General features: G+C 72.4%; 90 protein-coding genes, 2 tRNA genes and 1 rRNA gene. 34 read left to right on the plus strand and 59 right to left on the minus strand.

Annotated elements, in window-relative coordinates; genetic code table 11:
* From EDM22_RS19475 to EDM22_RS07295, 4 genes are all read left to right on the plus strand, one after another.
* Positions 1-1,072, plus strand: a 1,072-nt coding sequence (locus EDM22_RS19475) for a DNA polymerase Y family protein (RefSeq protein WP_425455158.1), incomplete at its 5' end; no start/stop codon positions are given.
* A 17-nt stretch (positions 1,073-1,089) separates the two neighbouring features.
* The gene (locus EDM22_RS07285) at positions 1,090-4,551 is read left to right on the plus strand and encodes an error-prone DNA polymerase (protein WP_122936403.1); all 3,462 of its coding nucleotides are present in this window, start codon (positions 1,090-1,092) and stop codon (positions 4,549-4,551) included.
* Between the two features lie 52 nt (positions 4,552-4,603).
* The gene (locus EDM22_RS07290; protein ID WP_122936404.1) at positions 4,604-5,836 is read left to right on the plus strand and encodes an MFS transporter; all 1,233 of its coding nucleotides are present in this window, start codon (positions 4,604-4,606) and stop codon (positions 5,834-5,836) included.
* 78 nt (positions 5,837-5,914) lie between these two features.
* Positions 5,915-6,787 carry a DUF3097 domain-containing protein gene (locus EDM22_RS07295; RefSeq protein ID WP_122936405.1) on the plus strand — a complete coding sequence of 291 codons (873 nt, stop codon included), beginning with the start codon at positions 5,915-5,917 and terminating at the stop codon, positions 6,785-6,787.
* A 44-nt stretch (positions 6,788-6,831) separates the two neighbouring features.
* Here the strand turns inward: EDM22_RS07295 and EDM22_RS07300 are convergent, their stop codons facing one another.
* On the minus strand, positions 6,832-7,926 hold the full coding sequence (locus EDM22_RS07300) for a VIT1/CCC1 transporter family protein (RefSeq protein ID WP_122936406.1): 1,095 nt from the start codon (positions 7,924-7,926) through the stop codon (positions 6,832-6,834).
* Between the two features lie 170 nt (positions 7,927-8,096).
* Positions 8,097-8,573, minus strand: coding sequence for an Lrp/AsnC family transcriptional regulator (locus EDM22_RS07305; RefSeq protein ID WP_122936407.1), 477 nt, complete (start codon positions 8,571-8,573; stop codon positions 8,097-8,099).
* Between the two features lie 110 nt (positions 8,574-8,683).
* On the opposite strand from EDM22_RS07305, the gene EDM22_RS07310 reads away from it, so the two are divergent.
* The gene (locus EDM22_RS07310) at positions 8,684-9,931 is read left to right on the plus strand and encodes a trans-sulfuration enzyme family protein (protein WP_122936408.1); all 1,248 of its coding nucleotides are present in this window, start codon (positions 8,684-8,686) and stop codon (positions 9,929-9,931) included.
* Positions 9,932-9,992: 61 nt separating this feature from the next.
* On the opposite strand, the gene EDM22_RS07315 is transcribed toward EDM22_RS07310, so the two are convergent.
* Positions 9,993-11,468 carry a DHA2 family efflux MFS transporter permease subunit gene (locus EDM22_RS07315; protein WP_122936409.1) on the minus strand — a complete coding sequence of 492 codons (1,476 nt, stop codon included), beginning with the start codon at positions 11,466-11,468 and terminating at the stop codon, positions 9,993-9,995.
* 56 nt (positions 11,469-11,524) lie between these two features.
* The gene (locus EDM22_RS07320) at positions 11,525-13,324 is read right to left on the minus strand and encodes a DEAD/DEAH box helicase (protein ID WP_245989262.1); all 1,800 of its coding nucleotides are present in this window, start codon (positions 13,322-13,324) and stop codon (positions 11,525-11,527) included.
* 101 nt (positions 13,325-13,425) lie between these two features.
* On the opposite strand from EDM22_RS07320, the gene EDM22_RS07325 reads away from it, so the two are divergent.
* Positions 13,426-14,211 carry an SGNH/GDSL hydrolase family protein gene (locus tag EDM22_RS07325; RefSeq protein ID WP_122936411.1) on the plus strand — a complete coding sequence of 262 codons (786 nt, stop codon included), beginning with the start codon at positions 13,426-13,428 and terminating at the stop codon, positions 14,209-14,211.
* Between the two features lie 21 nt (positions 14,212-14,232).
* Here the strand turns inward: EDM22_RS07325 and EDM22_RS07330 are convergent, their stop codons facing one another.
* The gene (locus EDM22_RS07330) at positions 14,233-15,534 is read right to left on the minus strand and encodes a D-alanyl-D-alanine carboxypeptidase family protein (protein WP_122936412.1); all 1,302 of its coding nucleotides are present in this window, start codon (positions 15,532-15,534) and stop codon (positions 14,233-14,235) included.
* Between the two features lie 10 nt (positions 15,535-15,544).
* Positions 15,545-16,351, minus strand: a complete 807-nt coding sequence (locus EDM22_RS07335) for a TrmH family RNA methyltransferase (protein WP_122936413.1) — start codon at positions 16,349-16,351, stop codon at positions 15,545-15,547.
* A gap of 152 nt (positions 16,352-16,503) precedes the next feature.
* Between EDM22_RS07335 and EDM22_RS07340 the strand changes: the two genes are divergently transcribed.
* Positions 16,504-17,286: a Sir2 family NAD-dependent protein deacetylase gene (locus EDM22_RS07340; protein WP_122936481.1), complete on the plus strand. Its 783-nt coding sequence runs from the start codon at positions 16,504-16,506 to the stop codon at positions 17,284-17,286.
* A gap of 35 nt (positions 17,287-17,321) precedes the next feature.
* On the plus strand, positions 17,322-17,924 hold the full coding sequence (locus tag EDM22_RS07345) for a histidine phosphatase family protein (RefSeq protein ID WP_122936482.1): 603 nt from the start codon (positions 17,322-17,324) through the stop codon (positions 17,922-17,924).
* A 25-nt stretch (positions 17,925-17,949) separates the two neighbouring features.
* On the opposite strand, the gene EDM22_RS07350 is transcribed toward EDM22_RS07345, so the two are convergent.
* Both EDM22_RS07350 and EDM22_RS07355 read right to left on the minus strand, forming a co-directional pair.
* The gene (locus tag EDM22_RS07350) at positions 17,950-19,044 is read right to left on the minus strand and encodes a glycosyltransferase family 4 protein (RefSeq protein WP_122936414.1); all 1,095 of its coding nucleotides are present in this window, start codon (positions 19,042-19,044) and stop codon (positions 17,950-17,952) included.
* A complete protein-coding gene (locus EDM22_RS07355) occupies positions 19,041-19,934 on the minus strand; it encodes an alpha/beta fold hydrolase (protein WP_122936415.1) in 894 nt (297 codons plus the stop codon). Before EDM22_RS07355 ends, EDM22_RS07350 begins: the two co-directional genes overlap by 4 nt.
* Before the next feature lie 121 nt (positions 19,935-20,055).
* Between EDM22_RS07355 and EDM22_RS07360 the strand changes: the two genes are divergently transcribed.
* Positions 20,056-20,757, plus strand: coding sequence for a 3'-5' exonuclease (locus tag EDM22_RS07360; protein ID WP_122936416.1), 702 nt, complete (start codon positions 20,056-20,058; stop codon positions 20,755-20,757).
* Between the two features lie 85 nt (positions 20,758-20,842).
* On the opposite strand, the gene EDM22_RS07365 is transcribed toward EDM22_RS07360, so the two are convergent.
* The 3 genes from EDM22_RS07365 to glgA form a co-directional block, all read right to left on the minus strand.
* Positions 20,843-21,091: a type B 50S ribosomal protein L31 gene (locus tag EDM22_RS07365; RefSeq protein ID WP_122936417.1), complete on the minus strand. Its 249-nt coding sequence runs from the start codon at positions 21,089-21,091 to the stop codon at positions 20,843-20,845.
* 127 nt (positions 21,092-21,218) lie between these two features.
* Positions 21,219-22,004, minus strand: a complete 786-nt coding sequence (locus EDM22_RS07370) for an ABC transporter ATP-binding protein (RefSeq protein WP_122936418.1) — start codon at positions 22,002-22,004, stop codon at positions 21,219-21,221.
* Between the two features lie 53 nt (positions 22,005-22,057).
* The gene (gene glgA, locus EDM22_RS07375) at positions 22,058-23,248 is read right to left on the minus strand and encodes a glycogen synthase (protein ID WP_122936419.1); all 1,191 of its coding nucleotides are present in this window, start codon (positions 23,246-23,248) and stop codon (positions 22,058-22,060) included.
* 82 nt (positions 23,249-23,330) lie between these two features.
* On the opposite strand from glgA, the gene EDM22_RS07380 reads away from it, so the two are divergent.
* Positions 23,331-24,581 (plus strand): glucose-1-phosphate adenylyltransferase, encoded by a 1,251-nt coding sequence (locus EDM22_RS07380; RefSeq protein WP_122936420.1) that lies wholly within the window; start codon positions 23,331-23,333, stop codon positions 24,579-24,581.
* Positions 24,578-25,240, plus strand: coding sequence for a phosphoserine phosphatase SerB (serB, locus tag EDM22_RS07385; protein WP_122936421.1), 663 nt, complete (start codon positions 24,578-24,580; stop codon positions 25,238-25,240). Before EDM22_RS07380 ends, serB begins: the two co-directional genes overlap by 4 nt.
* A gap of 77 nt (positions 25,241-25,317) precedes the next feature.
* On the opposite strand, the gene EDM22_RS07390 is transcribed toward serB, so the two are convergent.
* Positions 25,318-26,028, minus strand: a complete 711-nt coding sequence (locus EDM22_RS07390) for a beta-ketoacyl-ACP reductase (RefSeq protein ID WP_122936422.1) — start codon at positions 26,026-26,028, stop codon at positions 25,318-25,320.
* A 142-nt stretch (positions 26,029-26,170) separates the two neighbouring features.
* Here EDM22_RS07390 and EDM22_RS07395 point away from each other — a divergent pair, with 142 nt between their 5' ends.
* From EDM22_RS07395 to EDM22_RS07410, 4 genes are all read left to right on the plus strand, one after another.
* Positions 26,171-26,506 (plus strand): DUF3099 domain-containing protein, encoded by a 336-nt coding sequence (locus tag EDM22_RS07395; RefSeq protein ID WP_245989263.1) that lies wholly within the window; start codon positions 26,171-26,173, stop codon positions 26,504-26,506.
* Complete coding sequence (locus tag EDM22_RS07400) at positions 26,503-26,781, plus strand: hypothetical protein (RefSeq protein WP_376917957.1); 279 nt, start codon at positions 26,503-26,505, stop codon at positions 26,779-26,781. The genes EDM22_RS07395 and EDM22_RS07400 overlap by 4 nt, the downstream gene beginning before the upstream one ends.
* Positions 26,778-27,620: an SURF1 family cytochrome oxidase biogenesis protein gene (locus EDM22_RS07405; RefSeq protein ID WP_122936423.1), complete on the plus strand. Its 843-nt coding sequence runs from the start codon at positions 26,778-26,780 to the stop codon at positions 27,618-27,620. Before EDM22_RS07400 ends, EDM22_RS07405 begins: the two co-directional genes overlap by 4 nt.
* 167 nt (positions 27,621-27,787) lie before the next feature.
* Positions 27,788-29,584 carry an acyl-CoA dehydrogenase family protein gene (locus EDM22_RS07410; RefSeq protein ID WP_122936424.1) on the plus strand — a complete coding sequence of 599 codons (1,797 nt, stop codon included), beginning with the start codon at positions 27,788-27,790 and terminating at the stop codon, positions 29,582-29,584.
* A gap of 48 nt (positions 29,585-29,632) precedes the next feature.
* On the opposite strand, the gene EDM22_RS07415 is transcribed toward EDM22_RS07410, so the two are convergent.
* Positions 29,633-31,231: an ABC-F family ATP-binding cassette domain-containing protein gene (locus tag EDM22_RS07415; protein ID WP_122936425.1), complete on the minus strand. Its 1,599-nt coding sequence runs from the start codon at positions 31,229-31,231 to the stop codon at positions 29,633-29,635.
* 118 nt (positions 31,232-31,349) lie between these two features.
* On the opposite strand from EDM22_RS07415, the gene EDM22_RS07420 reads away from it, so the two are divergent.
* Positions 31,350-32,453: a winged helix DNA-binding domain-containing protein gene (locus tag EDM22_RS07420; protein ID WP_170964050.1), complete on the plus strand. Its 1,104-nt coding sequence runs from the start codon at positions 31,350-31,352 to the stop codon at positions 32,451-32,453.
* 102 nt (positions 32,454-32,555) lie between these two features.
* Here the strand turns inward: EDM22_RS07420 and EDM22_RS07425 are convergent, their stop codons facing one another.
* Positions 32,556-33,119, minus strand: a complete 564-nt coding sequence (locus tag EDM22_RS07425) for a YceI family protein (RefSeq protein ID WP_122936426.1) — start codon at positions 33,117-33,119, stop codon at positions 32,556-32,558.
* Between the two features lie 74 nt (positions 33,120-33,193).
* Positions 33,194-34,369, minus strand: a complete 1,176-nt coding sequence (locus EDM22_RS07430) for a glycoside hydrolase family 3 N-terminal domain-containing protein (RefSeq protein ID WP_122936427.1) — start codon at positions 34,367-34,369, stop codon at positions 33,194-33,196.
* A gap of 74 nt (positions 34,370-34,443) precedes the next feature.
* Here EDM22_RS07430 and EDM22_RS07435 point away from each other — a divergent pair, with 74 nt between their 5' ends.
* The 6 genes from EDM22_RS07435 (at position 34,444) to EDM22_RS07460 (ending at position 40,666) form a co-directional block, all read left to right on the plus strand.
* Positions 34,444-35,592: an aggregation-promoting factor C-terminal-like domain-containing protein gene (locus tag EDM22_RS07435; protein WP_245989269.1), complete on the plus strand. Its 1,149-nt coding sequence runs from the start codon at positions 34,444-34,446 to the stop codon at positions 35,590-35,592.
* 7 nt (positions 35,593-35,599) lie between these two features.
* Entirely contained in the window at positions 35,600-36,430 is an 831-nt protein-coding gene (locus EDM22_RS07440) for an oxygenase MpaB family protein (protein WP_122936428.1), read from the plus strand.
* Entirely contained in the window at positions 36,427-36,921 is a 495-nt protein-coding gene (locus EDM22_RS07445) for an Lrp/AsnC family transcriptional regulator (protein WP_122936429.1), read from the plus strand. Before EDM22_RS07440 ends, EDM22_RS07445 begins: the two co-directional genes overlap by 4 nt.
* A gap of 108 nt (positions 36,922-37,029) precedes the next feature.
* Positions 37,030-38,139 carry a pyruvate dehydrogenase (acetyl-transferring) E1 component subunit alpha gene (gene pdhA / locus EDM22_RS07450; protein ID WP_122936430.1) on the plus strand — a complete coding sequence of 370 codons (1,110 nt, stop codon included), beginning with the start codon at positions 37,030-37,032 and terminating at the stop codon, positions 38,137-38,139.
* Positions 38,136-39,170, plus strand: coding sequence for an alpha-ketoacid dehydrogenase subunit beta (locus tag EDM22_RS07455; RefSeq protein ID WP_122936431.1), 1,035 nt, complete (start codon positions 38,136-38,138; stop codon positions 39,168-39,170). Before pdhA ends, EDM22_RS07455 begins: the two co-directional genes overlap by 4 nt.
* Positions 39,167-40,666, plus strand: a complete 1,500-nt coding sequence (locus EDM22_RS07460; protein WP_122936432.1) for a dihydrolipoamide acetyltransferase family protein — start codon at positions 39,167-39,169, stop codon at positions 40,664-40,666. The genes EDM22_RS07455 and EDM22_RS07460 overlap by 4 nt, the downstream gene beginning before the upstream one ends.
* A 76-nt stretch (positions 40,667-40,742) precedes the next feature.
* On the opposite strand, the gene EDM22_RS07465 is transcribed toward EDM22_RS07460, so the two are convergent.
* The 11 genes from EDM22_RS07465 to rplU all read right to left on the minus strand — a co-directional run bounded on the left by EDM22_RS07465 (position 40,743) and on the right by rplU (position 48,327).
* Positions 40,743-41,273, minus strand: coding sequence for a hypothetical protein (locus EDM22_RS07465; protein ID WP_122936433.1), 531 nt, complete (start codon positions 41,271-41,273; stop codon positions 40,743-40,745).
* Positions 41,274-41,396: 123 nt separating this feature from the next.
* Positions 41,397-41,472 (minus strand) — tRNA-Ala (locus EDM22_RS07470).
* A gap of 78 nt (positions 41,473-41,550) precedes the next feature.
* Positions 41,551-41,946, minus strand: a complete 396-nt coding sequence (rsfS, locus tag EDM22_RS07475; RefSeq protein ID WP_122936434.1) for a ribosome silencing factor — start codon at positions 41,944-41,946, stop codon at positions 41,551-41,553.
* Between the two features lie 38 nt (positions 41,947-41,984).
* Positions 41,985-43,130, minus strand: a complete 1,146-nt coding sequence (locus tag EDM22_RS19480) for a hypothetical protein (RefSeq protein ID WP_170964051.1) — start codon at positions 43,128-43,130, stop codon at positions 41,985-41,987.
* On the minus strand, positions 43,127-43,726 hold the full coding sequence (nadD, locus tag EDM22_RS07485) for a nicotinate-nucleotide adenylyltransferase (protein WP_122936436.1): 600 nt from the start codon (positions 43,724-43,726) through the stop codon (positions 43,127-43,129). The genes EDM22_RS19480 and nadD overlap by 4 nt, the downstream gene beginning before the upstream one ends.
* A gap of 14 nt (positions 43,727-43,740) precedes the next feature.
* Positions 43,741-43,962, minus strand: coding sequence for a hypothetical protein (locus EDM22_RS07490; protein ID WP_122936437.1), 222 nt, complete (start codon positions 43,960-43,962; stop codon positions 43,741-43,743).
* 50 nt (positions 43,963-44,012) lie between these two features.
* Positions 44,013-45,278 carry a glutamate-5-semialdehyde dehydrogenase gene (locus EDM22_RS07495; RefSeq protein ID WP_122936438.1) on the minus strand — a complete coding sequence of 422 codons (1,266 nt, stop codon included), beginning with the start codon at positions 45,276-45,278 and terminating at the stop codon, positions 44,013-44,015.
* A 91-nt stretch (positions 45,279-45,369) separates the two neighbouring features.
* Positions 45,370-46,152, minus strand: a complete 783-nt coding sequence (gene proB / locus EDM22_RS07500; RefSeq protein ID WP_122936439.1) for a glutamate 5-kinase — start codon at positions 46,150-46,152, stop codon at positions 45,370-45,372.
* On the minus strand, positions 46,149-47,663 hold the full coding sequence (obgE, locus tag EDM22_RS07505) for a GTPase ObgE (RefSeq protein ID WP_122936440.1): 1,515 nt from the start codon (positions 47,661-47,663) through the stop codon (positions 46,149-46,151). The genes proB and obgE overlap by 4 nt, the downstream gene beginning before the upstream one ends.
* Positions 47,664-47,735: 72 nt before the next feature.
* Positions 47,736-47,993 (minus strand): 50S ribosomal protein L27, encoded by a 258-nt coding sequence (gene rpmA / locus EDM22_RS07510; protein ID WP_122936441.1) that lies wholly within the window; start codon positions 47,991-47,993, stop codon positions 47,736-47,738.
* A gap of 25 nt (positions 47,994-48,018) precedes the next feature.
* Positions 48,019-48,327, minus strand: a complete 309-nt coding sequence (rplU, locus tag EDM22_RS07515) for a 50S ribosomal protein L21 (RefSeq protein WP_122936442.1) — start codon at positions 48,325-48,327, stop codon at positions 48,019-48,021.
* A 241-nt stretch (positions 48,328-48,568) separates the two neighbouring features.
* On the opposite strand from rplU, the gene EDM22_RS07520 reads away from it, so the two are divergent.
* Complete coding sequence (locus EDM22_RS07520) at positions 48,569-48,853, plus strand: DUF4031 domain-containing protein (RefSeq protein WP_122936443.1); 285 nt, start codon at positions 48,569-48,571, stop codon at positions 48,851-48,853.
* Here the strand turns inward: EDM22_RS07520 and EDM22_RS07525 are convergent.
* Positions 48,839-51,595 (minus strand): Rne/Rng family ribonuclease, encoded by a 2,757-nt coding sequence (locus EDM22_RS07525; RefSeq protein ID WP_122936444.1) that lies wholly within the window; start codon positions 51,593-51,595, stop codon positions 48,839-48,841. The two genes, EDM22_RS07520 and EDM22_RS07525, sit on opposite strands and share 15 nt — an antisense overlap.
* A 305-nt stretch (positions 51,596-51,900) precedes the next feature.
* On the opposite strand from EDM22_RS07525, the gene EDM22_RS07530 reads away from it, so the two are divergent.
* A complete protein-coding gene (locus tag EDM22_RS07530) occupies positions 51,901-52,527 on the plus strand; it encodes a vitamin K epoxide reductase family protein (protein ID WP_122936445.1) in 627 nt (208 codons plus the stop codon).
* A 64-nt stretch (positions 52,528-52,591) separates the two neighbouring features.
* On the opposite strand, the gene EDM22_RS07535 is transcribed toward EDM22_RS07530, so the two are convergent.
* Positions 52,592-53,269, minus strand: coding sequence for an NUDIX hydrolase (locus EDM22_RS07535; RefSeq protein ID WP_122936486.1), 678 nt, complete (start codon positions 53,267-53,269; stop codon positions 52,592-52,594).
* 85 nt (positions 53,270-53,354) lie between these two features.
* Positions 53,355-54,419, minus strand: a complete 1,065-nt coding sequence (locus EDM22_RS07540) for an NAD(P)H-dependent flavin oxidoreductase (RefSeq protein WP_122936446.1) — start codon at positions 54,417-54,419, stop codon at positions 53,355-53,357.
* 200 nt (positions 54,420-54,619) lie between these two features.
* Here EDM22_RS07540 and EDM22_RS07545 point away from each other — a divergent pair, with 200 nt between their 5' ends.
* Entirely contained in the window at positions 54,620-55,045 is a 426-nt protein-coding gene (locus tag EDM22_RS07545) for a group III truncated hemoglobin (RefSeq protein ID WP_122936447.1), read from the plus strand.
* A complete protein-coding gene (locus EDM22_RS07550) occupies positions 55,035-55,706 on the plus strand; it encodes a helix-turn-helix transcriptional regulator (RefSeq protein ID WP_122936448.1) in 672 nt (223 codons plus the stop codon). The genes EDM22_RS07545 and EDM22_RS07550 overlap by 11 nt, the downstream gene beginning before the upstream one ends.
* A gap of 81 nt (positions 55,707-55,787) precedes the next feature.
* On the opposite strand, the gene EDM22_RS07555 is transcribed toward EDM22_RS07550, so the two are convergent.
* Positions 55,788-57,173, minus strand: a complete 1,386-nt coding sequence (locus EDM22_RS07555; RefSeq protein WP_170964052.1) for an FAD-binding oxidoreductase — start codon at positions 57,171-57,173, stop codon at positions 55,788-55,790.
* A 110-nt stretch (positions 57,174-57,283) separates the two neighbouring features.
* On the opposite strand from EDM22_RS07555, the gene EDM22_RS07560 reads away from it, so the two are divergent.
* Entirely contained in the window at positions 57,284-58,408 is a 1,125-nt protein-coding gene (locus EDM22_RS07560) for a helix-turn-helix transcriptional regulator (protein ID WP_122936450.1), read from the plus strand.
* A 43-nt stretch (positions 58,409-58,451) separates the two neighbouring features.
* On the opposite strand, the gene EDM22_RS07565 is transcribed toward EDM22_RS07560, so the two are convergent.
* The 4 genes from EDM22_RS07565 to EDM22_RS19490 all read right to left on the minus strand — a co-directional run bounded on the left by EDM22_RS07565 (position 58,452) and on the right by EDM22_RS19490 (position 61,799).
* Positions 58,452-59,669 carry a Fic family protein gene (locus EDM22_RS07565; RefSeq protein ID WP_122936451.1) on the minus strand — a complete coding sequence of 406 codons (1,218 nt, stop codon included), beginning with the start codon at positions 59,667-59,669 and terminating at the stop codon, positions 58,452-58,454.
* Between the two features lie 108 nt (positions 59,670-59,777).
* Positions 59,778-60,617 (minus strand): NUDIX hydrolase, encoded by an 840-nt coding sequence (locus EDM22_RS07570; protein ID WP_122936487.1) that lies wholly within the window; start codon positions 60,615-60,617, stop codon positions 59,778-59,780.
* 29 nt (positions 60,618-60,646) lie between these two features.
* Positions 60,647-61,150 (minus strand): signal peptidase I, encoded by a 504-nt coding sequence (gene lepB / locus EDM22_RS19485; protein ID WP_281274075.1) that lies wholly within the window; start codon positions 61,148-61,150, stop codon positions 60,647-60,649.
* 25 nt (positions 61,151-61,175) lie between these two features.
* Positions 61,176-61,799: a DUF6448 family protein gene (locus EDM22_RS19490; protein WP_170964054.1), complete on the minus strand. Its 624-nt coding sequence runs from the start codon at positions 61,797-61,799 to the stop codon at positions 61,176-61,178.
* Between the two features lie 107 nt (positions 61,800-61,906).
* Here EDM22_RS19490 and EDM22_RS07580 point away from each other — a divergent pair, with 107 nt between their 5' ends.
* From EDM22_RS07580 to EDM22_RS07590, 3 genes are all read left to right on the plus strand, one after another.
* Positions 61,907-63,121: an acyltransferase family protein gene (locus EDM22_RS07580; RefSeq protein WP_170964055.1), complete on the plus strand. Its 1,215-nt coding sequence runs from the start codon at positions 61,907-61,909 to the stop codon at positions 63,119-63,121.
* Between the two features lie 114 nt (positions 63,122-63,235).
* Positions 63,236-64,783, plus strand: coding sequence for a carboxylesterase/lipase family protein (locus EDM22_RS07585; RefSeq protein ID WP_122936454.1), 1,548 nt, complete (start codon positions 63,236-63,238; stop codon positions 64,781-64,783).
* Positions 64,784-64,825: 42 nt separating this feature from the next.
* A complete protein-coding gene (locus EDM22_RS07590) occupies positions 64,826-66,169 on the plus strand; it encodes a 2-oxo acid dehydrogenase subunit E2 (protein WP_122936455.1) in 1,344 nt (447 codons plus the stop codon).
* A 70-nt stretch (positions 66,170-66,239) separates the two neighbouring features.
* Here the strand turns inward: EDM22_RS07590 and EDM22_RS07595 are convergent, their stop codons facing one another.
* The 3 genes from EDM22_RS07595 to EDM22_RS07605 all read right to left on the minus strand — a co-directional run bounded on the left by EDM22_RS07595 (position 66,240) and on the right by EDM22_RS07605 (position 68,997).
* Positions 66,240-66,884 carry a LuxR C-terminal-related transcriptional regulator gene (locus tag EDM22_RS07595; protein ID WP_122936456.1) on the minus strand — a complete coding sequence of 215 codons (645 nt, stop codon included), beginning with the start codon at positions 66,882-66,884 and terminating at the stop codon, positions 66,240-66,242.
* Complete coding sequence (locus EDM22_RS07600; protein WP_170964056.1) at positions 66,875-68,569, minus strand: sensor histidine kinase; 1,695 nt, start codon at positions 68,567-68,569, stop codon at positions 66,875-66,877. The genes EDM22_RS07595 and EDM22_RS07600 overlap by 10 nt, the downstream gene beginning before the upstream one ends.
* 74 nt (positions 68,570-68,643) lie before the next feature.
* The gene (locus EDM22_RS07605) at positions 68,644-68,997 is read right to left on the minus strand and encodes a response regulator (RefSeq protein WP_122936458.1); all 354 of its coding nucleotides are present in this window, start codon (positions 68,995-68,997) and stop codon (positions 68,644-68,646) included.
* Between the two features lie 122 nt (positions 68,998-69,119).
* On the opposite strand from EDM22_RS07605, the gene EDM22_RS07610 reads away from it, so the two are divergent.
* A complete protein-coding gene (locus EDM22_RS07610) occupies positions 69,120-70,295 on the plus strand; it encodes a hypothetical protein (protein WP_138708044.1) in 1,176 nt (391 codons plus the stop codon).
* Positions 70,296-70,419: 124 nt separating this feature from the next.
* On the opposite strand, the gene EDM22_RS07615 is transcribed toward EDM22_RS07610, so the two are convergent.
* Positions 70,420-70,493, minus strand: a tRNA-Pro gene (locus EDM22_RS07615).
* A gap of 233 nt (positions 70,494-70,726) precedes the next feature.
* Here EDM22_RS07615 and EDM22_RS07620 point away from each other — a divergent pair.
* The 3 genes from EDM22_RS07620 (at position 70,727) to EDM22_RS07630 (ending at position 72,436) form a co-directional block, all read left to right on the plus strand.
* The gene (locus EDM22_RS07620; protein WP_122936460.1) at positions 70,727-71,203 is read left to right on the plus strand and encodes a hypothetical protein; all 477 of its coding nucleotides are present in this window, start codon (positions 70,727-70,729) and stop codon (positions 71,201-71,203) included.
* Positions 71,204-71,275: 72 nt separating this feature from the next.
* Positions 71,276-71,770, plus strand: coding sequence for a nitroreductase family deazaflavin-dependent oxidoreductase (locus tag EDM22_RS07625; RefSeq protein ID WP_122936461.1), 495 nt, complete (start codon positions 71,276-71,278; stop codon positions 71,768-71,770).
* Positions 71,771-71,815: 45 nt separating this feature from the next.
* Positions 71,816-72,436, plus strand: coding sequence for a GNAT family N-acetyltransferase (locus EDM22_RS07630; protein WP_122936462.1), 621 nt, complete (start codon positions 71,816-71,818; stop codon positions 72,434-72,436).
* A gap of 36 nt (positions 72,437-72,472) precedes the next feature.
* Here the strand turns inward: EDM22_RS07630 and EDM22_RS07635 are convergent, their stop codons facing one another.
* The 21 genes from EDM22_RS07635 to rrf form a co-directional block, all read right to left on the minus strand.
* The gene (locus tag EDM22_RS07635) at positions 72,473-73,435 is read right to left on the minus strand and encodes a CHAD domain-containing protein (protein ID WP_170964057.1); all 963 of its coding nucleotides are present in this window, start codon (positions 73,433-73,435) and stop codon (positions 72,473-72,475) included.
* A gap of 71 nt (positions 73,436-73,506) precedes the next feature.
* Positions 73,507-75,978 carry a glycoside hydrolase family 65 protein gene (locus EDM22_RS07640; protein WP_122936464.1) on the minus strand — a complete coding sequence of 824 codons (2,472 nt, stop codon included), beginning with the start codon at positions 75,976-75,978 and terminating at the stop codon, positions 73,507-73,509.
* Between the two features lie 72 nt (positions 75,979-76,050).
* The gene (locus EDM22_RS07645; protein WP_122936465.1) at positions 76,051-76,293 is read right to left on the minus strand and encodes a DUF167 domain-containing protein; all 243 of its coding nucleotides are present in this window, start codon (positions 76,291-76,293) and stop codon (positions 76,051-76,053) included.
* Between the two features lie 34 nt (positions 76,294-76,327).
* Positions 76,328-76,771, minus strand: coding sequence for a nitroreductase/quinone reductase family protein (locus tag EDM22_RS07650; protein ID WP_122936466.1), 444 nt, complete (start codon positions 76,769-76,771; stop codon positions 76,328-76,330).
* Between the two features lie 71 nt (positions 76,772-76,842).
* Entirely contained in the window at positions 76,843-78,351 is a 1,509-nt protein-coding gene (gene der / locus EDM22_RS07655) for a ribosome biogenesis GTPase Der (protein WP_122936467.1), read from the minus strand.
* A gap of 53 nt (positions 78,352-78,404) precedes the next feature.
* Entirely contained in the window at positions 78,405-79,088 is a 684-nt protein-coding gene (gene cmk / locus EDM22_RS07660) for a (d)CMP kinase (protein WP_245989265.1), read from the minus strand.
* A gap of 4 nt (positions 79,089-79,092) precedes the next feature.
* A complete protein-coding gene (locus tag EDM22_RS07665; protein WP_122936468.1) occupies positions 79,093-80,175 on the minus strand; it encodes a prephenate dehydrogenase in 1,083 nt (360 codons plus the stop codon).
* Complete coding sequence (locus tag EDM22_RS07670) at positions 80,172-80,999, minus strand: pseudouridine synthase (protein ID WP_122936469.1); 828 nt, start codon at positions 80,997-80,999, stop codon at positions 80,172-80,174. Before EDM22_RS07670 ends, EDM22_RS07665 begins: the two co-directional genes overlap by 4 nt.
* Entirely contained in the window at positions 80,986-81,600 is a 615-nt protein-coding gene (gene scpB / locus EDM22_RS07675) for an SMC-Scp complex subunit ScpB (protein ID WP_122936489.1), read from the minus strand. Before scpB ends, EDM22_RS07670 begins: the two co-directional genes overlap by 14 nt.
* Before the next feature lie 115 nt (positions 81,601-81,715).
* Positions 81,716-82,591 carry a segregation and condensation protein A gene (locus tag EDM22_RS07680; protein WP_376917955.1) on the minus strand — a complete coding sequence of 292 codons (876 nt, stop codon included), beginning with the start codon at positions 82,589-82,591 and terminating at the stop codon, positions 81,716-81,718.
* Positions 82,575-83,474, minus strand: a complete 900-nt coding sequence (locus EDM22_RS07685) for a ParA family protein (protein ID WP_122936471.1) — start codon at positions 83,472-83,474, stop codon at positions 82,575-82,577. Before EDM22_RS07685 ends, EDM22_RS07680 begins: the two co-directional genes overlap by 17 nt.
* A 33-nt stretch (positions 83,475-83,507) precedes the next feature.
* Positions 83,508-84,413: a site-specific tyrosine recombinase XerD gene (gene xerD, locus EDM22_RS07690; protein WP_122936472.1), complete on the minus strand. Its 906-nt coding sequence runs from the start codon at positions 84,411-84,413 to the stop codon at positions 83,508-83,510.
* The gene (locus tag EDM22_RS07695; RefSeq protein ID WP_122936473.1) at positions 84,410-85,051 is read right to left on the minus strand and encodes an NUDIX domain-containing protein; all 642 of its coding nucleotides are present in this window, start codon (positions 85,049-85,051) and stop codon (positions 84,410-84,412) included. The genes xerD and EDM22_RS07695 overlap by 4 nt, the downstream gene beginning before the upstream one ends.
* Positions 85,044-86,735, minus strand: a complete 1,692-nt coding sequence (locus EDM22_RS07700; protein WP_245989271.1) for a CTP synthase — start codon at positions 86,733-86,735, stop codon at positions 85,044-85,046. Before EDM22_RS07700 ends, EDM22_RS07695 begins: the two co-directional genes overlap by 8 nt.
* A 113-nt stretch (positions 86,736-86,848) precedes the next feature.
* The gene (gene recN, locus EDM22_RS07705; RefSeq protein ID WP_122936474.1) at positions 86,849-88,549 is read right to left on the minus strand and encodes a DNA repair protein RecN; all 1,701 of its coding nucleotides are present in this window, start codon (positions 88,547-88,549) and stop codon (positions 86,849-86,851) included.
* Positions 88,542-89,498 carry an NAD kinase gene (locus tag EDM22_RS07710; RefSeq protein ID WP_122936475.1) on the minus strand — a complete coding sequence of 319 codons (957 nt, stop codon included), beginning with the start codon at positions 89,496-89,498 and terminating at the stop codon, positions 88,542-88,544. The genes recN and EDM22_RS07710 overlap by 8 nt, the downstream gene beginning before the upstream one ends.
* Positions 89,453-90,262 carry a TlyA family RNA methyltransferase gene (locus EDM22_RS07715; RefSeq protein ID WP_122936476.1) on the minus strand — a complete coding sequence of 270 codons (810 nt, stop codon included), beginning with the start codon at positions 90,260-90,262 and terminating at the stop codon, positions 89,453-89,455. Before EDM22_RS07715 ends, EDM22_RS07710 begins: the two co-directional genes overlap by 46 nt.
* 4 nt (positions 90,263-90,266) lie before the next feature.
* Positions 90,267-90,473, minus strand: coding sequence for a hypothetical protein (locus tag EDM22_RS07720; protein ID WP_138708045.1), 207 nt, complete (start codon positions 90,471-90,473; stop codon positions 90,267-90,269).
* A 76-nt stretch (positions 90,474-90,549) separates the two neighbouring features.
* Positions 90,550-91,578, minus strand: a complete 1,029-nt coding sequence (locus EDM22_RS07725) for an HAD-IIA family hydrolase (protein ID WP_122936478.1) — start codon at positions 91,576-91,578, stop codon at positions 90,550-90,552.
* Positions 91,579-91,586: 8 nt separating this feature from the next.
* Complete coding sequence (locus EDM22_RS07730) at positions 91,587-92,519, minus strand: hypothetical protein (protein ID WP_122936479.1); 933 nt, start codon at positions 92,517-92,519, stop codon at positions 91,587-91,589.
* Positions 92,520-93,580: 1,061 nt separating this feature from the next.
* A 5S ribosomal RNA gene (rrf, locus tag EDM22_RS07740) occupies positions 93,581-93,697 on the minus strand.
* Positions 93,698-93,705: the final 8 nt, after the last annotated feature.

Raw genomic sequence — 93,705 nt, forward strand, 5'->3', positions numbered from 1 at the left:
GGCCCCCGTGCTGGCCGTGCCGCCGGGCGCCTCCGCCGGGTTCCTCGCGCCGCTGCCCGTGGCGCTCGTGGTCGACGCGCGCACCGCGACGCTCCTCCACCGGCTCGGCGTGCGCACGCTCGGGGAGTTCGCGGCGCTCCCCGACGCCGACGTGCGCCGGCGGTTCGGCGCGGCGGGCGCCTTCGCCCACGACCGTGCCGCGGGGCGCGAGCACACGGGTGTCGCGGCCCGAACCCCGCCGCCCGAGTTCGAGGTCGAGCAGCACTTCGAGCCGCCGCTCGACCGCGTCGACCAGCTCGCGTTCGCGTTCCGCGTGCGAGCCGAGGAGTTCATCGACCGCATGCGCGGCGCGCGGCTCGTGTGCACCGGCATCCGCATCGAGCTCGACGACGAGCGCGGCGGCCACTCGAGCCGCAGCTGGCTGCATCCGCACTGGTTCACCCCGGCCGACGTGGTCGACCGGGTGCGCTGGCAGCTGCAGGGCTCGGGGGCCGCCGACACCGGGCTCGCGTCGCCGATCGTGCGGCTGCGGGTCGTGCCCGAACGCGTCGACTCCACCGGCAACCACGAGGCCGGGCTGTGGGGCGGGGGGCCCGACGAGCGCGTGCACCACGGCCTCACCCGCGTGCAGAGCATGCTCGGCCACGAGGGCGTCGTCACGGCGGCGGTCGGCGGCGGCCGCATGCTCGCCGACCGCCAGGTGCTCGTGCCGTGGGGCGACCGGGCGCCCGAACGCACCTCCGACGCACCGTGGCCGGGCAGTCTCCCGGCGCTGGCCCCCGCGAGCGTCTTCCGCGAGCTCCTGCCCGTCGTGCTCCTCGACGGCGCGGCGATGCCCGTCGCGATCGACGCACGTGGGGCCGTCTCGGCGCCGCCCGAGGCCTTCGCCGTCGGGGCCGCGGCCCCGGCGCCGGTACGTGCGTGGGCGGGGCCGTGGCCCGTGGTCGAGCGCTGGTGGGACGCGGAGCGCGCCCGCCGCGTGCACCGCTTCCAGCTCGTCGACGACGACGGCTGCGCCTGGCTCCTCGTGCGCGACGCCGAGGGCTGGTGGGCCGAGGCGAGGTACGACTGATGGGCGAGGTGTGACCGATGGGCTGGAACAACCCCGGCATCCCGTGGTCGGAGCTCGAACGCAAGCTCTCCGACCGGCGTCGGCCGGGCGGGCCCCCGGTCATCGCCGACGGCGGCGACAGTCCCGCGTGGAGCCGGAAGCGGCATCCGTACCGCCCCTCAGGCGACCTCGAGGCGCCGGCCGGGCCGGTCGTGCCCTACGCCGAGCTGCACGCGCACTCCACGTTCAGCTTCCTCGACGGCGCCTCGACGCCCGAGCAGCTCGTCGAGGAGGCGCACCGGCTCGGCCTCTCCGGGCTCGCCGTCACCGACCACGACGGCTTCTACGGCATCGTGCGCTTCGCCGAGGCCGCCGAGAGCTTCCCCGAGTTGCAGACGGTATTCGGCGCCGAGCTCTCGCTCGGGCTCAGCGAGCCGCAGATGGGCGTCGCCGACCCCGAGGGCGAGCACCTGCTCGTGCTCGCGCACGGCGAGGAGGGCTACCACCGGCTCGCGAGCGCCATCACCGCGGGCCAGCTCGCGGGCGGCGAGAAGGGGAGGCCGGCGTACTCGCTCGAGGAGCTCGCCGAGCGCGGCGGAGGCGAGTGGGTGGTGCCCACCGGATGCCGCAAGGGCGGCGTCCGGCGTGCGCTCGCCGACGGCGGGCCGGATGCCGCGTGGCGCGAGCTCGACCGGCTCGTCGCACTCTTCGGCCGCGACCACGTCGTCGTGGAACTGTTCGACCACGGGCATCCGCTCGACCAGCACGCGAACGACGCGCTCGCGGAGCTCGCTGCGCGCGCCGGACTGCCGCTCCTCGCCACGAACGCCGTGCACTACGCGACCCCCGGCGAGTACCGGCTCGCGTCGGCGCTCGCGGCCGTGCGGGCCCGGCGCAGCCTCGACGAGCTCGACGGCTGGCTGCCCGCATCCGACGGCCTGCACCTGCGCTCGGGCGCCGAGATGGCACGGCGGTTCGAGCGGTACCCCGGCGCCGTCGCCCGCTCGGTGACGCTCGCCGAGCAACTGGGGTTCCGGCTGCGGAGCGCCCGGCCGCGACTGCCGCGGCAGAAGGTGCCCGCGGGGCACACGCCCATGAGCTGGCTGCGGGAGCTCGTGTGGGCGGGCGCCGCGAAACGCTACCCAGGCGTGCCCGAGCACGTGCGCGAGCGGCTCGCCCGCGAGCTCGACGTCATCGAGCAGAAGGACTTCCCGGGGTACTTCCTCATCGTGTACGACCTCGTGCGCGAGGCGCGCAGCCGCGGCATCCTGTGCCAGGGCCGGGGGTCGGCGGCGAACTCGGCGGTCTGCTACGTGCTCGACATCACGGCGGTCGACTCGATCTTCTTCGACCTGCCGTTCGAGCGGTTCCTGTCGGCGCTGCGCGACGAGGAGCCCGACATCGACGTGGACTTCGACTCCGATCGCCGCGAGGAGATCATCCAGTACGTCTACGAGAAGTACGGCCGCATGAACGCCGCGCAGGTCGCGAACGTGATCAGCTACCGGCCGAAGGCAGCGGTGCGCGACATGGCGAAGGCGCTCGGCTACTCCACCGGGCAGCAGGATGCGTGGTCGCGGCAGGTCGAACGCTGGGGCGCCGTCGTGTCCACCGACGACCACGACATCCCGGGCCCCGTCGTCGAGCTCGCCGAGCAGCTGCTCACCTTCCCGCGCCACCTCGGCATCCACTCGGGCGGCATGGTGCTCACCGACCGGCCGGTCGGCGAGGTGTGCCCCATCGAGCACGCCCGCAAAGAGCGTCGCACGGTGCTGCAGTGGGACAAGGACGACTGCGCGTGGATGGGCCTCGTGAAGTTCGACCTGCTCGGCCTCGGCATGCTCGCGGCGCTGCAGTACACGTTCGACCTCGTGCGGCAGGCGACGGGCGAGGAGTGGGAGCTCGCGACCATCCCGAAGGAGGAGGCGGCGGTCTACGACATGCTCTGCCGCGCCGACTCGATCGGGGTGTTCCAGGTGGAGAGCCGCGCGCAGATGGGTACGCTCCCCCGCCTGAAGCCGCGCTGCTTCTACGACCTCGTCGTCGAGATCGCCCTCATCCGTCCCGGGCCCGTGCAGGGCGGCGCGGTGCATCCGTACATCCGGCGGCGCACGGGCGAGGAACCCGTGAGCTACCTGCATCCGAAGCTCGAACCCGTGCTCGCGCGCACCCTCGGCGTGCCGCTCTTCCAGGAGCAGCTCATGCAGATGGCCGTCGCCGTGGGCAACTGCAGCGCCGCCGACGCCGACCTGCTGCGCCGGGCCATGGGCTCCAAGCGCGGCATCGAGAAGATCGAGCGCCTCCGGTCGAAGCTCTACGCGGGCATGGCCGCGAACGGCATCGCACCCGACGTGGCCGACTCCATCTACGAGAAGATCGAGGCGTTCGCGAACTTCGGCTTCGCCGAGAGCCACGCCCTGAGCTTCGGGCTGCTCGTCTACGCGAGCTCGTGGCTGAAGCTGCACTATCCCGCCGCGTTCCTCGCGGCGCTCCTGCGCGCGCAGCCCATGGGCTTCTACTCGCCGCAGACGCTCACGGCCGACGCACGACGGCACGGCGTCGAGGTGCTCCGCCCCGACATCCTGCGGTCGGGCGTGAGCGCGGGCCTCGAGGCCGTCGCTGCGGCATCCGGCGGCGGCAGTGCGGTCGGCGACGGCGCGGTCGGCGGCGGTGCGGTCGACGGATGCCGCGAGCCGACCGGCATGGCCGCGTGCGCCGATTCCGTGCAACCCCCGGTCGGCGCCTTCCACCGCGACGAGCCCGACCGGTCGGCCGAGCACCGTCGCGATGCGGCGTTCACGGTGCGGCTCGGGCTCGCCGACGTGTCCTCGATCGGCACGGCCGTGGCCGAGCGCATCGTCGCTGAACGCGACGCCCGGGGCGCCTACCGCGACATGGCCGACGTCGCCCGCCGGGCCGGGCTGAACGCCGAGCAGCTCGAGGCGCTCGCCGCGGCCGGCGCGTTCGAGGGGTTCGGCCTGCAGCGTCGCGAGGCGCTCTGGCTCGCCGGCGAGGCCGCGCAGGACCGCGAGGAGTACCTCGCCGGATCGGTCGTGGTGGTGCAGCCCCCGCTCCTGCCGATGCTCACCGACGCCGAACAGGTCGTGTACGACCTGTGGGCCACGGGCATCTCGCCCGACGACCACCCCGTTCGGCACCTCCGGGAGCAACTCGACGAGCGCGGGGCGATCCGCATCGACCTGCTGCGCCACGCCGAGAGCGGCCGGCGCATCGAGGTGGGCGGGGTCGTGACGCATCGGCAGCGTCCGGCGACGGCGAGCGGCATCACCTTCATGAACCTGGAGGACGAGTCGGGCACGCTCAACGTCATCGCGGGAGTCGGCGTGTGGACCCGGTACCGTCGGGTGGCCCGGGAGGCGCCCGCGATGATCGTGCGCGGCATCCTCGAACGCTCGGCCGAGGGGGTCACCAACCTCGTCGCCGACCGGTTCGAACGGCTCGTCCTCGCGGCTCCGGCGCGCTCGCGCGACTTCCGCTGACGAGGCCGCCGAGCGCAGCCGCGTGCGTGCACGCCGGGAGTACCATGACCCCATGGGTCGAGTCCGATCCACTCCCCGCACCGACTCGGCGCCCTCGCCGCCCACCGCTGAGCGACTGTTCACCGCGCAGTTCGTCGCACTCACCGCCGCCGAGCTGGCCTACTTCACCGCGGGCGGCGTGGCGATCTTCGCCCTTCCGCTCTACGTCACCGGGCCGCTCGGCGGCGACGAGGCCGGTGCCGGCATCGCGTACGGCGCGTTCGCCGTCTCGGCGCTCCTGCTGCGGCCCATCACCGGGCGGCTCTCCGACATGTACGGCCGGCGACCGCTGCTGCTCGCCGGCGCACTGCTCGCCGGTGCGAGCCTCGCGCTCATGACGATGGTCGGCAGTCTCCTTCCCATCGTCGCCCTGCGGCTGCTCGCGGGCGTCGGCGAAGCCGCGTTCTTCGTCGCCGCCTTCGCCGCGCTGGCCGACCTCGCGCCGGCCGCGCGCCTCGGCGAGGCTCTCTCGTACAACTCCCTCGGCCTGTACCTCGGGCTCGCATTCGGTCCTCCGCTCGGGGAACTCCTCGTGCGGGTGTGGGACTACCGGGGGGCCTGGATCGGGGCGGCCGTGCTGGCCGTGCTCGCTGCAGCGCTCTCGCTGCTCGTCGGCGAGACCCGGCAGGACCGGCCCGACCTCCATGTGCGGCGCCCCCTCCTCCACCGTCCGGCCGTGCCCATCGCCGCGGGATTCGTCACCAGCCTCGTCGCGGCGGGCGGCTTCCTCGCGTTCGCCTCGCTCTACGCCGAGCACGTGGGCCTGAGCGACCTCAGCACCGCCCTGTTCGTCTACGGCGCGGTCGTGGTGACCTGTCGCATCGCCTTCGCCCGCATTCCCGATCGCCTGCCGTCGCTGCCACTCGCCGCGGCCTCGCTCGGCGTGATGGGACTGGGACTCGTCCTCATGGTCGCCTGGCAGACGGTGGCGGGCCTCCTGATCGGCGTGGCCGTGCTGGGCGTGGGCATCGCCTTCAGCACGCCCGCGTTCTTCTCGGCGGTCTTCGCCACGGCGACGCCGAGCCAGCGCGGTGTGGCCTCCGGCACGGCGACCGCGGCGATGGACCTGGGGCTCGGCCTCGGCCCGATCGCGCTGGGCCTCGTCGCGCGGCCGTACGGCATCCCGTGGGCGTTCGCCGTCGCTGCGGCGATCGCGTTCGCGGGCGCCGCGTGGACGTTGCTCCTCGCGCGCCGCCGCCGGACCGCGCCCGCGCCCGCGGCCGCGGCCGACTCCCGTGCCCGTTGATCCCGCCCGCGCCCCGGATTCGTGCGGCTCGACGTGTCGCCGCGGCATCCGACCCCGCCGGTCCGTTAGCCTCGTGCGGTGCCGACCACGACCCACGATCCGACCGGACCCGACCGCTACGGCGCCGACGTGCTCGCGGGCGACTGGCGCGCCCGGGGGCGCCGCACGATCCCCAAGGTCGAGGCTGCCCGCGACCTCGTCGTCGAGCTCGCCGCCGACGGGTACGTCGGCGCCGTCGTGGGTCTCGACAAGCAGCACGTCGTGCTCGAGGACCGGTTCGGCCGGAAGCGGCTCTTCCCCCTCGGCCACGGCTTCCTCATCGACGGCGGCGCAGTCGAGCTCGTGCGTCCCGCTCCGACGGCGCCGACGGGTCGCGTCCGCACGGCGTCGGGCTCCTTCGCCGTCGAGAGCCGCCAAGCCAGGGTCGCCCTCCCCAGCCGCATCTTCGTGGAGGGGCGGCACGACGCCGAGCTCGTCGAGAAGATCTGGGGCGCCGACCTTCGCGTCGAGGGCGTCGTCGTCGAGTACCTCGAGGGCGTGGACGTGCTCGGCGGCGTCCTCGACGAGTTCCGCCCCGGTCCCGGCCGTCTCGTCGGCGTGCTCGTCGACCACCTCGTCGCCGGCTCGAAGGAGCAGCGCATCGCCGACGCCGCGATGCGCGGCCCGCACGGCGCGCACGTGCTCGTCGTGGGGCATCCGTTCATCGACATCTGGCAGGCCGTGAAGCCCGCCCGCCTGGGCCGGGATGCCTGGCCGGTGATTCCCCGTGGCACGTCGTGGAAGCACGGCGTGTGCGCCGCCTTCGGGTGGCCGCATGCCGAGCAGGCCGACATCGCCCGCGCCTGGCAGCGCATCCTCGGGCAGGTCCGCGGCTACGGCGACCTCGAACCCGCCCTCCTCGGGCGGGTGGAGGAGCTCATCGACTTCGTCACGGCTCCCGCGTCGCGCTGAGGCTTCCGCTCGGCTCCGGCATCCGCTCGGATTCTCGGGCGGGGTCAGCCGATCGACGTGCCGAAGGCGAGGCCGAGCAGGTACGTGACCGCCGCCGCGCCGAGGCCGATCGCGAGCTGGCGCAGTGCGCGCTTGAGCGGCGAAGCGCCCGAGAGGAGCCCCACGGTCGCACCGGTGAGGAGCAGTGCGATGCTCACGAGCACGGTCGCCGTGACGATGGCCGCCGTGGCGCTCAGGCCGAACAGGTACGGCAGCACGGGGATGAGCGCGCCCGACGCGAAGAACAGGAAGCTCGAGATCGCCGCCGACAGACCGGTGCCGACCGCCTCGTCGTCGTGCTGGATCACGGAGAGCGCGTCGGTCGGTGCCTGCACGCGGCCCGCCGCCTGCACCCTGGCGACGACGAGCGCGGCGTGCTCGACGGCCTCCTGCTCGGCCATGCCGCGGGCCCGGTAGACGAGGGCGAGCTCGTTCGCGTCGATGTCGAGGTCGCCGAGGGCCTCGCGGGCGGTGGGGTCGGGGGCGGATGCCTCGAGCAGCTCGCGCTGCGATCGCACCGAGACGTACTCCCCCGCGCCCATCGAGAGCGCGCCGGCGAGCAGGCCCGCGATGCCGGTGAAGAGCACGACGGATGCCGGGACTCCCGTCGCCCCGATGCCGAGCACGAGTGCGAGGTTCGAGACGAGTCCGTCGTTGGCGCCGAAGACGGCCGCGCGGAACGTGCCCGCGAGACTGCGTCGCCCTCGTGCGGCGAGTCCGCGCACGACCTCGCCGTGGATGCGCTCGTCGGCCGCCATGGCGCGGGTCGCGTGCGGGTCGCTCGCGTACGGCGAACGTGCCTCGGCCCGCTGCGCGAGGGCGAGCACGAAGATCGAGCCGAAGCGCCGGGCGAGCACCGCGAGCATGCGCGTGCGCAGGTCGGCGCGCGGGATGCCCGTCTCGTCGCCGTCGAGCAGGGCGAGCCAGTGCGCTTCGTGGCGCGCCTCGGCGGCGGCGAGGGCGAGCAGGATCTCGCGTTCCTCGCCCTCGCGCCGGGCGGCGAGCTCGCGGTACACCGCAGCCTCCGCGCGTTCGTCGGCGAGGTACCGGCGCCACCTGGCGCGGTCGGCGGGGGTTCCTGTCGGCTCGTCGGGGGTCATGCTGCTCCTCGGTCCACGGGCGCGCCCGCGCGAGGTGCTCGCTGCGGGTGCCCGCATCGTCGCGATGCCGCCCCGCGGGCGGCCTCCGACAGGTTAGCGGCGCGCGGATGCCGCACAGGCGGGATCGGCCCGGATTGGCAGCATTTCGGAGCGCCGAAGCGGACGCCCCCTCAGCCGACGAGCTTGTGCCAGCCGTCGCCGTCGACGTGCTCGAAGATGAGGTTCGTCTCGGTGTGCGCGACGGCGGGGTGGCCCGTGAGATGCGCGAGCACGAACTCGCGCAACTCCTCCGCGTCGCGCGCGGCGACGTGCAGCAGGTAGTCCTCGGCGCCCGCCATGTGGAACACGCCGAGTACGCCGGGCAGGTGCGGCACCGCGTTGCGGAACGCATCGATCTCACTGCGGTCGTGCTTGACGAGCCGGATCGCGATGAGCGCCTGGAGCGAGACGCCGAGGGCCGCGAGGTCGACGTCGACGCGGTAGCCGCGGATCGTTCCGAGGCTCTGCAGCCTCCGAAGCCGCAGCGATACGGTGGACTCGGCGACGCCGACCTCCGCGGCGAGGGCGGCGCCGGAGGCGCGGGCGTTCGACGACAGCGCGGTGAGCAGCGCTCGGTCGACGCGATCCAGTTCGGGTTTCTGCGCCATCGGATTCCTCCTCGAGGTCGCGACGTGAAGATCATGCGACGCTCAGATCATATCTGAGAGATCGTGCAGAGTCATTTGCTCTTCATCACAGATTCTGTTGTCATTCACGCATGCAGACACCGTCGTCGCGACTCGAGACCCGTGCCGTCCACGCTGGGATGGCCGGGGTCCGGGAGAGCGGATCCCACGTTCCCGTCATCGACTTCTCCACCACCAACCCGCTCGGCGACGTCGACTCCGGCGGCAGCTCGTACGAGGGGCTCGCCACCGGGCACGACCTCGCCGACGGCGCCTCCGCCGTCTACCAGCGCCTCTGGCAGCCCGGCGTCGCGCGCTTCGAGACGGCGCTCGCCGACCTCGAGGGCAGTGAGGGAGCGGTCGCCTTCGCGAGCGGCATGGCGGCGCTCGCGGCGACGCTCATCGCCGCGGCATCCGCCGGCACGCCGCACATCGTCGCGGTGCGTCCCCTGTACGGCGGCACCGACCACGTGCTCGCGAGCGGCCTGCTCGGCACCGACGTGACGTGGACCGACGTCGACGGCATCGCCGGGGCGCTGCGCCCCGACACCGGCCTCGTGATCGTCGAGTCCCCCGCGAACCCCACTCTCGAGCTCGTCGACCTGCGCCGGGTGGCGGATGCCGCGGGCACGGTGCCGCTCCTCGTCGACAACACCTTCGCCACCCCGGTGTTGCAACGCCCCATCGAGCACGGCGCGACGCTCGTGCTGCACAGCGCGACGAAGTACCTCGGCGGGCACGGCGACGTCATGGGCGGCGTGATCGCCGCCGACGCGGCCTGGGTCTCGCGACTCCGCCAGGTGCGTGCGCTCACGGGCGGACTCCTGCACCCGATGGCGGCGTACCTGCTGCACCGCGGCCTGCGCACCCTGCCGCTGCGGGTTCGCGCCCAGCAGCAGACCGCGATGGAGCTCGCCATCCGGCTCGGCGCGCACCCGGCGGTCGCCCGTGTGCGGTACCCCGGGCTGCCCGGTCAGGACCCGGCGGGCCTCGTGGGCACGCAGCTCGAGGGACCCGGCTCGATCATCGCGATCGAACTGGCCGGCGGGTACGACGCCGCTGCGCGCTTCACCGAAGGCTGCCGGCTCGTCACCCACGCCGTGTCGCTCGGCGGCGTCGACTCGCTCGTGCAGCACCCCGCGTCGCTCACCCACCGTCCGGTCGCGGGCGACGCCAAGCCCGACGCGGGCGTCGTGCGCCTCTCGATCGGCCTCGAGCACGTCGACGACCTGACCGACGACCTCATGGCCGCACTCGACCTCGCGGCGCTCGAGACGGGCGTCGAGGGCGGCGAGTGCGAGCGAGCGGATGCCGCCGCGGCATCCGCCGCCGGGTCGTGACGCCCGGCTGACGCCCTGCGCGCTTGCCCGCGGGCTCGGCGGTCGCGCCGCGACCGCCGCGTCAGCGTGCGTCGTCGACCGGCGGCGCCGACGCCCGCTCCGTCGCCTCGGGGGTGGCCGGTCGCTCGGCCGCCGCCCCCGGTTGAGGCGCGACGGTCGGCGACTCCTCCGTCGCATCGGGAACCGCGTCTGCAGTCGGCGCCGGGTTGCGGATGCCGATCCACGACACGACACCGCCCACGACGAGCAGCGCGGCCGTGGCGACCGCGGCCCGGTGGTACCCGACGACATCGAGGGATTCGCCGACGATGACGCCGATCGCCGCGATGGAGACGAGCCCGGCGATGCGTGCCACGGCGTTGTTCACCGCCGAACCGATCCCTGCGCGCGCCGGGTCGACGGCGCCGAGGATCGCCGCCGTGAGCGGGGCGACCGTCATGGCCATGCCGAGCCCGACGACCGCGACGCCGGGCAGGAGCTCGGTCCAGTAGTTCACGTCGGCGCCGACGCCGAGGGTCAGCAGGAATCCGCCCGCGACGACGATGGGCCCGGCGGTCATGAAGATCCGGGGGCCGAAGCGCCCCGCGAGCGCGCCGAAACGGGACCCGAGCAACACGATCATGACCGTGGGCGGCAGCGTCGCGAGCCCCGCGAGCGTGGCCGGGAACCCGCCCGTCTCCTGCAGGAAGATCGGCAGCGCGAACAGTCCGAGCGAGAACGCCGCGTAGATGAACAGCGTGGCGAGGTTGCCGGCGGCGAAATTGCGCGCCGCGAACAGCGAGAGCGGCAGCATCGGATGCGGCGCCCGCCGCTCCCACAGCACGAACGCGACGAGGGCGCAGAGCCCTACCACGAGTGGGATCCACACGAGCGGGGAGGCGATGCCGAGGCGGCCCTGCTCGATGAGGGCGAACACGGTGCCACCGAGCCCGACGATGCCGAGGATCGCGCCGGTCCAGTCGATGCGCTCGTGGTCGGGGTTCGGTGCGTCGCGTCCCAGCCGGCGCAGCAGCACGAGCGCGATCGCGATCGGGACCACGTTGATCCAGAACACGAGCCGCCACGAGACGAGGTCGACGAGCGCCCCGCCGAGCAGGGGGCCGACGAGGAACGCGAGCGTCGTCCACGCCGTCCACCGGCCGATGGCCCGGCCCTGCTCCGCCTTCGGGAACGTCGCGATGATGAGCGCGAGCGAGCTCGGCACGAGGAGCGCGCCGGCTCCGCCCTGCAGGGCCCGCCCGAGCACGAGCACGAGCCCGCTCGGCGCGAGCGCGCAGATGAGGGAGGTGACGCCGAACCCGTACAGCCCGATGCGGATGACGCGCAGCCGGCCGAACGAGTCGGAGAGCGAGCCCGCGAGCAGGATGAGCGAGCCGAGCGTGAGCAGGTACGCGTCGACGGCCCACTGCTGCAGCGCGAGCCCGCCGCCGAGTTCCGCCTCGATCGACGGCAGCGCGATGTTGATGACGGCGCCGTCGAGGAAGGCGATGAACGACACGACGATCGCGATGACGAGCACACGCGCCTTGCGATCCATGGCGCCATGCTACGCCGCGCCCAGGACGCGCGGACAGGCATCCCCTGCCACTGCGCTCAGCGGCTCGAGAGGCGCTTGCGCAGGAACTCGATGCGCGCCTGCAGCTGCGTGACGGTGGCCTGGGCGACCTCGGGGCCGCCGCAGATGCGGCGCAGCTCGGCGTGCACCTGCGAGTGCGCCTGCCCGCTGTGGCGGGCCCACAGGCCCACGAGGCTGTTGAGCAGCGAACGCTGCTCCTTGAGCGTTCGGTAGAGGGCCACGGGCTCCGCGGTCGGTTCGTGCTCGACGGTGTGCCGGCGCCGCTCCGATTGCCGGCGGGCCTGCCGCGCCTGCCGGTGCCGCAGCAGTTCCGCGACCTGCTCGGGCTCGAGCAGGCCGGGGATGCCGATGAAGTCGAGCTCCTCGTCGCTCCCGGGCTCGGCGAGGGTGCCGAACTCGGTGCCGTCGAAGACGACGCGGTCGAACGTGGCATCCGACCCGATGGCCTGCCACTCGAACTCGCCGAGCTCCTCGGAGGCCTTCTCCTCGCGGTTCGCCGACTCGAGCAGGCTGTCGTCGAGCCCGTCGTCGTCGCCATCGCCCGAGCGGCGATCGAGCGCGTGGTCGCGCTGCCGCTCGAGCTCCGAAGCGAGCGCCATGAGGATGGGCACGTTGGGCAGGAACACCGACGCGGTCTCACCGCGACGGCGGGCGCGCACGAAGCGCCCGATCGCCTGCGCGAAGAAGAGCGGCGTCGACGAACTCGTGGCGTACACGCCCACCGCGAGCCGCGGCACGTCGACGCCCTCGGACACCATGCGCACCGCGACCATCCACCGTCGGGTGTTGTTCGAGAATTCCTCGATGCGGTTCGAGGCCTCCTTCTCGTCGGAGAGCACGACCGTGACCGGCTCACCGCAGATGCCCTCGAGGATCTCGGCGTAGGCGCGCGCGACCGTCTGGTCGGTGGCGATCACAAGGCCGCCCGCGTCGGGGATGCCGTGCCGTACCTCGGTGAGGCGCCGGTCGGCGGCCTGCAGCACGGCCGGGATCCACTCCCCCGTGGGCTCGAGGGCCGTGCGCCAGGCCGACGAGGTGATGTCCTTCGTGTTGTCCTCGCCGAGCTTCGCCTCCATCTCGTCGCCCGCCTTGGTGCGCCAGCGCATGTGGCCCGCGTAGACCATGAAGAGCACCGGACGCACGACCCCGTCGGCGAGGGCCCGGCCGTAGCCGTAGGAGAAGTCGGTCTGCGAGAGGCGCACGCCCGCGGCATCCGGCTCGTAGTGCACGAACGGGATCGGCGCGGTGTCGCTGCGGAAGGGCGTGCCGGTGAGCGAGAGGCGCCGGGTGGCGGGCTCGAACGCCTCGCGGATCGCGTCGCCCCACGAGAGCGCATCGCCGCCGTGGTGCACCTCGTCGAGGATGACGAGGGTGCGCCCCGAGAGCGTGAGCTCCCGGTGCAGCGCCGGCCGCACCGCCACCTGCGCATACGTCACCGCGACGCCGTGGTAGTGCCGGGCACTGCGCCCGTGGGCGTTGCGGAACCCCGGGTCCAGGCGGATGCCGGCGCGGGCCGCGGCATCCGCCCACTGGCGCTTGAGGTGGTCGGTGGGGGCGACGACCGTGATGCGGTCGATGACGCGCCGGGCGCGCAGCTCGGCTGCGAGCCGCAGCGCGAACGTGGTCTTGCCGGCACCGGGCGTCGCCGCGGCGAGGAAGTCGCGCGGCTCCGTCTCGAAGTAGCGATCGAGCGCCTCGGCTTGCCAGGCGCGCAGCTTCGACGCCGTGCCCCACGGGGCACGAGCGGGGAAGGACGGGGAGAGGTGTTCGGCGGCCGAGGTGCCCGGCTGATGGCCGGAGGGGGTCGCGTTGCTCACTCTGCAGCACTGTAGTCGAGGCATCCGACCTGCCGTGCACCGCCGCACGGACGCGCACCCGCACGGGCACCGGCGGCCCCTCGGATGTGCAGAATGGAGGGATGGTCACCCAGCAGCACCCCTGGTCCCGCCACGTCGCCCTCGGCGACTCGTTCACGGAGGGCATCGGCGACCCCGAGCCCGGCGTGCCGGGCGGCCACCGAGGCTGGGCCGACCGTGTCGCCGAGGTGCTCTCGCAGGGCACCGAGGACTTCGCCTACGCGAACCTCGCGATCCGTGGTCGTCTGATCCAGCAGATCATCGACGAGCAGGTGGAACCGGCGCTCGACCTGCGCCCCGACCTCATCACCATCTCCGCGGGCGGCAACGACGTCATCCGGCCGCGCACCGATCCCGACGAGATCTCGGCTCGCTTCGAGCACGCCATCGAGCGGCTCTCCCGCGACCGGGCGACGATCGTGATCTTCACGGGCGTCGACGTGGGCTTCTCCCCCGTGTTCCGCGGCATCCGCGGCAAGGTCGCGATCTACAACGAGAACCTGCGGGCGATCGCGCAGAAGCACGACTGCATCGTCGCCGACCAGTGGGCGCTCACCGAGATCCAGGACCAGCGCATGTGGGCCCCCGACCGCCTGCACCTCAACTCGCTCGGCCACCACACGGTCGCGCGCATGGTGCTCGCCGCGCTCAACGTCGAGAACGACCTCGAGCCGATGAAGCCCGAGCCGCTGCCCACGAGCACCTGGCGCCAGGCCCGCGTCGACGACCTGTCGTGGGCGCGCGAGTACCTCGTGCCGTGGGTGCTGCGGCGCGTGCGGCACCAGTCCTCGGGCGACTTCGTGACCGCGAAGCGACCGGATGCCGGTCCCTATCGCGTCGCCGACTGACGCCGCCACGCGCGGCCGGGGTCACTTCGCGGCGGCCGCCGCCTCGAGCGCGCCGGGGTTCTCCAGGCGCCACCACATGCCGGGGTCGTCGACCGTGCCGTCGAGCTCGAGCGGCACCTCGATGCGCTGCGCGCCCGCCGTGACGATCACGGTGCCCACCGCCGTGCCGTCGTCGGCGAGGGTGAGCGACTTCGCGTCGACGGCGACGTCGACCGGCATGTCCGACCAGACGACGACCGTCGCGCCCTCCGTGGCGCGCGCGGTCGCCGTGTCACCCCACGGCGTGGAGTAGCTCGCGAGCTCCTGACCCGCCTGCAACGGGGTGACCTCGTGGAATCCCGGGGCGACCGAGTCGAGCAGCGAGGCCACCGCAGCGCGCACGGTGGCGTGATCGACGCCGCCGAGCAGCACGCCCACGACCGTGACGGTCGAGGAGCCGACCGCGTAGTCGGCGGAGAACAGGAGGTTGGCCGCGTCATCCGTCGTGCCGGTCTTGATGCCGTCGATGCCATGCGTGCCGAGGAGCTTGTTCGAGTTCTCGATGGTGCCGAGCTCGGGGATGTCGACCGACTTCGTCGCCACGATCTCGGCGAAGGCGGGGTTCTCGAGGGCGATCTCGCCGAGCTTCACGAGGTCGGCGGGGGTGCTCACGTCGTCGAGCGAGAGGCCGCTCGTGTCGACGACCGTCGTGTGGGCCAGGCCGTGCGCGGCGAGCCACGCCTGCGCCTTCGGCACGTAGGCGTCGACGGATCCGAACGCCCAGTTCGCGAGGGAGATGCTGTAGTTGTTGCCCGACGGCAGCAGCATCGCCTCGAGGCTCTCGCGGAGCGTGAGCGACGATCCCGCGACGACCGGCGCGACCGACCCGTTCTGCGCGATCATGTCCCAGTAGATCGCCACGTCGGCATCGGTGTACGCGATCTCGGGGCCGCCCTCGCCCGCGGCGAGCGGATGCTCCTCGAGCACGACGAGCGCCGTGACGACCTTCGCGATGCTCGCCATCGGCATCGTCGTCGACTCGTTGCCGGCGGCGAGCAGTCCGTCGAAGCCCACGGCGCCGACCGCGTAGCCGCCGAACCCCGGCAACGCGAGTTGCTGCGCCGCCGCCGCGACGGGCGGCGGGTCGGTGACGACAGGGGCTGCCGCCGGGATGGGCGCGCCGAGCGCGTTCGCCGTGTAGATGCCGCCGCCCGCGATGAGCGCGAGCACTGCTCCCACCGCCGAGAACACCACGATCCGGCGCCGGCGATAGACCTGCCGGCGGGACAGCCGCGGGGGTTCGTGCGCGGGCGCGGGCGGCGCGGGGTCGAGCGTGCGAGACATCCGTTCGAGCTTAACGCTCGACCGCGAGCGCGTAGAGCACCACGGCCGCCGCGGCCGCGACGTTCAGGGAATCCACACCGTGCGCCATGGGGATCGTGACCACGCGATCGGATGCCGCCAGCGCCCGCCGCGACAGGCCGTCGCCCTCGGCGCCGAACACGAGCGCGAGCCGCGCGGGCGGATCGGCCGCGAGCTCGCGCAGCGTGACCGCATCGTCGGCGAGGGCGAGCGCCGCGACGTGCACGTCGTGCTCCGCGAAGAGCCGCGCCGCCTCGTCCCATTCGGGCAGGCGCGTCCACGGCACCTGGAACACCGTGCCCATGCTCACGCGCACGCTGCGCCGGTAGAGCGGATCCGCGCAGCGCGGCGTCACGAACACCGCGTCGGCGCCGAGCCCCGCGACGCTGCGGAAGATCGCGCCGACGTTCGTGTGGTCGACGATGTCCTCGAGCACGACCACCCGCCGCGCCGTCGCCAGCAGCTCGCCCGGGTCGCGCAGCTTCGGCCGCTCGAAGGCCGCGAGGGCCCCGCGGTGCACCCGGTACCCCGTGATCTGCTCGAGCTCGTCGGGGTCGGCGAGGTGCACGGGGATGTCGAACGGCGCGAGCGCCTCCTCGAGGCCGGGCAGCCACTTCTCCTCCATGAGCACCGATCGCGGAACGCATCCCGCGGCGATCGCCCGGCGGATCACCTTGGCCGACTCGGCGATGAAGAGGCCCCGCTCGGGCTCGGTCGCGCTGCGCAGCGCGACGTCGGTGAGTCCGGCGTAGTCGGCGACGGCGTCGGATGCGGCGTGCCGCACGCGTTCGATGTGCATGTGTCCTCCACCCGACAGCCTGCCAGTGCCCCGAAACATTCCGGTAAACCGCGCGATCTAGAATCAGGACACCGTCGAAGGGAGACGCGGTGGGTTCTGGCATCGGAGCACCGGTTGCGACCGACGAACTGCTCGACGAGGCGATCGGGCTCATGCGGCATGCCCACGTCGCCGTGCTCACCGGCGCGGGCGTGAGCACCGACTCCGGCATCCCCGACTACCGCGGCGAGGGCGCACCCGTGCGCACCCCCATGACCGCCCAGACCTTCATGGCCTCCGAGATCGCCCGCAAGCGCTACTGGGCGGGCAGCCACCTCGGCTGGCGCACGTTCGGCAGCGCCCAGCCCAACGACGGCCACCGCGCGCTCGCCGCCCTCGAGGGCGCCGGGGTCGTGAGCGGCGTGGTCACCCAGAACGTCGACGGACTGCACCGTCGCGCCGGCAGCCGGCACGTCGTCGAGCTGCACGGCGGCAACGACCGGGTGCTCTGCACCGTGTGCGGGCAGCGGTTCGCGCGCGACGCGATCGCGCAGCGCCTCGAGGAGCTGAATCCCCACATCGACCTCGACGTGGCGATCCGGCCGGCTCCCGACGGCGACGTCGAGGTCGACGACGTGGAGTCGATCGTGATCCCCGCATGCACGGTGTGCGGCGGCATCCTGAAGCCCGACGTCGTGTTCTTCGGCGAGTTCGTGCCCGTCGAGGTGTTCCACCAGGCGGCGACGCTCGTGCGGCGCGCCGACGTGCTGCTCGTCGCGGGCTCGTCGCTCGTCGTCAACTCCGGCGTGCGCCTGCTCGAGATCGCACGGCGCGGCCGCACCCCGATCGTGGTCGTGAACCGCGGGATCACCAAGGGCGACAGCAGGGCGGCGGTGAAGATCGACGCCGGCGCGACCGAGACGCTCGTCGCCATGGCGGAAGCGCTGCTCGCGTGATCGTGCGGCTCGGCCAGTACCCGGCCCATGCCCGCGTGAGCGCGCGCCGGGCGACGGCGATCGCGCTCGTGCGCCACGGCCAGACCGACTGGAACGTGCAACGACGCGTGCAGGGCTCCACCGACGTGCCGCTCAACGCGACCGGGCGGGCGCAGGCCGCCGCGGCGGCCGAGCGGCTCGCCGCCGAGGGGTCGTGGCACGCGGTGGTGTCGAGTCCGCTTGCGCGGGCCGCCGACACGGCGTCGCTCATCGCCGACGGGCTGGGGCTCCCCGCGCCCGAGCCGGTGCCGGCGCTCGCCGAACGGCGGTACGGCGCCCTCGAGGGGCTGTCGACCGCCGAGCGGGCTCGGCTGCGCTCGCTGTCGGTCTACGTGCGCGGGCTCGAGTCCCGCTCGTCGGTGGCCGACCGCGCCATCTCGGCACTGCTCGGCATCGCCGAGACGCATCCCGGTCGCTCGATCGTCGCGGTCACCCACGGCGGCGTCATCCAGGCGGTGCTGCTGCACCTCGGGCTCCCGAAGCCCGGCTCCGGCGCGATCGCGAACGGCTCGGTGCACGAGCTGCGCGTGGTCGGCGATCGCGTCTCGTTCGTGTGGTCCGAGGCGTACGACGACGCGGAGTCCACGGGAACCGGCTGACCGACCCGCGAAGCTCCCCGTCCGCTCAGCGGCGGCGGTGCGCGGCCCTGCCGTCGCTCGTGCCCACGCGCCGCAGCACCTCGAGCAGGCGCTCGGCCGACGTGCTCCAGTTGAAGCGCTCGGCTTCGCGGGCGGATGCGGCGGAGCGACGCTCCCACTCCCCCGGCTCGTCGAGCGCGCGGATCTCGCGGGCGAGCTCGGCCGGGTCGCCGGGCGCGAAGTACTGCGCGGCCTCCCCGCCGATCTCCCGGAAGATGGGGATGTCGCTCACGACGACGGGCGTTCCGAGGCGCATCGCCTCGACGAGCGGGATGCCGAAGCCCTCGGCCCGCGACGCGGTGACGAGGGCGGTGGCGCTCGAGAGCAGCTCAGCGTACGCGGCATCCGTCACGCCGTCGTGGAAGACGAGCCGCGCGCTCGGGGCGAGGCGCGTGAGCCGCTGGCGTTCCTCGGGCGTGATGCGGCTGAGGAGGTGCAGCTCGTGGTCGGGTAGCAGCTCGAGGGCGCGCACGAGCGTCTCGACGCCCTTGTACGGCATGAACGAGCCCATGTAGACGAGCCGGCCGTGCTCCGGCCGTGCCCTCGGCAGGTGCGGGGTGCCGAGCGCGTCGGCGGAGTTCTCGACGACGGTGAGCGGCCGCTTGGTGAGGTGGTGCTCGCGGATGAGCGATGCCGTCGTCTCGGAGACGGTGACGACTTCGTCGGCGCGGTCGAGCAGCATGCGCTGCGGCCACCACGCGAGGTGGTAGAGGCGCCACAGCAGGCGCACCGGCGCCGGCAGGTCGCGCGGCGGCGTGCGGTTCTCGTAGTAGATGAGGTCGTGCAGGGTGAGCACGAGCCCGTAGGTGCGGCCCCACGATCCCATGGTCTGCATCGGCGAGAACACGACGTCGGGCTTCAGCCGGCGCACCTGGCGCGCGACGAAGGGCTCGCGCAGGCTCGTGGGCCCGCTGACGAGCTCCCAGGGCAGCGCGGGCAGGTTGTCGAGCTGGCGGTGATCGCTGATGAGCATCGTGAGCGGATGCCGCTTCGCCAGCTCCTCGACGATGTGCGCCGTGAACCGGCTGATGCCGTCGTGGTGGCCGACGCGCACGTAGCGGCAGTCGACGACGAGCTTCACACGTCACCCCCGTCGCCGAGGAACGCGCGGATGTGGTCGGCCGCCTCGCCGGGCGTCTCGTAGTGGATGAGGTGGCCGACGGCCGGGATGACCGCGAGGGTCGCGTCGGCGAAGAGCGGCTGCAGTCGCTCCTGCGCCGCGAGCGGGGTCACGTCGTCGCGCTCGGCGGCGATGAGCAGCACGGGCATCGGGATGGCCGGCGCGTACTCGCGCACGTCGTGGCTCACCGACGCCTGGAACGCCTCGAGCACGGCGTCGCGGTCGTCGAACGACGAGAAGTAGCGGTCGTGCTGGTCGTGGATGAAGCGGCGCAGTTCGGCCGAGTCGGTCTTGGCCATCGTCACGCTCATGACGCGCACGATCGCGCGGTTGCGCAGCAGGGCGAACCCGGCCTTCTCGGGCAGGGCGGCGGCGGCGCGGTAGTAGCCGACCGCGAGTCGCGTCATGATCGCACGCGGCCCCTCGAGCGCGGGCGCGCCGATCGGGTTGACGAGCACGAGGCGGCCGGGTCGCAGGCCGCGTGCGACCGCCGCCGAGGCGACGATCGAGCCGAACGAGTGGCCGAGCAGCGTGTAGGAGTCGCCGTCGACGGTCGCGGCGACGAAGGCGGTGAGCCACTCGGCGTAGGCGTCGATGTCGTGCGGCTGCTCGGCGAACGGCGGGGTGTCGCCGAATCCGGGCAGGTCGGGTGCGATGAACCGGTAGCCGGGCAGCTTCGCGACGACGGGCTCGAGGCCGTGGTGGTCGCCGCGGAAGCCGTGCACGAGCACGATCGTCGGCGAGCCCGGGTCGCCGTACTCCCACCACGCCGTCTCGCCGCCGGCGACCGGGGTGCGATGTTCGCGCACCGGGATGCGCGCGAGTTCGTCGGCGTACGGGGAGGCGGTCATCGGTCCCATCCTATGGCGAGGTCCCTGCGCGATCGCAGTGCGCGGTCGCCCCGACGCTCACGTGCGCACCTGCACGGCGGGGCGCCGGGCCGGTGACGGTGGCCGACCATATGGTGACGACATGGACCTCTCGAACGCCGCATCCTGGGCCGACACCCTGGCCGTCTTCGACCTCGAGACCACCGGCATCGACATCGACACATGCCGCATCGTGACGGCGCACGTCGGGGTGATCGGCGTCGACGGGCAGGTGCTCGAGCAGCGAGAGTGGATCGTCGACCCCGGCGTCGAGATCCCCACCGCGGCCACGCTCATCCACGGCGTCAGCACCGAGCGCGCCCGCCTCGAGGGCCTGCCCGCGGTGCAGGGCGTCGTCGAGATCATCGAGGCGTTGACGGATGCCGCGAACCGCGGCCTGCCGATCGTCGCGTACAACGCCGCCTACGACCTGTCGGTGCTCGACCGCGAGGCGCAGCGCTACGGCCACGAGCCGCTGCGCTCTCCCGCACCCGTCATCGACCCGCTCGTCATCGACAAGGCCGTCGACCGGTACCGCCGCGGCAAGCGCACGCTCACCGCCACTGCGGCCCACTACGGCGTGCCCCTCGACGACGCGCACAACGCGGGCGCCGACGCGATCGCCGCGGGCCGCGTCGCCCAGGCGATCGCCCGCGCCTACCCGCACCTCGCGGCCACTGCGGCCGCCGAGCTCCACTCCCGCCAGGTCGACTGGTGCCGCGAGCAGGCCGAGAGCTACCAGGAGTGGCGTCGCCGCAACGGCGAGCCCGAGTTCACGACCTCCGGCCGCTGGCCGGTGCGCTGACCGCAGCTGCGCTGACGCGGCATCCGTCTCGCGAGGACGACGAAGGGGCGGGCGACCGAAGTCGCCCGCCCCTTCGTGCTGCGGCTTACTTGCCGAAGTTCTTGAAGCGCTGGTTGAACTTCTCGACGCGGCCGGCCGAGTCCATGATGCGCTGCTTGCCCGTGTAGAACGGGTGCGACTCCGACGAGATCTCGACGTCGATCACCGGGTAGGTGACACCGTCGAGCTCGATCGTCTTGTCGCTCGAGACCGTCGAACGGGTGAGGAACGTGGCGCCCGAAGCGAGGTCGCGGAAGACGACGGCGTTGTAGTCGGGGTGGATGTCGGTCTTCATGGAGACTTCCTTGCTGATCGGATGATTGGTGGTCTCCCGCCCCTCAGGCAACGAAGCACGGGGGCAGGGAAGCATGACGGCCAGCGGGCCAGCACACAAGTTTAGCAGAAGGTGGGCGGATGCCTCGTCACACGGCGCGCGCGCTGAACCGGCCGTCACGCTCGGTGAGCTCGATCTGCATGCCGAAGGTCTCGGAGAGCTTCTCGGCCGTGAGCGCCTCGGCGAGCGGACCCGACGCGACGATGTGCCCGTCGGCCAGGAGGAGCGCGTGGGTGAACCCCTGGGGGATCTCCTCGACGTGGTGCGTGACCATCACGATGGCCGGCGATGCGGGCGACGACGCGTACCCGCCGAGGAGCGCGACGAGCTCCTCGCGCGCACCGAGGTCGAGGCTCGCGGCAGGCTCGTCGAGGAGCAGCAGCTCGGGGTCGGTCATGACGGCGCGGGCGATCTGCACCCGCTTCTGCTCGCCGTCGGAGAGGCTGCCGAACCTGCGCTTCGCGAAGCCCTCGAGCTTCCACTCCGCCAGCACGCGCTGGGCGCGACGGTCGTCGATCTCCTCGTACTCCTCGTTCCACCGGCCGGTGACCGAGTACGCGGCGGTGAGCACGGTGTCGATGACCGATTCGTTGCGCGGGATCTTGCGCGCCATCGCGGTCGAGGCGAACCCGATCATCGGGCGCAGCTCGAACACGTCGACCTTGCCGAGCGACTCCTGCAGCACCTCGGCGGTGCCCTTCGTGGGATGCATCGCCGCGGCGGCGATCTGCAGGAGCGTGGTCTTGCCGGCGCCGTTCGGGCCGAGGATGACCCAGCGCTCGTCGGAGGCGACGCTCCAGTCGATGTCGTCGAGGATCGTGTTGCCGTCTCGAACCACCGACACACCCTGGAACTGCAGAACCGTGCTCGCCATGCCTTCCACCCTATCGGGACGGATGGTGTCGCTCCGGCCACCCCCTGAGGGGGTCAACGACCGGCGAGCACGCGCTCGTAGAGCGCACGCGTCTCGTTCGCGATGGCGTCCCAGGCGAAGTGCTCCTCGGCCCGGATGCGGCCGGCGGCGCCCATCTCGCGGGCGCGCTCGGGGTCGCTCACGACCCGGTTCATGGCCTCCGCGAGATCGGCGACGTACCGGTCGGGGTCGAGCGGGGTGCCCGTGCCGTCGTCGGCCTGGTCGATCGGCACGAGCACGCCCGTGACGCCGTCGTCGACGACCTCGGGGATGCCGCCGGTCGCCGTGCCGACCACGGCCGCGCCGCACGCCATCGCCTCGAGGTTCACGATGCCGAGCGGCTCGTACACCGAGGGGCAGATGAACGCGGTGGCCGACGAGAGCAGCGCGGTGAGCTCGGCGCGCGGCAGGTGCCGGTCGATCCACACGACGCCGTCGCGAGTCGTGCCGAGCTGCTCGACGAGGCCGCTCACCTCGGCCATGATCTCGGGCGTGTCGGGCGCGCCGGCGCAGAGCACGAGCTGCACCTCCGGCGGGAGCGAGCTCGCGGCGCGCAGCAGGTAGGGCAGGCCCTTCTGGCGCGTGATGCGTCCCACGAACACGATCGAGGGACGATCGGGGTCGACGCCGAGCGACCGCACGAGGTCGGGGTCGTCGTTCGGGCGCCAGTCGGCGAGGTCGATGCCGTTGTAGACGACCGACACCCGCTCGGGGTCGACGTCGGGATAGGCGCGCAGGATGTCGCGGCGCATGCCGTTGCTCACCGCGACGACGGCGTCGGCGTCCTCGAATGCGGTGCGCTCGACCCAGCTCGACACGCGGTAGCCGCCGCCGAGCTGCTCGGCCTTCCACGGCCGCAGCGGCTCGAGGCTGTGCGCGGTGACGACGTGCGGGATGCCGTGCAGGCGCTTCGCGGTGAAGCCCGCGAAGTTGGCGTACCAGGTGTGCGAGTGCACGAGGTCGGCGCCCGCGGCATCCTGTGCCATCAGCAGGTCGACGCCCATCGTGGCGAGCGCGGCGTTGGCGGCGGCGAACTCGGCGGGGGTCGCGTAGGCGACGGTGCCGACCTCGTCGCGCGGGGCGCCGAAGCAGCGGACCGACACGTCGATGTCGCGGCGGAGAGCCCGCACGAGCTCCGCGACGTGCACGCCGGCACCTCCGTAGACCTCGGGCGGGTATTCACGGGTGAGCAGGTCGACGCGCATGCGCCAACGATAGCGCTGCGGCATCCGTCACGCGCCGACTTGGCACTGCCCGTCCGTCGTTCGTCTGACTACGCTGGGGCACATGGTCGCATCGCGGAAGATCTTCGGCATCGTGCTCGCTGGTGGAGAGGGCAAGCGCCTCATGCCCCTCACGGAGGACCGCGCCAAGCCCGCGGTGCCCTTCGGCGGCCAGTACCGTCTGATCGACTTCGCGTTGTCCAACCTCCTGAATTCCGGCCTGCGCCAGATCGTGGTGCTCACGCAGTACAAGTCCCACAGCCTCGACCGCCACGTGTCCCAGACCTGGCGCATGAACGGGCTCCTCAACTCCTACGTGGCATCGGTGCCGGCGCAGCAGCGCCTCGGCAAGCGGTGGTTCTCGGGATCGGCCGACGCGATCCTGCAGAGCCTCAACCTCATCTACGACGAGCAGCCCGACATCATCGTCGTGGTGGGCGCCGACCACGTGTACCGCATGGACTTCAGCCAGATGATCGAGGCGCACATCGCGTCCGGCCGCGAGGCGACGGTCGCCGCGATCCGCCAGCCGATCTCGCTCGCCGACCAGTTCGGCGTGATCGAGGTCGACCCGACGGCGCCCGACCACATCCACCGCTTCCTCGAGAAGCCGAAGGAGCCCGTGGGGCTGCCGGACTCCCCCGGCGAGGTGCTCGCCTCGATGGGCAACTACGTCTTCAACGCCGACGCACTCATCGACGCGGTCCTCCGCGACGGTGAGCGCACCGACTCGAGCCACGACATGGGCGGGGACATCATCCCCGCCTTCGTCGCGCAGGGCACCGCGGGCGTCTACGACCTGAAGCGCAACGACGTGCCGGGCTCGACCGACCGCGACCGGTACTACTGGCGCGACGTGGGAACGATCGACTCCTTCTTCGAGGCGCACCAGGACCTCATCTCGGTGCTGCCCGTCTTCAACCTGTACAACCGCGAGTGGCCCATCTTCAGCCAGCAGCTCAACTCGCCGCCCGCGAAGTTCACCCGGGACTCGCGCGGCTCGCTCGGCACCGTCATCGACTCGATCGTGTCGCTCGGATCCGTGATCTCGGGGGCGCACGTCGAGCGCAGCGTGCTCGGTCCGTGGGCGATCGTCGGCTCGGGCGCCAACGTGTCCGACTCGATCCTCTTCGACCGCGCCCGCATCGAGGCCGGGGCGACCGTGCGCCGGGCGATCCTCGACAAGGAGGTCGTCGTCGAGGAGGGCGCCCACATCGGACTCAGCCGCGAAGAAGACCTGGCCCGCGGCTTCGTGGTCACCGACAGCGGCATCACGGTGGTGGGCAAGGGCTCCCACGTCCGGGCCACCGCGTGAGTCTCGCCGCACCGGGCCGCGCGAGCGGCCCGCTCGTCGTGCTGGACGCCGACTCGACGCTCATCCGCGAGGAGGCGATCGAACTGCTCGCCGAGGCGGCGGGCAGCCTCGCGCACGTCGCGGAGGTCACCGAGCGCGCGATGCGCGGCGAGCTCGACTTCGCCGAGAGCTTGCGCGAGCGTGTCGCCACGCTCTCCGGGCTGGCGTTCGACGAGGTCGTCTCGGCCCGGTCGCGCCTGACTCCGACGCCCGGCGTGGAGGAGCTGATCGACGGCGTCCATGCCGCGGGTGGCGTGGTCGGCGTCGTGTCCGGCGGGTTCCACGAGCTGCTCGATCCGCTCGCCGAGCGCCTCGGGCTCGACTTCTGCCGCGCGAACAGGCTCGAGGTCGACGGCGGCCGGCTCACCGGTCGGGTGCTCGGCGACGTCGTCGACGCCGAGGCGAAGCGGCGCGCGCTCGAGGAGTGGGCCGCGGCATCCGGCGTGCCCCTCGAACGCACCGTCGCGGTGGGCGACGGCGCGAACGACCTGCGCATGCTCGATCGCGCTGCGCTCGGCGTCGCGTTCTGCGCGAAGCCGGTGGTGCGAGCCCGGGCGGATGTCGCGATCGACCGTGTCGACCTCAGCGGGGTGCTGGCGCTGCTCGGCCTTCGCGGCTAGCGTGCCGCAGCGGCATCCGGCGACCGACGCCCGAGCGCAGCGCGCGAGCTCGGTGAGCCGTCCTCAGTCAGCCCCGCTCAGTGCCCCATGCCGAGGCCGCCGTCGACGGGGATGACGGCGCCGGAGATGTAGCCCGCGTCGTCGCCGGCGAGCCAGGCGACGACCTTCGCGACCTCGTCGGGCGTCGCGAAGCGGCCCGCGGGAATGCTCTTCTTGTACTCGGCCTGCTGCGCCTCGGGGAGCTCGTCGGTCATGTCGGTCTCGATGAAGCCCGGCGCGACGACGTTCGCGGTGATGTTGCGGGAGCCGAGCTCGCGGGTGATCGAGCGCGCCATGCCCACGAGGGCGGCCTTGGACGCCGAGTAGTTGACCTGGCCGGCGCCGCCGTAGAGGCCGACGACGCTCGAGATGAGCACGATGCGGCCGAAGCGCGCCTTGAGCATGCCCTTCGACGCGCGCTTCACGACGCGGAACGCGCCCGTGAGGTTCGTGTCGATGACGCTCGTGAACTCGTCCTCGCTCATGCGCATGAGGAGCGTGTCGCGGGTGATGCCGGCGTTCGCGACGACCACCTCGACGGGACCGAGCGCGGCCTCGACCTCGGTGAACGCGCGATCGATCGACTCGGCGTCGGTCACGTCGGCGCGCACGGTGAGCGTGCCCTCGGGGCCCTCGCCCGAACGGGCGGTCACGGCGACGCGGTGTCCCTGTGCGACGAACTCGCGGGCGATGGCGTAGCCGATCCCGCGGTTCCCTCCGGTCACCAGCACGGTGCGGCTCGTGGTCATCGCGGGACTCCGTCTCTCTGAGGCTGCGGGGGTCGGGGGCCGTGGGGCCCGTCCCAGCATAGAGGTTGCCGAGTGCGGGGCATCCGGACGCCCGATGCGACGTAGGCTTGACAGTGAGGAGCGCCGACAGGCCCCGGCGACCATGATGAGATCCCAACAGCAGTCGATCACCTCGCTGCCGCCCTCGCCCGAGGCGGAACGCCGGTCGCGCATGATCAAGTACACGATCATGATGTCGATCCGCGTCGTGTGCATCTTCTGCCTGCTCTTCGCGAAGGGCTGGTGGCTCGCGTTCTTCGCGATCGGCGCGATCGTGCTCCCCTACTTCGCCGTCGTCATCGCGAACGTCGGCTCGGCCCGCCGCAACGTCGAGGTGAGCCGTCCCGGCGGCGTCGTGCAGGTGCTGCCGCACCCGACCACCGACGGCGCCGAGAGCGACGCCGAGCCCGAGGCGCGCCCCGAGGGGGACGCGGCGTGATCGGCTCGCTCGGCGCCGCCCCCGCGGGCGGCTGCTCCCGTGCGGGATGCCGCGAGGAGGCGACCTGGCGCATCGACTGGCGCAACCCGCGCATCCACACGGGCGACCGGTTCAAGACCTGGCTCGCGTGCGACGAGCACGTCGAGTACCTGCGGGGCTTCCTCGAGTCGCGGTCCTTCCCCGTGAGCGTCGCGCCGTTCGCGGCGGAAGGCGCGGCAGAAGCTGCGGCGGCGGATGCGGCGGCCGCACCGGCGGGCGAGGAGACCGGCGCGTGAGCGAGTGGCGCTTCCTGCTGACGCCGCGCTGGGGCGGCTACCTCGCCCTCGTGATCGTCTTCGCGATCGCGTGCAGCGCGCTCGGCACCTGGCAGCTCAACCGGCGCGCGGAGGCGCTCGCCGAGGTCGCCCGCATCGACGCGAACTACGACGCCGATCCCGTCCCGGTGCAGGAGGCGCTGCCCGACCCGGCCGCCTTCGACATCGAGCAGCGCTGGCAGGTCGTGGCGCTCTCGGGCGCGTACCTCGCCGACGAGGAGGTCGTGGTGCGCAACCGGCCCTTCGAGGGCAGCAGCGGCTTCGAGGTGATCACGCCGTTCCGCCTCGACGACGGCACCGTGTTCATGGTCGACCGCGGCTGGATCGCCCAGGGCTCCGACGGGCGCCCGAGCGACGTGCCCGCGCCGCCCGCAGGCGAGGTGCAGGTCAGCGCCCGGCTCAAGGCCGGCGAGGGCCGCATCGCGGGCCGCACCTCGACGGGCGACGAGTTCGCGACGATCGACCTCGAGGAGCTCGCCGCCCGCGTCGGCGAACCCAGCTACACGGGCGCCTACGGCGTCCTGGTACAGAGCGGGGCGGATGCCACGCAGCCGCCGCTCGCGGCCGCGCGGCCCGAGCGCGACGAGGGCCCGCACCTCTCCTATGCGCTGCAGTGGTTCGTGTTCGCCCTGATGGCGTTCGTCGGACTCGGCTGGGCGGCGAACCAGGAGCGCAAGGCGCTCGCCCTCACGGCCGCCGAGGAGCGCGGCGAGGCACCGGTGTCCGCACCGGCGCCGCGCAGGCCGAGGCGTGAGCGGGCCGACGCCGACGTCGAGGACGAGATCCTCGATCGGCGCTAGGCCGAACCGCCGGTCGATCCATCGACCTCCTCGTCACCGCCGATCTCCCCGGGTGAACACGTCCGATTGCCGTCAGCCACAAGCGCGGCGCCGATTCAACCGACGCGCGTCGTGGGATCGCGACAGAACCGGGCAGGCACCCGGGTGCCGCGGTCTACAGTCCGAACATGACTGAATTCCGTCCGCCCGTCGCCGACCTCGCGTACGCGCTCAAGCATGTCGTGGGCTACGACCAGGTCGCCGAGCTTCCGGGCTTCGAGCACGCCGACTTCGACACCGTCACCGAGATCCTCGAGGAGGTCGGCGGCTTCATGGCCGAGGTCGTCGCCCCCACCAACCGCGCCGGCGACGTCGAGGGCGCCCGTCTCAACGCCGATGGCACGGTGACCACGCCCACGGGTTTCAAGGAGGCCTACTCCGCCTACGTCGACGCGGGCTGGGGTTCGGTGCCCCTGCCCGAGGAGTTCGGCGGCGGCGGGTTCCCCCGGACGATCGGCCTCGCCATCCAGGAGCTGACGACCACCGCGAACATGGCGTTCGCGCTCGCGCCGCTGCTCACCCAGGGCGCGATCGAGGCGCTGCTGCACTACGGCAGCGACGAGCAGAAGCAGGCCTGGCTGCCGAAGATGGTCAGCGGCGAGTGGGCCGGCACCATGAACCTCACCGAGCCGCACGCGGGCTCCGACGTGGGGGCGCTCACCACCAAGGCCGTGAAGCGCGCCGACGGCACCTACGGCATCACCGGCCAGAAGATCTACATCACCTTCGGCGACCACGATCTCAGCGAGCAGATCGTGCACCTCGTGCTCGCCCGCACGCCCGACGCGCCCGCCGGAACCAAGGGGATCTCGATCTTCATCGTGCCGAAGTTCCTCGTGAACGACGACGGCTCCCTCGGCGAGCGCAACGGCGTGCACACGCTCGGCGTCGAGCACAAGATGGGCATCCACGGGTCGCCCACGTGCGTGCTGTCGTACGAGGACGCCACCGGCTACCTCGTCGGCGACGAGAACCTCGGCATGCGCATCATGTTCGTCATGATGAACAGCGCCCGCCTGTCGGTGGGCATGCAGGGCCTCGCCGTGGCAGAGCGCGCGTATCAGCAGTCGCTCGAATTCGCGAAGGAGCGCATCCAGGGCCGAGCGATCGGCGCCACGCAGGACTCCCCCATCATCGACTTCCCCGACGTGCGCCGCATGCTCGTGACGCAGAAGGCGTACATCGCCGCGCTCCGGCGCATGATGCTCCTGAACGCCGTGCACGTCGACCTCTCCACCCACCACCCGGATGCCGCGGCCCGCGCCCGCGCCGACGAAATCGCCGGCCTGCTCACCCCCATCTGCAAGTCGTTCGGCACCGACCTCGGCAACGAGCTCACCTCGCTCGCGCTGCAGGTCCATGGCGGCATGGGCTTCATCGAGGAGACCGGCGCCGCCCAGCACTACCGCGACGTGCGCATCGCCGCGATCTACGAGGGCACCAACGGCATCCAGGCCGCCGACCTCGTCGGCCGCAAGCTCGGGGTGCGGGGCGGCGCCTCGTTCCTCGAGTTCATCGCCTCGATGCGCGAGCTCGACGGCGAGCTGGCGGGTGCCGGCGACGACTTCGCGTCGATCCGTGCGCAGCTGAGCGCGGGTCTCGATGTGCTCGAGCAGACGACCCGGTGGATGCTGCGCATCGGCGCCGCCGATCCGAACTCGGCGCTCGCGGGCTCCAGCCCCTACCTCCGCATCTGGGGGCTCGTGGTCGGCGGCTGGCTGCTCGCGAAGTCCGCGCTCGCCGCTCGCGACCTCGATGGCGACAGCGTCGCGGCCGCGCAATTGCCGCTGGCCCGCTTCTACGCCGAGCAACTGCTGCCGGCGGCATCCGGACTCGTCGGCGCGGCCACCGCCGGGTCGCGCGACCTGTTCGCGCTCGATGCCGATGCGCTCGGCGACGTGGTGCGGCGCACCGCCCGCGTCTGACGCCTCGCCTCGCGACACCGCCCCGAACGCGGATCACCCGCGCGCGTACTACGCCAGCTCGATGAGCTCCTGGTACTCGCGGCTCCAGTGATCCTCCGTGCCGTCGGGCATGATGAGCACTCGCTCGGGGTTGAGGGCCTCGACGGCGCCGGGGTCGTGCGAGACGAGCACGACCGAGCCCTCGTAATGCGCGAGGGCATCGAGGATCTCGGCGCGGCTCGCGGGGTCGAGGTTGTTCGTGGGCTCGTCGAGGAGCAGCACGTTCGCGCCCGACACGACGATCATCGCGAGCGCGAGTCGCGTCTTCTCGCCGCCGGAGAGCACGCCGGCCGGCTTGTGCACGTCGTCGCCCGTGAACAGGAACGAGCCGAGCACCTTGCGCGCCTCGGTCTCGGTGAGGTTCGGTGATGCGCTCACCATGTTCTGCAGCACGCTGCGCTTCACGTCGAGCGTCTCGTGCTCCTGCGCGTAGTAGCCGACGCGCAGTCCGTGCCCGGGCTCGATGACGCCCGTGTCGGGCTCGTCGACACCCGCGAGGATGCGCAGCAGCGTGGTCTTGCCGGCGCCGTTGAGGCCGATGATGACGACCTTCGAGCCGCGATCGATCGCGAGGTCGACGGCGGTGAAGATCTCGAGCGAGCCGTAGCTCTTCGAGAGGTCGCTCGCGGTGAGCGGCGTACGGCCGCAGGGTGCGGGCGTCGGGAAGCGGAGCTTCGCCACGCGGTCGACGGAGCGCACCTCCTCGAGGCCCGCGAGGAGCTTCTCGGCGCGGGCGACCATCTGGTGGGCCGCCGCGGCCTTCGACGCCTTCGCCCCGAACTTCGCAGCCTGCATCTGCAGGACGCCGGCCTTCTTCTCGGCGTTGGCGCGCTCCTTCTTGCGGCGCTCCTCGTCGGCGGCGCGCTGGCGCAGGTAGTGCTTCCAGCCCATGTTGTAGATGTCGATGACCGAGCGGTTCGCGTCGAGGTAGAACACGCGGTTCACGACCTCGCCGACGAGCTCCACGTCGTGGCTGATGACGATGACGCCGCCCTTGTAGCCCTTGAGGAACTCGCGGAGCCAGACGACCGAGTCGGCGTCGAGGTGGTTCGTGGGCTCGTCGAGGATCATCGTCTCGGCGTCGGAGAAGAGGATGCGCGCGAGCTCGATGCGCCGGCGCTGGCCGCCCGAGAGGGTCTTCAGCGGCTGGTCGAGGATGCGGTCGGGCAGGTTGAGGTTCGACGCGATCGACGCGGCCTCCGCCTCGGCGGCGTACCCGCCGAGCGCGGTGAAGCGGTCGGTGAGGTTGCCGTACTTCTTCATCGCGCGTTCGGCGACCGCGGGGTCGTCGCTGCCCATCTGCATGGATGCCTCGTGCATGCCGAGCACGAGCGAGCCCAGGCCGCGCGCGTCGAGGATGCGGGTGCGCGCGAGCATCTCGGGGTCGCCGGAGCGCGGGTCCTGCGGCAGGTAGCCGATCTCGCCCGAGCGGTCGATGCGTCCGCCGGTGGGCAGCGTCTCGCCCGCGAGGGTCTTCGTGAGGGTCGTCTTGCCGGCGCCGTTGCGGCCGACGAGCCCCACCTTGTCGCCAGCCGAGACGCGGAAGTCCACGTGCTCCATGAGCACGCGCGCGCCGATGCGGATCTCGAGATCATGGACGGCGAGCACGGGAATCCTCCGGGCGGATGGGGGTGGTGGGGATCGTGCCGACGTGGCACAGCCTCCCAGTCTACCGGGGTGGCGAGTGCGGCACGGCCGTGTCGGCGGTCGGGGCCAGAATCGGGACATGGCCACCGCCTCCTCCGCCGCCCTGCGCGCCGCGCGGCTCTCGTCGCACGGCTTGCGCGAGCCGGTCGGGTCGGCGGCATCCGTCGTCGAACGGCTCATGGCCGTGCAGGCGCAAGACCTCGCGGCGGCCAAGTGGGCGGTCGGCAGTCGGGTGCCGGGGTCCACCGTGGCCGACATCGACGCCATGCTCGAGCAGCGGCAGGTGGTGCGTTCATGGCCCGTGCGCGGCACGCTGCACCTCGTGCCCGCGCGGATGCTGCGACCGATCCTCGCGCTCACCGGCGCGCGTGAACTCGGCCGAGCCGCCCTGCGGCACCGTCGCCTCGAGCTCGGAGCCGAGGAGTACCGCATCGCGCGCGACACGGCCGAGCGCCTGCTCGCGGGCGGCGGGTCCGCGAGTCGCGAGCAGCTCCTGGCCGCCTGGGACGCGGCCGGCTGCGAGACCGCAGGCCAGCGCGGCTATCACCTCATCTGGTGGCTCGCGCTCGACGGGGTGCTCGCGTGCGGACCCGTCGAGGGGCGCACGCAGCGATTCGTGCTGCTCGACGAGTGGGCGCCCGCGGCATCCGATGCCCCAATCGGTCGCGAGGCGACGCTCGGCGAGCTCTTCGCGGGCTATGTCGCCGGTCACGGGCCCGTCACGCTCAGGGACTTCGCGTGGTGGACGGGCCTCACCCTCGGTGATGCGAAGGCCGCACTCGCCGCCGCCGGCGACCGGGTCGAGCGGTTCCCGGGCGACGACGCCGAGCGGTTCGCAGCGCCCGGCGCGGCGGATGCCGCGCGGCACCGCCCGTCGGGCGCGCTCGCGCTCGCCGCCTTCGACGAGTACTTCCTCGGCTACGCCGATCGTTCGGCCGTCTGCGACCCGCGCCACCACGATCGTGTGATCCCCGGCGGCAACGGCGTGTTCCAGCCGGTGCTCGTCGTCGACGGGCGGGTGATCGGCACATGGCGCCGCGCCGGACGTGCGGACCGGCCGCGTGTCGAGCTCGAGGTCTTCGAGGCGGCATCCGATGCGCTGATCCGTCGTCTCACGCGCCCGCTCACCGCCTGGGCCCGGTTCCACGGCGCGCAGCTCGAGGGGGTCGAGCGACGGGCGTGAGCGCAGCGGCATCCGTCGCTCGACATGGAAGCGGGGCGGGCCGGCGATGCCGACCCGCCCCGGGGTTGCCGAGTGCTCGGTGCGTACTGCTCGAGCGCGGGCTTACTGCTCGAGCGCGGCCTGCAGCTCGAGGGTGATGGTGACCTGCTCGCCGAGGAGCACGCCGCCGGTCTCGAGCGCGGCGTTGTAGGTGAGGCCGAAGTCCTCGCGGTTGATGACCGTCTTCGCCGTGGCGCCGCCCTTGTAGTTGCCGTAGGGGTCGCCGCCGAAGCCGCCGAAGTCGAAGTCGAAGGTGACGGGCTTGGTGACGCCGCGCAGGGTCAGCTCGCCGTCGACCTTGTACTCGCCCTTCTCGACGCGGACGCCCGTCGACACGAAGTCGATCGTCGGGTAGGTCTCAGCCGCGAAGAAGTCGCCGGTGCGCAGGTGCGCGTCGCGGTTGGGCTCGTTGGTGGTGATCGATGCGACCTCAGCCGAGGCGGTCACGGTCGACTCGAGGGGGTTCTCGGCGGTCACGAAGGTGGCGTCGAAGCGCTCGAACTTGCCCTTCACCTTGCTGATCATGAGGTGGCGGATGCTGAAGGAGACCTCGCTGTGGGCGGTGTCGATCTTCCAGGTTCCAGCGCGGTAGCCGGGGATCTCGGTCGTCGTGGCGGTGCTCGTCATAGGGATGTACTCCGATTTCGTACGTTGCAGGGCGGCCGTGCGGCCACACGTATGCAAACGCATGAGAACGAGATCTATTCCCCGTGATCGAGGAATATCTGGCGACGGAGTTCGAGGACCCTCGACGCGGCGTCGTCGAGACGCTCCTCGGGGATCCGCCCGCTGCGCACCGCGTCGGCGATCGAGCCGGCCAGCCCGTCGACGCTGATGCCGAACTCCGAGGGATCCGCGGGCAGCACGTAGAGCAGCAGGTCGGAACCCGCGGCGACCGCACGGACCGCGTTCTCGCCGGGATCGGCGTACTCGGGCAGCTCGTTGTGCTGCAGCATGAGCATGTCGTCGGTGACGATGACCCCGTCGAAGCCGAGCTCCTCGCGCAGGATCCGGTGCCACTCGGGTGAGAGCGACGCCGGCGCGGCATCGACCGCCGGGTACGCGAGGTGCCCCGTCATCACGAGGTCGGCGCCGGCGTCGATCGCCGCGGCGAACGGCGGCTCGGCCGTGGTGCGCCATTCGTCCATGCTGAGGGGAGCACTCGGCACCGAACGGTGCGAGTCGCCCGGCGCCGCGCCGTGTCCCGGGAAGTGCTTCACCGTGCTCGCGACTCGGCCCTGCTCCCCTGCGACCGCGGCGGCCACCCGGTCGGCCGCGGACTTCGCGTCCCCGCCGAGCACGCGGTCGAAGATGAACGAATCGGGATCGGCCGTGACATCCGCCACGATGCCGAAGTTCACGTTGACGCCGGATGCCGCGAGCACGTCGCCCCGCGCCGCGAAGGCGTCGTGCGCTGCTGCGGGCGGGGCGGCACGCAGCGCCTCGGGGCCTGCCGCCGTGTCCCAGTCGAGGCGCTGCACGATGCCGCCCTCCTCGTCGATCCCGATGAGGGTCGCCGCCTCGTCGTCGACCTGCAGTGCTCCCGTCAGCGCGCCCAGCTCCTCGGGACCGGCGGGGATGTTGTCGCCCATGAGGATGACGCCGGCGATGCCCCGGTCGACGAGCGCACGCAGCGGGGCGGCATCCGTGCCGGGTGCGTGCAGCATGAGCAGCGACGCGGCCTTCTGCTCGAGCGTCATGCCCGAGAGTCGCTCGTCGACCCATGCCGCCGTGTCGAGTGCCGGGGTCGCGGGGGTCGACACCTCGGCCGACCGCGTCGGCGCCGGCACTCCCGGGGCAGCCGCGGCGCACCCGGTGAGCCCGATCAGCCCGGCCACCATCGCCACCGGCAGTGCCGCCGCTCGCTTCACACGCATTCGAACGACTCTACGCTGCGTGTCCGAACGATCGCCGAGTGCCGCCGTGGTTAGAATCGCGGGGCTTGGAGGAGGTGGTCGTGCGAGTCGGGCGGCATCGGACCCTCTGGGCGGTCATCGTGTTGTCCGTGGCGCTGCTGAGCCCGGCGAGTCCCGCCGGCGCAGCCGAGTACCCGAGCTGGGACGAGGTCGAGGCGGCGAAGGCCGATGCGGCATCCCGCGCTGCCGAGGCGGACCGCGTCGCCGGATTCGTGGACCAGCTCGAGGCCGAGGCCGGACGCCTCGGCGACGTGGCCGTCGAGGCCGCCGCGGCATCCGCCACCGCCGAGGCGGCACGCGTCGACGCCGCCGCCCGTGCCGACACGCTGCGCCGCGCCGCCGACGCAGCCGCCGCGAAGGCGGACGCGTCGGCCGCGCGGTTCGGACGGGTCGGCGCGCTGCTGGCCCGGTCGAGCGGCACCGACGTGACGCTGCGGCTCCTCTTCGACGACGGCCCGAGCGACCTGCTCGCCGGACTCTCGCGGGCCGCGCAGCTCGCCGACGTCACGGCCGGCGTCGCCGAGCGGGCGAAGGCCGATCGAGCCGACGCCGAAGCGCTCAGCGCGCAGGCCGACATCGCCGAGGCCGAGCGCACGCGTCTCGCCGCGGAGGCCGCGGCCGCCGCCGAGGCCGCGCGCGCCGCACACGAAGCCGCCGAGGCACGCGTCGCCGCGCAGCAGGCGACACTGCAGACCCTCTACGCGCAGCTCGCGAGCCTGCGCGAGCGATCCGTGGAGCTCGAGCGGCGGTTCCGCATCGGCGAGCAGGCCGCCCGCGAGCAGGCGGCTCGCGCGGCGGCGGCAGCCGCAGCCGCGGCTGCCTCGGGAGGCGGCGGCGGAGGAGGCGATGCGGGCGCCCCACCGCCCGGGGTGATCGTCGACCCCGCCGCGGCGAAGGCCTATGCCGCATCGGTGATCGGCGCGTACGGCTGGGGCCAGGGCGACTACAACTGCCTCGTCCTGCTCTGGAATCGCGAGTCGGGGTGGCGTGCCGACGCGTACAACGCGTCGAGCGGCGCGTACGGGATCCCGCAGTCGCTGCCGGGCAGCAAGATGGCCGCCGCCGGCGCCGACTGGCGCACGAACGCCGCGACGCAGATCGACTGGGGCCTGTCGTACATCTCGGCCCGCTACGGCGCCCCGTGCGGCGCCTGGGCGCACTCGGAGGCGGTCAACTGGTATTGATGAGGTGATGACCGATCCGTCCGAGCGGCAGCTCTTCCGGCGGCACGCAGCCGAGGGCGTGCTGCTCGTCGGCGGCGGGGCCGCGATCCTGCTGCAGCTGGCCGATCCGCGCGTCGCCGCGGGGGTGGCGCGGCACAGCGGGTTCCGGGAGCGACCGCTCGACCGGTTGCTCGGCACCCTCGACTACCTCACGGCCCTCGCGTTCGGCGACGAGGCCGACCGGCGGCGTCTCGTGCGCACGGTCAACGCGCGCCACGCCCCCGTGCGGGGCGCGGCCGCGGGCGGCGAGGCATCCGCCGGGTACTCGGCATTCGACGCCGACGCGCAGCGGTGGGTCGCATCGACCCTGCTCGCGGTCGCCCTCGACCTGCACGAGCGCACGTGGGGCCCGCTCGACGCGGCGACCGCCGACGCCATCGTGCGCGGGTATGCGCCGCTCGGGGGTCGCCTGCAGGGCACCCGGGCGGGCTGGCCGGCGACGCGGGCCGAGTTCGACGCCTGGTGGGCCGAGCGGATGCCGCGGCTCGCCGTCGGCGACGACGCGCGCTCCGTGGCGCACGGCCTCCTCGACGGGCACGCCCTGCCCGTGCCCCTCCGGATGCCTCTGCCGGCCGTGCGTCTCGTGACCGCCGCACTCCTGCCGCCCGCGATCCGCGACGCCTACGGATTCCGCTGGACGCCCCGCGCGGAGCGGGTCGCCGGCGCGTGGCTCGGCGCGATCACGGGAGCCTGGCCGTACCTTCCCCGGCCGCTCCGTCACGCGGCGAAACAGGCATCGCTCCGGCGGGTGCGACGCGGTACCCGGTACGCTGGCAGTGACCTGCGAGGACGAGGATGACCCAGCAACCAGCGCACCGTGGCGAGCCGCTCGACGCAATCGACCGGCGCATCGTCGCCGAGCTGAGCCGCGACGGACGACTGTCGGTGCGCACCCTCGCAGAGCGCGTGCACATCTCCCGCACTGCAGCGCACAACCGGGTGCTGAACCTGCAGCAGCGCGGGGTCATCACCGGCTTCGGCGCCCAGATCGACCGCAAGGCGATCGGCCTGAACATCTCGGCGCTCGTCGTCGTGCGCATCGGCGACGTCTCGTGGGAGTCGATCGCGGCGAAGCTCGCCACGCTCCCCTTCGTCGAGAAGGTGCAGGCCGTCTCGGGCGACATCGACATCATGCTCACGGTGAGCGCGCCCGACCACGAGCAGCTGAGCCAGGCGATCCTCCGCGACATCCACGACCTGCCGGGTGTCGTGTCGACGAGGTCGCACCTCATCCTCGCCGAGATCGACGGCCGACCGCCCGCGCAGACGCTGGACATCTGGCGCGACTGACGCCCCGGCGGGTGGACGCATGACCGCGATTCCGGCACGCGAGTGCCGACCGTTCACCATTCCCGCGTACCCCGAGCGAGGGGCCCCAGACTGGCGCACCATGGCTCCATGAGCCTCAATGTCGAGCATCACGCGACCCGAACCCTCCCGTCCGAGAAGCCCCTCCGACTCCTCGACAACGCCGGCCATGCCGTCGACGGATCGGAGACGGGCGGGTTCTCGTTGCCGCCCGTCGAGCGGCTCCTCGAGCTCTACCGCCGCATGGTGGTCGCCCGTCGCTTCGACGTGCAGGTCACCGCCCTCACCAAGCAGGGGCGCCTCGCCACCTACCCGTCGGCGTACGGCCAGGAGGCATGCGAGATCGGCGTCATCTCGGCGATCACGGCCGACGACTGGTTCTTCCCCACCTATCGCGACAGCATCGCGCTGCTGACCCGCGGCATCGCCCCCGGCGAGATCCTCACGTCCTTCCGCGGCGACTGGCACAACGGCTACGACCAGCACCGGTACCGCACCACGGCGCAGGCGACGCCGCTCGCCACCCAGGCCCTCCACGCGGTCGGCCTCGCGCACGCCGCACGGCTGCGGCGCGATCCGATCGTCGCGCTCACCTTCCTCGGCGACGGCGCCACGAGCGAGGGCGACGCGCACGAGGCGTTCAACTTCGCCGCCGTCTGGCAGACGCCCACGGTCTTCCTCGTGCAGAACAACCAGTTCGCCATCAGCACCCCGGTCGCGCGGCAGACCCACGCGGCGACGCTCGCCGACAAGGCCGTGGGCTACGGCATGCCCGGCTACCACGTCGACGGCAACGACGTCGCGGCCATGTACGCCGTCGCGCACGCCGCCGTCGAGCGCGCACGTTCGGGCGGCGGCCCGACCCTCATCGAGGGCCTCACCTATCGCATCGAGTCGCACACCAACTCCGACGACCCCACCCGGTATCGCAAGGCCCGCGAGGTCGAGCACTGGAAGCGCCGCGACCCGATCGAACGACTCGAGAAGTACCTCGTCTCCGAGGGGGCGCTGTCCGACGCCACCCGCGCCGAGATCGCCGACGCCGCCGAGTCCCTCGCCCGCGAGACGCGCGAGGTCATGACGCGGGAGGCCGTGATCGACCCGCTCGAGCTCTTCGACCACGTCTACTCGCGGCCGCGCGCGGCACTGCTCGAGCAGCGCGCCGCCCTCGAGGCCGAGCTCGCCGGAGCCGCCCGATGACCACGACCCACACGGAACCCACCCCGGCGACGGATGCCGCGGCATCCGCCCCGCAGCCCCTGACGATGGCCGGGGCGCTCAACGCGGCGCTCCGCGACGAGATGGCCGCCGACGACCGCGTCGTGGTCTACGGCGAGGACGTCGGGCCGCTCGGCGGCGTGTTCCGGGTGACCGACGGCCTGCAGGCCGCGTTCGGCGACGAGCGCGTCTGGGACTCCCCGCTCGCCGAGTCGGGCATCGTGGGCACGGCGATCGGCATGGCGCTGTACGGCATGCGACCCGTGGTCGAGATGCAGTTCGACGCGTTCAGCTACCCCGCGTTCGAGCAGATCGTCTCGCATGTCGCCAAGATGCGGAACCGCACGAAGGGGCGGGTCGAGCTGCCGATCGTCATCCGCATCCCCTGCGCGGGCGCGATCGGCGGGGTGGAGCACCACTCCGACTCGTCGGAGGCGTACTGGGCCTCGACGCCGGGCCTCACGGTCGTCATGCCGTCGAGCCCGGCCGACGCCTATTCGATGCTGCGCGAGGCGATCCGCAGCGACGACCCGGTCGTCTTCATGGAACCGAAGAGCCGCTACTGGTCGAAGGCACCGCTGACGCTGCCCGTGCAGACCGCGCCCATGGATCGTGCCCAGGTCGTGCGCGAGGGCACCGACGTGACCCTGATCGGCTACGGTCCCACCGTGCGGACGGCCCTCGATGCGGCCTCCGCCGCCGAGGCCGAGGACCTCTCGATCGAGGTCATCGACCTGCGGAGCCTCTCTCCGTTCGACGACGAGACCGTGAGCGCCTCGGTGCGCAAGACGTCGCGCGCGGCCGTCATCCACGAGGCCGCGCAGTTCGGCGGCTACGGCGCCGAGGTCGCCGCCCGCATCACCGAGCGCAACTTCTTCCATCTCGCGGCGCCGGTGCTGCGCATCACGGGCTACGACATCCCCTACCCCTCGCCGAAGCTCGAGGAGCACTACCTGCCGACGCCCGACCGCGTGCTCGCCGCGATCGCCGGCTGGGAATGGGACCTCGCATGAGCCGCGCGTTCATCCTGCCCGACCTCGGCGAGGGCCTCACCGAGGCGGCCGTCGTCGCATGGCTCGTGGCCCCCGGCGACGAGGTCGCCATCGACCAGCCGGTCGTGGAGCTCGAGTCGGCGAAGTCCGTCGTGCAGCTGCCGACGCCCTTCGCGGGCGTGGTCGAGTCGCTCGGCGGCGAGATCGGCGACGTGCTGCACGCCGGCACGGTGCTCATGACGCTCGCCGACGGCGAGGCGGGCAGTGGTCCGGATGCGGCGGGCGATGCCGCTGCGGGCGGGTCCGTCGCGACCGGTGGGGCGGTGGCGGCGGATGCCGCGGCCTCCCCGATTCCCGACGCGGCACCGGAGTCGGGCGCGTTGCCGTCCGCCGAGACGGTTCCTGCGGCGGCGTCGGCCGCCACGGACGCCGCCCCGGCCGCACCCCCGGCCGCCGCCCACGGCGACGCCGACGCATCCGGAGCGGTGCTCATCGGGTACGGCACCCGACAGGTCGCGGCGTCGAAGCGCGACGCCGGCGCCCCCGCGCGCTTCGGCCGCGCACGCTCCGGGTCCCCAGCGGGCTCGCCCCCGCGACTCCAGGCGGGGCGGCACTCCCCCGTCGTGTCCCCTATCGTGCGGCGGATCGCCCGCGACCACGGCTTCGACGCGAGCGAGCTCCTGGGCTCTGGCCCCGACGGGCTCGTGGCACGCAGCGACGTCGAGGCGTTCATCCGGGAGCAGGAGGGCGCAGCGGCATCCGCGCCCGTCGACGCCCGCGTCGAGCCCGCCGCGCCCGTTGCCGCACCGGTTCGCAGCCCGTCTGCGGGAGAGCACCGGGTGCCGCTCAGCAGCACCGCCCGGGCCGCCGCCGCGCACTTCACGAGGTCGCGCCGGGAGATCCCCGAGGCGACGGTCTGGATGGACGTCGACGCGACCGAACTGCTCGCCGCACGCCGGCAGCTGCAGGAGGCGACCGGGGAGCGCTTCGGCGTCACCGCACTGGTCGCGCGATTCGTCGTGGCGGGCCTGGCGCGGCATCCGTCGCTCAACGCGACGTTCGACGCCGAGCGAGACGAACTCGTGCTGCACGACGCCGTGAACCTCGGGCTGGCTGCGCAGACCCCGCGCGGGCTGCTCGTGCCGGTGGTGCACGGCGCCGAGCGGATGTCGCTGCGCGAACTGCGCGACGCCGTCGCCCGGCGCACCGAGCAGGCGGCGTCGGGAGCGTTCCCGCCCGACGCGCTCGCGGGCGGCACGTTCACGTTCAACAACTACGGCACGCTCGGCGTCGACGGATCGGCGGCGATCATCAACCACCCCGAGGCCGCCATGCTCGGCATCGGCCGCCTCGTGGAGCGCCCCTGGGTCGTCGATGGCGCACTCGCGGTGCGCACGGTCACCGAACTGACGCTCTCGTTCGACCACCGGGTGTGCGACGGCGCCGAGGCCGCGGCGTTCCTCACGTTCGTCGCGCACTGCATCGAGCGCCCGATCTCGCTGCTCGCGGACCTCTAGCAGCGGTCGCCGGGCCGGCGCGATGCCGGCTCGGCGCCGCTTGGTTCGGGTCGCCGCGCTGCGTGGCGCGTCGTTCCTAGAAGAACTCGTCGGGCGTGCCCGCGGCGCGTTCCACGTCGCGCGTGCTGACGCCGGCCGCGGCGAGCTTCGCGACGGCCACCCGCAGGCCGGACTCCATCTGCGCCGCCCACGCGTCGGACTCCCGGGCGCTCGCCTCGGCGGTGCGGGCCCGCGCCTCTGCGGATTCGGCGGCACGCCGGGCGTCGCTCACCTGGCGGAGCGCGAGCGAGATGCCGTAGTACGCGGCCACGATCGTGGCGATCGGCGCGGCCACGACCGCGAGCGCGCTGACGCCGACCCCGGTCGGGCTGAACGCGATCACGAGCACGAAGGCGAGGAAGAGCACGATGAGCGCCACGAGCACCACGAGCATGAATCGGATGTCACGGCTCCACAGCGTGCGGCTCGCGGCGTCGGCAGACCTCACCTCGGCGGCCGTCGGTTCGGCGGGCACCGGCGGCTCCGGGGATCTCGGGGACGTCGGCATCACCATGGTGGTGTCGGCGCCGAGAACGGCGTCGGACTGGCGGGCGTGCGTGTCGCTCATCGGGGACTCCCCTGTGTTCGGATCGTCCCCCAATTGTGGGACGCGACGCCGGAGCGGTCAAGGAACCGCGCCGACGCGCGGGAACGCGAAAACCCCCGAGCTTCCGGAGAAACTCGGGGGCGATGGTGGATCTGAGGGGACTCGAACCCCTGACCCCCTGCATGCCATGCAGGTGCGCTACCAGCTGCGCCACAGACCCGTTCGGGAGTTGCTGCCCGCTCGGGGCAACTCATTCAGAGTACACCAGCATTCCGGTCGAAACGAAATCGAGGGAGCCTCAGGCGCCGGCCTCCCGGGCCGACTCGTCGCGCTCCAGGAGCGGCGCGACGGGGATGGCGGGACAGTCCAGCCAGAGCCGCTCGAGTCCGTAGTAGAGGCGCTCCTCACGGTGGAAGACGTGCACCACGAGGTCGCCGAAGTCGAGGAGCGCCCACCGTCCGGAGGTCTGCCCTTCGCGGCGCACGGCCTGCACGCCGGCGTCGCGCAGCGCATCGACGACGGCGTCGGCGATGGCGACCACGTTGCGCTCGGAATTGCCCGTGACGAGCAGGAACACGTCGGTGAACGGAAGCGGCCCCGACACGTCGAGCGCGACGAGATCCTCACCGCCCTTGGCGTCGGCGGCTCGCGCGGCGACGGCGAGCAACTCGTGTGCGTTCGCGGATGCGGTCATGCACTCAACTTCCGGATGATCGATGCCGGCATGGCCGGTCAGGAGAAGAGCCCGGTCAAGGCCCCGATGACGAGGGTGCCGACGACGCCGAGCGCGAGGATGCCCGCGGTGACCGCGAGCACGAGGGGCACGTTCATGCCCTCCTTCGTGGGCGGAGCGAGCATCGTGCGCGTCCCTCCCTGGGTGCTGATGGCGCTCGTCGCGGCGACCGGGGCGACGCCCGTGCCGGTCGAGTCCTCGACCTGCTCGAAGAGCCGGTCGATGTCGGTGGAGTCGATCTGGCTCGGGTGCACGCCGGTCGACCCGTAGCTGCGGGGCAGGTCGATGGACCCGGTCACCATGATCTCGCCGCTCTTCGCGAGCGGTGTGCCGCCGATCGAACCCTGGTCGGGCAGCGTCGGCAGGATGAGGGCATTGGTGGTCGTGGGGATGCCGCGCACGCCGCCGCCGCGGGAGAGGAGCTGGTCGAACGGCTCCGCGGGCTCCTCCGGAAGGTTCAGCTGCGAGGTCCAGTGACCGATGGGCTTCGGGGTCGCCACGAGGTCATCGAGCCCCGTGTCGACCGTCGAATGCGGCGCGGGCGTGCGGATGGGGGCCGGCAGCGACGGGGTGCGCTGCTGCGGCTGCGCGACCGGTGCGCCGTACGCCTCGGGAGCGTTGACGGATGCCGCGCTGCGGGGCTCGGGCATCGGCTCGTCGTCGAGGCCGAGTTCGTCGAAGCCGTCGCCGCTGTGGGCGTCGAGCATCGCGCGGAGCTCGCGTCGCGTGAGGGTGCGCTCGGGAGCCGAGGCCTGGGGAGCGGCCGGCGTCGCCGGCGCCGCCGGCGACGGTGCCGCCGCCGCCGACGACGATCGTGGTCGATCGACGGGCGGCGTGCCCGGGTAGGTGGTCGGCGCGCCGAACGGGTTGGGGCTCTGCTGCGGCGCGGGCGCCGGGCGCGGCGCCGGAGGGGGCGCTGCGGGCGCCGGTGCGGGAGCCTGCGCGGGCACGGCACCGTAGCCGGGTCCCGCGGGAACGGGCGTGGGGGCGGCCTGCGGATACGGGGCGGCAACGGGAGCCTGCGGCACCTGCGGCGTCGCGGGAGTCGCGGGTTCCGGCGTCGCCGGAGTGGCCTGCTGCTCGCGCAGGCGCTCCCGTTCGCGGGCCTCGCGCCGCGTGAGCGGCGGTTCCTGCGACGACGTCATTCGACACTCCGGTAGAGGTGGTGCTTGGAGATGTACTGGACGACCCCATCAGGCACCAAGTACCACACCGGGAATCCCCGGTGCACGCGGCTCCGGCAGTCGGTCGACGAGATCGCCAGAGCCGGAACCTCCAGCAAGCTTACGACGTGCTCCGGCAAACCCGAAACGGACAGCGCATGTCCCGGACGACTCACAGCCACGAAATGGGCGAGGTCCCAGAGCTCTTCGGGGTGCTTCCACGAGAGGATCTGGGCGATCGCGTCGGCCCCCGAGATGAAGAACAGGTCGCTGTCGGGGCGGTCGCGGCGGATGTCGCGCAGCGTGTCGATCGTGTAGGTGGGCTTGTCGCGGTCGATGTCGACCCGGCTCACCGTGAACCTGGGGTTCGACGCCGTCGCGATCACCGTCATGAGGTAGCGATGCTCGGCGGGAGTGACGGGACCCTTGTGGTACGGCGTGCCCGTGGGCACGAAGACGACCTCGTCGAGCTCGAACGACTGCGCGACCTCGCTCGCCGCGACCAGGTGGCCGTGGTGGATGGGGTCGAACGTGCCGCCCATCACGCCGATGCGTGGTCGGCGCTGCTCGCCCGTCATCAGCGGCTCAGGCCTCAGTGCCCGCCGTGCTGGTCTCCCCCGTGGCGAGCCGTGTAGGCCGCGGCCTTGGCGCGGTGGCGGTTGGCCACGTCACGGTAGGAGTAGGTGACCGCGCCGAGGGCGAAGAACACGATGAGTGCGATCACGCCGTACATGAACGTCGGAATCGGCAGCTCCCGCGCGAACTCGGTCTCGGTCATGAACGTGCTCGTCAGCACGGCGGTTGCAAGGCTCATTCGCCAATCCTCCAGGTCGCTCGGGTGCGGCTCGACACAGTCTATCGGGGTCAGGCGCGCACGTGCCCGGCGCCGCGCACGAGCCACTTCGTGCTCGTGAGCTGCGGCAGGCCCATCGGGCCGCGGGCGTGCAGCTTCTGCGTCGAGATGCCGACCTCGGCGCCGAAGCCGAACTCGGCGCCGTCGGTGAACCGCGTCGACGCGTTCACCATGACGGCCGCGGCATCCACCTCGTTCAGGAACCGCTCCGCGTTCCCGAGGTCGTTCGTGACGATCGACTCGGTGTGCTTCGTCGAGTACCGCCGGATGTGGTCGAGCGCGTCGTCGAGCGAGTCGACGACGCCGACCGAGATGTCGAGGCTCATGTGCTCGGTGGCCCAGTCCTCGTCGGTGACGGGCAGGGCGCTGGGGTGCAGCGCTCGCACGCGGTCGTCGGCGTGCACCGTGACTCCGGATGCCTCGAGGCGGGCGAGCACGGGCGGAAGCAGCCGCTCGGCGGCGTCGCGGTGCACGAGCAGCGTCTCGAGGGCGTTGCAGACGCTCGGGCGCTGCACCTTGGCGTTCTCGACGAGCTCGACGGCCCAGTCCTCGCGGGCGGACGCATCGAGGAACATGTGCACGACGCCGGCGCCGGTCTCGATGACGGGGACGGTGGCCTCGGTGACGACCGCTTGGATGAGCCGGGCGCTGCCGCGCGGGATGAGCACGTCGACGAAGTCGCGCGCCCGCATGAGGTGCTGTGCGCCCGCACGGCCGAAGTCGTCGACGGTCTGCACGGCGTCGGCCGGCAGGCCCACGCGGTCGAGGGCGTCGCGGAGCACCTGCACCAGCACGGCGTTCGTGCGCTCGGCGGCGCTGCCGCCGCGCAGCACCACGGCGTTGCCGCTCTTGAGCGCGAGCGCGGCGATGTCGATCGTGACGTTGGGGCGCGCCTCGTAGATGGCGCCGACCACGCCGAGGGGGACCCGCACCTGGTCGATCCGCACGCCGCTCGGGAGGGAACGGCCCGAGACGGTCTCGCCGACGGGGTCCGTGAGCGAGATCACGTCGACCACGGCGGAGGCGATCGCGCGGACCCGCGTCTCGTCGAGCTTCAGGCGGTCGAGGAGGCCGTCGCCGAGCTCGGCGGCGCGCCCGGCCTCGAGGTCGGCCGCGTTCGCCGTGACGACCTGTCCGATGCGCTCGACGAGCAGGTCGGCGATCGACTGCAGCGCGGCATCCTTCTCGGCGGTCGTCGCGCGGGCGAGCCGGTGGGAGGCCTCCTTCGCAGCGGCGAAGCGGGCGTCGAGGACGTCGGCGGGCTCAGCGTTCTGCATCCCACCAGCCTATTGCGCCGCAGCGGGGGCGACGCCCGTGTGACGGGCTCCCGACCGTGCGACGAACGCCGCGGCACGCGTCGTGCACGACTCAGGGCGCGGGTTCGAACCAGGTGCCGAGTTCGTCGCCGCGCAGCGCCTCGCGCACGAGCGCCGTCGCGGTGATGAGCACGCCGGCGCCGGATGCCGCGGCGATGCGTGCCGCCGACACCTTCGTCTCGGCTCCGCCCGTGCCGACGCCCTCGCGCCCGACCGAGCCGATCTGCACGCCCGCGAGCTCGTCGCCGTACGGGACGTGCGAGATGCGCTCGGCGCCCTCGAGGTGCGGCGGCTTCGTGTACAGCGCGTCGACGTCGGAGAGGAGCACGAGCAGCTCGGCGCCGACGAGCTCGGCGACGAGCGCCGCGAGCCGGTCGTTGTCGCCGAAGCGGATCTCATGGGTCGCCACCGTGTCGTTCTCGTTCACGATCGGCAGGATCCGCAGGCCCAGCAGTCGCTCCATGGCGCGCTGCGCGTTGACGCGCGGCGTCGTGTTCTCGAGGTCGCCCGCGGTGAGCAGCACCTGTCCGGCGACGATGCCGTAGCGGCGCAGCGACTCCTGGTAGCGGTAGATGAGGATGTTCTGCCCGACGGATGCCGCGGCCTGCTGCGTCGCGAGGTCGTCGGGCCGCTCCCCCAGGCGGAGGTAGGGCATGCCCGTGGCGATCGCGCCCGATGAGACGAGCACGACCTCCGCGCCGCGTTCGTGCGCCTCCGCGAGGGCGTCGACGAGCTTCTCGATCTGGCCGACGTGCTCGCCCGAGATCGACGACGAGCCGACCTTCACGACGATGCGGCGGGCGGAGCCGATGCCGTCGCGCGTGAGCCCTGTCACGACTGCTCCGACTCGTCCTCGGCCCAGATGCCCGCCTCCCGCTCGCGCTCGAGCTCGGCGCGGGCCTCGGCCTTGGCGTCCATGCGGTCGTGGTAGTCGCTGCGGCGCTCGGCGCGGGTCTGGCGACGGTTGTCGTCGAGGCGCAGGTCGGCGCCGCGGGGGGCCGTGATGAGCTCGGCGGTGGAGGTGAGCGTGGGCTCCCAGTCGAACACGACGCCCGAGCCCGGGCCGATCACGACGGTGGAACCGGCGACCGCGCCCGCGCGCACCAGTTCGTCTTCGACGCCGAGGCGGGCGAGGCGATCGGCGAGGTAGCCGACGGCCTCGTCGTTCGTGAAGTCGGTCTGCGCGACCCAACGCTCGGGCTTGCGGCCAAGGATGCGGTAGAGCGTGCCGTAGCTGCCGCCCTCGGGGCGCACGACGAAGTCGACCTCGTCGACGGCCTTGGGGCGCATCACGATGCGCTCGGGCGCCGGTGCCAGTGCCGCCTCGGCGCGCGCCCGGTCGACGAGCTCGCCGAGCGCGAAGCCGAGTTGGCGCAGGCCCTCGTGGCTCACCGTGGAGATCTCGAACACGCGGTAGCCGCGCGACTCGAGCTCGGGCCGCACGAAGTCGGCGAGATCGCGCGCCTCGGGCACGTCGATCTTGTTGAGGGCGATGAACTGCGGCCGCTCGAGGAGCGGCGTCTGGCCCTCGGGCACCGGGTAGGCGCCGAGCTCGGCGAGGATGACCTCGAGGTCGCTGAGCGGGTCGCGCCCGGGCTCGAGCGTGGCGCAGTCGATGACGTGCAGGAGCGCCGAGCAGCGCTCCACGTGCCGCAGGAACTCCAGGCCGAGGCCCTTGCCCTCGCTCGCACCCTCGATGAGGCCGGGCACGTCGGCGACGGTGAAGCGGTGGTCGCCCGCCTGCACGACGCCGAGGTTGGGATGCAGCGTCGTGAACGGGTAGTCGGCGATCTTCGGGCGCGCGGCCGAGAGTGCCGCGATGAGGCTCGACTTGCCGGCCGACGGGAAGCCGACGAGCGCCACATCCGCGATGCTCTTGAGCTCGAGGGTCACCTCGCCCTCGAACCCGGGCGTGCCGAGCAGGGCGAAGCCGGGCGCCTTGCGCTTGGTCGATGCGAGCGCCGCGTTGCCGAGGCCGCCCTGGCCGCCGGGCGCGACGACGAAGCGCATGCCGGGCTCGGCGAGGTCGACGAGCTCGGTGCCGTCGGGGTCCTTCACGACGGTGCCCACGGGCACGGGGAGCTCGACGTCCTCGCCCATGGCCCCGGAGCGGTTGTCGCCCATGCCGGGCTGGCCGTTCGGGGAGGTGCGGTGCGGGCGGCCGTGGTACTCGAGCAGGGTGGTGACCTGGGGGTCGGCGACGAGCACGATGTCGCCGCCGTTGCCGCCGTTGCCGCCGTCGGGACCCCCGAGGGGCTTGAACTTCTCCCGGCGCACCGAGACGCAGCCGTTGCCGCCGTGTCCGGCGCGCACGAACAGGCGCACCTCGTCAACGAAGCTGACCATGCCGCATCCCTCCTTCTTGCCCAAACACGTGAGGGCGGGCCGAAGCCCGCCCTCACGAAGTCGATCGGTCGACTACTCGCCGACCGCCACGATGTTGACGACCTTGCGGCCGCCCTTCTGGCCGAACTGCACTGCGCCGGCCTCGAGCGCGAAGAGGGTGTCGTCGCCACCGCGACCGACGCCCGCACCCGGGTGGAAGTGGGTGCCGCGCTGGCGGACGATGATCTCGCCCGCGCCGACGACCTGGCCGCCGAAGCGCTTCACGCCGAGGCGCTGCGCGTTCGAGTCACGACCGTTCCGAGTGGAGCTCGCTCCCTTTTTGTGTGCCATGTCTGTCTCTCCTTGCGGGCCGCTGCTACTTGATGCCGGTGATCTTGACGCGCGTGAGCTCCTGACGGTGGCCCTGGCGCTTCTTGTAGCCGGTCTTGTTCTTGAACTTCTGGATCACGATCTTGGGGCCGCGGAGATCGTTCAGGACCTCAGCCGTGACCGTGACCTTCGCGAGCGACTTGGCGTCGGAGGTGATCTTCTCGCCGTCGACGAGGAGGACCGGGATGAGCTGGACGTTGCCGTCCTTGTCAGCCTTGATGCGGTCCATCGTCACGATGGTGCCCACTTCGACCTTCTCCTGCCGACCGCCGGCGCGCACTACTGCGTAAACCACTACTCGTACCTATCTCTGGGGAACCCGGGGGCTCCATAGCTGTTGGCTGTCATTGCCTGATGGGATGTCACTGCGCGGGACCCCAGCGGGAAGGAGGGTCGTCACTGCCAGAAAACTGTGCGGGCACACCGGGATAAGCGGTGGCACCAACGGTCGAGTTTACTTGATGACAGGGGGGCGGTCAAACGGAGCCGTCGGGCGTGTCGCGCGATGCGGCCGGCCCGCCGCCTAGACTCGCCGCATGACCGTGCTGATCGACCCGCCGCTCTGGCCCAAGCACGGCACGGTGTGGTCGCACCTCGTGAGCGACAGCTCGATCGAGGAGCTCGTGGCGTTCGCCGAACGGGCGGGGATCCCCGCCCGCGGCTTCGACCTCGACCACTACGACGTGCCGCAGGAACGGTACGACGAGCTCGTGCGCGCCGGCGCCGTGCCGGTGCCCGCGCGCGAACTCGTGCGCCGGCTCCGCGCGAGCGGGCTCCGGGTCACGCCGCGCGAGCGGCACGGCCGGTCACTCGGCGCCTGAACCGCCGGGCGCCTCGTCTGCACGCGTGATCACGGGCGGAGCGCCCGCGGGGCTCAGCGCCGCCGTGGAGACCCGTCGGCTGCGCGACTTGGCGCGGCCCTCCCCCGGGCGCTTCGGCGCCGGCAGCGCGTCGAGCACCGAGTCGAGGAGGACCTCGGCCTCGGCCACCCGCACCGGGCGCTCGCGCCGCACGGGCACCTCGGGCAGGCCGGGGAGCTCGATGAGCGGAACCGAGGCCGGCTGCGCGTCGGCGGGAGCCGGTGCGGCCGCGGGCGCCTCGACGGATGCCTCGGGGCGGCCGCCCGCCTGCGAGGCCCGACGGTGCCGTCCGCGGCGACGGCCCGACGGCTCGCGTGCCTCGGTCGCCGCGGGAGCCTCGGCGGGTGCCGTGGGAGCCTCGGACGTGTCGGATGTCCCGGATGCCTCCGGTGCCTGCTCGGTCGACGTCGGAGCCTGCTGCGCGGCGGCGTGGGCGGCCGCGGCATCCGCTGCCTTCTGCTCGCCGTGCGACAGCGTCGAGGCGGCGATGAGCGCGAGCGCGTGCTTCGCGTCCTCGGTGATGCCGTGCGTGCCGGTGTGCGGCTTGGGCTCGGCGGGCTGCTGCGGCGCCTGCGGCTGGCCGCCGCCCTGCCCGCCGCGGCCACGGCGGCGCTCGGGCTGCTGCGGCTGCTGCGGGGAGCGGTGCCGGGCGATGGGCTCGTGGTGCACGATGATGCCCCGGCCGGCGCAGATGTCGCACGGCTCGGAGAACGACTCCAGCAGGCCCAGGCCGAGCTTCTTGCGGGTCATCTGCACGAGGCCGAGCGAGGTGACCTCGGCGACCTGGTGCTTCGTGCGGTCGCGCGAGAGGCACTCGACCAGTCGCCGCAGCACGAGGTCGCGGTTCGACTCGAGCACCATGTCGATGAAGTCGACCACGATGATGCCGCCGATGTCGCGCAGTCGCAGCTGGCGCACGATCTCTTCGGCCGCCTCGAGGTTGTTCTTCGTGACGGTCTCCTCGAGGTTGCCGCCGGAGCCGACGAACTTGCCCGTGTTGACGTCGACGACCGTCATCGCCTCGGTGCGGTCGATGACGAGGGAGCCGCCCGACGGCAGCCAGACCTTGCGGTCGAGCGCCTTCTCGATCTGCTCGGTGATGCGGAACTCGTCGAACGCGTCGCGGTCGCCCGCGTACGCCTCGACGCGCTCCATCAGGTCGGGGGCGACGGCGCGCAGGTAGCGCTCGATCGTCTCGCGCGCCTCGTCGCCGGCGATGATCATCTTCTGGAAGTCCTCGTTGAAGACGTCGCGGACGATCTTGATCAGCAGGTCGGGCTCCGAGTGCAGGAGCGCCGGCGCCTGCACCTTCTCGAGCTGCGTCGAGATGTCGGCCCACTGCGCGAGCAGGCGGTTCACGTCGAGCGTGAGCTGTTCCTCGGTGGCCCCCTCGGCCGCGGTGCGCACGATGACGCCCTGGTTCTCGGGGAGCACCTCCTTGAGGATCTTCTTGAGGCGGGCCCGCTCGGTGTCGGGCAGCTTGCGGCTGATGCCGTTCATCGAGCCGTTCGGCACGTACACGAGGTACCGGCCGGGAAGCGAGATCTGGCTCGTGAGGCGGGCGCCCTTGTGGCCCACCGGGTCCTTCGTGACCTGCACGAGCACGCGGTCGCCGGGCTTGAGGGCGAGCTCGATGCGGCGGGGCTGGTTCTTCTCGCCGTTCTCGGCGGCGGCATCCCAGTCGACCTCGCCCGAGTAGAGCACGGCGTTGCGGCCGCGGCCGATGTCGACGAACGCGGCCTCCATGCTCGGCAGCACGTTCTGCACGCGGCCGAGGTAGACGTTGCCGATGAGCGACGCGTCCTGGTTGCGTGCGACGTAGTGCTCGACGAGCACGCCGTCTTCGAGCACGCCGATCTGGATGCGGCCGGCCTTCTGACGGACGATCATCGAGCGGTCGACCGACTCGCGGCGGGCGAGGAACTCGGCCTCGGTGATCACGGCGCGTCGGCGGCCGGCGTCGCGGCCGTCGCGGCGACGCTGCTTCTTCGCCTCGAGGCGGGTGGAGCCCTTGACCTTCTGCGGCTCGGTGATGAGCTCGACCTCGCGGGGCTTGCGCACGCGCACGACCGTGTTGGCCGGCTCGTCGCCCGCGTTGCGCGGCTCCTCGCCGGTGCGGCGACGGGTGCGGCGACGCACGCTCGTGCCCTCGTCGGATGCCGCGGGGCGCTCGCCGCGCTCAGGACGCTCGCCGCGCTCGCGGTCGGGACGCTCGCCGCGCTCCGGACGCTCGGGCAGTGCGAGCACGGGCGGGGCGTGGAAGATGAGCGAGGTCGTGGTGAGCACCGCGGGGATCGGCGAGGCGGGCTCGGCGGCCGGCTCCTCGGCGGGCTGGGCGCCCGGCTCGGCCGACTCGGTGTCGGCCTGCTCGGCGTCCCCGTCGGCCTGCGTCGCGTCGGTGTCGGCGCCCTCGGCGTGCGGTGCCTCGTCGTTCACGGACCCGGGCGCGGACTCGGCCGCGGACGGGGCCTGCGCCTCGGTCGTGCCGTCGACGTGCTCGACCGAGGGAGCCGGAGCCGCGGCATCCGCACCGGCCTCGGCGGAAGCGGACGCGAGGTCGTGCTCGCTCGTGTCGCCGGCGCGCGGCACGACCTGGGCGCGACCGCGACCGCTGCGACGTGCTCCGAACAGGCCGCCCCGACGCCGGGACGCTGCGTTCACGGATTCGGGTTCGTTGGTCTGGTTCTCGTTGCCTTCCACCATCTCTGGTGCACTCCTACGTCGGGTGTCGATGGCCGCGCCATCGTGCCCGTACTCCTCAGAGCGGCCCCACGCCGTGCGCGGAACCGCCAATCCTTCACTACTGCGCCCGGCGGGTGCCGGTGACGCCACGTCTCGCGGTGCATTGGACCGCGTGTCGGATGCGGTGCATCCTCAAAGCCTTCATTGGCGTCGCGCGGGCGCGGCCCGGACGACTTCCTCGATTATCGCACGGTCTCGTCGGTACGCGCGGAATCGGCGTGCGGGAACTCGCAGGTGCCCACGGAATCGCATGCCAGAATACGGACATGCCCGACGACTCCCCCACGAGAACCCGGCCCGTGGCGTTCGCGATCTTCCTCATCGTCGCCGGGGCGCTCGGGCTGCTGGCCGCATTCGAGCTGTCCATCGAGAAGATCCTCACGCTCTCGAACCCCGACTACGTGCCCAACTGCAATGTCGGCGTGCTCGTCGGTTGCAGCGTGAACCTGGCATCCGACCAAGGCTCGGTGTTCGGCTTCCCCAACCCGTTCATCGGGCTCATGGCCTGGCCGGTCGTGATCACGATCGCCGTGGCGCTCCTCGCCGGAGCCGCGTTCGCCCGCTGGTTCTGGATCGGCTTCAACGTGGGCGTCACCGGCGCACTCGTGTTCGTCGGCTGGCTCATCGCGCAGAGCATCTACGTGCTCGACGTGCTCTGCCCGTGGTGCATGCTCACCTGGTCGGTCACGATCCCGGTGTTCTGGGCCGTGACCCTGTACAACCTGCGCGAGGGGCATATTCCGGCGTCGGCACGTGTGCGTGAGTTCGCGGGACGCCTGTTCTCGTGGATCCCGGTCATCACCGTCGTCTGCTACGCGATCGTCATCCTGCTGGCACAGGCGCAGATGAACGCGATCCCCCGGGTCCTCATCGACCTGCAGAACCTGTTCTGATCGCCGCGCGCGCTCATCGCGCCGCGCGGGCGGGCGGCATCCGTCTGACCGGGGTGCCGGCGGGTCACTCGCGCCACTCGACGATCCGGTCGGCGTCCCACGGCTCCGACCACCCGAGCTCGTCGAACATGCGCGAGAGCACGATCCCCGTGAACCCCCAGATCAGGCGGCTCCCGACGGTGAACGCGGGCGCGCGGTAGACCACGCCATCGAGTGCGTGCTCGGTGCTCGCTCGGTTGTCCGGATGCAGCAGGTCGGCCACCGGCACGCGGAACACCTCGACCGATTCGTGGTGGTCGACGGCGGCGACGTGCGACGGCCGCACCCACCACGCGGGCACCGGCGTGACGAGGTGGTTGCTCACGGGTACGGCCATCGGCGGGAGCACGCCGAGCGCGTCGATGCCCTCCGGATCGAGGCCGGTCTCCTCGACCGCCTCGCGCACGGCGGCGTCGACCGGTCCCGCGTCGGACGGCTCGATGCGGCCGCCCGGGAAGGCGATCTGCCCAGGGTGGCTGCCGAGCGTCGCGGCGCGGCGCAGCAGCAGCACGTCGAGGTCCCGCGGAACGGAGCCGCTCGACCGGGCGGCGAGGGCGTCGAGCACCCCGAACAGCACGAGGACCGCCGCGGGGCGCGCGCCGCCGGGATCTGCGAGCACGCGCGTGCGATCCGTCCGCCACTCCAGCCCGCGCTCGCACAGGGCCACGAGCTGGGCTCGGGCATCTGCAGTCGACGTCGGCATCTGCACAGCCTACGGACTCGTGCCGTGGCGCGGGTGGGGGCCGGCGACGCGGACCGGCCGCCGACGCCGGGCGCGCACCATCCGGTCAGGCCTCGCCGGGCACTCCGGCCGCGAGCTCGGCGAACACCGCGTTCGCGTCGTCGTCGCGCGCGAGGGGCGCGGCCTGCCCGGCCCACAGCGACTGCAGCTCGCCGAGGCCGCGCCGTGCCGCTTCCTCCCGGAACCGGGCGGTGAGCCAGTTCTGCACGGGGAACGGCGCGATCACTCCCCCGCGCTCGATCGCGCGCACGGCCCGGTTCGGGATGCCGCGGGCCAGCCGGCCGCTCATCGCCCGCGTGAGCACCATGCCGTGCGCGGTCGCCTGCGCGATGGCCTCGCGGTGCGCGTCGTTCGCCGCCGACTGCCGCGTGCGCAGGAACGCCGTTCCGACCTGCACCCCGGAGGCGCCGAGCGCGAACGCGGCCGCGACACCGCGCCGATCGGCGATGGCGCCGGCGGCGATCACCGGCACCCGCACCGCGTCGGCGACCTGCGGCACGAGCGCGAGCGTTCCCACGAGCGAGTCCTCGGCGGATCGGAGGAACGACACGCGGTGCCCACCGGCCTCGAACCCGGTCGCCACGATCGCGTCGACCCCGCCCCGCTCGAGCGCGACCGCCTCGTCGACCGTCGTCGCCGTGCCGACCACGAGGATGCCGCGATCGTGCGCCGCATCGACGACCTCGGTCGAGGGGACCCCGAAGACGAAGCTCACGACCGCCGGGCGAGCGTCGAGGACCGCGACGAACTGCTCCTCGAACGGCGGCAGGTAGCGCTCGGGCCGCTCGGGCGGCTCGAGGTCGAGTTCGTCGAAGAACGGCCGGAGCGCCCCGACGGCGGCGTCGAACTCGGACCGCGTCACCTGGGCGACGTCGTCGTGCGGCAGCCAGAGGTTGAGCGCGAACGGCCGAGCCGTGGCGTCGCGGAGCGCGGTCGCGGTGTCGCGGATGCGATCGGCGTCGTAGCCGTAGAGGCCGTACGAGCCGAGTCCGCCGCGCTCGCTCACGAGGGCCGCGAGCTCGACCGACGAATGCCCGCCGAACGGGCCGAGTACGATCGGCCGTTCGATGCCGAGCAGTGTCGCGAGATCAGCCAAGGTGTTCCTCCTCATCGGCGGGCGTCCGCCCGCACCTCCAGCACGCAGTGGTCCGCGGGCCGTCGATCAGCGCGCCGCACTCGGCGCAGACGCGGCCGAGCCAGCACGCCGGGTCCCCGCCGGGATCATCGTCTGGTAGTGCGGTCATCGGCCTCATTCGGTTGTTCGCTGAATTCACCGAAACACTATCCGGTTAATTCGGCTAGCGTGAGGGCATGACGCGCGACCTGCAGGACCGTTCCGACATCCGCGACCTCGTCGACGGGTTCTACCGCCGCGCGTTCGCCGATCCGCTCATCGGACCGATCTTCACCGAGGTCGCGAAGCTCGACCTCGACCACCACCTCCCGATCATGTGCGACTTCTGGGAGACCGTGCTCTTCAACGCCGGCCTCTACCGACGCAACGCCCTGCAGCTGCACCTCTCGTTGAACGCACGGCATCCGCTGCGACCGGAGCACTTCGATCGCTGGCTCGAACTCTGGATCGCGAACGTCGACGAGCACTTCAGGGGCCAGAAGGCCGAGCTCGCGAAACTCCAGGCGCAGCGCATCGCCGGCTCGATCAGCCGGCGGATGGCGGGACGATCCGGCAGCGGGTTCGAGACGATCGTCACGAGGGAGCACGTCGATGCGTCCTGAGCCCACGGACGCACGCGTCCATGCCGCGCTCGCGTCGGCCCCGCGCCGCCGGGTGCTCGACGCGCTCACGCGGTCGGCGACTCCGCTCGACGCGCAGACCATCGCCGCCGGCCTCGAGCTGCATGTGACGACCGTGCGGTTCCACCTCGAGCAGCTCGAGGCGGCACGGCTCGTGCACCGCAGCCGAGCCGGCGACGGGCAGGGCGCCGACGGGCGTCGGGGCCGCCCTCGCATCAACTACGTCGCCGCTGACCCAACGCAGGAGGACAGCCGCGAGCAGCTGATCGACGCGCTCGCCGGAGCGCTCGCAGCCGGCGACGACGGCGGGCGGAGTCGATCGATCGCGGCGGGCCGCACGTGGGCCGACTCCCTCGTCGTCGATGCAGGCGGCGTTGACGGCGCCGGCGACGACGAGGTCGCGACGCTCGTGCACGTGCTCGACGGCCTCGGCTTCGATCCCGTGCGCGGCGCCGACGAGATCCGGCTCCGCGCGTGCCCGTTCCGCGACGCCGCACGCGAGCACCCGCAGGTGGTCTGCTCGGTGCACCTGGGACTCGTCGAGCGAGTGCTCGCGCAGGGCGGCGGCGATCGTCAGCCCGAGCTCCTGCCCTTCGTCGAGCCGGAGGTGTGCCTCATCACGATGCGCCGCGCGACGACGTGACGGCGCGATACGCGGCGGAGGCGCCGTGCATCGCGCCGGGCGTGCATCTGCCCGGTCATGCTCGGCCCGGGCGCTCCGCGATCAGCCCGCCCGAACGGATGCCGCGAAGCGCCCCGCCGGGTCCACCGCCGCCTCGATCGCCGCGACCCGCTCCCGCTCCCCGGCTGCATACGCGTCGGCGAGCCCCTGCCAGGGCGCGAGGAACGTGGGCAGGAGCCGGCCCGACGTCCACGGAGCGAACGCGCGCTGCAGCTCACGCGCGGCATCCTCGGCTGCGGCCGCCGCCTCGGGGAACGGGGTGATCGCCAGGACCGAGAGCAGGTACCCGGCCGTGGTCGTCGCGCCGACGCCGTCGCGGCCGCCGGGTGCGCCCGTGAGGTCCCGCACCTGGAACTGCAGGAACGGCCCGCGACGCGTGGCAGCGTCGATGATCGCGCCGATCGCGGCATCCGTCAGGCGGCCCAGCGGCACCGCGAACACGAGACCGGGCGTCGGATCGGTCGGTTCCTCGCAGATGTCGCCGATCTCGCCCGGCGTACGCCGGCGCACCGTGTCGTGCACCACGGGTCCCGCAGCGCGGAACGGCTCGAGCACCTGTGACAGCTCGTCGAGCCCGCGGGTGGTCACGGCGTCGATGACGCAGAACGACTCGCCGCGCACCGGCTCGGGGATCTCGGGCAGGTCGGGGAAGTTCAGTGCCGACGCCCAGAGCGAGACGTGCGACGGCACCGCCTCGCTCGCCTCGGCGAAGGCGGAGAACAGCGCCGGCGCCGTCTCGATCGGGAACATGAGCCGCCCACCCGCGAGCTCGTCGACGGGGAACAGGTCGATCTCGGCCGCCGTCACGATGCCGAAGCGGCCGCCACCGCCGCGCAGGGCCCACAGGAGCTCGGGGTCGGTGCGGTCGTCGATCCAGCGGCGGCGCCCGGATTCGTCCACGATCTCGACGGCGCGCAGGGCGCCCGACCCCGTGCCGAACTCGCGCGTGAACCACGAGTAGCCGCCCTGCAGGGAGAAGCCGACGACCGAGACGTCCGGATTCGAGCCGATGAGGCCGGTGAGGCCCGTGCCGTCGAGCTCCTCCTGCAGCGCACCCCACTTGACGCCGGCCCCGATCTTGGCGACACGGGCGGTGGCGTCGATCCAGATGTCGTCGAGGCCGGTGGTGCGCACCACGATGGTGCCCGCGTGCTCCGCGGTCGCGCCGTGACCGCCGGCCTGCGGCGAGATGCGGTAGCCGTGGGTTGCGGCGTAGCGCACCACGGTGCTCACGTCCTCGGGCGTCGCAGCGAACAGCACCGCGGCGGGCTCGGCCTGCACCGCGACGTTCCAGGGCAGTCGGCGTACGGCCCAGTCCCGATCGGCCGGGGTGACGAATTCGCCCACGAGGTCATCGCGCAGTTCGGCGAGTCCGGGCAGCCGGCGCGCGCCGAAGACGGGATGGTCGAGGGTCATGTCGATGGTCATGCCACGAGCCTCACCGCCGGCGCCGACGGGCGCCATCCCAGCCGGCTGGTGGTCCGATACCCCAGAAACGTGGGGTGGCCGGGGATTCGCGCGTCGGGGAGACTGTGCGTATGCGCACGTATCACGCCGAATCCGCGCGTGCCGGCCTCGAGGTGCTGGCACGCGCAGGACTGCGCCCCGACGAGTTCAGTCGCGAGCTCATCGCGATCGTGGGGCGCGCGGTGCCGTTCGACGCCATGTGCGTGGCCACGACGGATCCGGCCACGGGTTTCTTCACCGGCTCCGTCAAGCAGAACCTCGACGAGGACGACGAGCTGAACTACGAGTTCGCCGTGCACGAGTACGCCACCGAGGACGTCAACCAGTTCACCGACCTCGCGCGCCGCCGGATCGGCGTGGGCATCCTGCGCGATGACACCGGCGGCGACCCGGCGCGCAGCGGCCGCTTCGCCGAGATGGTGCATCCCGTGTTCAACGCCGAGCACGAGCTCCGCGCGGTCGCCCGCTCCGGCGGGTCCATGTGGGGTGCGTACGCGCTCTACCGCAGGTCGGGCGGGTCGGGGTTCAGCCCCGCGGAGGCCGACTTCCTGCACGGCATCGAGTCGACGGTGGCGACCGGCATCCGCACGAGCCTCGTCGCGGCCGCCGCCGACCCGACCGACGACCCGACGGCGCCCGCAGTGCTCATGTTCGACCGCGACGGGCGCGTGACCCAGGCCACTCCCTCGGCCGACGGCCGGCTCGCCGACCTCGGCGGCGAGTCGTGGACCCGACTGCCCGCGGCCGTGGCATCCGTCGTCAGCGCCGGCCGTGCACGGCTGAGCGGCGCGGAGTGGGTGCTGCCGCGACTGCGCGTGCGCGGTCGAAGCGGTCGCTGGTACGTGATGCACGCCTCACCGATGCAGTCGATGGACGGCTCGGGGACCCAGGTCGTCGTCACCATCGAGGAGGCCGGCCCGCCCGACGTCGTGCCGCTGCTCATCGCCGCCTACGGCCTCACCGCTCGCGAGGGCGACGTGCTGCGAGGCGTGCTGCAGGGCCGCAGCACCAAGGAGATCGCCACCGAGCTGCACCTCTCCCCGTACACGGTGCAGGACCACCTCAAGGTGATCTTCGACAAGACGGGCGCCTCGAGCCGGCGCGAGCTCACGTCGCAGGTGTTCTTCAGCCACCAGTTCGACCGCTACGGCGCGGCGCAGCGCCCGTCGGGCAGCAACCTCGCGATCGCCGGCTGATCGGGCGGTCGGCTGATCGGCTCGTGCGGGCGGTCCGAGTCCGTCAGCGGTCGCCCGCCCGCACCGCCGCCGCGATGCGCGCGGCGAGCTCGCCGAGTTCGGCGAGGATGTCGTCGACGCCCCAGACCCGGTTGCGCTGACGCGCCGTGACCTGGTGGATGATGCCGTCGGCCTCGAGCCGGTCGAGCGCCGTGTAGACGCTCGACAGCGGCGCACCCGTGAGCTGCTGCGCCTCCTCGGCGCTCAGGATGGGATGTTCCGCGAGCACGGCGAGCAGGGACGCTGCGGCGCTGCCCGCGCGCGGCCGGCTGAGCTCGCGCCACTCCCCCGGCAGGTCGGCGAGCCGGTCGGCCGAGCGACGCGCCTCGGCCGCGGCGATGCGCGTGCCACGCGCGAGGTCGGCGACGAACTCGTCGGCCCGGCCGTCGCGGTAGCCGTTCACGAGCGCGAAGTACCGGTCGCGTTCGGCGAGCATGGCGGATGCCACGGGCACGACGGTGCGCCGGGTCAGGCCGCGTCGCCGCAGGATCGCGTTGATCAGCGCCCGCCCGATGCGCCCGTTTCCGTCGGTGAAGGGGTGGATCGACTCGAACTGGGCGTGCGCGATCGCCGCCTGCGCGACCGGGTCGAGGTCGTCGCGGTTGGCGAACACGACGAGGTCCTCCAGGTAGGCGGGTACCGTGTCCGGCGGCGGCGGGACGTGCACCGCCCCGATCGGCGAGTGGTCGGACCCGCCGATCCAGTTCTGCACGTCGCGCAGCCGGCCCGCGTAGCGGCCGTCCATCCGGTCGTCTTCCATGAGCGTGCGGTGCGCGGCCAGCAGGTCGTCGAGCCGCACCCGGCCCGCCTCTCCCGCACGGTCGATCATCTGCGCGAGTGCGCGCGTCGCCGCGACCATCGACGAGGCCGATTCGTTCGAGCGGATGCCGGCGACGGCCCGCGCGTAGTCGTCGAGGCTCGCATCGATGCGCTCGATCTTCGAGGACGAGACCGACTCGGTGCGCAGCAGGAGGCCGCCGAGCGCGCCGATGTGCCCGCGCGGGTCGGCGTCGACGGCGATGACCTCCCGGGCGGCCTCGGCGAGCGCGCCCGCCACCTCCGGCGGCGGCGTGTAGGGCAGCTCGGCGATCATCGGCGGCAGGGCGACGGTGATCTCGCGCAGCATCCGGTCGGCTCGCGTGCCGTGTCGGCCGGACTGCCGCCATGGCACGGTGCGTGCGGCGTGTGCGGGCCACGCGTGGGATGCGGTGTGGGCGACCATGTGCTCCTCGGGAAGTCGGAACAAGCCTACCGTTATTCCGAGTTATGCGGGTAACTCAGAATTATTGTCGTCCTGTTCCGACTTCGCCGGCGGCGGTCGATGGGCCCGTCACGCGTCTCGCGCGGCCGCCCGCGCGACGGCACGTTGCACCCTCGACAGCAGGCGGCGCGTGGCGAGCACGTGCGCACCCGTGCCCATCAGCAGCATCCGGTATGCCGCGCCGCGCCGGCCGGGGAAGATCGCGCGCGTCTCGGCCCGGAGCCGGCTGCGATCGGCGCCGAGGTCGTCGACGCGGAAGACGAGCTCGTAGTCGGAGTACCGGTGGCGCCCAGCGAGCGCGAGGACCGACGGGCGCTCGGCCGCCCCGACGTGGAACCCGGGGACGCTCGACCACTCCGCGAGCGGGCGCGGGCCGGATGCCGTGGTGTCCTCGCATCCGAGGAGCATCGCGAAGCGCGGGCTGCCCACGCGGTCGACGACGCGCTCGAGCGCCGACCAGACGGCGTCACGGTCGGCGTCGATCACGATCGAGTGCTCGTCCACGTGCGGCAGGGGCGGCACGAGACCCGCGCGGCGCAGGTGATCGACGAGGTGCGTCGTCAGCGGCACCGCATGGAGTTCGGCGGGCGTGAACCAGCGCGCGTCATCGGCGTCGTCGCCGCGTCGGAGCACGCCGCCGACGACGGTCGCGGCGAAGTCGTGGATCTCGAAGTCGCGACCGTCGCCCGTGGGCGTGCGCACCGTCCACAGTTCACAGCCGATCTCGACGTGGAAGCCCGTCTCCTCGAGCGCCTCCCGCGCGGCGGCCGACTCGAGGGTCTCGCCGGGTTCGACGCGTCCGCCCGGAACCGACCACCGACCCCGCTGCGGCTCCCGGCCCCGCTCGACGAGGAGCACCCGCCCGTCGGGGTCGGCGATGACCGCGCTCGCGGCGAGGACGACCTCCATGTCACCACCGTACGGCGAGTCGACCGACCTCAGCGGACGCTGCACTGCGGCCGGGCTCGAGCGCGGGCTCGAGCGCCGGCGCGGAGGAGCCGGCCGCGCACCACCCCGCGGAGATCCGCGCGCCGCACGTACGGCTCGTCCCACGATCGCGAGTCGTCGGATTCCTCGCGCGCGTCGCCCAGCACGAGGTAGCCGTCGGGCGGCACCTCGAAGGCCCCTCGGTAGCCACCCGACGGCTGCGCGTACGGCTCGGCGAGCGGCATGCCATCCACCCGAACCGCTCCCCCGTCGATGTCGACGCGTTCGCCGGGCAGGCCGATGACGCGTTTGAGGAGGATGTCCCCGCGCTCGCGCGACGCGAACACGACGAGGTCGCCGCGTCGCACCCGGGTCGTGCGGCGCACCCTGATGGTGAGCAGCAGGTCGCCGGGCTCGAGCGTCGGACGCATCGAGCCCGACCGGACCAGTGTCGTGGACATCGCGAAGCGGTTCATGAGCACCGCCGCGACGACCGCTCCGGCGAGCGCCGCCAGCCGTCTCCCGGCGCGGACCGACGCCTCAGTGGGTGCCGTGGTGCGCCCCGGGTGCGTGGTGGGACCCGTCGCCGTGGTGCGGCTCGGAGGCGTGTTCCTCCCCCTCGGCGAGGTGGAAGAATCCGACGTAGGCGGCGATGAACGCCCGCGCCGCCGGGAGGTCGTCGGCGTCGAAGTGCCGGGTCGCGAGCACCTGCTCGAACCGCTCCCGCAGCTCGGGCACCTCGTCGTCCCGGACGAGTGCCTCCAGCGGAGCCAGGCTCCCCACCGCGACGCACCGGTCGGCGGCCGCGACCTTCTCGTCGATCGGGATGCCCGACGGCCTGATGCCCGTGAACGGCTCGCCCTCGCCGGCCCGGTGCAGTCGCACGAGGGTCTCGAGGAAGTACCGGTCGGCGAGCTCGCGGGCGTCGTCCCCGAGCCCCCGCACGCGGCGGGCGAGATCGAACGCGGCGGCCAGCTCCGCTTCGTGCCGCTCGTCGACCCACTTGAGTGCGTGGTTGGCGTTCCCCGTCTCGAGCGCCCGTCGGCCATCCGCGACCGTCGGGCCGTCCATGGTGTCGCAGTGCGCGCGGGCCGGGCGGGGCACGGCGAGCGCGAGTACCGCGGATGCCGCGGCCGCGGCGAGTACTCGAAGCAGCATCCTCATCGCGGAGTCCTCTTGTTCCGGCGCGGACGGGCCGCGCCCGGGCCCAGTGTACGACCGGCGACGATATCGGCTCGGGACCTTCGCCACTGGAGGCGAGCGTCGCGGACGTGGACCCTGATCCCGTGGAGATGGGGCCCGGCGCATCGGGCCGTGGGTCCGCACCGGGCGGCCACGGTTCCGCGGTCGAGCAGTGGGCGTCGCAGCGCGAGCGCTACCTCGACAACCTCAAGGTGATCCTGATCGCCGTGGTGATCGCCGGACACGCGCTCGTCGGGTATTCCGAATTCGACTGGTGGTCGTATTCGGACGTACGCGAGGTGACGCTCGCGCCGGTGACGACGATCGTGCTGATCGCCGTGGCGCTGCCCTTCGCGCTGCTCGTCATCCCGCTGCTGTTCCTCGTCTCGGGGCTGCTCACCCCGCCGTCGGTCGAACGGAAGGGAACCGGCCGGTTCGTCCGGGACCGCCTCCTGCGCTTGGGGGTGCCGTTCGTGGTCTTCGCGATCCTGCTGTGGCCGCTCCTGGAGTACGGCCTGTTCCGCTGGCTCGGCGAGGCGCCCGGGTTCTGGGTCTACCTCCGCGCCGAGGGCAGCCTCGACACCGGCGTGCTGTGGTTCGTCGGCGCCCTGCTGGTCTTCTCGCTCGCGTACGCAGGATGGGTCCGGATACGGCGGGGGCGCGCGCAGCGGCGCCGCCGCGGTCCGATCCGTCTCGGCCACCTCGCCGCGCTCGCCGGCGTGGTCACGGTCGCGACCTTCCTGCTGCGCATGGTCGTGCCCTTCGAGACCGACAACTGGTTCATCGACGTCAACCTGTGGGAGTGGCCGGCCTCCGCTGCCCTGTTCGGGCTGGGCGTCGTCGCTGCTCGGGAGGGGTGGGTGCACGCGGCCCCGGACCGGCTCCGTCGGCAGAGTCGCACCGTGACGCTCATCGCAGTCGCCGCCGCCGGTGCGTTCGCGCTCGCGATCATCGCCCTCGGCGTCGACGAGGAACAGCTGTGGGGCGGATGGCACTGGACCGCGCTGGCGTTCGCGGCCGGCGAATGCACGCTCTCCGTCTTCGGACCCGTGTGGCTGCTCGGGTCGGCGCAGCGGCTCCTCGACCGTCCCCTCCGCTGGGCCGGCCCGGCGATCAGCCGCAGCGCCTACGGGGCGTTCCTGCTGCAGGGCATCGTGCTGATCGGGCTCGCGCTCGCGCTGCGCGTGGTGCCGTTCCCGGCCGAGGTCAAGGCGATCCTCGTCGCCGTGGGCGGGGTCGCGGGATCGTTCGCGCTCGCCTGGGTCCTCATCAGCCGCGTCCCGGGCGTGGCGCGAGTGCTCTGACGGGGTCGGCCCGCGACGAGCGGTACTGCAGCACTCTGCGCCGCGCGCGAGCGGCGCACGCGTTCGGGACCTTCGCCCCCGTGCGCGGCGGCGACAGGGAGGACCGTGGTGTGCATGGCTGCAGTGGTCACGACCGTCCACGGGCAGGTGCGGGGTCGGGACACCGAGGGCGTGCACGCGTTCCTCGGCGTCCCGTACGCCGCGCCGCCGTTCGGTGCGAACCGCCTCCGGCCTCCGCAGCCGGCACCGTCGTGGAGCGGCGTGCGCGACGCCACCGAACTGGGACCCGAGCCGCCGCAGGTGGCGCCGCCACGAACCGGTGGGCCGTCGTCGGGCGCATCGGAGGACTGGGGCGAGATCGACGATGCCTTCGCGAAGGTCGAGCGCGCCGCATCCGTCGAGGAATGCCTCAACCTGAACGTGTGGACACCGGACCCGTCGGCTGCGGGGATGCCGGTCATGGTGTGGATCCAGGGCGGCATGTTCGAGATCAGCTCCACCGCGGCGTACGACGGCAGTCGATTCGCCCGCGACGGCGTGGTCTGCGTCGTCATCAACTGGCGGCCCGGTGCGGAGGGCTTCCTCTTCCTCGACGACGGCATCGCGAACGTCGGCCTGCTCGACCAGGTCGCGGCGCTCGAATGGGTGCGGGCCAACATCGCCGCGTTCGGCGGCGATCCCGGCAATGTCACGGTCTTCGGCGAGTCCGCCGGGGCGATGAGCATCGGGATGCTGCTGGCCATGCCGCGTGCCGAGGGCCTCTTCCGGCGGGCCATCCTGCAGAGCGGAGCGGCGCAGCACACCGTTCCGGCAGCGGACGCGCGCCGGATCGGCGCGTTGCTCGCGACGAAGCTGGGCGTGCCCGCCGACCGGGACGCCATCGCCGCGGTCAGCCTCGAGCGGTTCCTCGGGGCCCAGGCCGAGCTGAAGGCGGAACTGCTCGCCGATCCCGACCCGGACCGGTGGGGACTGCCGGTGGTGGCGACGAACATGCCCTGGCAACCGGTGATCGACGGGGTCGTCCTGCCCGCACCGCCGATCGAACGGATCGCCGCCGGCTCCGCCGCGAGCGTCGACGTGCTCGTCGGCACGAACACCGACGACTGGCGCCTCTGGAGCGTGGTCAGCGGCGTGATCGGTCGGATGACCGAAGAGATCCTCACGGGGCCGATCGCGACCTACGGCGCACAGTCCCTGGCCGCCTACGGGCTGCCCGTCGAGCAGGCGCTCGCCGCCTATCGGGCGAGGTATCCGGATGCCACGCCGGGCGACGTGTTCGCGACGGTGCAGACCGACTGGTGGATGCGGATCCCGGCCATCCGCCTCGCGGAGGCCCACGCCGGCGCGGCGGCCGGCACCTGGATGTACGAGTTCGCTTGGCCCTCGCCGGGGCTCGGGGCCGTGCACGCGCTCGAGATCCCGTTCGTGTTCGACACCCTGAGCCCGGATGTCCCCCTTTTCGGGCCGATGCTGGGGCCGAACCCGCCCCATGCCCTCGCCGCCACGATGCACGCCGCGTGGATCTCCTTCGCCTCCGACGGCGACCCGGGCTGGCGGAAGTACGACCTCGCCGACCGCGCGACGATGCGGTTCGACACGACCTCGGGGGTGGTGCCCGATCCCCGGCAGTGGGAACGGGCGCTGTGGAGCGGCATCCGCTGACCGGCGCCGACCCGCGCATGTTGCGAACGAGGAGGTGAGGTCATGGCTCGAGTCGACGCGAATGCCGTCGCGGCGGGGCCGGGCTACGCCCTCTCCCCCGTGCCGAGGTACCGCCGGCCGGTGCTCGACCGGCTGACGAGCGCGAGCCGCCGGTTCCAGGTCCATGCGCTGGTCGAGCTCGACGTGTCCGAGGCCGGCGCACGGATCGCGGCGGCGGACCACCGGGTGTCGTGGACCGGGTTCGTCATCGCGAGCCTCGCCCGTGCGGTCGCGAGGCATCCGGAGGTGAATGCGCGGAAGGCCGGCGCTCGCATCCTGACCTTCGATCGGGTCGACCTCGGCGTGACCGTCGAACGGGAATGGCAGGGGCGGCGGATCCTCGACGTCGTCACGATCCGCGACGCCGACCGCACCCCGTGCGCCGAGATCTCCCGGTTGCTGCACGAGGCGAAGCACGGCCCCCCGGGTGGTGCGCCGGCGCCGCGCGGCCTGACGGCGGCGATGCTGCGCCTGCCCGGACCACTGCGGCGCACCGCGTTCCGGATCGCGGGCAGGAATCCGCGCGTCGCGGCGAGCTTCGGACCCGCGGTGGGCGTCACGTCGCTCGGCATGTTCTCGAGCGGGTGGGCGTGGGCGGTCCCCCTCGCCCCCCTGACGGTGATCGCCACCGTCGGTGCCGTCGTCGATCGCGCGGTGGTGCGCGAAGACAGTATCGTGGCGAGGCCGATGATGCCGCTCACGCTGAGCTTCGACCACGCCGTGATCGACGGCGCGCCCGCCGCTCGCTTCACCGAGACGTTCCGCTCGCTCGTCGAGTCGGCCGCGGCCTTCGACGAGTCACCGATCGACGACGGCAGCGCCGACTCGGGCGGCCCACCGGTCGCGCCGGTATCGCACAGCGACGCAGCCCCGGTCGCACCGCTCGCGTTCGACCTCGCGGTGGCGATACGACGCCCGCCACGCGCGGTCTTCGCACTGCTCACCGACATCCAGGACGCGGAACCGATTCCGCGGGACGCCGTGATCAGGATGGTCAAGGATCCCCCTGGCCCGACCGTCGCCGGCACGCGATGGCACGAATCGGTGAGGATCGCGCCGTTCTCCTGGTTCCACGTCGAGAGTGTGGTGACCGACGTCCAGCCGCCGCACCGGCTCGCGATGGACTTCCACAGCCTGTGGCTGACCGGGCACTTGGCCTACGAGATCGAGCCCGTCGCCGGCGGATGCGTCCTGCACCACCGCGAGACGGTGCGAGCGCGCGTGCTGCGGCGGTGGCTGCAGCCGCTCGTGGAGCGGGGCATGCGCCCGCGGCTCCTGCGGCGTCTGGCCGATATCCGGTCGATCGTCGAGGAGACGACGGAGGACGCGGCCACCGAGACCGTGTGAGCGACGCTCGTCGCCGAGCCGTGCCGCTCACGGATCCGACGCGAGAGCCTGCCGGGTTCCGCAGGCTCCGTCAGCCCTGCCGAGCGGCAAGGTACGCGACCACGGCCCGGACTCGGCGATTGTCCGACGAGGTCGAGGGAAGCTCGAGCTTGGTGAAGACGTGCTGCACATGCGTGTAGACCGTATGCAGGCTCACACTGAGGCGCTCTGCGATCCCCCGGTCGGAGAGTCCCTCGGCCATGAGCCGCAGGACCGCGCGCTCCCGATCGGTGAGGACCGCCAAGGACGAATCCGCGGTGACCATGTGCGCAACGAGGACGGGGTCGACGAACGTGCCCCCGGCCGCGATGCGGGACATCGCGGTCTCGAGGACATCCGGCCGCAGCACGTTGTCCTTCAGGAGATATCCGACACCTCCCGGCGCGTGTGCAAGCAGCAGGGCGGCGTACGAGCCCACCACGTACTGCGAGAGCACCAGCACGCCGATGCCGGGGTGGCGGGAGCGGATGCCGGCGGCCAGCCGCAGGCCTTCGTCCGTGTACGTCGGCGGCATCTTGATGTCGACCAGCACCACGTCGGGTGTGCTGGCTCGAACCAGGGCCGGCACCGCTGTCGGATTCTCGGCGACGCCGACGACCTCGTGTCCTCGGGCCGCGAGCAGCGCGATCAGTCCCTCGCGCACGAGGAGACTGTCGTCGACCACCATCAGGCGCATGGCACCTCCAAGGTCACGACGGTGCCGTGGTCACGCCGGCTGTCGATGGTGAGCGTGCCGTCGACCGACGCCAGCCGGTCCCGTACGCCGACCAGTCCCGAACCGTCCCCGTCGGCTCCGCCGGCGCCGTCGTCGCTCACTTCGATCACGATCCGGTCGTCGCGGTCGATCACGGAGACGCGGACCAGGGTCGGCGCCGCATGCTTGAGGGCATTCGTGATCGCCTCGCTCGCGGAGAAGTACGCGGCGGCCTCGATTTCCGGCGAGCACCGGCGAACCGGGCCGTGCGCCTCCAGCACGACACGGGCGCCGAGGCGCGCGGCAAGGGCGTCGAGAGCGGCCACGAGCCCCAGATCGGTCAGGACCGCGGGATGGATTCCCGCTGCGAGCTCGCGCATCTCGGTGAGGGCGCTCGTCAGCTCACCCTCGGCCGCATCGAACAGGCTCGCGTCGCCGGGTCTCTGTCGCAGCAACTGCAGGGCGATGCCGATGGCCAGCAGCCGCTGCTGCGCGCCGTCGTGCAGGTCCCGCTCGAGCCGGGCCCGCGCTTCGTTCGTGGCGTTCACGATCCTGGCGCGCGACTCGCGAACCTCCCGCAACTGGGCGCGCACCTCCGCCTGCAGCCGGGCGTTCTCGAGCATGAGTCGTGTCGCGGAGCCCGCCGCGGTGAGGAGTGCCGGCTCCTCGTCGAGGGAACGGTCGTGGCGGATCAACGCCATCGGCATCTCTGGCTCGCCGACCGCCGTGACGGTCGTACGGTCGTCGGGCTCGGGCCGGGGCACCGGCCTGCCCCGGGAATCCGCGAAGCCGTCTCCGACCGGGAATGCGACCGTGAGGGTCGGGTCGCCCAGGGCGATGGCCAGGGATCGCTCCAGGTCCGCACCGGCGCCTCCCGCCAGTTTCACGACGAGCTCACCGATTCGGCGGTACGCGAGCCGTTCGCGGAGCAGGGCGACGAGGAAGGACAGCGGCACGGCCACGAGCGCCACGACCTGGAGGGCGATCAGGGTCGTCATCGAGACGCCCCATGCGCTCGTCCCGCGCGGTGCCGCAACCACGGACAGCACGGCGTACAGGGCCGCCGCCACCGCGATCGACGCATACGGCAGGCGGAGGAGTCGCCGCTCCCGACGACCGGCGCGGCGGTAGCGACCCCACAGCAGGATCAGGAGACACGCGCACAGGCCGACCCACGCGGCGCCGATGACCAGTGACACCGCCCGATGGACCGACTCGGGAACGACGACGTGGAGGTACGAGCGTGCGCACGCATCGCACGTGCGAGCGCTGACGTGCGCGAACGTCCACCACACGGCCTCGACTCCCGCAACGGCGTAGGCGGCGACCACCACGCGCCGCCCGAACGGGTCGAGGAGTCGCCCCGTCGGGTAGGACGCGCCCAGATGGACGGCGAGGGCGGTCTGCAGGGGGATCAAGGTCGCGGTCAGCGTCACCAGCAGGCGTGGCATCGGGTCGCTGCCCAGAAGCCCGAACGATCCGACGAAGTCGGCCGCCAGGACGAGGGACAGTGCCAGGATGCGGCGAGCCAGCAATCCGCGGCGCAACCACATCGCGACGACGCCGACGGCGATCCAGGCGACCGCGAAGAGCGCCTCCCGCAGCACCGATCCCGGTGGAGCGAGGTAGGGGACCGTTGCGAGCACCCAGGCGTCGACGACGAGCACGACGGCCGTGGCGCCGAGCAGGATGAGCGAGGCCCGGTCGAGAGGTGGCCGTGCGAGGCGGTCGGCGAACGAGGTCATGCCAGCATCTCGGCGAGCCGCGCGACGGTCAGCTCGTCCTTCTGCAGGAAGCCGCGCACCGGCGCGTCGTGCAGGCGTGCGCCCAGTCCGCCGTCGGGGTAGCTGGAGATCAGCACCACCTCGGGCGGGCGCGGAAGTGCGGCGAGCCGCTCCGCGACGTCGGCCCCGTTCCCATCGGGCAGCAGCACGTCGAGCAGCACCACGTCGGGTTGGAGTTCACGCGCCGAGGCGACCGCCGCGGCAGCCGAGCCGGCCTCGCCCACGACGTCGTAGCCGCCGCTCTCCAGCAGGAGCCGGGCCATCGCGCGGAACCCCCCGTGGTCGTCGACGAGCAGCACGGTGCGGACCATGCCTGATTGTGGCACCGTGCGGCCCGCGCGGCGAGGAATGGTCGACGGAATCACTGGTTTCAGGGAGGCCGGCCCGCATCACGGGAGAGGACGCTGGGAGGACCAGAGAAAGGGAGCTCATCATGGCCTTCGGACTGCAGACTCGGCGTACGACGTGTGCGGTGCTCGCGCTCGCGATGGCAGCGTGGTCCACGATTGCGTTCGATCCGAACCCCGCGATCGCCGTGGATGCCGACTGCGGCGTGCACGTCCTGCCGAGCCTCGACACGAGCGGTGCTTCTCCGCACGGGGAGCTGTTGGCGATGACCGCCGACGGCATCTACGTGGGTGCATCGGACGATGCTGCAGGCAGGCAGCACGCGACGTACTGGATCGGCGGCGTGGCTCATCGGGTTCCGATCGACCTCGTGGACAGCGGCCTGCTCGACGTCAACGACAGTCACGTGGCAGTCGGGGACGGCTTCGACCCCACGCTCGACCGCTGGCGGGGCTTCGTCTTCGATATCGACAGCGGTGTCGTCACGTGGCTGCCGGGCATCGGCGGATACTGGGCCAGCGCGCGACGCATCAACGAACACGGCGTCGCGGTCGGGGACGGCGGAAGCCCGAACGGCACGGCGCACCCGCTGCGATGGGATGCGCCGTACACCAGCGCCCAACGCCTGCCGAAGGTGGGCGGCGACGGCGGGCACTCCGGCGCTTGGGCCGTGGGCATCAACGACCACGGCGACATCGTCGGCTCGACGGTTCGCGGCCGCCTCACGCCCGACCGGCGGGACTACGGCGGCGTGCCCGCGCAGGAGCACTGGGGCGACCTCGACGCGATCGCCTGGCAGCCGGGGCCGGCGGGTCTCGAGGAAGCCGGTCCTGCATCCCACACCTGGGCGGTCAACAACGACGGACGCTCGGTCGGATTCGCCGACGTCGACGAACTGCAGACGACGGTCGCGGCCTACTGGTCGCTCGATGACGGTCGGCTGCACCTCATGGGCTCGGTCGTCCCGGGAATGGCGCAGTCGTACGCCCTCGGTGTGTCAGCGGGCGGGTGGGCAACGGGTGCCGTCGAGACGATCGGCATCGACGAAGCGGATCGCCATGCCTTCGTCTGGACCGGCTCGGGCGATCTGCTGATGCTGCCCGGCCTCGCGGGCGCCTGGACGGACAACACCTCCAACGCCCACGGTGTGGACGACGCGCGAGACGAGGTCGTCGGCATGCTGACCGTCGACGGCATCAGTCGGCCGACCGTCTGGCGTTGCGCCTCGGAGCTCGGCGTCGCCGCCGGTGACGCATCATGAGGCGCGCGAGCGACGCCGGTCGCATCCACGCTCGGACTCGCGGACGCACCCACGGCCCGTGTCCACCGGGGTGAGGGCGACGATCGAAAAAGTCCTGACGAACCGAAGTTCGTCAGGACTCTCGTCGGGCTGACAGGATTTGAACCTGCGACCCCTTGACCCCCAGTCAAGTGCGCTACCAAGCTGCGCCACAGCCCGATGTCATCCGCTCTCGCGAAGACAACTTGACCATCATAGCGGCATCCGCGGTGGTGCTCGTGCACATGCAGCACCCCTCGGACCCGATCGGCGCCGCGCTGCGCCGACCCGCCGAGACCGCGCTCGGAACACCGGCAGCGCAGGCGCGATCCACGACGAATGCACTGCCGATTGATACCCGTGTCATAGACCGCGTTCCTACGCTCGCCTCACCGAACACTCCAGGAGGAACCGTGTCGAACATCTCCCCGCGCCGCCCGGCGTTGAACATCCCGCTGCTCGCCCTGTGGGCGGCCTCGATCGGGGTGGCCGTGCTGGGCTCCATGCTGCTGCAGCACGGCAACGCCGAACTCGCCGCGTTCTACACGGCCGGCGGCTCGGACTACCAGCAGTTCCTCGGACTGCAATCGCAGGGCACGATCGGCGGGATGCTGCTGACGGCCGGCGTCGTCGGCGGGTTCATCGCACTCGCGACCCACGCGCGCAATCGCGCCGCCAGGCTCGTCGCGGCGAGTGCGATCGACGATGCCGCGAGCGAGGCCGACCGGATGGACGACGTGCTGTACATCGAGGACATCGACGACGTCGATGACACGACGGATGCCGCGACGCGGCCTGAGGCGCCCGCCGCTGCCTCCACGGCCGACGCACCCGTCCCGGCCGCCGACGCCGCGCCCGCGCCCCTCGAGCCCACCTCCGTGCGCGGCTGACCGCCGTCGCAACCCGGGCGGGCGCGAGCGCGGCATCCGTGGCCGCCCTCCCGCCCGCCCTAGGCTGGCGCCATGGCGATGAAGAAGCCCGGCCCGGTGCTCCGGTGGTTCGCTCGGGCCCCGTACGTCGCCTACCGTGCGCGCCTCGGCTGGCTGTTCGGGTCCCGATTCCTCATGATCACCACCACCGGCCGCAAGACGGGCACGGCGCGGCGCACGATGCTCGAGGTCGCGGCCCTCGACGGCCGCGGCGCGGCATCCGCCGTTCCGACCCTCTGGGTGATCGCCAGCCGCGGCAGGAACACCGACTGGTACCGGAACGCGGTCGCGGGCGGCCCGGTCCAGGTCGACTGGAAGTCGTATCACGCCTCCGTGCGCGCATACCCGCTCGATGCGCGGGAGCGGGTCGACCTGCTCGCCGACTACCGGCGCCACCATCCCAAGGCCGCGGCACTGCTCAGCCGAGGCGTGCTCGGCGAGGAGCTCACCGACGATCCGGAGGCCGTGCGCCGGCTCGCGACCGAATTGCGGGCACTCCGGCTCGAACCCGTCTCCCGCGAAGCCTGACCAAGGGGGTCGCCGGATGTCGGCGGACCCGGGTAGCGTGCCGCCATGGAATCGAAGCCGAGCGAATCCGCGACCCGGCCACCGCTGCGGGTCGTGCCGGCGGGCGAGGCGCCGTTCGCCGACGTCGAGGCGGTGTTCGGCACGCGCGGCGACCCCGCCGGCTGCTGGTGCCAGTGGTACAAGATCCGCGGCGCCGAGTGGAACGCGGCGAGCCGCGACGAGCTGCGCGACCGGCTCGCGGCGCAACTGGCCGAGCCCGGGCCCGGGCCGGGCCTGCTCGCCTACGACGGCGACACGCCCGTGGGGTGGTGCGCCGTCGAGCCGCGCCCCGCACTCGTGCGGCTGCGGTACAGCCCGGTCGGGTCGGCGACGCCCGATCCCGACTTCGACGATGCCTCGGTGTGGTCGGTGTCGTGCTTCGTCGTGCCGCGCGCCTTCCGACGCCGCGGCGTCGGAAGGCAGCTCGCGTCCGCCGCCGTGGAGTATGCACGGGCGAACGGCGCCCGGATCCTCGAGGCGTACGCCGTCGACACGGACGCGCGATCGAAGCCTCCGGCGGCCGAGCTCTTCCCCGGCACGGCCTCGATGTTCGCAGACGTCGGGTTCACCGAGGTCGCGCGCCCCAAGCCGTATCGCGTCGTCATGCAGCACCCCCTGCACCACTGACGCGTCAGCGCCCCACGTGTCGGTGCCCGCTACGCGTCAGCGCGACTCCCACGCCCGCGTCGCCGAACGCAGGTCGCGCACCACCTTGGGCAGGTGCTTCAACTGCGACGCGGCCCGGGCGTCCGCGGCGACCGCGAGCCGTTCGAACGCGGCGGCCGGCGCCCCGTCGTGCGCGGCGTGAGCGGCCATGCGCCGCACGTGCTCCGCGAACAGCACTTCGTCGCGGTGGTCGCCGAGCAGGTCGTGCAGGTCGTCCCCGACCGACGCCAGCGCGTGCGCCCGCCCGTCGAAGAGTTCGAGGGGCTCCTTCGACACCGCCTCGGCCGCGTAACGCAGGCGCCGGCCGGCCTTGCGCACCGCATGCAGGGTCTCCGTGTCGGATGCGTCGTCGAGCCGTTCACTGCGACGCACCGCGTGTCGCGCCTCGAGCTCGAGCAGCGCGCCGAGCACCTGCTTCGCGGGCTGGGCGGCGAGCGCCGTGCGCGGCGGATCGTCGAGGAACACCTGCAGCGCGTCGCGACGGGCGTCGGCGCGTGCCGAGCGTTCCCGCTCGGCCAGGCGGGCGTGCGCCAGGGCGTGCGACGCTCGCTCGGCGTCGATGAGCCGCGCCTGCACCGCTTCGCGCTCCTCCGCGTCGGCGATGACGCCCTCCTCCGCGGCCTCGGCGAGGGCGCGCTCGGCGACCTGGACGCGCACCTCGAGGTCGCGCACCACGCCGAGCTCACGACCGAACGTGCGGTAGCGGCGGCGCAGCCCCGTGGCGACGGACACGTCGAACAACGGCCCGTACGCGGCGAGCAGGCTGCGCAGCCGTCGCACGTAGGTTCGGAGCTGGTGCACCGCATCGGGCTCGTCGGCCAGCACCGCGGGTTCGAGCTGCGACATCCGCTCGCCCACCGCCCGCAGCGCGGTGAGCATCGCCGTGCCCGCGTCGAGCACGTCCACCTCGACGTCGTTGTCGTGCTCGGCCGTGCTGCCCTGTGCCTCGCCGTCGCCCATGGCGCCATCGTATGCGCCGGGGGCGCGGGCGAGTCGGGACCTCGGTCCCCGGCCGATGTCCGCTCGACGCATCACAGCGCGAACCGGCGTTCGTCGCCCGCGCGGATCTCCACCTCGTCGCCGTCGACGACTACCCGGATGGGCGCCGCATCCCCCTCGGCCGAATCGATCCGCAGCTCGTGCTGCGAGAGCCGGACGCTGAGCGCCTGGTCGCGGTACACGAGATGGAACTTGATCGCCTCGATCTCGGCGGGCATGCCGGGGTGGAACCAGAGCCGATCCTCGCGCATCTCGATGCCGGCGTAGCAGCGGGTCACCATGTCGACCGACCCCGCCATCGCGGCGATGTGCACCCCCTGCCGCGTCGTGCCGCCCTGGATGTCGGAGAGGTCGCTCGACAGGGTGCGCTGCAGGAACTCCCACGATCGCTCACGATCGCGCCGCGCCTCGAGCCACGAGTGCACGACGTTCGAGAGCGTCGACCCGTACGTGGAGGTGGTCGAGTAGCGCTCGACGGTGCGCACGATCGCCTCGGGGGGCAGCTCGTAGCCCATCTCCCCGAGCAACTCGCGCAGCTCCTCGGCCGAGAGCAGGTAGAGCAGCATGAGCGCGTCGGGCTGCTTCGACACCTGGTAGCGGTTCGAGCTGTCGTGCTCGGCGTTCAGGATGAGGTCGAGCCGCCCGATCCAGCCGTAGCGGCGCCGGTAGGCGTCGAGGTCGATCGGCTCCAGCTCCTGGTACCCGTCGAACTGCGAGAGCGACCCGTCGTCGTTGAACACGACCGTGAGGCGGGCGGCGATCCGGGCCCAGGCCTCCGGCTCCCCCGGCGCGATCTCGAGGCGCCGCCACGCGAGCCGGCCCGGATGCCGCTGCAGCACGTCGACCGTCGCGATCGCGCGCCGCAGCACCCACGCCGTCATGACGTTGGTGTACACGTTGTCCTTCACGCCCTCGCCCGGCCGCTCGGGATACCCGTCGTGGAACTCGTCGGGACCCATGACGTGATCGATCGAGTAGCGGTCGCGCTCCGGGTCGTAGACGGCGAGCGAGGCGAAGAAGCGTGCGACGGCGACGATGAGGTCGGCGCCGTCGTGCAGCAGGAACTGGAGGTCGCCGGTGGACTCGTAGTACTGCCACGCGCTGTACGCGACGCCGAGGCCCACGTGCCGCTGCAGGTGCGAGTGGTCGGGCATCCAGTCCTCCGTCAGCGGGTTGAACAGCCGACGGGGCGTGACGTCGTCGCCCGCGATCCCGCTCTGCCAGGGAAACATCGCGCCCGCATGTCCGGCGCGCGCCGCGGCGGCCGTCGCGGCGCCGAGACGCCGGTGTCGATACGCGAGCAGCGCGGGGGTGAGCCGCGGACGCCGCAGCGTGATGAACGGGTAGACGAACACCTCGTCCCAGAAGACGTGGCCGTCGTACGCCTCGCCGTGCAGGCCCCGCGCGGGGATGCCGGCGTCGAGGTCGGCGTCGACGGCGTTGAGCGTCTGCAGCACGTGGAAGGCGTTGAAGTGCAGCGCGAGCGCATGGTCGCCCGAGGGGTGCAACTCGACCGCGAACTCCGCCCACAGCCGCTCCCAGGCGAGCTCGTGCTCGCGGAGCAGCTCGGCGAACGTCGGGGCGGCGGCCAGGCGGTCGGTCGCGTCATCCGCCGCCGAGAGCACCGCACGGTCTCGTGACGTGCCGACCGAGACGACCTTCTCGACCTCGATGGGCACGCCCGCGGCGGCCTCGACGGTGAACTCGTGCGCGACGGCGCCGTCCTCGTGCGAGAGGAACTCGCGTCGGGACGACACCACGGAGTCGCCGACCGCGACCCTCGTGCGCGCCGCCACGGCGATGCGGATCGCGGAGCGCTCGGTCTCCGCCTCGAGCAGCACCGCGTCGGGCGCGAGCTCGCGCAGCTCGACGGGTCGCAGGTGACGGTGCGTGCGCGGCTGGTGATCGGGCACGTTCGAGTTGGACACACGGCCGTCGATGCCGGAGCGCACGGTGACCGGTCCCGACCAGTCGACGGGCACGATCGACACCCGCATCGCGGCGACGTGCGGGTCCGCCTGCGAGAGGAAGCGGTCACTGCGCACCGCCGTCACGCGCCCCGTGTCGTCGCGGAAGGTCAGGCTCCGCCTGAGGATGCCGTGCCGCACGTCGAGCTCCTGACGGAAGGCGAGCAGCTCCGAGTCATCCAGTGCGTCGAGGCGGAACCAGTCGCCGCCGTCGAGACGGAACTGCACCGGCAGCCAGTTCGGCGCGTTGACCATCTCCTCGTCGGGAACTCTCACGTCGCCGACGGTCGACGTGACGACGTCGTACACCCCGGCGAAGTAGGTCCCCGGGTAGTGCACGCCGTCGGCCCAGCATTCCTCGGCCGCGCCGCGCGTGCCCCAGTAGCCGTTCGCGAGCGCGCAGAGCGCCTCCCTCGTGCCCTCGTCGGAAGGCACGTAGTCGTCGAATGCCAGCACCCAGGTGTCGGCGTCGCCCGGTGCGTGGTCGGGATGCGGCACGCTGCAGAGTCGTTCACCGAGCGCGGGCGGCAGTGCCATGCCCCCACGGTACGCCGCGCCGCGCCCCGCGTGCCGCAAGCGCACGCCGATGGGCCGGACGAATCGGGGCCGTCACGCCTCGGCGACCTCGACGCGCACCCGCTTGATGCGCGAGGACACCCCGCGCAGGATCGTGACCTTCGATCGCGCGACGCCGAAGTGCGCGGCCAGTGCGGCGATGACGCCGGCGTTCGCGGCACCGTCGACCGCCCGCTCGCGCACGTACACGGTGACGGATGCCGCGGGGTCGCCCGGCGTCTCCTCGACGCGCGGTCCCGCGCGGCTGCCCGGCTTCACCCGCACGGTCAGCTCCATCGCCCTGCTCCTCCAGAGCCCTTCCGCCGCACGGTCAGTCCCGGGGCTCGCAGATTACGAGCGGGATCCGCCGGGACGTGCGGCGCTGGTACCCCGCGTAGCCCCGGTACGCGGCGGTGATCAGCGGCCAGAGCTCGGCTCGTTCCGCCTCGTCGGCGGTGCGCGCGGTCATGCGGCGGGCGACCCCGTGCACGGTGAGTTCCACCGAGGGGTCGGCGACGAGGTTGCGATACCAGTCGGGATCCCGGTCGTCGCCGCCCTTCGAGGCGACGAGCACGACGCGGTCACCGTCGATGACCGGCGACGAGAGCACCACCTCGCGGGGCCGGCCGCTGCGTCGTCCGGTGGTGCGCAGCAGCACGACGGGCATGCCCGCGATGCCCGCGCCGAGGTGCCAGCGACTGAGCCGCAGGAGCCCCGCGTGCACGGAGGAGGCGGCGCGGAACCAGACGTCCGCGAACGGTCCGCGTCGGGTCATCGCCCAGCCTCCCGATCGTGGGATGCCGGCGCCGCGGGTGCGGTCACGGGCATCCCCGGTGCCACCTCGAGCTACCGCGCCCGGCGCTCGCGCACCCGCATGTTGATCACGATGGGCGAGCCCTCGAAGCCGTAGATCTCGCGCAGGCGGCGCTGGATGAAGCGGCGGTACCCCGGGTCGAGGAATCCGGTCGTGAACAGCACGAAGGTGGGCGGACGGCTCGCTGCCTGCGTGCCGAACAGGATGCGGGGCTGCTTGCCGCCGCGCACCGGGTGGGGGTGCTCCTGCGTGAGCTCGGTGAGGAAGGCGTTGAACTTGCCCGTGGGGATGCGGAGGTCCCACGATTCGAGCGCGGTCTCGAGGGCGGGCACGAGCTTCTCGAGGTGACGCCCGGTCTTCGCCGAGATGTTCACGCGCGGCGCCCACTGCACGTGGTGCAGGTCCTGCTCGATCTCGCGCTCGAGGTAGCGGCGACGCTCGTCGTCGAGGAGGTCCCACTTGTTGTACGCGAGCACGAGCGCGCGGCCCGACTCGAGCACGAGGTCGATGATGCGCACGTCCTGCTCGGAGATGGGCTGCGAGACATCCAGCAGCACCACCGCGACCTCGGCCTTCTCGAGGGCCGCCTGGGTGCGCAGCGACGCGTAGAAGTCGGCGCCCTGCTGCAGGTGCACGCGACGACGGATGCCGGCGGTGTCGACGAAGCGCCAGATCTTGCCACCGAGTTCGATCTGCTCGTCGACGGGGTCGCGGGTGGTGCCGGCGAGCTCGTTCACGACGACGCGCTCCTCGCGGGCGGCCTTGTTGAGCAGGCTCGACTTGCCCACGTTCGGGCGGCCGAGGATCGCGACGCGGCGGGGGCCGCCGAACTCGTCCTTGGCCACGGCGGAGACCTGCGGGAGGACCTTGAAGACCGCCTCGAGCATGTCGGCGACGCCGCGACCGTGCAGCGCCGAGACGGGGTAGGGCTCGCCGAGGCCGAGGTTCCACAGGGCCGCGGCCTCGGGCTCCTGGCGGGCGTCGTCGACCTTGTTCGCCACGAGGAACACGGGCTTGTTCGCGTTGCGGAGCATGCGCACCACGCGCTCGTCGGTGGCGGTCGCGCCGACCATCGCGTCGACGACGAACAGCACGACGTCGCTGAGGTCGATCGCGACCTCGGCCTGGGCGGCGACGGAGGCGTCGATGCCCTTCGCGTCGGGCTCCCAGCCGCCGGTGTCGACGAGCGTGAAGCGCCGGTCGAGGTACTCGCCCTTGTACGACACGCGGTCGCGCGTGACGCCGGGGGTGTCCTCGACGACGGCCTCGCGTCGGCCGAGGATGCGGTTGACGAGCGCGGACTTGCCCACGTTCGGGCGCCCGACGATGGCGATGACCGGCAGCGCCGGCAGGTACCGGATGCCCTCCTCGCCCTCCTCCGAGAGCTCGAGCAGGTCCAGGTCCTCCTCGTCGAGATCGTACGCCTCGAGGCCGGAGCGGAGCGCGGCGGCACGCTGCTCGGCGAGCTCGTCGTCGACGTCGGCCAGTCGCTCGGCGAGGTCGTCGTCGGGTGCGTCGAACTCGTCGTCGCGGTCGGTCATGGGGTCTCCTGCCAAAGTTCACGGGGTCGCGCGCGTGCGCGCAACCCCTCTATTCAACCAGCGTGTGCCTGAGAGTCTCGGATCACGGCGATGACGGCCTCGACCGTCTGGTCGAAGTCGAGCTCGGTCGAGTCGACGGTGGTCACTCCCTCGGCGGCGTTCATGAAGTCGACGACCTTCGAATCGGCGAGGTCCCGGCGGCGCAGCTGCTCCCCCGTCGTCGAGACCGAGTGGCCCACGAGCTCCGCCGAACGGCGCGCGACGCGGGCCTCCTCCGAGGCGGTCAGCAGGATCCGCACGGGCGCGTCGGGGGCGACGACGGTCGTGATGTCCCGGCCCTCGACGACGATCCCGGCGCGCTCCTCGGCGGCCATGATCGCGCGGAACACCTCGATGAGGTGGGTGCGCACCTCGGGGATGCGCGCGACCGCGCTCACGATGGCGGAGATCCCCGGCTCGCGGATCGCCTCCGTCACGTCGACCGATCCGACGCGCACCGCGTAGCCCGCCGGGTCGGTGCCGATGGCGTAGTCGAAGGAGTCGAGGCATGAGACCACGGATGCCGCGTCCTCGGTGTCGACGCCCGACGCCGCCGCGTGCCACGCGAGCGCGCGGTAGGCGGCACCCGTGTCGAGGAAGCCCCAGCCGAGGCGACGGGCGACCTCCTTCGAGACGCTCGACTTGCCGCTGCCGGCGGGTCCGTCGATGGCCACCACGTACGGAAGGACGGGGTTCACGTTGCTAGCCTGCAATCCGCCAGCCGCGCGCGGCCAGCTCGTCGGTGAGGCGGTCGGCCGCCTCGGGGAGTACTGCGATCTCGGCGAGGCCCACCTGGCGGCCGGGCGAGTGCTCGAGACGGAGGTCTTCGAGGTTCACCCCGATCTCGCCGATCTCGGCGAGCAGCCTGGCCAACTGGCCGGGGCGGTCGTCGATCATCACGATGATGGTCGTGAAGCGCTTGTCGGTGCCGTGCTTGCCCGGCAGTCGTTCGACTCCGGTGTTCCCGCCCGTGAGCTCCTCGGCGACCTTGCGCCGCGCCCCCGGTGCGGTCGGATCGCCGAGCGCCTCGATGAACCGGTCGAGGTCGTCCCGGTAGTCCATGAGGATGTCGCGCACCGGCGCTGCGTTCGCACCGAGGATCTGCACCCACAGGTCGGGGTCGCTCGCGGCGATGCGCGTGACGTCGCGCACGCCCTGCCCGGCGAGGCCGAGCGCCGCATTGGGCGCGTCGAGGAACCGGCGCGCCATGATGCTCGAGACCACCTGCGGCACGTGGGAGATGAGGGCGACGCCGCGATCGTGCTCCTCGGGCGACATCTCGACGAGCGTCGCGCCGAGGTCGAGGATGAGGTCGTCGATCGCGCTCGCGCGCTGGTAGCTGATGGCGTCGTGCGCGGCGACCACCCACGGCCGGCCGGCGAAGAGGTCGGCGCGCGCGGCGAGCGGTCCCCCGCGTTCGCGACCGGCGAGCGGGTGCGATCCGATGTACCGCGAGACGTCGGCGTCGGATGCCGCGAGCTCGGCGAGGATGCCCGTCTTGACGCTCGCGACATCCGTCACGATCGCTTCGGGGAACGCTGCGAGCTCTGCCGCCACGACCGAGGCCGTGACATCGGGCGGCACGGCCACGACGATGAGCTGCGGGCGGTCATCGGGGCGTGCCGCGCGACCCGCGCCGAGGTCGATCGCGATGGCGACGTGCGTGGGCGATGCGTCGGCGAGGATCACGTCGATCCCGCGCGATCGGAGGCCCAGCGCGACGCTCGTGCCCAGCAGCCCGGCGCCGACGACGCGCACCGGCCCGATCAGGCGTGATTCGCTCACGAGTCCCCTTCGTGCGAGTGCGGGTGGGTGTCGGCGCCGCCCGAACGACCGACATCCGCGGCGCGGGAGATCGTGAGCAGCTGGCCGAGTTCCACTGTAGTCAACTCGCGCATCGCGCCGGATCGGAGCGTGCCGAGGTGCAGTGGGCCGAAGCTGCGGCGCACGAGTTCCACGACCGGATGCCCCACCGCGTCGAGCATGCGTCGCACGATGCGGTTGCGGCCCGAGTGCAGCGTGACCTCGACGATCGTATGGCGATCGTCGCCCTGCTGCTGCAGGATCTTGGCGCGGTCGACGGCGATCGGGCCGTCGTCGAGCTCGATGCCGCGCTTGAGCTGCTGCAGCGTCTGCGCACTCATCCGGCCCGTCACCTTGGCGATGTAGGTCTTCTCGATGCCGAATGACGGGTGCGCGAGCACGTGCGCGAGCTCGCCGTCGTTCGTGAGCAGCAGCAGCCCGCTCGTCTCAGCGTCCAGGCGGCCCACGTTGAAGACGCGCTCGTCGAGGGCGTCGGTGAACCGCCGCAGGTCCGGCCGGCCGTGCTCGTCCCGCATCGACGAGACGACGCCGGTGGGCTTGTTGAGCATGTAGTAGCGCTTCTGGGGGTCGAGCTGCACGGCCTCGCCGTCGACCGCGATGTGATCGACGGCGGGGTCGATACGGCTGCCGAGCTCGGTGACGACCTCGCCGTTCACCGCGACGCGGCCGGCGACGATGAGCTGCTCGGACACGCGTCGCGAGGCGACGCCCGCCGCCGCGAGCGCCTTCTGCAGCCGCACGCCCTCGGTGCCGCGCGGGTCGGCCTGTGGGTCAGACGAGGTCACGTTCGAATCCTTCCTGTCCGCCGTCGAGCAGCGGGGAGATGGGCGGCAGCTCGTCGAGCGCGTTGAGCCCGAGGTTCGTGAGAAGCAGCTCGGTGGTGCCGTAGAGGATCGCGCCGGTCTCCGCATCCGTGTCGACCTCGGTGATCAGGCCGCGGCCGAGCAGTGTGCGCACGACCGAGTCGACGTTCACCGCCCGGATCGAGGCGATCGACGAGCGCGAGATCGGTTGCTTGTAGGCGATGACCGCGAGCGTCTCGAGCGCCGCCTGCGAGAGACGGGTCGACGATTGCGCGGCGACGAAGCTCGTCACGAGGGTGTCGTACTCGCTGCGCACGTAGAAGCGCCAGCCGCCGCCCACCTCGCGCAGCTCGAACGCACGACGGATGCCGCCGCTTGCCGGTGCCTCGGCGGCATCGGTGCGCGGCTCGCCCGATCGGCCCTCGCCGTCGTAGTCGGCACGCAGGCGTGCGATCGCGGCCCGCACCTCCGCCACGGGCCGCGCGACCGCGGCCGCGAGGTGCACGACGCTCTGCGGCTCGTCGGCGATGAACAGGATCGACTCGATCGCTCGATCGAGGTCGAGGCGCGGCTGTCCGGGCATGTCGAGCGGCGTCGCCACCGAGACCTCGGGTCCGTCGTCCTGTGCGGGTCGAGGAGCCGGCTCCGCCGGCGTCTCGAGACCCTCCGCCGCACCCGTCACGCCCGCGGCATCCGTCTCAGCTGTCATAGTCGGCCCCCAGGCTCTCGAGATTGTCGTCGGACCAGTGCTCGTCGGCCGCCCAGCGCAGGGTGAGCTCGCCCAGCGGCTCGACCTGCTCGAAGCCGATCGCGGCGTGGCGGTACAGCTCGAGCACGGCGAGGAACCGTGCGACGACCACACCCGGCTGGCCGACGCCGGCGATGAGCTGACGGAACGTCACCGAGTCGCCCCGCCGCAGCACCGCGACGACGTGCGCCGCCTGCTCGCGGATCGAGACGAGCGGCGCATGCAGGTGGTCGAGTCCCACCACGGGGATCTCGCGCGGCGTGAGCGCGAGCACCGCCAGCGCGGCGAAGTCCTCGGCGGAGAGAGTCCAGCGCAGTTCGGGCGGCGGCTTGCGGAACCGCTCCTCGAGTCGCACGGCGCGCGGATGCCGCAGGCCCTCCGCCTCCAGTCGGGTGCCGAACCAGCCGGCCGCCTCCTTGAAGGCGCGGTACTGCAGGAGGCGCGCGAAGAGCAGGTCGCGCGCCTCGAGCAGGGCGACGTCCTCGGCGTCGACGAGCTCGCCCTGCGGCAGGAGCCCGGCGACCTTGAGATCGAGCAGGGTCGCCGCGACCACGAGGAACTCGCTCGCCCGGTCGAGCTCCTCGGCCGAGTCGAGGCCCTTGAGGTAGGAGATGAACTCGTCGGTCACGGCCGACAACGACACCTCGGTGATGTCGAGCTCGTGCTTGGCGATGAGCGAGAGGAGCAGGTCGAACGGCCCCTCGAAGTTGGTGAGCGCGACCCGGAACCCCGGGTCGGCGGGCGCGGCCGGGCTCCCCGCGCCGTCGGCGCGCTCGGGTGCCGCGGAGAGCGCGGCGGCCGGCCTGGGCTCAGGCGACCGCGCCACGGTCGACCAGCTCCCTGGCGAGCTGACGGTATGAGCGCGATGCCTGGTGATCGGGCGCGAACTCGGTGATGGGGGTCGCCGCGACCGTGGCATCCGGGAACTTCACCGTTCGGGTGATGACCGTCTCGAGCACCTTGTCGCCGAAGGCGTCGACGACCCGCTCGAGCACCTCGCGGGAGTGCAGCGTGCGGGCGTCGTACATCGTCGCGAGGATGCCGTCGAGCTCGATCGCCGGGTTGAGTCGGTCGCGCACCTTGTCGATCGTCTCGATGAGCAGGGCCACGCCGCGCAGGGCGAAGTACTCGCACTCGAGCGGGATGACGACGCCGTGGCTCGCGGTGAGCGCGTTGACCGTGAGCAGGCCGAGCGACGGCTGGCAGTCGATGAGGATGACGTCGTAGTCGGCGGAGACCCGCCGCAGCACGCTCGCGAGGATCTGCTCGCGAGCGACCTCGGTGACGAGGTGGACCTCGGCGGCCGACAGGTCGATGTTCGCGGGGATGACGTCGAGGTTCGGGGTGCCGGTGTGCTGGATCGTGTCGGCGGGGTCGAGCTGGCGCGACAGCAGCAGGTCGTAGATCGTCGGCACGTCGTGCGTCTGCACGCCGAGCCCCGCGGAGAGCGCGCCCTGCGGGTCGAAGTCGACCGCGAGCACCCGGCGCCCGTACTCGGCGAGCGTCGCGCCGAGGTTGATCGTGGTCGTCGTCTTGCCGACGCCGCCCTTCTGGTTGCACAGCGCGATGATGCGCGCGGGACCGTGCGAGGTGAGCGGCGGCGGCTCGGGGAAGTCGCGCAGCGGCCGACCGGTGGGACCGAGATCCGACTCCAGCGAGGCGGTGCCGTCCGCCGGGTCGTGCGTCTCGTCGGTCACGTGGGGTCTCATCTCCAGGTCGTCTGCGGTAGGGCTTGGTCGATTCTAGCGAGCACGTGGGTGCGCTGCCGTGTACATCTCCCGGAGTGTATCGGCAGTGACGAGCGTGTAGATCTGGGTCGTCGCGACCGACGAATGCCCCAGCAGCTCCTGCACGACGCGCACGTCGGCGCCGCCCGCGAGCAGGTGCGTCGCGAACGAGTGCCGCAGGGTGTGCGGTGACACGGATGCGGCGACGCCGGCCCGCTCCGCGGCATCCCGGATCACCTCCCACGCCGCCTGGCGCGACAGCCGCCGGCCGCGCGCGCCGAGGAAGAGCGCGGGCGTGGCGCTCCCCCGGCGCGAGAGCTCGGGGCGGCCGCGCACGAGGTACGCGTCGAGCGCGGTGCGGGCGTAGCTGCCCACGGGCACGATGCGCTGCTTGCCGCCCTTGCCGAAGAGGCGCACGACCTCCTCGTCGACGAGGTCGTCGACGTTCAGGCCGATCGCCTCCGAGACGCGCGCGCCGGTCGCGTAGAGCAGTTCGAGCAGCGCCCGGTCGCGCAGCGCGATGACGTCGTCGCCGACGCCCGCGGCCTCGATGATCGCGACGACGTCCTCGATGGGGATCGCCTTGGGCAGCCGGGTGGGGATCTTCGGCGGCCGCAGCTCGCGCGAGGCATCCGTGGGGGTGCGCCCCTCGTCGGCCAGGAAGCGGTGCAGCCCGCGCACCGCCGAGAGCACTCGGGCGATCGACGGGGTCGCGAGCCGCGGCTCGCGTTCGGCGCCGAGGTACCGCAGGAACGCCGAGAGGTCGCGCTCGGCGACCTGCTCGGGGCCGTCGAAGCCGGCGGATGCGAGCCAGTCCGCGTAGATCGCGAGGTCGCGCCGGTACGAGGCGAGGGTGTTGCGTGCGAGGCCGCGCTCGACGGCGAGATGCCGGAGGTAGTCGTCGACCGCGCGGGAGGTCATGACGCGGCGGGCCTCAGCTTCGGATGCGTCGGCCAGTCGGCGTCGGCGGGCGCGAGCGTCGACCACCCCCGCGCCCTGGCGGCGTGCGCGGCGAGCACCGACACCACGAGCGATGGATTCTGCACGCGACGCGCGAGCACGGCGTCGACGCACTCGTCGAGCGGGATCCAGCGAATGGCCATGTCGGCCTCCTCGTCCTCGCGCGGATGCGGCACGGCCGTGGGCGTGAGACCGCGTGCGAGGAAGATGCGGATCGCCTCGTTGCTGCCGCCCGGGGTCGTGCGGTAGTCCACGAGCACCGACCACTCGGATGCCGCGAGGTCCGCCTCCTCGGCGAGCTCGCGCTGCGCCGCCGCGAGGGCGTGCTCGCCGTCGACGTCGAGGAGACCGGCCGGGATCTCCCAGTCGCGGCTGCGAACCGGGTGCCGGTACTGCTGGATCAGGAGCACCCGGTCGTCGTCGTCGAGCGCGAGCACCGCGACGGCGCCGGGGTGGTCGACGTAGTCGCGCACGAGGTGCGCGCCACGGTACTCGACGGTGTCGCGACGCACGTCCCAGACGCGCCCCGCGAACTCCACCTCGCTGCCGACGACCGGCAGCTCGACGGGCTCGTCGGCGATCGGCGGGTGCTCAGCCATTGTTGACGTCGAAGAGCAGGCTCGCCTGCTGGCGCTCGAGCGAGGCCGCGACGAGTCCGCGGAAGAGCGGGTGCGGATCGTTCGGGCGGCTGCGGAGTTCGGGGTGGGCCTGCGTGGCGACGTAGAACGGGTGCACGTCGCGGGGCAGCTCGACGAACTCGACGAGGTGGCGGCTCGGCGACATCCCCGAGAACACGAGGCCTGCCTCGGCGATGCGGTCGCGGTAGGCGTTGTTCACCTCGTAGCGGTGGCGGTGACGCTCGGAGACCTCGGTGGAGCCGTACAGCTCGGCCACGATCGATCCGTCGTCGAGCTTCGCCGGGTAGAGGCCGAGGCGCATGGTGCCGCCGAGGTCGCCGCCGGCGATGATCTCGACCTGCTCCTCCATCGTCGCGATGACGGGGAACTCGGTGTCGGGGTCGAACTCGCTCGACGACGCGCCCGGCAGGCCGGCGACGTTCCGCGAGTACTCGATGACCATGCACTGCAGGCCGAGGCACAGGCCGAGCGTCGGGATGCCGTTCTCGCGTGCGAACTGCAGCGCGCCGAGCTTGCCCTCGATGCCGCGGACGCCGAAACCGCCGGGCACGCAGATGCCATCGAGGTCGGCGAGGTGCTTCTGCGCGCCCTCGGGCGTGCGGCACTCGTCCGAGGGGATCCAGCGGATCGACACCTTGGTGTTGTTGGCGAATCCGCCGGCGCGCAGCGCCTCGGTCACCGACAGGTAGGCGTCGGGCAGGTCGATGTACTTGCCGACGAGCCCGATCGTGACCTCGTGCTTGGGCTCGTGCACGACGGCGAGCAGTTCGCTCCAGCCCGACCAGTCGACGTCGGCGGCCTTCGCGTCGAGGCCGAGCGCGTCGATGATGTACGCGTCGAGGCCCTGGTCGTGCAGCATCGTCGGGATGTCGTAGATGCTCGGCACGTCGACGGCGTTCACCACCGCGGCCTCGTCGACGTCGCACATGAGCGCGATCTTGCGCTTGTTGCTCTCGGTCACCGGGCGGTCGCTGCGGAGCACGAGCGCGTCGGGCTGGATGCCGATCGAGCGCAGGGCCGCGACGGAGTGCTGCGTGGGCTTGGTCTTCTGCTCGCCCGAGGCGCCCATGAACGGCACGAGCGAGACGTGCACGAAGAACACGTTCTTGCGGCCGAGCTCGTGGCGCACCTGGCGGGCCGACTCGATGAACGGCTGGGACTCGATGTCGCCGACGGTGCCGCCGATCTCGGTGATGATCACGTCGGGCTTCGGCGTCTCGGAGGCCTGCAGCCGCATGCGGCGCTTGATCTCGTCGGTGATGTGCGGGATGACCTGCACGGTGTCGCCGAGGTACTCGCCGCGCCGCTCCTTGGCGATGACGGTGGAGTAGATCTGGCCGGTCGTCACGTTGGCGGCCTGCGAGAGGTTGATGTCGAGGAAGCGCTCGTAGTGCCCGATGTCGAGGTCGGTCTCGGCGCCGTCGTCGGTCACGAAGACCTCGCCGTGCTGGAACGGGTTCATCGTGCCCGGGTCCACGTTGAGGTACGGGTCGAGCTTCTGCATCACCACCCGGAGACCGCGTGCCGTGAGCAGGTTGCCGAGACTCGCTGCGGTGAGTCCCTTACCCAAAGAAGAAACGACACCACCAGTCACGAAGATGTGCTTGGTCGTGTCGTTCGAATTGTCTGCGCCGCGTTCATCCACCACGGGCTTATAGTCTATCCGACGTTCGGGCCGTGGGGTTCCGACATGCCAGAACCCGCGCATCTCGGGCGCGTCGAGCGGATGCCGCGGGCCGGCCCGCCCGGGTCGCCCGCTCACACCGCGGGAGCGGCCGCGATCTCGAGCAGCTCACGAGCGTGCGCGAGCCCGCTGTCGGAGTCGGCGAGGCCCGACAGGAGCCGGGCCATCTCCGCCTCGCGCTCGGCCCCGGTGAGCTGTCGCACGCTCGAGGCGGTGACCTGCCCATCGGTGCCCTTGACCACGCTCAGGTGGTTCGTGGCGAACGCGGCGACCTGCGCGAGGTGGGTCACGACGATCACCTGCGATCGCTCCGCGAGCCGCGCGAGCCTGCGCCCGATCTCGATGGCGGCGGCGCCCCCCACGCCGGCGTCGACCTCGTCGAACACGAACGTGGGCACCGGGTCGGTGCCGGCGATCACGACCTCGATGGCGAGCATGACGCGGGACAGCTCACCGCCCGAGGCGCCCTTCGACACGGGCCGCGGCTCGGTCCCCGGATGCGGCCGCAGCAGGATCGCGACCTGGTCGCGGCCGTGCTGCGAGAGCTCTGCGGCGGGCTGCACCGTGACGGTGAGCTCCGCGTCGGGCATCGCGAGCGCGGTGAGCTCGGCCGTCACCTGTTGCGCGAGACGGCCCGCAGCGTCGGTGCGCAGCTCCGTGATGCGCGCGGCGAGCGAGTCGACGACCACGGAGCGCTGCGCGACCGCATCCTCGAGCTCGGTGATGCGGTCGTCGTCGCCGTCGAGCTCGAGCAACCGCAGACCGCCGGTGCGCCGGAACTCGAGGAGGTCGTCGAGCGTGCCTCCGTGCCGCCGCAGCAACGCGCCGAGCACGGCGCGTCGCTCCTGCACGATCTCGAGCTCGCGTGCGCCGTCGGCGTCGAGGCCGGAGAGGTACCGGGACAGCTCGACGGCCGCGTCGGAGAGCGCGAATCCGGCGGCGGCGAGGGCCTCGGCGATCGGCACGAGCGCGGCGTCGTGGGTCGCGACGCGGTCGAGGTGCCGCCTCGCGGCCTCGACGAGCGAGACCGCATCGGGCGCGTCGTCGACGGGTGCCTCGGCGGAGATCAGTTCGTGTGCCTGCGCAGCGGCGAGGCGCAGGTCTTCGAGGTTCGTGAGCCGATCGGCGCGCTCCTGCAGCTCGAGGTCTTCTCCGGGCTGCGGATCCGCGGCCTCGAGCTCCTCGAGCGCGGAGCGGAGGTCGGCCGCCTCGAGCGCACGTGCGTCGTGCGCCGTTCGGAGCCGCTCCAGCTCGTCGGTGTCGGAGCGCCACGCGCGGTACTCGCTGCGGTACTCCGCGATCGCCTGCGCGAGTTCCGCACCCGCGAACCGGTCGAGCGCGTCGCGTTGCGCAGTCGCCGAACGGAGGCGCTGCTGGTCGGCCTGTCCGTGCACCACCACGAGCTCGTCGCCCAACTCGGACAGGACGCCGACGGGTGCACTGCGACCGCCCACGACGGCACGGCTGCGCCCCTCGGAGGAGACCGACCTGCCGAGCAGCAGCTCGCCGGCCTCGATCTCACCGCCGGTCTCTGCGACGCGCTCGGCGATCGGACCGGACTCGGAGACGAGCCACCGGCCCTCGACCCAGGCCTGCTTCGCGCCTGACCGCACCGTGCCCGCATCGGCGCGCGCACCGAGCAGGAGCCCGAGCGCGGTGACGACCATGGTCTTGCCCGCTCCGGTCTCGCCGGTGACCGCGCTGAAGCCCGGCCCGAGCGGCAGGGTGGCCTCGGCGATCACGCCCAGATCGCGGATGCCGAGCTCCTCAATCACGCCCCACCGGTCCCCTCCACCCCGACACCGGGAGCTGGAACTTGTTGACGAGCCGGTCGGTGAACGGTGCCTGGTGCAGCCGCGCGAGTCGCACGGGCACCGGCGATCGACGCACGATCACCCGCGAGCCGGGCGGCAGGTCGAACATGCGCCGCCCGTCGCACCAGATGACGGCGGATGCCTCGGTGCGCTGCAGGATCTCGACCGCGAGCGACGACTCCGGCCCGACGACGATCGGCCGGGCGAAGAGCGCATGCGCACTGAGCGGGACGAGCAGGAGTGCCTCGACCGACGGCCAGACGATCGGGCCGCCGGCGGAGAAGGAGTACGCGGTCGAGCCCGTGGGCGTGGACATGACGATGCCGTCGCATCCGAACGACGAGAGCGGCCGGCGGTCGACCTCGACGACGACCTCGAGCATGCGCTCGCGTTCGGCCTTCTCGACCGTGGCCTCGTTGAGCGCCCAGCTCTCGTAGACGACCTCGTCGCCGACCTTCGCCCGCACCGAGAGCGTCATGCGCTCCTCGACCGTGTAGTCGCGGGCGAGGGCCCGCGCCACGGTGTAGCCCAGGTCGTCGCGCTCGCTCTCGGCGAGGAATCCGACGTGGCCCAGGTTGACACCGAGGAGTGGCACGGGATGATCGCGGGTGAGCTCGGCCGCACGCAGGATGGTGCCGTCGCCGCCGAGCACGATGACGAGTTCGATGTGCTCCTCGCGCGTGTGCTCGAATCGTCGCGTGCGCCCGTTGAGGCTCGGGACCGCGGCATGCACGTCGTCCCATTGCTCGGCAGCGATCACGGGTACCGCGCCGGCAGCGAGCAGCTGCGCGCACACCTGGCTGGTCGCCTCGAGGGCGGCCGGCCGGCCGGTGTGCGACACCACCAGGAAGTGCCGTGCGTCGTTCACGCGATCGATCCTTTGGTCAGTTGCTCGACTCGACTCACCCATTCTGTCGGATTGACGCCCCGCACCGAGCTGAGATGCACCAGGTACTCGTGATTGCCGTGCGTGCCGGCGATTGGGGAGGACAGGATCCCCGCGGTGCCGAGACCGAGGTCGAAGGCGGCCCACAGCACGTTCGCGACCGCATCGGACCGCAGCGCGGCATCTCGCACCACGCCCTCGCGCACGCCCGATCGGCCCACCTCGAACTGCGGCTTCACGAGCAGCACGAAGTCGGCATCGTCGGCCGCGCTCGCGCGTAGGGCGGGGAGCACCGTGGTGAGCGAGATGAACGAGAGGTCTGCGGTGACGAGCGTCGGGCGCTCGGCGATGCCGGTGAGCTCGGCCAGCCGGGCGGCGTCGAGGTGGCGCACGTTGCACCCCTCGACGAGCACGAGGCCCGCCGCGCCGCGCAGCTCGAGTGCGAGCTGGCCGTGCCCGACGTCGACCGCGAGCACCGTGGAAGCGCCACGCTCGAGGAGCACCTGGGTGAATCCTCCGGTCGACGCACCTGCGTCGAGTGCGACGCGTCCGGCGGGGTCGATCGCGAAGCCGTCGAGGGCCGCGATGAGCTTGTGGGCGGCCCGGCTCACGTAGTGGTCGGATGCCGCGACCTCGAGCCGCGCGTCATCCGCGACCCGATGGGCGGCCTTGAGGACGGGCGCACCGTCGACCGTCACGACACCGGCCGCGATGAGCGTGGCCGCGTGCGTGCGCGAGCGCGCGAGCCCGCGTGCTGCCAGTGCGGCGTCGAGTCGCTGGTCGGCCATGCGATCAGACGTCGCGCGACGGATCGGAGCGCTCGAGCTCGGCCCGCAGTCGACCGGCGAGGGTGTCGTAGCCGATCGAGCGCTCGCCGAGCGGCGCCGCCTCGATGCGAGCCAGCTCGTCGGCCGTCTCGCGCGAGGCGGAGGCGACGTCGTCGATCGCGGCTCCGGCGAAGTCGTCGGGCGCGTCGAAGTCCATGTCTCCTGTGCTCACAGCACCACGCTACCCCGCACCGCCGACACCGGAGTCGCGCGCGACCGCGCGCGGCTGCATCCGCGTGGCACGGGCATCACGAGTACAGTCGTGCCGGCACCTCGAGTGCGTGGATCGCGACGCCGGAGTTCCACACCGCTGCGCAGGCCGCGCGCAGCAGGTCGAGGCCACCGTCGCCCTCGTCGACGACGACCACGTGCCGGCCGTCGATCCTCACCCGGGCCGACCCCACGCGCACCGAGCCGCGAACCGACTCGGTCGGCGGATACGGCGCGTAGAGTCCGCGGAGGTCGCCGAGGATGAAGTCCGGGCGGCTGTCGGCGTTCGCGGCCAGGAGCTGCTTCGCCCGGTCGACCCCCGTCAGCACGATGGCCGAGGCCATGCCCGCGCGATTCGCGCCGAGGATGTCGGTGTCGAGCCGGTCGCCGACGACCAGCGGCCGCTCGGCGGCGAAGCGGCGGCGCGCCTCCTCGAAGATCGGCGTCTCGGGCTTGCCCGCGACGAGCGGGAACCGGCCCACTGCGGTATGCACCGCAGACACGAGGGTGCCGTTGCCGGGAGCGATGCCGCGCTCCACCGGGATCGTCCAGTCCATGTTCGTCGCGATCCACGGGATGCCGCCGGGCTCCCCCGGTCCGCCGTGCGCGTTGAGCGCGAACGAGGCTTCGGCGAGCTGCCGCCATCCGACCTCGGGCGCGAACCCCTGCACCACCGCGTCGGGGTGGTCGTCGGCCGACCGGGTCACGCGATAGCCCCGCCGTTCGAGCTCCGTCGTGATGCCCTCGCCGCCCACGACGAGCACGAGCGCCCCGTCGGCGACCTCGCCCGCGAGCAGCGCCATCGCGGCCTGCGGCGACGTCACGACATCCGCGGGCACGACATCGAGGCCGAGCTCGGCCAGATGGGCGGCGACGGATGCATCGCTCCGCGACGCGTTGTTCGTGATGTAGCCGACCGCACCCTGCGCCTTCGCGCGGTTCAGGTTCTCGACCGCGTACGGGATGGCGTGCGGGCCCTGGTACACGACGCCGTCGAGGTCCGCGAGCACGGCATCCACGCCGTCGAGCGGCGTGGCGCCGGAGCGTCGGGTGCCGAACAGTCCCATCGGTGACGTCACTCAGCCGACTCGTCAGCGGGCTGCGAGCCGGGGCGCGGGTCGTCCGCCGTCTCGGCGAGGATCGCTGCCACCTCGGGTTCGAGCACGGCGCCCGGATCCTCGTGGTCGTCGTCGGCCTCGGCGGCGCCCGTTCCGTCGGCGGATGCGTCGTCGACGTCGGCCTCGGTGCGGTCCGACACCGGCGCGAGCGTCGGCTCCGGCGCGTCCGGCGCGTCCGGCCCGTCCGTGGAGGCATCCGGCACCTGCGACTCGACGCGCGCCTCGTCGGCACCGTCCTCCTCGAGCTCGAACACCTCGATCACGTCGTCGGCGTCACCGCCGAGCGCGGCCTCGGCGCGCGCAGAGCGGGCGCGCCATTCCTCGGCCTCGGTGGTCCTGCCCAGCTCGTCGAGCACCTCCGCGTACGCGGAGAACAGTGCCGGGCTGTACGAGAAGGCGCGGTCGGGGTCGAGCTGGGGGATTTCGAGCTCCGCGAGGGCGAGCTCCGGCTGGCCCAGGTCGAGCCGTGCGCCCGACATCGCGATCGCGAGGCCGACCTGCACGCCGGCGGGCAGCGTCGCCCGGTCGACCGATCGCCCGAGTTCGAGCGCTCGATCGGGGCGGCCGACGCCACGCTCGCTGTCCACCATGAGCGGCAGCTGGTCGTTGCTCCCCGAGATCCGACGGTAGGTGCGAAGCTCGCGCAGGGCCAGGGCGAAGTCGCCGGTCGCGTACGCCGTGATCGCGAGGGTCTCGCGAACGACGGCAATGCGGCCCGCGCGACGCGAGGCCGAGAGTGCGTAGCGGTGCGCGAGCGCGGGGTCGTCTTCGAGCGCCTCGGATGCCGCGACCAGGTACCGTGCGACCCAGTCGGCGTTCTCCTTCGTCAGTGTCTTCAGCTCGAGGCGGGCGCTCTTGTCGAGGTCGCGCGGCTCGATCCGATCGGGCACGATCGGATCGTCGTGGCGCGGACGCACCTGCAACTCGGCTGCGCCGTAGGCGCCCGGGCGCTGCGTGCCGTCTCGAGGCGCACGCTCGGCCGGGCGGCCCGCGACGCGCGCACCGCTGCGCCGGTCGTCGGGGCGGGATGCGCCGTGCTGCGGCCTGCGGTCTCCTCCGTAGCCGGGACGATCGCCATCACGTGCCGGACGGTCGTACGGCTTGCGCTCACCGTCACGTGCCGGACGGTCGTAGGGCTTGCGCTCACCAGCGCCGGCCGGACGGGCGTACGGCTTTCGCTCGCCGTCACGAGCGGGACGCCCGTAGCTCGGACGCTCACCGTCACGTGCCGGACGGTCGTAGGACTTGCGCTCACCGTCACGTGCAGGACGCCCGTGGCTCGGACGCTCACCGTCACGAGCCGGACGGTCGTAGGACTTGCGCTCACCAGCGCCGGCGGGACGGGCGTACGGCTTCCGCTCGCCATCACGAGCGGGACGTCCGTGGCTCGGACGCTCACCGTCACGTGCCGGACGGTCGTAGGGCTTGCGCTCACCAGCGCCGGCGGGACGCGCGTACGGCTTCCGCTCGCCATCACGAGCGGGACGTCCGTAGCTCGGACGATCGCCATGCGGACGGTCGTACGGCTTCCGCTCGCCATCGCACGCCGGGCGGTCGTACGGCTTCCGCTCGCCGCCGGCGGGACGTCCGTACGACTTCTGCCCGCCATCGCGAGTTCCGCCGTACGACGGACGATCGCCGCCACGCGAGCCGCCGGCCGCGGGCTTCCGCTCGCCGTCTCGGCCGCTGCGGGCGTATCCGCCCCGCTCACCGCTGGAGCGGGGCGCGCCGTCACGCTTCGGAGCACCGCTTCGTGCTCCGCCGGCGCCGCCTCGAGCCCCCTGGTCTCGCTGGGGGCGGTCTCCGCCGGCCGCGTCCTGCGTCGAATCGCTCACGATAATCCCGTCGATGTGTGGAGTCCTCGTGGACTCAACCGTACTGCGGTCGCCTTCGAAGCCGCCCGTTAACGAAGAATGGCCACCCGTCTTCGGGTGGCCACTCCTCAATGAATGTCCGGCGGTGTCCTACTCTCCCACAGGGTCGCCCCTGCAGTACCATCGGCGCTGCGAGTCTTAGCTTCCGGGTTCGGAATGTGTCCGGGCGTTTCCCTCGCGCTATGGCCGCCGAAACTCTTGC

This window comes from Agromyces tardus (assembly GCF_003710805.1).
Taxonomy (GTDB): Bacteria; Actinomycetota; Actinomycetes; order Actinomycetales; family Microbacteriaceae; genus Agromyces; species Agromyces tardus.

What these genes read in the sequence shown, in the direction of transcription:
- EDM22_RS07685 (WP_122936471.1), bottom strand. Translation starts at nt 83,474, where the DNA reads ATGAGACCCCACGTGACCGACGAGACGCACGACCCGGCGGACGGCACC.
- EDM22_RS07520 (WP_122936443.1), top strand. Translation starts at nt 48,569, where the DNA reads ATGACCGTGCTGATCGACCCGCCGCTCTGGCCCAAGCACGGCACGGTG.
- EDM22_RS19490 (WP_170964054.1), bottom strand. Translation starts at nt 61,799, where the DNA reads ATGAGGATGCTGCTTCGAGTACTCGCCGCGGCCGCGGCATCCGCGGTA.
- EDM22_RS07430 (WP_122936427.1), bottom strand. Translation starts at nt 34,369, where the DNA reads ATGCGTGTGAAGCGAGCGGCGGCACTGCCGGTGGCGATGGTGGCCGGG.
- EDM22_RS07545 (WP_122936447.1), top strand. Translation starts at nt 54,620, where the DNA reads ATGACGCGCGACCTGCAGGACCGTTCCGACATCCGCGACCTCGTCGAC.
- EDM22_RS07410 (WP_122936424.1), top strand. Translation starts at nt 27,788, where the DNA reads ATGACTGAATTCCGTCCGCCCGTCGCCGACCTCGCGTACGCGCTCAAG.
- EDM22_RS07595 (WP_122936456.1), bottom strand. Translation starts at nt 66,884, where the DNA reads ATGCGCCTGATGGTGGTCGACGACAGTCTCCTCGTGCGCGAGGGACTG.
- EDM22_RS07310 (WP_122936408.1), top strand. Translation starts at nt 8,684, where the DNA reads ATGCAGACACCGTCGTCGCGACTCGAGACCCGTGCCGTCCACGCTGGG.
- EDM22_RS07625 (WP_122936461.1), top strand. Translation starts at nt 71,276, where the DNA reads ATGGCGATGAAGAAGCCCGGCCCGGTGCTCCGGTGGTTCGCTCGGGCC.
- EDM22_RS07630 (WP_122936462.1), top strand. Translation starts at nt 71,816, where the DNA reads ATGGAATCGAAGCCGAGCGAATCCGCGACCCGGCCACCGCTGCGGGTC.
- EDM22_RS07555 (WP_170964052.1), bottom strand. Translation starts at nt 57,173, where the DNA reads ATGACCATCGACATGACCCTCGACCATCCCGTCTTCGGCGCGCGCCGG.
- EDM22_RS07465 (WP_122936433.1), bottom strand. Translation starts at nt 41,273, where the DNA reads ATGAGCGACACGCACGCCCGCCAGTCCGACGCCGTTCTCGGCGCCGAC.
- EDM22_RS07315 (WP_122936409.1), bottom strand. Translation starts at nt 11,468, where the DNA reads ATGGATCGCAAGGCGCGTGTGCTCGTCATCGCGATCGTCGTGTCGTTC.
- EDM22_RS07570 (WP_122936487.1), bottom strand. Translation starts at nt 60,617, where the DNA reads ATGGAGGTCGTCCTCGCCGCGAGCGCGGTCATCGCCGACCCCGACGGG.
- EDM22_RS07395 (WP_245989263.1), top strand. Translation starts at nt 26,171, where the DNA reads ATGATGAGATCCCAACAGCAGTCGATCACCTCGCTGCCGCCCTCGCCC.
- EDM22_RS07525 (WP_122936444.1), bottom strand. Translation starts at nt 51,595, where the DNA reads ATGGTGGAAGGCAACGAGAACCAGACCAACGAACCCGAATCCGTGAAC.
- EDM22_RS07380 (WP_122936420.1), top strand. Translation starts at nt 23,331, where the DNA reads ATGGTCGCATCGCGGAAGATCTTCGGCATCGTGCTCGCTGGTGGAGAG.
- EDM22_RS07330 (WP_122936412.1), bottom strand. Translation starts at nt 15,534, where the DNA reads ATGTCTCGCACGCTCGACCCCGCGCCGCCCGCGCCCGCGCACGAACCC.
- EDM22_RS07650 (WP_122936466.1), bottom strand. Translation starts at nt 76,771, where the DNA reads ATGACCCGACGCGGACCGTTCGCGGACGTCTGGTTCCGCGCCGCCTCC.
- EDM22_RS07645 (WP_122936465.1), bottom strand. Translation starts at nt 76,293, where the DNA reads ATGGAGCTGACCGTGCGGGTGAAGCCGGGCAGCCGCGCGGGACCGCGC.
- EDM22_RS07365 (WP_122936417.1), bottom strand. Translation starts at nt 21,091, where the DNA reads ATGAAGACCGACATCCACCCCGACTACAACGCCGTCGTCTTCCGCGAC.
- EDM22_RS07325 (WP_122936411.1), top strand. Translation starts at nt 13,426, where the DNA reads ATGGTCACCCAGCAGCACCCCTGGTCCCGCCACGTCGCCCTCGGCGAC.
- EDM22_RS07495 (WP_122936438.1), bottom strand. Translation starts at nt 45,278, where the DNA reads ATGCAGAACGCTGAGCCCGCCGACGTCCTCGACGCCCGCTTCGCCGCT.
- EDM22_RS19480 (WP_170964051.1), bottom strand. Translation starts at nt 43,130, where the DNA reads ATGACGTCGTCGCAGGAACCGCCGCTCACGCGGCGCGAGGCCCGCGAA.
- EDM22_RS07640 (WP_122936464.1), bottom strand. Translation starts at nt 75,978, where the DNA reads ATGGCACTGCCGCCCGCGCTCGGTGAACGACTCTGCAGCGTGCCGCAT.
- EDM22_RS07715 (WP_122936476.1), bottom strand. Translation starts at nt 90,262, where the DNA reads ATGGCCGACCAGCGACTCGACGCCGCACTGGCAGCACGCGGGCTCGCG.
- EDM22_RS07550 (WP_122936448.1), top strand. Translation starts at nt 55,035, where the DNA reads ATGCGTCCTGAGCCCACGGACGCACGCGTCCATGCCGCGCTCGCGTCG.
- EDM22_RS07285 (WP_122936403.1), top strand. Translation starts at nt 1,090, where the DNA reads ATGGGCTGGAACAACCCCGGCATCCCGTGGTCGGAGCTCGAACGCAAG.
- EDM22_RS07340 (WP_122936481.1), top strand. Translation starts at nt 16,504, where the DNA reads ATGCGGCATGCCCACGTCGCCGTGCTCACCGGCGCGGGCGTGAGCACC.
- EDM22_RS07605 (WP_122936458.1), bottom strand. Translation starts at nt 68,997, where the DNA reads ATGGTCCGCACCGTGCTGCTCGTCGACGACCACGGGGGGTTCCGCGCG.
- EDM22_RS07610 (WP_138708044.1), top strand. Translation starts at nt 69,120, where the DNA reads ATGGCCTTCGGACTGCAGACTCGGCGTACGACGTGTGCGGTGCTCGCG.
- rpmA (WP_122936441.1), bottom strand. Translation starts at nt 47,993, where the DNA reads ATGGCACACAAAAAGGGAGCGAGCTCCACTCGGAACGGTCGTGACTCG.
- EDM22_RS07440 (WP_122936428.1), top strand. Translation starts at nt 35,600, where the DNA reads ATGACCGATCCGTCCGAGCGGCAGCTCTTCCGGCGGCACGCAGCCGAG.
- der (WP_122936467.1), bottom strand. Translation starts at nt 78,351, where the DNA reads ATGACCGACCGCGACGACGAGTTCGACGCACCCGACGACGACCTCGCC.
- EDM22_RS07540 (WP_122936446.1), bottom strand. Translation starts at nt 54,419, where the DNA reads ATGAGGAGGAACACCTTGGCTGATCTCGCGACACTGCTCGGCATCGAA.
- EDM22_RS07635 (WP_170964057.1), bottom strand. Translation starts at nt 73,435, where the DNA reads ATGGGCGACGGCGAGGCACAGGGCAGCACGGCCGAGCACGACAACGAC.
- glgA (WP_122936419.1), bottom strand. Translation starts at nt 23,248, where the DNA reads ATGCGCGTCGACCTGCTCACCCGTGAATACCCGCCCGAGGTCTACGGA.
- EDM22_RS07425 (WP_122936426.1), bottom strand. Translation starts at nt 33,119, where the DNA reads ATGACGAGCACCGCCACGACGACCGAGATCCCCGGCTACCGCGCTGGA.
- EDM22_RS07565 (WP_122936451.1), bottom strand. Translation starts at nt 59,669, where the DNA reads ATGGTCGCCCACACCGCATCCCACGCGTGGCCCGCACACGCCGCACGC.
- nadD (WP_122936436.1), bottom strand. Translation starts at nt 43,726, where the DNA reads ATGACGGGCGAGCAGCGCCGACCACGCATCGGCGTGATGGGCGGCACG.
- EDM22_RS07585 (WP_122936454.1), top strand. Translation starts at nt 63,236, where the DNA reads ATGGCTGCAGTGGTCACGACCGTCCACGGGCAGGTGCGGGGTCGGGAC.
- EDM22_RS07305 (WP_122936407.1), bottom strand. Translation starts at nt 8,573, where the DNA reads ATGGCGCAGAAACCCGAACTGGATCGCGTCGACCGAGCGCTGCTCACC.
- EDM22_RS07290 (WP_122936404.1), top strand. Translation starts at nt 4,604, where the DNA reads ATGGGTCGAGTCCGATCCACTCCCCGCACCGACTCGGCGCCCTCGCCG.
- scpB (WP_122936489.1), bottom strand. Translation starts at nt 81,600, where the DNA reads ATGCCCGGACAGCCGCGCCTCGACCTCGATCGAGCGATCGAGTCGATC.
- EDM22_RS07370 (WP_122936418.1), bottom strand. Translation starts at nt 22,004, where the DNA reads ATGGCGAGCACGGTTCTGCAGTTCCAGGGTGTGTCGGTGGTTCGAGAC.
- EDM22_RS07560 (WP_122936450.1), top strand. Translation starts at nt 57,284, where the DNA reads ATGCGCACGTATCACGCCGAATCCGCGCGTGCCGGCCTCGAGGTGCTG.
- EDM22_RS07530 (WP_122936445.1), top strand. Translation starts at nt 51,901, where the DNA reads ATGCCCGACGACTCCCCCACGAGAACCCGGCCCGTGGCGTTCGCGATC.
- EDM22_RS07360 (WP_122936416.1), top strand. Translation starts at nt 20,056, where the DNA reads ATGGACCTCTCGAACGCCGCATCCTGGGCCGACACCCTGGCCGTCTTC.
- EDM22_RS07710 (WP_122936475.1), bottom strand. Translation starts at nt 89,498, where the DNA reads ATGGGTGAGTCGAGTCGAGCAACTGACCAAAGGATCGATCGCGTGAAC.
- EDM22_RS07300 (WP_122936406.1), bottom strand. Translation starts at nt 7,926, where the DNA reads ATGACCCCCGACGAGCCGACAGGAACCCCCGCCGACCGCGCCAGGTGG.
- obgE (WP_122936440.1), bottom strand. Translation starts at nt 47,663, where the DNA reads ATGGTCAGCTTCGTTGACGAGGTGCGCCTGTTCGTGCGCGCCGGACAC.
- xerD (WP_122936472.1), bottom strand. Translation starts at nt 84,413, where the DNA reads ATGACCTCCCGCGCGGTCGACGACTACCTCCGGCATCTCGCCGTCGAG.
- EDM22_RS07590 (WP_122936455.1), top strand. Translation starts at nt 64,826, where the DNA reads ATGGCTCGAGTCGACGCGAATGCCGTCGCGGCGGGGCCGGGCTACGCC.
- pdhA (WP_122936430.1), top strand. Translation starts at nt 37,030, where the DNA reads ATGAGCCTCAATGTCGAGCATCACGCGACCCGAACCCTCCCGTCCGAG.
- EDM22_RS07390 (WP_122936422.1), bottom strand. Translation starts at nt 26,028, where the DNA reads ATGACCACGAGCCGCACCGTGCTGGTGACCGGAGGGAACCGCGGGATC.
- EDM22_RS07355 (WP_122936415.1), bottom strand. Translation starts at nt 19,934, where the DNA reads ATGACCGCCTCCCCGTACGCCGACGAACTCGCGCGCATCCCGGTGCGC.
- EDM22_RS07420 (WP_170964050.1), top strand. Translation starts at nt 31,350, where the DNA reads ATGGCCACCGCCTCCTCCGCCGCCCTGCGCGCCGCGCGGCTCTCGTCG.
- EDM22_RS07695 (WP_122936473.1), bottom strand. Translation starts at nt 85,051, where the DNA reads ATGGCTGAGCACCCGCCGATCGCCGACGAGCCCGTCGAGCTGCCGGTC.
- rsfS (WP_122936434.1), bottom strand. Translation starts at nt 41,946, where the DNA reads ATGACCGCATCCGCGAACGCACACGAGTTGCTCGCCGTCGCCGCGCGA.
- EDM22_RS07535 (WP_122936486.1), bottom strand. Translation starts at nt 53,269, where the DNA reads ATGCCGACGTCGACTGCAGATGCCCGAGCCCAGCTCGTGGCCCTGTGC.
- EDM22_RS07455 (WP_122936431.1), top strand. Translation starts at nt 38,136, where the DNA reads ATGACCACGACCCACACGGAACCCACCCCGGCGACGGATGCCGCGGCA.
- EDM22_RS07335 (WP_122936413.1), bottom strand. Translation starts at nt 16,351, where the DNA reads ATGCACATCGAACGCGTGCGGCACGCCGCATCCGACGCCGTCGCCGAC.
- EDM22_RS07460 (WP_122936432.1), top strand. Translation starts at nt 39,167, where the DNA reads ATGAGCCGCGCGTTCATCCTGCCCGACCTCGGCGAGGGCCTCACCGAG.
- EDM22_RS07490 (WP_122936437.1), bottom strand. Translation starts at nt 43,962, where the DNA reads ATGAGCCTTGCAACCGCCGTGCTGACGAGCACGTTCATGACCGAGACC.
- EDM22_RS07445 (WP_122936429.1), top strand. Translation starts at nt 36,427, where the DNA reads ATGACCCAGCAACCAGCGCACCGTGGCGAGCCGCTCGACGCAATCGAC.
- EDM22_RS07725 (WP_122936478.1), bottom strand. Translation starts at nt 91,578, where the DNA reads ATGGGACTGTTCGGCACCCGACGCTCCGGCGCCACGCCGCTCGACGGC.